Source organism: Streptomyces sp. NPDC054887, from assembly GCF_053610585.1.
The window spans coordinates 1-115095 of record NZ_JBSGYQ010000001.1; the positions used below are offsets into that span (position 1 = coordinate 1).

Below are 115095 nucleotides of genomic sequence, written 5' to 3' on the forward strand. Positions count from 1 at the left end.
GCTTCTACCTCGGTCTCCGCGGCGGCGGCCGGGGCCGCCTCCGGCTCGGGCTCCGGGGCTTCCTCCGCGGCCGGCTCGGCGGGCGCGGCGGTGGCCGCCTCGGCGGTCGCCTGCTCCGCGGCCGGGGCCGCGGTGGCCTCGGCGTCGGCCGGCTCGGGCTCCGGGGCGGCGGCGGGCGCGGCCTGCTCGGACGCCGGCTCCGGGACCGTCACCGCCGACGGCTTCGCGGAGTCGCCCGACGACTGGGACGGGACCGGGGCCGAGGGCTTGGCGGCGCCGGGGGTGGACTGGGCCGGGACGTTCGGTCCGGGCGAGGAGGTCTTCGTACGGGACGAGGACGGCGAGCCCGCCGGGGACGGGTTGTCGAAGGCCGCCGCCACCAGGTCCGACGCGATGCCCGGCGCCGGCTTCCTGGCCGGCTTGTCCGCCGCCGGGGCCTCGTCCTCGGTGGCCGGGGCCTGGGCGGGGGCCGGTACCGACGCCACCGTCTCCCGGGCCCCGTCGGTCGCGGACTCCGTTTCCGGCGCGGTGGCCGGCTCCGGCTTACGTTCGGCCTGGGACGGAACGGAAGCCGTCGCCGAGGACTCCCGTGCCGGCGACTGCTCGTTGCTCTCCGCTCGATCGCGTCCGAACACCTTGCGCAGCAAGCTCCGAATGCCCATGGGCGAGGCCTTTCGCATGAGTTGGGTGCGATGCACGCCCGCACCCGGCGGATGATCCCTGGCCAGGGCGGACACGTAAGGTTAGCGGCCCCGCCCGTCGATCTTCGGGAGGGTCAGGCGTGCCGTTCCGGTTGCGGGCGCGCGCGGCTCGCGGCGGCGGACGCGGATGCCGAACGCGCCCCCTCCGGGCGCCCCGGCGCGTACCACCAACCTCCCACGCGGGCCGCGTACTTCCTTGACGCCACGCGCACCGGACGGGTGCTCCCGACGGCTTCCGCCCGGCCGTCAAGCCAACTTCCGCACGGCCGTTCCGCATTCACCTCACGTTCACCCCAAGGCCGCCGAAGCGCGGGCGTACGCCCCTAACGTCACGGCCGGAGACATTCCGACACGTTGTCGGCGCAGGCGCGCCGAACCACATCCCGTACAGCCATTCCGGAGGGGTCCGTGCGCAATCTGCTGCCGCTGCTCAACTCGCCGCACTCGGGTGGGCGCTCCGCGCTGACCTGTCGCTACCGCTGTGGAGACGCCTGTTTCCAGGACGTCCCGAACACCAGCGACAACGAGTACGCCGGTGACGTCATAGCCGGCGCGCTGTCAAGACGGTCGATGATGCGCGCCGCCGCCGTGGTGACCGTCGCCGCCGCCGCCGGAACCTCGGCCCTCGCGGGCCCCGGCGCCCGGAGCGCCGTGGCCGCCGAGAGCGCCGTCAAGCCCCAGGGGAACCCGTTCGGCACGAACGGCGGAGCACGCGGGCTGCGCTTCGCGTCCGTCGCGCCCAACACCGCCGACGCCGTCACCGTCCCCGAGGGCTACGCCCAGAACGTCGTCATCCGCTGGGGCGAGCCGATCCTGCGCGGCGCCCCCGCCTTCGACCCGGACAAGCAGTCCGCCAAGGCGCAGGCCGGCCAGTTCGGCTACAACAACGACTTCCTCTCGCTGCTCCCGCTGCCGGGCGAGCACGGCCGTCAGGTACTCGTCGCGAACCACGAGTACACGGACGAGGTCCTGATGTTCAAGGGGTACGACCCGGCCAACCCCACCCGCGAGCAGGTCGAGACCGCCTGGGCCGCGCACGGCCTGTCCGTCGTCGTCGTCCAGGAGGAGCGCAAGTCCGGCAAACTGACGCCGGTCACCCGCCACCACCTGAACCGCCGCCTCCACACCACCTCCGAGTTCCGGCTGACCGGCCCGGCCGCCGGCGGCGACCTCCTGAAGACCTCCGCCGACCCGACCGGCACGAAGGTCCTCGGCACGCTCAACAACTGCGCCGGCGGCACGACCCCCTGGGGCACGACGCTGCACGGCGAGGAGAACTTCAACCAGTACTTCGCCAACGGCTCCAGCGCCACGGACAAGCGCTACGGCATCTCCACCGGCGCCACCGAGCGCAAGTGGGAGCTGTTCGACAAGCGCTTCGACGCCAAGCAGGAGCCGAACGAGTCGCACCGCCAGGGCTGGGTCGTCGAGCTCGACCCGTACGACCCCGACTCCACGCCCCGCAAGCGCACCGCGCTCGGCCGCTTCAAGCACGAGGCCGCCCAGCCCCGGCTGACCGCCGACGGCCGTCCGGTCGTCTACATGGGCGACGACGAGCGCTTCGACTACTTCTACAAGTTCGTCTCCTCGAAGCGGATGAAGAAGGGCAACTCGCGGGCCGCCCGCGAGCACAACCTCACGCTCCTCGACGAGGGCACGCTGTACGTCGCCAAGCTCACGGGCGACTCCCCCGGTGAGATCGACGGCACGGGCAAGCTGCCGAACGACGGCGAGTTCGACGGCAGCGGCGTGTGGATCCCGCTCGCCACCGGCACCACGTCGCACGTGCCCGGCATGACCGCCGAGGAGGTGTACGTCTTCACGCGCCTGGCCGGTGACAAGGTCGGCGCGACCAAGATGGACCGCCCCGAGGACGTCGAGCCGAGCCCCCGCACCGGGCGCGTGTACGTCGCACTGACCAACAACAAGGACCGTGGCGCGGCGGGCAAGGCGGGCGCCGACGAGGCCAACCCGCGCAACAACAACAAGCACGGCCAGGTGCTGGAGCTCGCCGAGCACTGGGACGACCCGGCGTCGGACGGCTTCGCCTGGCGGCTCTTCCTGGTCGCGGGCGACCCGGAGGACTCGTCCACGTACTTCGCGGGCTTCCCGAAGGACCGGGTCAGCCCCATCTCCTGCCCGGACAACCTCGCCTTCGACCCGCACGGCAACCTGTGGATCTCCACCGACGGCAACCAGCTCGGCTCGCACGACGGCCTCTTCGGCGTCGCGACGCGCGGTGAGCGGCGCGGTGAGCTGAAGCAGTTCCTCACCGTCCCGAAGGGCGCGGAGACCTGCGGCCCGATCATCCAGGACCGCCGGGTGCTCGTCGCGGTCCAGCACCCGGGCGAGATCGACGGCGCGAGCGTCGAGAACCCGGCGAGCGCCTGGCCCGACGGTCCCGGCAAGCTCGTCCGCCCGTCGGTGGTGGCGGTCTACCGCAAGGACGGCCGCGCGATCGGCGTGTAGCGGCCGACGGCAGCCTTCGGGGGGCGGCAGCCTTCGGGGCGGGCGCCGGACGGGCTCCACGGAGCCGGTCCGGCGCCCGCCGCGTGCCGGGTGCCGGGCGACCTTGTGGTGCCCCCTGAGCTGCGCGTCAGCGTTTTCCCGGGGTTCCGGCCGCGTGGCTCTGCCATCGGACGTACTGCTCCGCCGCGTCCCCCGTGTACGACCACGGCACCCGCGCCGCGCGTCCGCCCAGCAGGGCGAACACCTCCCGGGCCACCTCCGGGAGCTGCGCGTGGCAGGCGGCGTGGGCGAGGTAGTTGAGTTCGCCCACCTCCTCCGGGAGCACCGGCCCCGGCGGCCGGCCGCCCAGCCACCGCTCGCGCGTCCTGCGCACCTCCGTCACCGCCAGCTCGTGGTGCCAGTGCTGGTCGAAGCCGCGCACCGGCCGCCCCTGCGCGGCGGCGGAGACGTACCGGTACTCCTCCACCCGCGCGATCTGCACCAGTACCGGCAGCGGCGACCCCGCGGGGGCCGCGCCCGCCGCGTCGCGGGCGAAGTCGTACATCCGGCCGTGCGTGCCGTGCCAGCGCGCCGAGTGGTAGCGCAGGAGCTGCACGTGGCCCTCGATGTTGTACGGGTCGCGGCGCCGCAGCTCCTCCCACCACTCGCGCAGCTCCGCCCGGCCGACCCCGTCGCCGTACAGCCGCGCCACCGTCAGCAGCGACACCCACGGCATCGGGTCGGCGGGCCGCGCGTCGGCGGCGCTCAGGCACGCCATGACGGCCACGTCGATGCGGGTGCGGTCCACCTCGCTGCCCCGCCCGGCCTCGATGGCCTGGTTGAAGACCCGTACGACCTCGGTCGCGGCCCGCAGCACGGCGGCGTCCGCGCTGTCCGGTTCGGCCGCCCGCCACGCCTCCACCACGGAGCTGGCGGCGGCGGCGTGCGACAGCTGCCGCAGCCGGTGGGTGCGCAGCGGCCAGTCGTCGCCGGTCGCGCGGAGCAGGTCGCGCACGCCCTGCCAGCGGCCGATGACGATGTCCTGCCGGGCGGCGGTCAGCGGCCGGTCGCCGTGGTCCGGGTCGAAGTCCGGGACCGGACCGGAACCGGAACCGGAACCCGAGCCGGAAGAGAAGCGGCGGCGGAGTGCGCCCATCGGAACACCTCCTGCTCAGAGGACGAACGGTCGGAAGAAGGTACGGCGCGCGGGGCGGGCCCGCTCAGAAGTCGGTCGGAAGCCCGGCGTCGGCGTAGTCCCCCCGCTCCGATCCGGAGTTGACGTGCACCGCCTCGATCTCGATGGCGCGGGTGGCGTCGAGCCGCGCGGGGCGGTAGTACGCGCTGCCCCGCCGCCAGTACCAGAGCATCGGGACCACGCCGACGGCCAGGCCGCCGAGGCCGATCGCGACGGCCGCCGCGCCGATCTCGGTGAGCGAGGCGGCGAAGACGCAGAACATGAACACCGAGCCGAGCAGCGGCCAGGCCCCGCCGAGGACGAAGTCCTTCGGTGAGGACAGCAGCGTCTTGCGGTACGCGACGACGGCCGCGAGCCCCGCGAGCCCGTAGTACAGCGTCGTCTGGAGGCCGATGGCGGCGAGCGCGTCGGCCATGATCTCGTCGGTCGAGCCCAGCGCGTTGGAGGCCACGAACAGGATCAGCGCGACCGTGCCGACGACGGCCACGGCGACCCACGGGGTGTTCCAGCGGCGGTGGACGAGGCCGAGCGCGGACGGCATCGTACGGTCGCGGCCCATCGCGAAGAGCGAGCGCGTCACCTGGATCAGGGTGGTTTCGAGGGTGGCGATGGTGGAGAGCACCACGGCCAGGACCATCAGCTTGCCGCCGATGCCGGGCCAGATCGCGTCACCGAGGACGGCGAGCACGTTCGTGTCGTGCGCCGAGATCTGCTCGGTGGTCAGGATGACGTTGACAGCGATCGTGAAGACCACGAAGAGCAGGAAGACGACGCCCACGCCGACGAGCGAGGCGAGCCCGGCCGTGCGCCGGCTGTTGCGGGTCTCCTCGCTGAGGTTGCTGGTGACGTCCCAGCCCCAGTAGTAGAACGCGGCGATCAGGGTGCCGGCCGCGAATCCGCTGAAGCCGTCGAAGTGGCCGAAGCCGAGCCACGACCATTCGAAGGCCGCCACCGCTCCCCGGTGGAACAGGGCGCCGACCGCGAAGAGCACGAGGATCACGAGCTCGACGCCGGAGACCAGGAGCTGGGCGCGGGCCGAGAGACGTGCCCCGCCCAGTACGACGGCGAGCATCAGCAGGAACCAGCCGGCGCCGGCTGCGGTGGCCAGCGCGGTGTTCGACGCGAGGTCCGGGTCGAAGAGGGAAAGCGTCATCTGACCTGCGGGGAGCGACCCGGCGACCATGAAGATCGTGGCCGCGACGACCAGCGCCCAGCCGCTGATGAAGCCGAGGAACGGGTGCAGGGTGCGGCCGACCCAGGAGTAGGTGGCGCCCGCGTTCACGTCGATCCGGCCGAGCCGGCCGAAGGCCAGCACGATGCCGAGCATGGGTATCGCGCAGTAGAGGAGCGCGGCCGGACCGGCGAGACCGACGGCGCCGACGAGGACGGCGGTGGTGGCGGCGAGGGAGTACGCGGGGGCGCTGCCCGCGACGGCCATCACGATCGTCTCGAACGTGCCGAGGGCGTTGGGCTGGAGCCCTCTGCCGGTGTTGTGGCTCATGCGGTCCCAACTGCTTCCGGAGGTGCGCCGGACACAAGAGGAATCCCCAATTCCCTTTGCCTGGCACGACATGTGGCGACAAGTCAGAGATGTGGTGCAGGTCCGGAGGTGTCCCCTCCGGACGGCAGATCGTGCGCATAGTAGTGCGGCCGGCGGGCGAGCCGCGCACGGCCCGTTCGGCGGTCGTACCCTCGGAGCATGGCTGCGGACGACATGACGCACGGCGCGGGCGCCGGGACCGTACGGATCGACGTCTGGATCTGGTCGGTACGGCTCACCAAGACGCGCGCCCAGGCGGCTGCCGCCTGCAAGGCGGGGCACGTGCGGGTGGGCGGTGAGCGGGTCAAGCCGGCGCACGCGCTGAAGGCGGGCGACGAGGTGCGGCTGTTCCACGCGGGGCGTGAGCGGGTCGTCGTCGTCTCCCGGATCATCCGCAAGCGGGTGGGGGCTCCGGTCGCGGCCGAGTGCTACGTCGACAACAGTCCGCCGCCTCCGCCGCGCGAGTTCGTCGCGCCGGTCGCTGTGCGGGACCGGGGGGCGGGGCGGCCCACCAAGCGGGACCGGCGGGAGATGGAGCGGTTGCAGGGGCCCAAGCCGATGGGTGGGTGACGGTGGGGGTTGCGGGCTTGAGGTGCGGGCCGGTGGTGCGGGGTTGGGGTGCGGGCCGGTGGTGCGGGCCTGCGGTGGTGCGGGCCTGCGGTGGCTGACAGTGCCGGCTGGCAGAGTGGGGCGTATGTCGTCGACTTCTCCACGCCGTCCGTGCCCCGTCTGTGGCCGTGAGGTGGCCGTGGTCGCGGGCCGGTTCGTACGCCACGATCCGCGGACACGGGCTGCCACGGCGGAGCTCACGCTGTGCGGGGGGTCCAAGCGGGCCGCGCCGCCTGCTGCGGGGCAGCGGACCCTGGACGGGTACGAGCTGCCGCCGTTCCCGGGGCAGCTGCCACTGTTCTAGCGGGGGGCTTCGGCGGCTCACGTTTGTGGGGGCTGCGGGGGCGGGGTCGTGCCGGGGCGTCTCCTCGGGTGCCGAACCTTTCTGGCACTCCGAGATCTTCGGGGCGGTTGCGTTCGACACCCTGCGGGGAGCGCCCCACCACGCCCCCACCCGGCACCGCCGGAACGTGACGCGGGGCGTGGTGTGCGGACTGGGGGGCGTTCCGGTCCAGCACCACCGGACGTGACCCCTGGGCGCGGTCTGGATCCTGTGCGTGCGGGATGGTTGTCCACAGGGTGTGGACAAAGGTCAGCTCTTGTAGTTCTCCACCTCGGACGGGGGGCGTACCCGCGCCTCGGCCGGGTCTTCGCCGTACTCCGACTTCGCCCGGCGCTGGCGGAGCAGGTCCCAGCACTGGTCGAGCCGGATCTCCACCGCCTTCAGCCGCGCCCGCTCCGCGTCGTCGAGCCCCAGTTTGCGGGTGGAGCGGTCGCGCAGCTCGCGTTCCTCGGCCACCAGGCTGCTGATGTTGTCGAGGATCTCCTGGTCGGCGTCTTCCATGGCGGACTCGCCTCCGTGGATCGGTCTCCGTATCCACCCCAGCACACCTCGGGCCGCCGTGCAGCTCCTAGCGCGCGAGGTGCTCCCGCAGTGCCGCGTTGAAGGCTTCGGGGCGTTCCAGGTTGGGGAGGTGGGCCGCCTTCTCGATCACGGCCAGGGCCGAGCCGGGGATCGCGGCGTGCATCGCCTGCGCCTCGGCGACGGGCGTGTACGAGTCGTCCCGGCCCACCACGATCAGCGTCGGCACCGCGACCCGCGTCAGCAGCTCGCGGTAGTCGGGCCGCCGGGCCCGTCCGCGCAGGGCCGCCGCCGCGCCCGCCGGAGGGGCGGCGGTCATCATGCGGTGGACCTGGCCGGCCGCCTCGGTGTTGTACGGGGCGACCATCCTGTCCAGCACCTCGTCGGCGTACCCCGCCATGCCCTCGGCCACCAGCCGGTCGGCCATGGCGTCGCGCGCCCGTCTTCCCTCCTCGGTCTCGGCCGCCGGGAAGGTGTCGGCCAGGACGAGGCCGGAGACCCGCTCGGGGAAGAGGCGGTAGCACTCCATCACGATCTGGCCGCCCATGGAGAGGCCGCCGAGCACGGCGCGCCCGACGCCGAGGTGGTCGAGGAGGGCCGCGATGTCCTCGGCGAACACGGAGAGCGGGGTGACCCCGGGGACGACCTCGCTCTCGCCGTAACCGCGCAGGTCGGGGGCGATCACCCGGTGCGTGGGGGCGAAGACGGTGATCTGCGGGGCCCACATCGTGCGGTCGAACGGGTGGCCGTGGACGAGGACGAGCGGCGGGCCGTCGCCCTCGTCGGTGTAGCGGACGGTGATGCCGTTGGCGTGCGCTGCGGTTGCCATGACGAGGAGGCTAGGCGCGCTCAACTCCTCGGTGCAATAGGCTCTTTGCTCTCGGTGCAATGCGGCAGGGGAGTGGACGTGGGCATGGATTTCCGGCGGGTTGCCGACCGCGTCGCGGCGGAGATCGCCGCCGGCCGGCTGCGTCCCGGCGACCGGCTGCCCGCCCAGCGGGCCTTCGCCCGCCGCCACGGCATCGCGAACTCCACCGCGATCCGGGTCTACGGCGAACTGGTACGGCGCGGCCTGGCCGTGGGCGAGGTCGGGCGCGGCACGTTCGTACGGGCCGCACCCCCGTCGCCCGGCCACGCGCTCGCCGAGGCACCGGCCGGGACGGGTGGTGGGCCCGCGATCAATCTGGAGCTCAACTACCCGGTGGTGGAGGCCCAGTCGGCGCTCATGGCGCGGTCCCTGACCGGTCTGCTGCGCCCCGACGTGCTGGAAGCGGCCACCCGCCCGGCCGCCGCCGACGGCACTCCGGCCGCCCGCGAGGCGGCAGCCGCGCTGCTGGCCAGGGGCGGCTGGCGTCCCGACCCCGGGCAGGTGCTCTTCGCCGGCAACGGCCGCGCGGCGATCGCCGCGGCCATCGCGTCGCATCTGCGCCCGGGAGGCCGGCTCGGCGTCGAGGAGCTGACGTATCCGCTGGTCAAGGCCATCGCGGAACGGCTCGGGGTCACCCTGGTCGCCATCGCGTCGGACGAGGACGGGATGTGCCCCGACGCGCTGCGGGCCGCGCACCGCAGCGCCCCGCTCGGCGCGGTGTACGTACAGCCGACGCTGCACAACCCGACGGCGGTCACGATGAGCGAGGAGCGCAGGTCGCGCCTGGCCGAGGTGTGCGCGCGTCTGGGCACGGGGGTCGTCGAGGACACCACCTGGGCCTTCCTCGCCCCAGACGCACCGGCTCCGCTGGCCGCCCACGCGCCCGGCCGCACGGTCCTCGTCGACAGCCTGTCCAAGCGCCTCGCCCCCGGCCTGACCACCGGCTTCCTGACCGCCCCCGCCGCCCACCGCGGCCCGCTGGCCGACGCGCTGCGCTCCGGAGCCTGGACCGCCGCCCGGTTCGCCCTCGATGCCGCCACCCGCTGGATCACGGACGGCACGGTGGACGCCGTCGTCGCCGCCAAACGCGCCGACGCGGCGGCCCGGCACCGGATCGTGCGGGACCGGCTCGCCGGATTCCGGGTCCGCACCGACCCGCGCGCGTACTACTGCTGGTGGGAGCTGCCCGCGCCCTGGCGTACGGACACCTTCGTCGCGGCCGCGGCGGCGCGCGGCGTCGCCGTCACCCCCGGCCGGGCCTTCGCCGTACCGCCCCACGCCGCCCCGGACGCCGTGCGGATCGGCCTGGCGTCACCGCCGCGCGAGGTCCTGTCGTACGCGCTGGAGACGCTCGCCGGGGTCGCGAGGCAGGGACCGCCCGGCGGCCCGTAGATCCACTTGCCGACCACCGCCCACGGGTGTGACCTGGTAGCGAGGGCGGGGTGTGCGCGTATGCGCTGCGGAAGGAGTCTGCGATGGCTGGACATGCGGCGATCCCGGGCCGGTCACGCAGGCCGGCCGAGCCGTCGGGGTCGACACGACGATCGGGTTCCGGGCGTCCGGAGACCGGTCCCGCGGGACGCCGGCGCATCGTCGTCGCCGTCGTGCTGGGCCTCCTGTACGGCTACTACGCGGCCTTCCTCGCGCGGGACGCCGGACCCGTGACCGGCCTGAACTTCGGCTTCGGCATGCTCTGCGCCGCCGTCGTGGCGGCCCTGTGCCTCCTGCTCGCGCGGGCCCAGGGCCGGATGATCCCGCTGGTGCGGGCCGTCGCGTACGGCGCGCTCACCGGCGTGGGCGTCGGCTTCCTGCACAGTCTGGCGGACAACACCGTCCTGGACGCCGTCGTCATCGGCGGGGCCGTCGGCGCCGGCCTGGGCGCCGTGGCCTTCTACGTCTTCTACACGCGGGAATGAGACCGGGGGCGAGCCGTAGGTCGAAAGAACGATTACTTCCGGGCTCCGGGGCGGTCAACACTGGGTAAGAGGATCCGACGACCCCTCGGAGGGGCGGAAGACATGAGTGGACACCCCGAGCTCGCCATCGAGACGGCGGGCCTGGTCAAAGTGTTCGGTGCGAACCGGGCCGTCGACGGCATCGACCTCGCCGTCCCCGCCGGCACTGTGTACGGCGTCCTCGGGCCCAACGGCGCGGGCAAGACCACCGCGGTGAAGATGCTCGCGACGCTGCTGCGCCCCGACGGCGGCGTGGCGCACGTGTTCGGCAAGGACGTGGTGCGGGAGGCCGACGCGGTGCGCGGGCGGGTCAGCCTCACCGGGCAGTACGCGTCGGTCGACGAGGACCTGACCGGTACGGAGAACCTCGTGCTCCTGGGCCGGCTCCTCGGCCACTCCAAGGCCGCCGCGCGCACCAGGTCGGCGCAGCTCCTGGAGGCGTTCGGGCTCGCGGAGGCGGCCGACCGGCAGATCAAGAACTACTCGGGCGGCATGCGGCGGCGCATCGACATCGCCGCGAGCATCCTCAACACGCCCGACCTGCTGTTCCTCGACGAGCCGACGACCGGCCTCGATCCCCGCAGCCGCAACCAGGTGTGGGACATCGTGCGGGCGGTCGTGGCGCAGGGCACGACGGTGCTGCTCACCACGCAGTACCTCGACGAGGCCGACCACCTGGCGTCCCGCATCGCCGTGATCGACCACGGCAAGGTCATCGCCGAGGGCACGAAGGGCGAGCTCAAGGCGTCGGTCGGCTCCGGGTCCGTGCACCTGCGGCTGCGCGATCCGGCGCAGCGGCCGGAGGCCGAGCAGGTCCTGCGGCGGGCGCTCGGCGTCACCGTGCAGCTCGACGCGGACCCCGTGGCCCTGACGGCGACGGTCGACGGGCAGGCGAGCGACCTCGGCGCGGCGGAACAGGCCGCGCGGGCGCTCTCGGAGCTCGCCTCGTCGGGCATCACGGTCGACAACTTCGCGCTGGGCCAGCCGAGCCTCGACGAGGTCTTCCTGGCGCTGACCGACCGGAACAAGAAGAGCGCACCGGAGAACGGGACGATGGACGACTCGACCACAGGAGTGCCGGCATGAGCACCGTCGCGACCAAGGACAAGGGCCAGGGCCTCGACGAACTCGCCTTCGAAGCGCCGAGGGCCGAGGAACTCGCCGCGCTGCTCGTCGGCAAGGAACGCCCGCCGCGTCCCAGCGCGCTCTCCGCGTCCCTGACGTTCGGCTGGCGCGCCATGCTCAAGATCAAGCACGTGCCGGAGCAGCTCTTCGACGTGACGGCCTTCCCGATCATGATGGTGCTGATGTACGCGTACCTGTTCGGCGGGGCGCTGGCCGGGTCGGTGCAGGAGTACATCCAGTTCCTGCTGCCCGGCATCCTCACCATGAGCATCGTGATGATCACCATGTACACGGGCGTCGCCGTCAACACCGACATCACCAAGGGCGTCTTCGACCGCTTCCGTACGCTGCCGATCTGGCGTCCGGCGCCGATGGTCGGCTACCTGCTCGGTGACGTGATCCGCTACCTGATCGCGTCCGTGGTCATGCTGACCGTCGGCATGATCATCGGCTACCGGCCGGACGGCGGACCGGTCGGCGTCGTCGCCGGTGTGGCGCTGCTGCTGGTCTTCTCGTTCGCGTTCTCGTGGATCTGGACCATGTTCGGCCTGCTGCTGCGCACCGAGAAGTCGGTGATGGGCGTCAGCATGATGGTGATCTTCCCGCTGACGTTCCTGAGCAACGTGTTCGTCGATCCGAAGACGATGCCGGGCTGGCTCCAGGCGTTCGTGAACAACAGCCCGGTGACCCATGTGGCCACGGCGGTACGGGAACTGATGGCGGGCCACTGGCCGGCCGCCGACATCGCCTGGACGCTGGGCTGGTCGGCGGTGCTGCTGGCCGTCTTCGGCACGGTGACGATGCGGCTCTACAACCGGAAGTGACGACCGGCGACCCGAAGTGACGGCTGTCTTTACTCCGTCTTTGCCATTCGGGAACCCGGTCGCTCCCGGGGACGTTCACCTCACAGAACGCGAAGGCAGTCGACAGCCGTACAAGCCGAGGTGGCACCAGTGGTGATGTGGGACCGGATCAAGGACCAGGCCAAGAGCTTCCAGCAGTCCCAGGGCACGCGGGGCACGGGCGGCGGACACGGGCAGAGCGGGGCCCACGGGACGGGGTCGGGCGCGGCCTCCGGCGGGTCGAAGGCCCAGCTGCTGGGTCTGTTCAAGACCCAGCTCGCGTCGGTCAAGAGCGAGCTGAAGAGCGGCGCGTACCGGGACGCCAGCATGGCGATGTGCGCCCTGGTGGCGGCGGCCGACGGGCAGGTGGAGCCGGCGGAGCGGCAGCGAGTGGAGGAGCTGATCGTCTCCAACGAGGTCCTCCAGAACTTCCCGGCGGACCAGCTCCGCCAGCGCTTCAACCAGCACGTGGACCGGCTGCTCTCCAACTTCGAGCTGGGCAAGGCCGAGGCGCTCCAGGTGATCGCCAAGGCCGCCAAGAAGCCCGCGGAGGCCCGCGCGGTCATCCAGACCGGCATGGTCGTCGCCGGTGCGGACGGGCACTTCGAGCCGTCCGAGCAGTACGCCATTCGCGAGGCGTGCGCGGCTCTCGGCGTGCCGCCGACGGAGTTCGGCATCTGAGCGGGTGAGGGGCGGCACCGGCGGCCCGGCCGGTGCGCTCCCCTCAGCCGTGCGGGACGACGACGATCTGGTGCGCGTCCTCGTAGACGACGCGCCCCGGGTCGGCGGACCGCACGAGCCGCCACTCGACGCCGTGGGCCGCCAGGATCTCCAGGTAGCCGTCGACGCGCGCGATCAGCTCCACGGCGGCCGGCTTGAACCAGGCCGCCGCGCCCGGGTTGACGCGCGGGTCGTAGACGGTCGGATCGACGGTGCTCGGATCGGTGTACGCCGCGTCGTACCAGTCGTTGTGCGTACGCCGGAACCGCTCCTGCGCGGCGGACAGCCTGCCCTCCCGCGCGAGGCCGTTGACGAGCCCGAACACCCCGGGGAAGTTGCCCCCCGCACGGCGGACAGTCCCCTGATACCGCACGTACACGACCGGATCGTGATGCACCATCACGGCATCGTAGGCACGGGCCCGTGCGTGCGGCACGCAATCACGGCCAGGTCCGGTCAATACGCTCGCACCGCACGGCACAGGCGGCCGGGCCTCGCCTCCTCAGTGCTCGAATCCTTCCACATCGGCCTGCACGGCGGTCTCAGCTCGTACGCGGGAGCGGGAGCGAGGGTGGGGCGAAGTGGGGGTACTTCGCGTGGTGGGCCTTCCAGGCCGCTTCCTGGCGGCAGTGGCCGCACTGCGTCTCGTCGCCCACGGGCCGGAAGACGTGTTCGGAGCCCGGACCCTCGCAGGTGATGAGCGCCTTCGGCCGGTGTTCCGTGCGCGGCGGGCCCTCGGGCGTCCGGCGTACGAGGGACCGCTCCTGCGGCATCTTCACCGTCAGCCGGTGGCGCAGGAACCCGACGGCGGACCGGACGCCGTTCGGCGGCAGCCCGCAGGTCAGCGCGTAACGCAGGTCCGCCGGGCTGATGCCCCTGCGCAGCCAGTCGGCCGCGACCGCCGACAGCGTACGGGCCTCGCTCTCCCCCAGGTGCAGCTCACGGCGCGACTGCCGCAGCGAGAGCAACACGGTCTCGGCTGCGGCCCGTTGCGGGTCGTCGTCCGGGGTGTCGGCAAGGACTGCGTCCGAAGCGCCTTCCGTGTCGCCACCCCGTGCGTCGGCCGGTTCGCTGTGTGGGACGGGGGGTGGGTGGGGAGTGTTCTTTTCCTCGTTCTTATCCCCCGGAGGGTAGTCACCGACCACCTGAGGCACCGGTTCACCGACCGTCCGCATGTGCGTACTCGGTACGTCGCCGTCCCGGACCGCCGCCGCCTCCTCGGTCGTGAGGTGGACGTTGGCGAGGAGCTGGTCCGTCACCCACCGGCCGCGCTCGTTCTGGTGCCGCCACTCGTGCAGGAACCCGCAGGCAGTGAGGGATTGCTTGACCTTCTGGTACGCCCGGCCCTTGATCCCGAGCCGCTCCGCGTGCGCGCTCAGCGGCCTCTCGGTCGAGCCCTCGGGGAGTCCCTGCACGTACAGAAGCAGGATCTTCGCGTCGCTGTTCAGACGCGGGTGCTGCACGATGTCGTGCGAAGCCTTGGTGTAGCGCCGAAGGGGCGCGATAGCATGCCGAAGCATCCTCGGGACTCCTTAGCGTCCTCGAAGGTGAAGGTCCTCGGATGGTGTTGGTAGCACCCCCGGGGACCGCCCCGTGTCCGGACGGACACGAAGCGTGATGATGCGGTCACCGTACCGCACCACGCCCAACTCCCGCATATGCCCGGCGAAATGCCCACCCAGGGGCTGGGCGCCGGAGGCCCCTGAGTGGGTAGGTCACAGGGATCACCGCCCACAAACGCCGGGGGAACTCGTGGACATGACCCTGTTCTGGACGATCGTCGCGGCGGTGGCCGCTCTGAACATCGCCGGTCTTCTCGCTGCCGCCCTGTTCATCAGAATCCGCCGGCTCCAGGCCAGGCGACGCGGATAGACGCGCGCGGCTGCGTGCGATACGTGCGTCAGGCGCGGGCGTACGCGACGAACGCGGCCCAGGAGCCGGGAGCGACCGCCAACTGCGGCCCGTCGGTGACCTTTGAGTCACGGACGTGGATGGCGGTGGGGTGCGCGGCGACCTCGACGCACTGACCGCCCTCGCCGTCGCTGTAGCTCGACTTCCGCCAGTCGTAGGCGACTTCGATGCAGTCGCCGCCCTCGCCGCTGCTGTAGCTGGACTTGAACCAGGTGAGCTCGTCGGTCTTCATCGGTCTCCCAGCATCTTCTCGATCAGGGCAAGCGACTCCCGGGACGTAAGAGCCTCCGCCCGGATCATTGCATAGCGATCCGCGAGCTCCCGGACCTCGCGGGCGTCAGTGAACAGGTGCGGGTGGCCCTGGGCTTCGGTGTATCCGACCTGCTGCTCGCCCTTGGTGGTCAACAAGTTGAACGCCGTGTCCATGTTGGGGTGTTCCTCGCAGTTCGTGGGCATCACCTGGAGTTCCACGGTCCGCAGGCGGCCGAACCGCAGCAACTGCCGCAACTGCCCCTCGTGCACCGCGCGCCCGCCGATCGGCCGGCTGAGCACCACCTCTTCGAAGACGAAACTGAAGGTGGGCGAAGGCCATTGCTCGAAGACCTGCTGCCTCGAAAGCCGGTCCGCCACCCGCTTTTCCACGATCTCTTCGCTCAGCAACGGCCTGCGCTGCGTGAAGATCGCCCTCGCGTACTCCTCGGTCTGGAGCAGTCCGTGGACGACCTGGTTGCCGTAGTGGAGGAGTTGGACCGCCTCCGCCTCCAGTTTCGCGTAGTTCCGGTACCAATCAGGGTGTCGCGTTCGAGCCTTTTTCTGCGCCTCCCGTACGTCCGGGATCACCGCTCGCAGGACTCCGCGCGCCTTCAGCGCGTCATCGGCCCGGTCCAGGAACTCCGGCTGCGGGGTCCGTACGCCCCGTTCCATCGCGGAGACGAGGTCGAGGCCGCAGTGCGTCGCCGTCGCCAGTTCCTTCTGGCTCATGGCCAGGTTCTCGCGCAGTACGCGTACCTGTTTGCCGAGCGCGCGGAACAGGTGCGCGGTGCCGTCGGCCTCCGAGGGCAGCTCGGGGCGTGCTTCCTGGTGCGCGGATTCCGTCATGCGTACCGCTTCCCCGGTCACAGCCGACGTGCCGTACACCGTGCCGTCCGTACCCGTACAGTTACCCAGCGTCCAACGGTTACTCCTGGTCAGGGTACGGGCGGGCCGCCACGCTCTGTCACATGAACGCCGAAATCACACCCGTCACCGCCGAGTTCGTACAGCGCCTCAGCTCCACACGTCGCGGGGCCCGGCTTGCGCGCATCCTCGCCGCGCAGCAGCTCGACGCCTGGGGCGTGCCCTTCGGCACGGGGCCTTCGGACGCCGTCGCCCTCGTCGTCGCCGAGCTGGCCGCGAACGCGGTGACGCACGGTCATGTGGCCGGGCGCGACTTCGAGGTGCGCCTGCTGCTGCTCGGGGGCGGCCGGGTCCGTATCGAGGTGGCGGACACGCGCGGTGAGCGGCGGCCGCGCGCCCGCCCCGCCGGGGACGGCGAGGGCGGGCGCGGACTGCTCGTGGTGGCGGCGCTGGCAGACGCGTGGGGCGTGACGGAACGCAGTGTCGGCAAGGTGGTCTGGGCGGAGCTGGCCGTCACGTGAACGTGTCGGCCGGCCGACCAGGTGGTCAGCGACCCCGGCGCGGCCGTCAGCCGACCCGCAGGGCCGCGAGCTGCTCCGCGAACGGCACCACCGTTTCGTCGGCGGGCCGACGGAACCGCGCACGCGACTCCATCAGCTCCGCCAGTTCGCCGCCCGCCCGCTCGATGCGGCGCGGGAGGTCGTCCGTACGGGCGGTGCCCTCCGCGCCCCAGTCCTCCGATGCGGCGTACACCGCCGTCGGCACGACCAGCGCCCGCAGGTAGGCGAAGAGCGGACGCATGGCGTGCTCCAGCGCCAGGGAGTGGCGGGCCGTGCCGCCGGTCGCGGCGATCAGGACCGGCTTGCCGACGAGAGCGGTGTTGTCGATCAGGTCGAAGAACGACTTGAACAGGCCGCTGTACGAGGCGGAGAACACGGGGGTGACAGCGATCAGGCCATCCGCCTCGGTCACCGCGTCGAGCGCCTCGGACAGTGCCGGACTCGGGAAGCCCGTGACGAGGTGGTTGGCGATGGCGGTCGCCAGCTCCCGCACCTCGACGGCGCGGACGTCGGCGTCGCCGAGGGACGTACGCGTGGCCTGTGCGAGCCGGTCCGCGAGGAGGCGGGTCGACGAGGGAACGCTCAGGCCGGCCGATACGACGACGAGCTTCATGCCGTCACCCCTTCCTGCTTCTGGTCTTCCTGGTCCTGCTGCGCGAGCTTGGCGGCGACGCGCGCCGCGTGGGTGGGGCCGTCCGGCACCCGGGCCGGGCGGTTCTTGGCGAATTCCTTGCGGAGTACGGGGACGACTTCCTCGCCGAGCAGGTCGAGCTGCTCCAGCACGGTCTTGAGCGGGAGCCCGGCGTGGTCCATCAGGAAGAGCTGGCGCTGGTAGTCGCCGAAGCTCTCACGGAAGGTGAGGGTCTTCTCGATGACCTCCTGCGGCGAGCCGACGGTCAGCGGGGTCTGCTCGGTGAACTCCTCCAGGGAGGGGCCGTGTCCGTACACCGGCGCGTTGTCGAAGTACGGACGGAACTCGCGCACCGCGTCCTGCGAGTTCTTGCGCATGAACACCTGGCCGCCGAGCCCGACGACCGCCTGGTCGGGGGTGCCGTGGCCGTAGTGGGCGTAACGCTCGCGGTAGAGGTTGATGAGGCGCCTGAAGTGGTCCTTGGGCCAGAAGATGTTGTTGGCGAAGAAACCGTCGCCGTAGTACGCCGCCTGCTCGGCGATCTCCGGGCTGCGGATGGAGCCGTGCCAGACGAACGGCGGTACGTCGTCCAGCGGCCGGGGCGTCGAGGTGAAGCCCTGGAGGGCGGTGCGGAACTTGCCCTCCCAGTTCACGACGTCCTCGCGCCACAGGCGGTGCAGCAGCGCGTAGTTCTCCACGGCGAGCGGGATGCCCTGGCGGATGTCCTGGCCGAACCAGGGGTAGACCGGTCCGGTGTTGCCGCGTCCCATCATGAGGTCCACCCGGCCGTCGGCCAGGTGCTGGAGCATCGCGTAGTCCTCGGCGATCTTCACCGGGTCGTTGGTGGTGATCAGCGTGGTGGACGTGGACAGGATGATGTTCTCGGTGCGGGCGGCGATCCAGCCGAGCATGGTGGTGGGCGAGGAGGGGACGAAGGGCGGGTTGTGGTGCTCGCCGGTCGCGAACACGTCGAGCCCGACCTCTTCGGCCTTGAGCGCGATGGCCGTCATGGCCTTGATGCGCTCGTTCTCCGTCGGCGTCCTGCCGGTGGTCGGATCGGTCGTGACATCTCCGACGCTGAAGATCCCGAACTGCAACGCGCTCACCTCCGAGGCGGTCCTGCGGCTGTCGTTGAAAGTTTAACAACCACGCCAACGGTGGGGGGTGCCGGGATATTCCACGCGGGGTGGGGGGCGGGGCGAAGTCGGCAGAAGGCGGGGGTGGCGCTTGTCGGGAGGCGGCGAAAGGGGGCGAATGGGGTGAGGCGGGTCGTTGTCCGGCGGGTTCGTCCCCTCACCGTCCCGTCCCGTCCCGCCTCGGCCGGTCGTCCGGCGGGGGCACGGGGGCGGGGAGAGCCAGGCGGCGTACGGCGGGCTGCAACCGGCGGCCGGCGGCCCTCCCACCGGCCGCCGCTCCACCCGAACCGGCCGCCGCTCCACCCGAACCGGCCGCCGCTTGCACCCGAACTGGCCGCCGCTGCCACCTGAACCGGCCGCCACCACTGCCGCACCGGTCAGCGCTACAGCCGAACCGGCCGCCCTTCCAGCGGCACGGCAAGCACCGCCGCCGCTACAGCGGCGCGCTGCGCCACTTCCACTCGGTGACCCGGTCGCGGCCCGGCAGCTCGGCGCGGCCGGTGGCCCACAGCAGGACCGCCCACCGGTCCTCGTCGGCGGGGGCGTCGGGGAAGAGCCGGGCCAGGGCCCGGTCGCAGAGGTCCGCCGGTGGCGTCCACGGCCGGGACAGCCCCTGGGCGACGTCATGGGTGTGGACGAGCGTCTCCACGACCCCCATCGCGGCGAAGCCCTCCGGGTCGGAGATCCCGTACGCGTGGTGGCAGCGCAGGTCGGGGGAGACCGTGCGGACCATCGCCGCCAGCAGGGCGCCGCTCGCCTCCATTGTCCGGAGCAGTCCGGACGGGCCGGCCTCGGGGGCGGCGAAGATCGCGCTCGCCGGGCCGCCCGCGCGGGCGGGAGACGTCCGGTAGGGCACCCGGGCGTCGAGCGACGGCTCGCGCGGGCCCATCCGGACCGCGTACGAGAAGAGGTCGTGGCTCATGTGCTCGACCGTCTCCCAGCAGGTCCAGTCGAGGGATCCGGCCGGGGTCGTCCAGGCGTCGGACGGGATCTCGCCGAGTGCCGCGCCGGCCGGGGGGTCCTGGAGTGCGTCGACCGCCAGGTGTACAGCGGTGGTCACGTCGTCGGCGGTGACGGGCAGCCGGGTGCCGGTCAGCGCCGCGCGTTCGGCGGCTCCGCACTCGACGCAGAACTCGTTGCCCTCGGGATCGGCCAGTGTCGCCCAGCCCCGGCCGTTGGGCCTGCGGTGGTCGGCGACGAGGGTGGCGCCGAGGGCGAGCAGGCGCTCGACCTCCTCGTCGCGGGTGCGGTCGTCCGGCATCACGTCGAGGTGGACGCGGTTCTTGGCGTTCTTGGGCTCGGGCACCGTCACGAAGAGCAGCGCCGCTCCGCCGGGGGTCTCGACCAGCGCCTCGGGGTCACCGGGCGCGTCCTCGTCGGAGACGGAGACGCCGAACACCTTGGCCCAGAAGCCGGCCAGTTCGTAGGCGTCGGCGCAGTCGATGGTCACGTGATGCAAGAGAGACGTCATGGGGCTCACTGTCCCCGGTGGGCCGCCGCCGGGGCCAGCGAGTTGTTGAGCGGCTCCCCCGGGGCCGGTGTCGCCGTCGGCGACGCCCGGGCCCCGGGGGGACAGTGCCTAGGCCCAGGTGATCAGGCGCTTCGGCTGCTCCAGGATCGCGGCCACGTCGGCCAGGACCCGGGAACCCAGCTCGCCGTCGACCAGGCGGTGGTCGAAGGAGAGGGCCAGGGTGGTGACCTGGCGCGGCTTGACCTTGCCCTTGTGCACCCACGGCTGGAGCTTGATCGCACCGACCGCGAGGATCGCGGACTCGCCGGGGTTGAGGATCGGCGTACCGGTGTCGACGCCGAAGACGCCGACGTTGGTGATGGTCACCGTGCCGCCCTGCATCGCGGCCGGCGACGTCTTGCCCTCGCGGGCAGTCGCCACCAGCTCGCCCAGCGCCTCCGCCAGCTCCGGCAGGGTCTTGGCCTGCGCGTCCTTGATGTTCGGGACGATGAGGCCGCGCGGCGTGGCCGCCGCGATGCCCAGGTTCACGTACTCCTTGTGCACGATCTCCTGGTTGTCCTCGTCCCAGGCCGCGTTGACGTCCGGGTTGCGCTTGATCGCGACCAGGAGCGCCTTGGCGATCAGGAGGAGCGGGTTGACCCGCAGGCCCGCCATGTCCTTGTCGGACTTCAGCTCTTCGACGAGCTTCATGGTGCGCGTGATGTCGAAGGTGATGAACTCCGTGACGTGCGGCGCGGTGAACGCGCTGTTCACCATGGCCGACGCGATCGCCTTCCGTACGCCCTTGATGGGGGTACGGGTCTCGCGGGCCGCACCGGCGGCGGTCCCGGCCCCGGCCTGAGCCGGGGCGGGCGCCTCGGCGGGGGCAGGTTCCGGCCGCGCGGCGGCCGGCTGTGCCTGTACGGCGGTCGCCGCCGCCGCGTGGACGTCCTCGCGGGTGATGATCCCGTCCGGGCCCGTCGGCGTGATCGCGGCCAGGTCGAGGCCCAGGTCCTTGGCGAGCTTGCGGACCGGCGGCTTCGCCAGCGGGCGGGAGGCCGGGGCGACGGTGTGTCCGTGGCCGTTGAGCTCGGCCTGGACCGCCGCGGCGACCGCGGGCTCCGGGGCCGCCGCACCCTTGCGGGCCCGGCGCTTGGTGGACGCCTCGGAGACGCCGTAGCCGACGAGGACCGGCTGGCGGGCCGCGGGCTTGGCCTCCTCGGGCTCCGGAGCGGGCTGCGGAGCGGGCTCCGGGACCGGTGCCTGCGCGGGGGCCTCGGGGGCCGCCGTGCCCGGCGCCACGTCGACGGTGATGATCACCTGGCCGACGTCGACCGTCACGCCCTCGCCGAAGCGGAGCTCGTGCACCACGCCGTCGTACGGGATGGGCAGCTCGACGGCGGCCTTGGCCGTCTCGACCTCGCACACCACCTGGCCGTCGGTCACGGTGTCGCCCGGCTGGACGTACCACTTGAGGATCTCGGCCTCGGTCAGACCCTCGCCCACGTCGGGCATCTTGAACTCGCGGAAGCGCGCCGTGTCGGCGGCGGGAGCGGATGTCTCAGTCATCGTCACGGCTCTCCTCAGTACGCAAGCGAGCGGTCGACGGCGTCGAGTACCCGGTCCAGACCCGGCAAGTACTCCTCCTCCAGGCGCGCCGGCGGGTACGGCGCGTGGAAGCCGCCCACCCTCAGCACCGGCGCCTCCAGGTGGTAGAAGCACCGCTCCGTGATGCGAGCGGCGATCTCGGCGCCCGACCCGTAGAAGACCGGGGCCTCGTGGACCACGACCAGGTGGCGGGTCTTCTCGACCGACGTCTGCACGGTGTCGAAGTCGATCGGGGACATCGACCGCAGGTCGACGACCTCGATCGACTTGCCCTCCTCGGCCGCAGCGGCGGCCGCCTCGACGCAGACCTTCACCATCGGGCCGTACGCGGCGAGCGTCAGGTCCGCGCCCTCGCGCACGACGCGCGCCTTGTGGAGCGGGCCCGGGATGGCCTCGGTGTCGACCTCGCTCTTGTCCCAGTAACGCCGCTTCGGCTCGAAGAAGATCACCGGGTCGTCGCTCTGGATGGCCTGCTGCATCATCCAGTAGGCGTCCGACGAGTTGGACGGCGAGACGATCTTGAGGCCGGCGACGTGCGCGAACAGCGCCTCCGGCGACTCGCTGTGGTGCTCGACCGCGCCGATGCCGCCGCCGTACGGAATGCGGATGACGACCGGCATCTTGATCTTGCCGAGCGAGCGGGCGTGCATCTTCGCGAGCTGCGTGACGATCTGGTCGTACGCCGGGAAGACGAAGCCGTCGAACTGGATCTCCACGACCGGGCGGTAGCCGCGCAGGGCCAGGCCGATCGCGGTGCCCACGATGCCGGACTCGGCGAGCGGGGTGTCGATGACCCGCTCCTCGCCGAAGTCCTTCTGGAGGCCGTCGGTGACGCGGAAGACGCCGCCGAGCTTGCCGACGTCCTCGCCCATGATCAGGACCTTGGGGTCGGTGTCGAGGGCGGTGCGCAGCGACTCGTTGATCGCCTTGGCGAGGGGAAGCTTCTGAACGGGCATGGCTACTTACCCTCCTCGGCGAAGGACGCCTGGTACGCGGCGAACTGCGCCCGCTCCTCGTCGACCAGGGCGTGGCCGTCCGCGTAGACGTTCTCGAAGATCGCCATCTGGTCGGGGTCGGGCATGGCCCGCACCGCCTCGCGGACCCGCCTGCCCAGCGCCTCCGACTCGGTCTCCAGACCGTCGAAGAAGACCGCGTCGGCGAAGCCCTGCTTCTCCAGGTACGTGCGCAGGCGCAGGATCGGGTCCTTCGCCTCCCACGCCTCGCGCTCCTCGTCGGCCCGGTACTTCGTCGGGTCGTCGGAGGTGGTGTGCGCGCCCATGCGGTACGTGAAGGCCTCGACCAGCGTCGGGCCCTCGCCCCGGCGGGCGCGCTCCAGCGCGTCGCGGGTCACGGCGAGGCAGGCGAGCACGTCGTTGCCGTCGACCCGGACGCCCGGGAAGCCGAAGCCCTGCGCGCGCTGGTACAGCGGCACGCGGGTCTGGCGCTCGGTGGGCTCGGAGATCGCCCACTGGTTGTTCTGACAGAAGAAGACGACCGGGGCGTTGTAGACCGCGGAGAAGGTGAACGATTCAGCGACATCGCCCTGGCTGGAGGCGCCGTCACCGAAGTAGGCGATGACCGCGGAGTCCGCGCCGTCCTTGGCGACACCCATCGCGTACCCGGTCGCGTGCAGCGTCTGCGAGCCGATGACGATCGTGTACAGATGGAAATTGTTGGTGTTGGGGTCCCAGCCACCGTGGTTCACGCCACGGAACATTCCCAGCAAATTGGTCGGGTCGACGCCACGGCACCAGGCGACACCGTGCTCGCGGTACGTCGGGAAGACGTAGTCGTCGTCGCGGAGAGCGCGTGCGGAGCCGATCTGGGCCGCCTCCTGGCCGAGCAGCGAGGCCCACAGGCCGAGCTCTCCCTGGCGCTGGAGGGAGGTGGCCTCGGCGTCGAAGCGGCGGGTCAGAACCATGTCCCGGTACAGGCCGAGCAGTTCTTCCGGGGTGAGGTCGATCGAGTAGTCCGGGTGCTCGATCCGCTCACCCTCGGGGGTGAGCAGCTGTACGAGCTCCGGCTCGGATCGCTGGGGTTTCTTGGCGCTGACGCGCTTGGTGCTGCTGCGTCGCGGCTTACGCGCGGCAGTGCTCTCCACGGTCACGTGCGTGCTCCTCCGTCTGTCCGGCCCCCGGGGTCTGCCGGTGACCAGTGCGGCTCACCTGCTTGCGTCCTCGTGCACGGGGTGGGTGCGACTCGGCCGGGAACAGGTGTGACAGGTGCCCCGGCGAAACGCCCTGCCAAAGGAACGTTACCCAGTGCCTCGCACAACTGCGAAACCCCATTTGACCTGCGATTTTGCTTGGAAATCCAAGTAAATCGAAGAATTCGGGAACAACCACTGGTCACAGCCTCGCGGGCCGCCGGAACAGGGGCACGTTATCCCGGCGACCCGGGGCACGGGAAGAGTCGATGTGTGAGGATGACGGCGTGCCTGAAAGAGGAAAAATCACCGTATTTCTAGTCGACGACCACGAAGTCGTGCGGCGCGGCGTCCACGAACTGCTCTCCGTGGAGGACGACATCGAGGTCGTCGGGGAGGCGGGAACGGCGGCAGACGCCCTGGTCAGGATCCCTGCGACCGTCCCGGACGTGGCCGTTCTCGACGTACGCCTGCCGGACGGAAGCGGCGTCGAGGTGTGCCGGGAAGTCCGGTCGGGAAATGAGGGCATCAAATGCCTGATGCTTACCTCGTTCGCCGACGACGAGGCACTTTTCGACGCCATCATGGCCGGTGCGTCCGGATACGTCCTCAAGGCCATTCGGGGCAATGAACTGCTCACGGCCGTCCGTGACGTCGCGGCGGGCAAGTCGCTGCTGGACCCGGTGGCGACCGCCCGCGTTCTGGAGCGGCTGCGGTCGGGCGACGGCGACTCCCGCGGCGACGGGGCCGGCGGCGACAGCCGGCTCGCGAACCTCACCGAGCAGGAGCGCAGGATTCTCGACCTGATCGGCGAGGGCCTGACCAACCGGGCCATCGGCGAGCGGCTGCACCTCGCGGAGAAGACGATCAAGAACTACGTCTCCAGCCTGCTCTCCAAGCTGGGCATGGAGCGCCGCTCGCAGGCCGCCGCGTACGTGGCGCGCAAGCAGGCGGAGGAGCGCCGCTGAGACGCCCGCCACCCCCTTTTCGGGACTTACGTCCCTTTCCCGGCCCGCACCGGTGACCGACAGTGAACCGCATGCCCACCGAGGACCTACGCGCCATCGAACTCCTCCGCCGCGTCCCCTACGGCCGAGTCGCCACGAGCATGCGGGCCCTGCCCTTCCTCGCCGTCGCCCGCCACGTCGTCGTACAGGGGCGGGTCCTGCTGCGCATGCACGCGGGCTTCAACCACCACCAGTCCTGCCACGGCAGCGTGGTCGCGTACGGCGCGGACAACTTCCACCCGCGCACCCCCGGCGACAGCACCCTGTGGGCCGTCCAGTGCACCGGCACCGCCGAGATCTTCGATCCGGCCGGCGACGAACTGGCCCTCTTCGGCCGCGGGCCCCGCTACGTCGACGGGGAGCCCTTCGACCCGGTCTACCTGCGCATCGAGCCGCAGTTCGCCACCGCCCACTCCCTCAACAGCGCCCCCGAGAGACAGTACGAGCACGCTCTGTGACGGAGTGATCTAACATCTGGCGGGTGCCCCGCTCATCTGTACTCGCCCCTCCGCCGCCCGTCGGCGACCTGCTGCGCCGCTACCGCGACGCGGGCGATCCCCTCTCCTGCGAACCCGTGGCCCAGGGCCTGCTCAACCACGGCTACCGCCTCGTCACCACCCGCGGCGACTACTTCCTCAAGCACCACCTCGACGGGGACCGCGAGACCATCAGGCGCCAGCACCGCGCCACCCGCCACCTCCAGGCGTTCGGCGTCCCCGTCGCCCCGCCGGTCGAGGACACCCACGGCGGCACCGTCACCGTCATCGGCGGGCGCTGCTACGCCCTGCACCCGTGGGTGGAGGGCCGGCACCGGGACGGGGCCCAGCTCACGACGGCGGAGTCACGGCGGCTCGGGGCGCTGCTGGGGCTCGTGCACACCTGCCTCGACCGGGTGATGGAGGAGGCGGACCGGCGTACGCACGACTGCGCCGACCCCGCCGACACCTTCGCGCTGATCGACGACCTGCTGGCGCTGGCGCGCGGGCGGCGGCCCCGCGACGCCTTCGACGTCCTGGCCGAGCACCGCCTGGTGGAGCGGCGCACGCTCCTGGAGCGGCACGCGCACCGGCGGCCCCCGCCGGTCTCCGAGCCCGCCACCGGGTGGGTGCACGGCGACTTCCATCCGCTGAACCTGCTCTACCGGGGGGCCGAGCCCGCCGCGATCGTCGACTGGGACCGGCTCGCGGTGCAGCCGCGCGCGGAGGAGGCCGTCCGGGCCGCCGCGATCTTCTTCGTACGGCCGGACGGAGAGCTGGAGCTGGCGAAGGTGCGGGCGTACGCGGCGGCGTACCGCAGGGCCGCCGGGGCGGACGCGGACGAGCTGGCGGCGGCGGTGCACCGGGTGTGGTGGGAGCGCCTCAACGACTTCTGGATACTGCGCTGGCGCTACCAGCGGCACGACCGGAGGGCCGACCCGCAGTTCCCTGCGGCGTCGGCCCTGGCGGTCTGGTGGACGAAGGAGTACGAGGCGGTGCGCGAAGCGTTCGCCGGGTGAGGGGCTGGGATCAGGGGGTGGTGCCGCCCGCGTCCGTACCGCCCACGTCGGTGCCGCCGTCCGTCGTACCGCCCGCATCGGTGCCGCCGTCCGTCGTACCGCCGGCGTCCGTGCCGCCGTCGGTGGTGCCGCCGTCGTCGGTGCCGCCTTCCGTCGTGCCGCCGTCGTCCGTGCCGCCGTCGGTGGTGCCGCCGTCGTCCGTGCCGCCTTCCGTCGTCGTGCCCGGATCGGTCTCCGAGGGGCTCGACGGCGTGAGGCTGGGCGTGTGCGACGGGGTGTTGCTCGGATAGTTCGACGGCACGTCCGAGGGCGTCCAGCTCGGCTGCCCGCCACCGGTCGACGAGGTGCCCGGGTCGGTGTCGGCCGAGGTCTCCTCGTCGTCCGAGGGCTTGTCGGACGACGTCTTCTCCGCCTTCGGCGAGGACTCCGAGACCTTCGGCGGGTCCTTCTTCTCGTCGGTGCCGTTCTTGCCGGCCTTGTCCAGCGCGAAGGCGACGCCCGCCGTGATGGCGATGATCGCGAGCACCGCGAAGATCCACATCTTGCCCCGGCCGCCCCGGCCGCCGTGACCGCCGTCGTACGCCCCGTCGTCCGGGTTCATCGGCGGCAGCATCGCGCCGCCGGCCCGCATCTGCGAGGTGTCGCCGTGGTTCGGATGGCCCATCACCGTCGTCGGGTACGTGCCGCCGGACGGCGTGTGGCCGCCGTCGTGCATCTCCACGGGGCCGGTGTTCCACATGCCGGTGTGGCTGCCCTGCTCCTGGAGCATGGACAGGCCGTACTGCACGAGACCGCGCATCTCCTCGGCGCTCTGGAACCGGTCGTCCGGGTCCTTGGCGAGGGAGCGCATGACGAGCCCGTCGAGCTCGGGCGGCGCCACGTCCGACATCTCGGACGGCGGGACGGGGATGTCCTGCACGTGCTGGTAGACCACCGAGAGCGGGGTCTCACCGGTGAAGGGGGGCCGCAGCGCGAGCAGCTCGTAGAGCAGGCAGCCCGTCGCGTAGAGGTCGCTGCGGTGGTCGACGGCCTTGCCCAGCGCCTGCTCCGGGGAGAGGTACTGGGGCGTGCCCATGACCATGCCGGTCTGCGTCATGGTCGACTGCGCGCCGTGCAGGGCGCGCGCGATGCCGAAGTCCATGACCTTGACCGCGCCGCTGTGCGTGATGATCACGTTCGCGGGCTTGATGTCGCGGTGCACGATGCCGTGCTGGTGGCTGTACGCGAGCGCTTCCAGCACGCCGGAGACGATGATCAGCGCCTGCTCGGGGCCCGGGGCCTCCGCGTTCTGGAGCAGCTCGCGGATCGTGCGGCCCTCGACGAGCTCCATCACGATGTAGGGGACGACGCTGCCGCCGACCTGGTCCTCGCCGGAGTCGTACACGGCGACCACCGCGTGGTGGTTCAGGCCCGCGACCGACTGCGCCTCGCGGGTGAAGCGGGCCTTGGAGGTCGGGTCCTCGGCGAGGTCGGAACGCAGCAGCTTCACCGCGACGGTACGGCCGAGCCGTACGTCCTCGGCGGCGAACACTTCCGCCATGCCGCCGCGGCCGAGCCGGTGCGTCAGGCGGTAGCGACCATCGCCGACCAATCCGCCCATACCCCATGATTCCGGGGCGTCCGACACTCCGCCGCCGCTTCCCTCGGGTTCGGGTGCCATCAGTCCTCGCCGTCGTTTCTGTCCGCGCCGCGTCCGCGGTCGTCCTCATGGGCCTCAAGGTCTCAAGGCCCTGGGCCTCTGGGTGCTCCGCCACGTCACGCTACAGCCTCCGCGCGACGCCCCGGTTCGAGATGGACCGGTCATCAAACCCGTTGCCGATGTACCCGTGCAAATTCCGGACTCGTTTCCGGACGCGCGCGGGATCCGTGACGCACCCGTGCTGTAACGCTTCCGCGACGCTTCTTGCGCGTACGGTCACGGAACGGGCACCGCGCTTGACGTGTCAGTGCCCTCGGGCAGACTTGGCCCGTAAATCTTGCGCTGAGGGGGAAGCACAGTCATGAGCCAGGACGGCGGACAGGGCCGCTACGCGGGCGGCTCGGTCGCGGGCGGGCGGTACCAGCTGCGCGACCTGCTCGGAGAAGGCGGCATGGCGTCGGTGTACCTCGCGTACGACACCGCCCTCGACCGCCAGGTCGCCATCAAGACGCTGCACACCGAGCTGGGGCGCGAGCAGTCGTTCCGCGAGCGCTTCCGGCGTGAGGCGCAGGCGGTCGCCAAGCTGTCCCACACCAACATCGTCTCGGTCTTCGACACGGGCGAGGACGAGCTGGACGGCTCGCTGATGCCGTACATCGTCATGGAGTACGTCGAGGGGCAGCCGCTCGGCTCCGTACTCCAGGCGGACATCACGCAGCACGGCGCCATGCCGACCGACAAGGCGCTGAAGATCACGTCGGACGTGCTCGCCGCGCTGGAGACCAGCCACGAGATGGGCCTGGTCCACCGCGACATCAAGCCCGGCAACGTGATGATGAGCAAGCGCAACGTCGTCAAGGTCATGGACTTCGGCATCGCGCGCGCCATGCAGTCCGGCGTCACGTCCATGACGCAGACCGGCATGGTCGTCGGCACTCCGCAGTACCTGTCGCCCGAGCAGGCGCTGGGGCGCGGGGTCGACGCGCGATCCGACCTGTACTCGGTCGGCATCATGCTGTTCCAGCTGGTCACGGGGCGGCTGCCGTTCGACGCGGACTCGCCGCTCGCCATCGCGTACGCGCACGTTCAGGAGGAGCCGGTCGCTCCCTCCTCGATCAACCGGTCCGTACCGCCGGCGGTCGACGCCCTGGTGGCGCGGGCGCTGAAGAAGAACCCGAACGAGCGCTTTCCGAGCGCCGAGGCGATGCGCGACGAGATCGCGCGGGTCTCGGGGTCGGGCCAGACGGGGGCCGCCCCGGTGATCATCACCGGCGCTCCCTCGCAGAGCGGATCCGGCGTGGGCTCGGCGGTCTTCCCGCCGGTCGACCAGGCGGGATACCCGCAGAGCGGCAGCGTCCAGACGCCGTACCAGCCGACGCCGCCCCCGGGGCCGTACGGGCCCCAGACACCGGCCCCCGGTCAGGCTCAGCCCGCGTACGGCTATCCCACGCCGGCGCCGACGCCCGCGCCGTACGCGACGCACGGGATGCAGCAGCAGGGCGGGCAGCACCAGGGTGGCCAACACCAGGGTGGTCCGACGCCGCCGCCCTACACGATGTCGCCGCAGGGCGCGTCCGGTTCGGGCGGCGGGGGCCGGAACATGCCGGTGCTCGTGGGCGCGATCGCGGTCGTGCTGCTCGCGCTCGGCGGCGTGATCACCGCGCTGTCGCTCAAGGAGGACCCGCCGGAGCAGAAGACGGGCACCGACGATCCCCCGCAGAGCCAGGCGGCGGCGGAGCCCGGCTACCGGGGCCCCGACCGCACGCGCACGATGAAGACGACGGACTGCTCCCCCGGCCGGGAGTCGCTGACGGACCCGGAGAAGGTCGTCGTCCCGAGCTTCCTCTACAAGGACATCCTGTCCGTCAAGGAATGCCTCCGCGCGGCGGGCTGGAAGATCAAGGAGACCAAGGTCGACAACGCCACCTGGGGCGAGGACCTCGTGGTCAACCAGTTCCCGAAGTCCGGGTCGGACGTGGACGAGGACGACGCCACGATCGAGGTCGAGGTGTCCACCGGCAACCCGCCTTCGGACTAGGCGTGGCGCGGGGCCCGGGTCGGGCTGTGGGTCGGGCCGGTGATCGGGGTGCGGGTCGGGCCGTGGGTCAGGTCGTGGGTCAGGTCGTGGATTAGTCCGAACAGCCGACGCGTCGGCGGCAGGACGTGAGGAGGGGCCCGGTGCGCTGGTCGCGCGCCGGGCCCCTTTCGTGTGACCCGGGGTGCCGGGGATGTTGCGGCATGTGACGCTGATTCTGTTGTTCCCGTGCTCCGGATCACACGCGATCCGGCGCGGTCCGGCGCGGTCGGATCGCGGTCGCATCACGCCCGGCGCGAGTCGGTCCGCATCGCGGTCCACGCGGTGGGTTCACATCGCGGTCCGGCGCGGGTCGGTTCACATCGCGGTCCGGCGCGGGTCGGTCCACTTCAGGAGGCGGAGTCCCATGGCTGTCCGGTTCGCGGCGGTTGGGGTGGCCGCACTGCTGGCACTGCCGGTCCCGGGGGCGTACGCCGAGGAGCGCCGCCCGGGGCCCACACCGGTGCTGGCACCCACGTCGTCGCCGTCCCCCGGCGACGGGGCCGTGCGGGAGCTGCTGCCGGGCGTGCCGGCTCCGGACCGGCCCGGGCAGCCCGCCGCCTCCGCCGCCACGCCCGCCGAAAGTCTCGCCGGCCGGCCCGCCGGTGAGGGGCGTACGCGGCCCGGCCGGCCGCCGGGCAGGAGCGCCGGTCCGAGCGGAGCCGGGGAGGCCGACGAGAAGTCGTCACCCAGCGCCGACGCGAGTCCGTCGGACAGCCCGCGCGCCACGCGCAGTACGTCGGCGTCGAAGTCCGCCTCCGCGTCGCCCAGCACCTCGGCCGCCCCCCGCAGGTCGTACGCGCCCGAATCCTGGGACGTGCACGAGGAGGCGCTCGACGAGCCCGGCGAAGAGTCCGCCGCCCCGCCCTCGGACGGGCCGCCGGGCGCGGCGCAGGAGGGCTCGGAGCAGCAGGTCGTGGCGCAGTCCGACCCTCTGGACGTCCACGTACTGCCGCTCGGAGCGGGGCTGACCCTGATGGGGCTGGGGCTCGGGTTCCTGGGATTGCGGCTGCGGCGGGCGTGACGGATGCGCGGGGCGGCCCGGGAGTGCGGGCCGCGACGTCCCCCTCCATCCGGCGGCGTCCCCCTCAAGACGTACGTGCGATGTCCCCCTCAGGACGGTTGGCCATGGGGCGGCATACTCGGTATACATACTCAGTATGTCGATCCGCCACGGGCTGCTCGCCCTTCTTGAGCACGGGCCCCGCTACGGCTCCCAGCTGCGCACCGAGTTCGAGTCGCGCACCGGCGCCACCTGGCCCCTGAACGTCGGGCAGGTCTACACGACCCTGGGCCGCCTCGAACGCGACGGCATGGTCGTCCAGGACGGCGAGGACGGCGCGGGCCACGCGCTCTACGCGATCACCGACGCGGGGCGGGGCGAGCTCAGGAGCTGGTTCGGGCGGCCCGTCGACCGGGCCAGCCCGCCCCGCGACGAGCTGGCCATCAAGCTCGCCATGGCCGTCGGCGCGCCCGGCGTCGACATCCGGGCCGTCATCCAGGCCCAACGCCACGCCACCCTGCGGGCGATGCAGGACTACACGCGGCTCAAGGCCCAGGCACTGGTCGCCGTCGAGGGGGCGGACGGCGAGAAGGCGCGCGACGACGTCGCGTGGCTGCTCGTACTGGAGCAGCTGATCTTCCAGACCGAGGCCGAGGCGCGCTGGCTCGACCACTCCGAGTCCCGGCTCGCCCGGCTCTCCGCGGCGGCCGCGCGCAGGGCCGGGAACACGTCCGCGGCCACTGCGGCGGCCGGTCCGGCGGGCCCGGTCGTCGGGGATCCGGCGGCGGCGGACCGGGCCGACGCCCCGGCCGGCGAGGCCACCACCGACACCGGGACCACTCGTACCACTTCCGTATTTCGCAGCGCTCGGCGCTAAGCCCGCGTCGCACGACCATTCCGTTCCAGGGGGGACCCCTTCATGCCTGAAGCCATGCCCGGATCCATGCCTCATGAGTCACACCAGCCCCAACCGTCACAGCAGCAGCCGGTATTGCAGCTCGAACGGCTGACCCGTGTCCACGGCAGCGGCGCCACCGAGGTGCACGCCCTGCGCGGTGTCGACCTCTCGGTGTTCCCCGGCGAACTCGTCGCCGTCATGGGCCCGTCCGGCTCCGGCAAGTCCACCCTGCTGACCATCGCCGGCGGACTCGACAGCCCCACCTCGGGCCGCGTCGTCGTCGAGGGCACGGACATCACGACGGTCGGCCGCAAGGAACTCGCCGCCCTGCGCCGCCGCAGCATCGGCTACGTCTTCCAGGACTACAACCTCATACCGGCCCTGACCGCCGCCGAGAACGTGGCCCTGCCCCGCGAACTGGACGGCGTGTCCGCCCGGAAGGCCCGCGTCTCGGCCGTCGCCGCGCTGGAGGAGATGGGCCTCGGACAGCTCGCCGACCGCTTCCCCGACGAGATGTCCGGCGGCCAGCAGCAACGCGTGGCCATCGCCCGCGCCCTGGTGGGCGACCGCCGCCTCGTCCTCGCCGACGAGCCGACCGGCGCCCTGGACTCCGAGACGGGCGAGTCCGTGCTCGCGCTCCTGCGCGCGCGCTGCGACGCCGGCGCCGCGGGCATCCTCGTCACCCACGAGCCGCGCTTCGCGGCCTGGGCCGACCGGGTCGTCTTCCTGCGCGACGGGTCCGTCGTCGACGAGACCCTGCGCAGCCAGGCCGACTCGCTGCTCTCCGGGCAGGCGGCCGCCCAGTGAACCGCTGGTACCACTCCTGGGTGGCCGCGGTGCGCATCGCCCGCCGCGACGCCTGGCGCTTCAAGGGCCGCAGCGCTCTCGTACTCGCCATGATCGCTCTGCCGATCCTCGGCGTGAGCGCCGTCGATCTGACCCTGCGCAGCGCCGAACTCTCCGCCGGGCAGCAGATGGACCGCAGCCTGGGCGCCGCCGACGCCCGGATGAGCGACCCGGGCGTCGGCGGCGTGCCGATCCTCCAGGATCCCGCCGGCAACAGCTCCGTGCCGGTGAAGGACTACGACGAGAGCGAGCCGTGGCCCGAGGGCGCCGGTGACATCCCGGCGGCCTTCCCGGCGGGCGCCAAGACGCTCAAGGACTCGAGCGGCAGCGGAAAGCTCCGCACCGAGCACGGGCTGCTCAACACCGTGATCCACGAAGTGGACGCGACCGACCCGATGACCAGGGGCATGATGACCCTGGAGCAGGGCCGGTTCCCGGAGAAGGCCGGCGAGGTCGCCGCCACCACGCACTTCCTGGAGTCCTCCGGCCTCAAGGTCGGCTCCACGGTCGCCGCCCGGGGACTCGGGACCGAGTACCGGATCGTCGGCTCGTACGAACTTCCCGACTCCCTCAAGGCCGACGAGGTGCTGGCCCCGCCCGGCACCTTCCTCGCGCCCCTGGACAAGGCCCTGAAGGCCGACGACCTGCCCGGTACGGAGACCTCCAGTACGTACCTGGTGTCGGTCGGCGGCGACGGTTTCACGTGGAACATGGTCGAGGAGGCCAACCGCCACGGCATCACGGTCGTCTCGCGTGCCGTCGCCGTCGACCCGCCCGCCCGCTCCGACGTGGCGCTCTACCAGAAGGAGGGCTGGGAAGGCGCGTTCGAGCAGAGCGCGGCGTCCGACGCCGCGGCGCTGGCCGTCGTCGCCACCGTCGTCGGCCTCGCCATGCTGGAGATCTGCCTGCTGGCCGGTCCCGCCTTCGCGGTCGGCGCCCGGCGTTCCGCACGCCAGCTCGGCCTCGTCGGCGCCAACGGCGGCGACCGCCGTCACATCCGCGCCATCGTGCTCTCCGGCGGCCTGGTGGTCGGCGTCGCCGCCGCCCTCGTCGGCACCGCGCTCGGGCTGCTCCTCACCTTCGCGCTGCGGCCGCTGCTCGAGGACTACATGGGCAAGCGGTTCGGCAGTTTCGACATCCGTCCGCTGGAACTGCTCGGGATCGGCCTGGTGGCCGTCGTCACCGGCCTGCTGGCCGCGATCGTCCCGGCCGTCACCGCGTCCCGCCAGTCCGTACTGGCCTCGCTGACCGGCCGCCGCGGAGTACGCCGTTCCAACCGCGTCCTGCCCGTCGTCGGCCTCATCGCGACCGGCCTGGGCATCACCATCACCGTCTACGGCGCCGGCGCCACCGACAACTCCACCGTCGTCGCGGGCGGCAGCGCGCTCGCCGAGCTGGGCGTCGTCGCGCTCACCCCCGCCCTGGTCGGCCTCTTCGGCCGGCTCGGCACGTGGCTGCCGCTGTCGCCGCGCCTCGCCCTGCGCGACGCCGTGCGCAACCGCGGCCGTACGGCCCCCGCCGTCGCCGCCGTGCTGGCGGCCGTCGCGGGCACCGTCGCGGTGGCGACGTACACCGCCAGCGACGACGTCCAGCAGCGCGCCGAGTACTCGGCGCGGCTCCCGTACGGCGTGGGAACGGTGATGAACCCCGAGGGCGGCGGCCGGGACGTGCCCGCCATCCGCGCGGCCGTCCAGAAGCACTACCCCGTCGACGTGCGCGCCGACGTCGACCGCATCGCCGTGGGCAGCGCCAACTGCCTCCCGTACAGCGAAGCCAAGGGCTGCGGGCGGTACGAGATCTACACGCCCAAGGAGAACCGCTGCGCGCTGTGGTCCCCGGACAGCGAGGACATCCCGGCGGCCGAGCGCCGCAAGCTGTCGAAGGACTGGCGCTGCGAGGAGAGCGAGCACTACGCCGAGTACGACGTACTGGTCGCCGACGAGAAGCTGCTCTCGGTCCTCGCGGTCGACGACCCCGCCGCCGCGGACGCCCTCAAGAGCGGCAAGGCCGTCTCCTTCGACCGGCGCAACGTCGAGAAGGGGAAGCTCGGCATCAAGCTGATCGACGACCCCGACAAGGCCGACCTGATGACACAGCAGGGCAAGGAGTACCCCGGGGAGATCAAGTCCTTCCCCGTCCACCAGGCCCCGAAGTCGGCCCATGCGTACGGCGTCAAGGTGGTGCTGCCCGCCGGGGCGGCGAAGGACGCCGGGTTGATCACGGCGCCGGCCGGCGCGTACTTCTCGACCGGGAAGCTGCCCAGCGGCACCCAGGAGCAGAAGCTCCAGGCCGCACTCGACACCCTGGGCGCCGACGGCGTCCTGTACGTCGAGAAGGGCTACACCAGCGACAACAGCATCGAACTGCTGGCCCTGGCCGTCTTCGCCGGACTCGTCACCATCGGCGCCGCCGGCATCGCGACGGGCCTCGCCCAGACCGACGCCGAGCCCGACCTGAAGACCCTCGCCGCGGTCGGCGCGCCCCCGCGGGTGCGCAGGACGCTGAGCGGTTTCCAGTGCGGGGTGGTCGCCGCGATGGGCGTGGTGCTCGGTTCCGCCGCGGGTGTGCTGCCCGCCGTCGGACTGCGGCTCACGGAGGAACGCCAGGCGCTCAAGTGGTACGAGCAGGCGGTGAACGACGGCACGGGCGGCGCCCTGAGCGTGCCGTACGTCCCGATCGTCATCCCGTGGGAGACCCTCGCGGCCCTGCTCGTCGCCGTACCCGTGGGCGCGGCGCTCCTGGCCGCACTGGTCACCCGGTCCCGCACCGCCGTGGCGCGGCGCGCGGCGGCCTGACCGACGGCGATCGGTTCCCGTGCCCCCGTACAGGGTGGATCACCCCTGTGCGGGGGCACACCGTGTGGTGACGCACGTGTGCGAGAGAATGGCCGTATGGAGATGCCGAAGGGTGAACGGTCGCAGGAGAGCCCCCACGTCCTGGTCGTAGGGCAGGACGGAATGGCTCTCGGCGGCGCGGACGACGAGTCGCGCGAGGTGCCAGTGACGGAGATGGTCGAACAGCCCGCGAAAGTCATGCGCATCGGCAGCATGATCAAGCAGCTCCTGGAGGAAGTGAGGGCGGCTCCTCTCGACGAGGCCAGCCGGGTACGGCTGAAGGACATCCACGCCAGCTCGGTCAAGGAGCTCGAAGACGGCCTGGCGCCGGAGTTGGTGGAGGAGCTGGAGCGGCTCTCCCTGCCGTTCACGGACGAGGCGATCCCCTCCGAGGCGGAACTGCGCATCGCACAGGCCCAGTTGGTGGGGTGGCTGGAAGGTCTCTTCCACGGCATCCAGACGGCGCTCTTCGCCCAGCAGATGGCGGCGCGGGCCCAGTTGGAGCAGATGCGGCGCGCGCTTCCGCCCGGCGTGGGGCACGAGGACGACGGCCAGGAGGACGGCCACGGGCCGGTGCGCTCGGGACCGTACCTGTAGGGGCGTCACAGTGCGCCGGGCCAGTAGGGCCGGGCCTGTGCGGGCGGTCCTGTGGGGTCTTGTACCGCGACGGCCGACAGCCGGTTCGCCCGGCGCATGACGAGAGGCCCGCACCGCCCGGACGGCGGTGCGGGCCTCTGGCACGGGTGGGACCGGCTCAGGCGGCCGGCGTACGTACAGGGGCGGACGCTCAGGCGCTCGGCGTACCTACGGAACGGACGCTCAGGCGCTCGTCAGCAGGATCTTGCCGACATGCGTGCCCGCCTCCAGCGCCCGGTGGGCCTCGGCGGCCTCCGGCATCGGCACGACCCGGTCGACGACCGGGCGCACGCGGCCCGTGCTGATCAGCGGCCACACGTGTTCCCGCACGGCCGCGACGATCGCAGCCTTCTCGCCGAGCGGACGCGCCCGCAGCGTCGTGGCGGTGATGGCGGCCCGCTTCTTCATCAGGGCGCTCAGATTGACCTCGCCCTTCACGCCGCCCTGCATCCCGATGATCGCGAGGCGGCCGTTGACGGCGAGCGCCTTCACGTTACGGTCCAGGTACTTGGCCCCGATGATGTCCAGGATGACGTCCGCGCCGACCCCGTCCGTGGCCTTGCGCAGCTCCTGCACGAAGTCCTGCTCGCGGTAGTCGATGAGGATGTCCGCGCCCAGCTCCGCGCACCGCGCCAGCTTCTCCGGACCACCGGCGGTGACCGCGACCCGCGCGCCGACGGCCTTGGCGAGCTGGATCGCCATCGTGCCGATGCCGCTCGCGCCGCCGTGCAGCAGCAGCGTCTCACCGGGGCGCAGGTGGGCGATCATGAAGACGTTCGACCAGACCGTCGAGGTCGTCTCGGGCAGGGACGCCGCCGTGACCAGGTCCATGCCCGGGGGTACGGGCAACAGCTGCCCCGCCGGCACGGCGACCTTCTGCGCGTACCCGCCGCCGGTCAGCAGGGCGCAGACCTCGTCGCCGACGGACCAGCCGGAGACGCCCGGTCCGAGCGCTGCCACGCGGCCGGAGCACTCCAGGCCGGGGTACGGGGAGGCACCGGGCGGCGGGTCGTAGAAGCCCTGGCGTTGCAGCAGATCGGCGCGGTTGACGGCGCTCGCGGCGACCTCGACGAGGACCTCGCCCTCGCCGGGTACGGGATCGGGGACCTCCGCCCATACGAGCGCCTCGGGGCCACCGGGTTCAGGGATCGTGATCGCATACATGGCCGCGAGGCTACTCCGCACCGGAGCGCACCACTCCGCCTCCCCGGCCACCACGTCCCGGGCGGCCGGGGGTATGGGTCACTCCGGCATCGTCACCCGCATGTCTCCGCCCACACTGGTGACGCCCGGTGAGGCGCGCACGATGGTGATCACCCGGTCCGTCAGCTGGAGCGGGCTGGCCTCCGGATCGTCGTAACCGAGCAGCCGGTGTCCACGCAGGACGCTGACCACCAGGTCCTCGGTCTCCCGTACGTTCTTGCCCACCTCGGCCTTTATCACCGGCCGCTCGATGAGGTCCAGGCCGCTGCCCTGCTGGATCAGGTCCTCCATCACCGTGCCGGCGCTCGGGCTGAGCACGGACAGGCCCAGGAGGCGGCCGGCGGCACTGGCGCTGGTGATGACGGCGTCGGCGCCCGACTGGCGCAGCAGCGGCGCGTTCTCCTCCTCGCGGACCGCGGCGACGATCTTGGCGCCCCGGTTGAGCTGGCGCGCGGTCAGCGTGACCAGGACCGCCGTGTCGTCGCGCTGGGTCGAGATGACGACCTGGCGGGCCCGCTGCACTTCGGCGCGCAGCAGTACGTCGCTGCGGGTCGCGTCACCCAGGACACCCGTGAAACCGTCGGCGTTGGCCGCCTCGATCACCTTCGCGCTCGGGTCGACGACCACGATCTGCTCTTTGCGGAGCCCCGTGGCGGCCAGGGTCTGGATCGCGGAACGTCCCTTGGTGCCGAATCCGACGATGACGGTGTGGTCGCGCAAGTGAGCCCTCCAGCGGTTCAGCCGCCACTCCTCCCGGGTCCGTTCCGTGAGGACCTCAAGAGTGGTGCCGACCAGGATGATCAGAAAGAGCACGCGCAGCGGCGTCACGACCAGCACATTGATGAGCCTGGCGCTGTCGCTGTGCGGCACGATGTCGCCGTAACCCGTGGTGGACAGGGTCACGGTGGAGTAGTAGACGGCGTCGAGCAGCGAGAGGTTCTCGTCGGCGTTGTCGTGGTAGCCGTCGCGGTCGAGGTAGACGATGAGCACCGTCACCACCAGGACCCCCAGCGCCATCAGCAGCCGCTTGCCGACCTGCCGCAGCGGGCGGTCGACGATACGGCGCGGCAGCTTGATCCGAGCGGTGACGAGATGCTCGTCGGCGTGCCGGGCCATTGCGTCTTGGCCGGGAAGTTTCACGTGAAACGTCCTTCTGTCCAGGGCAGATCGAGGATTTCCAGTTCCTGGCCGGCCCGCGCGCCGCCCGGCGGCACGACGGCGAGACCGTCGGCGGCGGCGATGCCGCGGAGCATGGCCGGACCGTTGTAGTGCAGGGGCACGGCCTGCTCCGGCCCGTTCCCGTCCGCACCGCCCGCGCGGTGGACGACGGGCACCAGCCGGGTGTCGTGCGGATGACCGTTCACGTCGTCCCGTACGGGCGAGGTGTACGGCGCGAGGGGCGCCCGCCCGGCACGGGCGCGCAGCAGCGGCTCCGCGAGCGTCAGCAGGCCGGACACGGCGGCGAGCGGGTTGCCGGGCAGCCCCACCAGGTACCGGCCCTCGGCTGACCCGCCGAGGCGCGCCAGCAGCATCGGGTGGCCCGGCCGCACCGCGACCCCGTCGACCAGCAGTTCGGCCCCTGCCTTGCGCAGGATCGGGTGCACGTGGTCGACCGGACCGGCCGCCGTGCCGCCGGTGGTGACCACGAGGTCGGCCTCGGATGCGGTGACCGCCCGGTGGAGCGCGTCGGCGTCGTCGCCGAGGTGGCGGGTGGCGAGCACCTCGGCGCCCAGCGCACGGAGCCAGGGGGCGAGGAGCGGGCCGAGGGCGTCACGGACCATCCCGTCGTGCGGCAGCCCCTCGCTCAGCAACTCGTCGCCCAGCACGAGCACTTCGACGCGAGGCCGCGGAACGACGGCCAGCTCGTCGTAGCCGGCGGCGGCGGCGAGCCCGAGCACGGCGGGCGACACCAGGGCCCCGGCGGGCAGCAACTGGTCGCCTGTGCGGCACTCCTGGCCGCGCGGGCGGATGTCCTGCCCCTGGACGACCTCACGGCTTGCGTGCAGCCGCCCCTTGGCCTCGTCGAGCCCGGCGTGTTCGCTGCGGATGACGGCGGTTGCGTCCGGCGGGATCCGCGCGCCGGTGGCGATGCGCACGGCCGCACCGTCGGCCAGCGCGCCGGGCGCGGCGTGCCCGGCCAGCACCTGGCCCCCCTCGTCGACGGTCCACCACGGGCCCGGCCCGGCGACCGCCCAGCCGTCCATGGCGGAGGTGTCGAACGACGGCAGGTCGGTGAGGGCCCGCAGAGGCTCGGCGAGCACCTGTCCGAGGGCCTGCGCGAGTGCCACGCGGCTCGTGCGGTGCGGCACGGCGCCACCGGCCCGGCCGGCGACGGCACGGGCTTCGCGCCAGGGCGTGGCCCTGGTACGGGCGGGGGGCGGGGACGAGGCCGTCTGAGGGGACACCTGCGGGGTGGTGGCGGGGGATGACTGCGGGGTGTCGGGCGGGGTCGTCTGCGGGGTGGTGGGCTCAGGCGCCCGCGGCCCGGTGGCCGGCGGCGCCCCCGGTGTGGCGGGCGGCGTGGCGGCCCGGTCGTCGTCGCGGCCCGACCGGTCCGGACCGAAGCCGGGGCCGGGGCCGGGGCCGGGGCCGGGACCGGAGCCGGGGCCGGAGCCGGGACCGGGACCGGAGCCGGGACCGGGGCCGGGTGCCTGGGCCCGTACCGCCTGCGCCTCCTCCGCCGACCGGTTGACGAGCGCGAGCGCCTCGTCGACCTCGCGATCCTCCTGGTTCACCCGGCGCCGTCTTCCGCGCCGCGCCCCGGGGCCTCTCCCGTGTTCTCCCGCTCGGCATCTTCCTCCGCCTCGGCGGCCCAACGGGCCGCGAGAGCGGCGGCCTTGCGAGCCGCTTCGGCGACGGCTTCGGGCCCGTCGCCGCCCGCCTTCGCCGCCGCGTAGCCGACCAGGAAGGTGGTGAGCGGCGCGGCGGGCCTGGCGACGCCGTGCGCGGCGTCGCGGGCGAGGTCGAGCAGGACGTTGATGTCGACATCGAGTTCGACGCCGAGTTCGTCCTTGACTGCGGTCATCCATTCATCCAGCACGTGCCCATGCTCCCTGATCCTCGACCGGGCGGCGGCAATGTCTTCCCAGGTGTCGCAGTCGAAGGAGTCGAGCGGCCCGGCGGAAACACGCGTCAGGGCCAGTTCGTGCGTCAGCAGCCGCAGCGGCAGCCCGGACAGGGCGCCGTGTTCGGTGGCGAGGAGGGCCAGTTCGCGGCGCAGCGGTTCGGCGCGGTAGGCGGCGACGAGCGGCTGGTCCCGGCCGCCCGGGTCCACGAGCAGCGCCGCTTCGGCGTCGCCGCCCGCCAGCGTGTCGAGCAGCCGCTGAACCGTCGCGCGCCGGATGAAGGGCAGGTCGGCGGAGAGTACGAGCACGGTCTCGGCGGTGGTGCGCCGCACCCCGGTGTCCAGCGCGGCCAGCGGCCCGCCCCCGGCCGGTTCCTCGCGCACCCACTCGACCGGGCGCACGGTCGCCCGCCGCCCGCCGACGACGACGGTCGTACCGGCCCCGCGGCACACGCCCAGTACCCGGTCGAGCAGGGTCCGTCCGCCCACGCGCACACCGGGCTTGTCCACCCCGCCGAGCCGTCTGGCGGCCCCTCCGGCGAGCACGATGGCGTCGTACGCGGTCGCGGTCATGCCCCGAGTATGCGGGGCGGGGTTTCCGCCGCCCTCCCCCGCCCCCGCCCATGCGGGGGCGGGGCCCCGCTGCGGGGAGGGCTGGGGCGGGGCGGCGGCCCCGGGCGGCGGCTAGAGCGAGCGCAGCAGCAGCGCCGGGTGCTCCACGCAGTCCGCCACGTACCGCAGGAACCCGCCCGCGGTTCCCCCGTCGCACACCCGGTGGTCGAACGTCAGCGACAGCTGCACCACCTTGCGCACCGCCAACTCGCCGTCGTGCACCCACGGCTTGGGCACGATCCGCCCGACACCGAGCATCGCGGCCTCCGGGTGGTTGATGATCGGTGTGGACCCGTCGACCCCGAACACGCCGTAGTTGTTCAGCGTGAACGTGCCGCCCGTCAGCTCCGCCGGGGTCAGCGACCCCTTCCTGGCCGACTCCGTCAGCCGGGCGAACTCCGCGCTCAGCCCGTCCACGGTGCGGGCGTGCGCGTCGCGTACGACGGGCACCATCAGGCCCCGCTCGGTCTGCGCCGCGAACCCGAGGTGCACGCCCGGCAGCCGGACGATCTCGCGGGTGGCCATATCCACCGTGGAGTTCAGCTCCGGGAAGCGGGCCAGGGCGGCCGTGCAGATCCGGGCCAGGAGCGCCAGTACCGACACCGGCGGTCCGCCGGCCTGGTTCATCGCCGCCCGGGCCGCCATGAGCTCGGTCGCGTCCGCGTCCACCCAGCAGGTGGCGTCCGGGATCTCGCTCCGGCTGCGCGACAGCTTGTCGGCGACGGCGCCGCGCATGCCCCGCAGCGGCACGCGCTCGCCGACGGCGGCGGAAGCCGCCGCCACCGGCGCGGGGGCCGCGGGCTCGGGCGCCCGCTTCCCCCGAATGGCGCCCTCCACGTCGGACCGCAGAATCAGCCCGTCCGGGCCGGAGCCCTTCAGCGCCCGAAGATCGAGGCTGTTCTCCCGGGCCAGCCGCCGCACCAGCGGCGAGATCACCGGAACGGGCCCGTCGTGCCCCACCGGCGCGGCCGACGCGACTCGCTCAGCCGGCACAGCGGGCGCCGCGGCCGGTTCGGCAACGGCCACGGCCCCACGAGCCGCGTCCGGCCGGATGCGCCGCCGCCGTGCCACCGCCGCACCCGTGCCGTACCCCACCAGCACGTTCCCCGACGACTCCGCCTCGTCCGAGGCCGCAGCCGCAGCCGGAGCGGGAGCCGTAGCCGCCGCGGGAGTGGCAGCGGAATCCGACGCCCCCACCGCGACCGTCAGCAGCGGCGACCCGACGGGCAGTTCGGTCCCCTCCTCGCCGAAGCGGGCGGTCACCACGCCCCCGTACGGGCACGGCACCTCCACCATCGCCTTGGCCGTCTCCACCTCGACCACCGGCTGGTCGACGGCGACGACGTCGCCCACCTCCACCAGCCAGCGCACGATCTCCGCCTCGGTCAGCCCCTCACCGAGGTCGGGCAGCTTGAACTCCAGGCTCGCCATGTCGAAAGCGTTCGGCATCAGACGTCCGCCTCCCACTGGAGCCGCGCGACCGCGTCGAGCACCCGGTCCACACCCGGCAGATGGTGCCGCTCCAGCATCGGCGGCGGATACGGGATGTCGAACCCGGCGACCCGCAGCACCGGCGCCTCCAGATGGTGGAAGCAGCGCTCCGTCACCCGGGCCGCGATCTCCCCGCCGGGCCCGCCGAAACCGGTGGACTCGTGGACGACGACCGCCCGGCCGGTACGCCGTACCGAAGCGGCCACCGTCTCGTCGTCGAACGGCACGAGCGAGCGCAGGTCGACGACCTCCAGGTCCCAGCCCTCCGCCTCGGCCGCCTCCGCCGCCTCCATGCACACCGGCAGGGACGGCCCGTACGTGATGAGCGTCGCGCTGCGCCCGGAGCGCCGCACGACCGCCCGTCCGATCGGCTCGACGGCCGTCGGAGCCTCCGGCGACCACGCCGCCTTCGACCAGTACAGCCGCTTCGGCTCCAGGAACACCACCGGGTCGTCGGACGCGATCGCCGCCCGCATCAGCCCGTACGCGTCCTCGACCGTCGCGGGCGTCACGACATGGAGCCCCGGAGTCGCCATGTAGTACGCCTCGGACGAGTCGCTGTGGTGCTCGACGCCGCCGATCCCGCCGCCGTACGGCACGCGGATCACCATCGGCATCGGCATCGCGCCGCGCGTGCGGTTGCGCATCCGCGCCACATGGCTGATGAGCTGCTCGAACGCCGGATACGCGAAGGCGTCGAACTGCATCTCGACGACGGGCCGCAGCCCGTACATCGCCATCCCGACGGCCGTTCCCAGGATCCCCGCCTCGGCGAGCGGCGTGTCGGTGACCCGGTCCTCGCCGAACTCCTTCACGAGCCCGTCCGTGACCCGGAACACCCCGCCGAGCGCGCCGACGTCCTCGCCCATCACGTGGACGGACGGGTCCTCCGCCATCGCGTCGCGCATCGCCCGCCCGAGGGCCTGCGCCATCGTCGCCGGCTTGGCGGGCTTCGCGTCGACCGCGGTCGTCGCTGCCGTCGTCATCGTTCGTCCTCCGCATCGAGCTCGGCCCGCAGCAGGGCTTCCTGCTCCCTGAGTTGCGCGGTCTTCTCGGCGTAGACGTGCGCGAAAAGGTCCATGGGGTCGAGCACCGGGTCCGCGTTCATCCGCTCGCGCAGGTCGGCGGCCATCGCCTCGGCGGCCTCACGGGCCTCCCGTACGGCGTCCTCGTCCAGCATTCCGCGCTCCGTGAGTTCCCGCTCCAGGAGGTCGACCGGGTCGTGGGCACGCCATGCCTCGACCTCGGCGTCGCCCCGGTACCGGGTCGCGTCGTCGGCGTTCGTGTGGGCTTCCATGCGGTACGTGACCGCCTCGACCAGCGTGGGACCGCCACCCCTGCGGGCCCGCTCCACCGCCTCGGCCAGTACTTCGTGCATGGCGGCGGCGTCGTTGCCGTCGACCAGCCGGCCCGGCATGCCGTACCCGACGGCCTTGTGGGCCAGGGACGGGGCGGCGGTCTGCTTGGCCAGCGGCACGGAGATCGCGAAGCCGTTGTTCTGCACGAGGAAGACGACCGGAGCCCGCCAGACGGCGGCGAAGTTCAGCGCCTCGTGGAAGTCGCCCTCACTGGTGCCGCCGTCGCCGACCATGGCGAGCGCCACGACGTCGTCGCCCTTGAGGCGGGCGGCGTGCGCCAGGCCCACCGCGTGCGGCAGCTGCGTCGCCAGCGGCGTGCACAGCGGCGCGATGCGGCGCACACGCGGGTCGTAACCCGTGTGCCAGTCGCCCCGCAGCAGCGTCAGCGCCTCGACGGGGTCCAGTCCGCGCACCACGGCGGCGAGGGTGTCCCGGTAGCTCGGGAAGAGCCAGTCCCGCTCCTCCAGGACGAGTCCGGCCGCGACCTCGCAGGCCTCCTGCCCGGTGCTGGAGGGGTAGACGGCGAGGCGGCCCTGCTTGGTCAGCGCGGTCGCCTGCGTGTTGTACCGCCGGCCGCGCACCAGCTCCGCGTACAGCCTCCGCATCAGCCCGGCGTCGAGCCGGGCGGCGGCGTCGGTGCCGAGCACGCGGTGCGGCTCGCTGTCCGGGAGCAGCGGGGCGGGGTCCATACGGGGCTTCCAGGCCGGGGGAGCGGCCGGCCGGGGGGCGGCGGCGCCGGACCGTGCCTGCGCCGGCCCGGCCGACCGGACCGGCCGCGCCGTCATGGTGCTCTTCTTCATCGCGTGCACCTCCTCGTGGGAGCGGTGAGAAGGCACAGCAATGTGGTGTGCCTCACCTACCGATTGTTCGGTCGTGGACGCAATTTGGCTACAGGCACCTCCAGCCTGTGGACAAACGGTTCTCCACAGCCTGGGATAGGGGCAGGTCGTCCATCAGAGGGGAGCGGGGGGACATGGCACCTGAACAAATGGCCGACGCGGGAGCGGGCCCGCCCGCGCGCCCGCTGGACTCCATCGACCGCGACATCCTGCGCATGCTGCAAAAAGACGGCCGCGCGTCGATACGGTCCGTCGCCGAGCGCGTCCACGTCTCGCGCGCCAACGCCTACGCCCGCATCAACCGCCTCATCGAGGACGGCGTGATCCGCGGCTTCAGCGCGCGCGTGGACCACGAACGCGCGGGGCAGGGAGCATCGGCGTACATCACGCTCAAGATCGTGCAGAACTCCTGGCGCACCGTCCGCGAGCGCCTCAAGGAACTCCCGGGCGCCGCTCACATCGCGCTGGTCAGCGGCGATTTCGACGTACTGCTGCTGGTCCACACGGCCGACAACAGAGCGCTGCGCGAACTCGTCCTGACGAAGATCCAGTCCATTCCGGAAGTGCTCAGCACGCGCACGCTGCTGGTCTTCGAGGAGACCGACCTCGACTCGGCCGACCAGGCCGCCTTCCCCCACCCGCCCCAGGGCCCCCTGCCGCCCCAGGAGCCGTGAGCACGCTCAGCGGCTGGTCCGCAGACCGTCGAAGGCCAGCCGCACCACCGTCTCGGCGAGCTGCTCCCCGTCCGTGCCGCCGCCGGCCCCGGCCACCTGCGGCCGGTACCACTCCACCAGCGAGTTGATCATTCCGAACAGCAGGCGCGTGGCCATGCGTATGTCGACATCCGCGCGCAGATCGCCGTCGGCCGCCGCCGCCTTCATCAGATCGGCGACCCGCTGGTCGAACTCACGCCGCCGCTCCAGCGCCCAGCGCTCCGCCTGCGTGTTGCCCCGTACGCGCAGGAGCAGCGTGACGTACGGCAGCTCCGCCATCAGCACCTCCACGGTGCGCCGCGTCACGTACTCGACCCGCTCGATCGCCCGCCCGCGCGACGCCCCCGGCTCGTCGAGGATCCCGAAGAGCCCGTCGAGGGCGCGGCTGACAGCCCGGCGCAGCAGCTCCTCCTTGCCCGTCACGTGGTGGTAGATCGACGACTTCGAGATGCCGGCCGCCTTGGACAGGTGCTCCATGGAGGTGCCGTCGTAACCGCGCTCGTTGAAGACCCGGACCGCCACCGTCAGGAGCGTCTCGGGCGTGTACGTGTCACGCTTCGCGGTGGTCATCGGGCGTCCTCCTCCTTGCCGGCGAACGCCTGCCGGTAGAGCGCCAGGGACGGGGCGTAGCGCCCGGTCGGACAGCACTCGTGCAGGTTCTTCAGCAGGTCGTACGCCCAGTCGCGTCCCAGCGCCCGGCCCCACTCGACCGGCCCCAGCGGGTAGTTCACGCCGAGCCGCATCGCCGTGTCGATGTCCTCCGGCGAGGCGACGCCCCGCGCGACGGCGTCCGCCGCCAGGTCGACGAGCATCGCGACCGTACGGGCCACGATCATGCCGGGGACGTCGCCGATGACGCTGACGTCCTTGCCGAGCTTCTGGAACAGGCCGGTGGCCTCGGCGACCGCCCGCGCGGACGTGTCCCCGGACGCGGACAGCGCGATCCGGGTGGCGCCGCGGTAGTCGAGCGCGAGGTCGAAGTAGACGACGTCCGCGTACTCGACGGAGGTCCGGCCGTCGGCCGGCACCAGCTGCCCCTCGCCGGGCAGCTCGATGTACGGCCCGCCCGCCTCGACCCGCTCCACCGCGATGCCCGCCTCCTCCATCATCGCGACGAGGACGTCGGCGTGGCCGAGGTCCCCCACGACGGTGACGGCCTGCGGCGCCTGCTCGGGGGCGGCGGTCCGGGGCGCGGGCGCGACCGCTCCCTCCGCTCCGTACGGGAACCATCCGTGACCCGACTTGCGGCCGAGCCGGCCCGACTCGACGAGACGGCGCTGAGCGAGGGAGGGGACGAACTTGGGGCTCTGGAAGAACGACTCCCAGACCGACCGGGTGACGGCCTCGTTGACGTCCTGCCCGATCAGGTCGGTCAGCTCGAAGGGGCCCATCCTGAACCCGCCCGACTCGCGCAGGACGGCGTCGATCGTCGCCGGGTCCGCGCCCTGCTCCTCGTACACCGCGAAAGCCTCGGCGTAGAAGGGGCGGGCGATGCGGTTGACGATGAAACCGGGGGTGTCCGAGCAGCGCACCGGGGTCTTGCCCCAGGCCGCCGCCGTCGCCCACGCGCGCGTGGCGCTCGCCTCGTCGGTCGCGAACCCGCTGACGACCTCGACGAGGGGCAGCAGCGGCGCGGGGTTGAAGAAGTGCAGGCCCACGAAACGGCCCGGGTTCTTCAGGGGACCGGCGATGGCCGTGACGGACAGCGAGGAGGTGTTCGTGGCGAGGAGGCAGTCGTCGGACACGACCGCTTCGAGCGCCGAGAAGAGCTGCTGCTTGACCGGCAGGTGCTCAACGATCGCCTCGACGACCAGCGCGGCGTCCGCCAGCTCGGCGAGGTCCCCCGCGGTGTGCAGCCGGGCGAGCGCGGCGTCCGCGTCCCCGCGGTCGAGCCTGCCCTTCTCGACGAGCCGCTCCAGGCGGGCGCCCACGGCCTCGACGGCCTCCTGCGCCCTGCCCGGGCCCGCGTCGTACAGACGCACCGGGTGACCGGCGAGGAGAGCGACCTGCGCGATGCCCTGACCCATGGTGCCGGTGCCGACCACGGCGACGGTGCGGGCTCGATCGATAGCTGTCATGACCCGATCCTCCCGTACGAGTTGTCCACAGGTTTTACCGGGCCCTCTTGTCCCGACCGATCGTTCGGTTACTGTATCTCGTGTCCGCCTGTCCCTGCCCAGCTCGACGAGGAGTTGGTCCGCCGTGGCCGCCGAACTCACCACTTCACAGCTGTCCGAGAAGCACCGGACCACGCTCGACAAGGCGCTCGACGTGATCCGCACGCGCGAGTACTGGTCCCCGCACCCCGAGCACCCCAAGGCATACGGCGAGAACGGCAGCCTGACCGCCGCCGAAGGGCTCGCTGCCTTCCAGGCCCTCCAGGGCAGCCGCTTCGAGCTCGACCAGCCCGGCACCGACGGCTGGACGGGCGGCGAGGTCTCCCCGTACGGCCCGGCACTGGGCATCGAGTACCCGCACGCCGACATCGACGTACTGCTTCCGGCGATGCGCGCCGGCATGGCCGCCTGGCGCGAGGCCGGCCCCGAGAACCGCGCCCTGGTCTGCCTCGAGATCCTTTCGCGCATCAGCGCCCGCACGCACGAGCTCGCGCACGCGGTCATGCACACCAGCGGGCAGGCCTTCATGATGGCGCTCCAGGCGGGCGGCCCGCACGCCCAGGACCGCGGCCTGGAGGCCGTGGCGTACGCGTACGCCGAGCAGACCCGCACGCCCGGCACGGCCGAGTGGGCCAAGCCGCAGGGCAAGCGCGACCCGCTCAGCCTCAGCAAGTCCTTCACCGCCGTCCCGCGCGGCATCGCGCTGATGATCGGCTGCAACACCTTCCCCACCTGGAACGGCTACCCCGGCCTCTTCGCCTCCCTGGCCACCGGCAACCCCGTCCTCGTCAAGCCGCACCCCCGCGCGGTGCTCCCGCTGGCCCTCACGGTCCGCATCGCCCGCGAGGTCCTCGCCGAGACCGGCTTCGACCCGAACCTCGTGGCGCTGGCGGTCGAGCGGCCCGGCGAAGGCATCGCGAAGACCCTCGCGACCCGGCCCGAGATCCGGATCATCGACTACACGGGGTCCACGTCCTTCGGCGACTGGCTGGAGGCGAACGCCCGCCAGGCGCAGGTCTACACCGAGAAGGCGGGCGTCAACACCGTCGTCGTCGACTCCACGGACGACTACAAGGGGATGCTGTCCAACCTGGCGTTCTCCCTGTCCCTCTACAGCGGCCAGATGTGCACCACTCCGCAGAACCTCCTGATCCCGCGCGACGGGGTCATGACGGACGCGGGCGAGAAGTCGTACGACGAGGTCGTCTCCGACCTCGCGGCTTCGGTCGCCGGCCTGCTGGGCGACGACGCCCGGGCCAACGCCCTGCTCGGCGCCCTCGTCAACCCCGACGTCAAGGCCCGCCTCGAAGCGGCCGCCGAGCTGGGCGAAGTGGCCCTCCCCTCCCGGGAGGTCACCCACCCGGACTTCCCCGACGCGGTCGTCCGCACGCCCGTCATGGTCAAGCTCGACGGCGCCAAGCCGGACGCCGAAGCCGCCTACATGTCCGAGTGCTTCGGCCCGGTCTCCTTCGCCGTCGCCGTGAACTCCACGCAGGACGGCCTCGAACTGCTGCGCCGCACGGTGCGGGAGAAGGGCGCCATGACCGTGGGCGCCTACACGACCTCCCAGGTCACCGAGGCCGCCATCGAAGAGGTCTGCCTGGAGGAGTCCGCGCAGCTCTCGCTGAACCTCACGGGCGGCGTCTACGTCAACCAGACGGCGGCGTTCTCCGACTTCCACGGCTCGGGCGGCAACCCGGCGGCCAACGCCGCCCTGTGCGACGCGGCCTTCGTGGCCAACCGCTTCCGGATCGTCGAGGTACGCCGCCAGGCGTGACCCCGTCAGCCCCGCGCCGGCGTCCGGCCCGTCGCCGCCCCGCTCACGCGGTGGTGGCGGCGGGCGGCCCGCCCCAGTGGAACAGCGTCATGGCCACACTCGTCGCCAGGTTGTAGCTCGACACCTGCGGCCGCATGGGCAGGGACACCAGCCTCGTCGCGCGGCTCCGCAGCTCCGGTGAGATCCCGTGGCGCTCCGAACCGAAGGCGACGAGCGCGTCGTCGGGCACCTCGACGGACCGGATGTCGTCGCCCTCCGGGTCCAGTACGTACAGCGGCCCCGGCGGCAGGGCGTCGAGGCTCCTGCGCTCGACGGCCGTGGCGTAGTGCAGCCCGGCGCCGGCGCGTACGGCATTGGGGTGCCAGGGGTCCATGTCGCCGGTCGTGACGACGCCCGTGGCGCCGAATCCGGCGGCCAGCCGGACGACCGCACCCACGTTGCCGAGGTTCCGCGGGTTGTCCAGTACGACGACCGGGGCCGGCCTGGGCAGCCGGGCAAGCGCCCGCGCGTTCGCTTCGGCGTCGCGCCGGACCGCCAGAGCCACCACCGCCGTCGTATGTACCCTCGGCACCAGCTCACGCAGGAGGTGGGCGGGGATCTCCACGACGGACTCGGCGAGGACGCCCGACAGGTCGTCGGCCAGCTCCCGCGCGAGCTCCAGAACCGCCCGCCGGCGCTCGCGAGCGTCAGCCGCACCTGTGCACCGAAGCGGATCGCGTGCTTCAGGGCATGGAAGCCGTCCAGCAGAACGGCGTCGGGAGCGGCCTCACGCCACTGCCGCACCACGGCCTCGGCCACGTCCTCAGTCATGGCCTCAGCCTACGGCGAGCCCGTGGCCCGGCCTCTCACCCGACCGGCGTAGGGACCTCTCGCTGATCGCGCACGGGCTCCTCACCCGACCGGCGTACAGATCTCTCGCTGATCCCGCACGGGCCTCTCACTCGACCGGCGTACGGACCTGCTCCTCCTGCGGGCGCCGTTCCACCGGCCCGTCGTCCGTCGCCGCCCCGCGCCGCAGCACCCTGGCCTTCCCACCAGCCGCGCATCGGCCGACCCGCCGCAGGAATCCGGTCGGCAGGAAGACCGCGTCGGCGGCGATCATCGCGAGCGAGAAGAAGGGCAGCCCCAGCAGCACGGCAATCGCCGCGTGCTCGGCGATCATGACCGCGAGCAGGACGTTCTTGACCCGCCGGTTGAACAGCGTGAACGGGAACGCGACCTGAACGACCACCGTCCCGTACGTCAGCAGCATCACGATCACACCGCTGGAGGCCAGCAGCCCCGACAGACCCGGCCAGGGCGAGAAGTAGTCCAGATGCAAGGGGTAGTAGAGGGCGGTGCCGTCCTGCCAGCGCGAGCCCTGGACCTTGTACCAGCCCGCGGTGGCGTAGACGAGGCAGACCTCGGCCATGATCACGGCCAGGCCGGCGTTGTGCACGACGTTGGTGACGACGTCCAGCAGGACGCGGGGATGGCCGGGCGCGTAACGGCCGGCCGCCCACCACAGGGCGTGCACACCCAGCAGCCCCCAGAAGATCAGCAGCCAGCCACCGCTCAACTCGCCCGAGAAGGTGAGCGCCACGAGACAGGCGGCCAGCGCACCCCACAGCACGGGCCCGACCCGGTCGGGGCGGCCGGGATCGCGGCGCGCGTCCAGCGACCACACCTGACCGCACCGGGTCAGTACGAGGTACATCGCCATGAGGTGGATGACGTTGTCGCCGCCGTCGCCCATGAAGATGCTGCGGTTCTGCAGCGACAGCACGCCGACCATGAAGAGGACCGACATGGTCCGGGTACGCCAGCCCACCATGAGCAGCGCCGCGGACACGACCGCGAGCCCGTACACGATCTCGAACCAGACCGTGCTCTGCGACCACATCAGGGCGGTGAAGGCGTTGTTGTCGCCTATCAGCTGCCGGGCCATGTCCCAGCCCCACGGCCCGTCCGGGCCGTACAACTCACGCCGGTGCGGATACTCGAAGAGCAGGAAGAGGAGCCACGTCAGCGAGAAACCGATGCGGACGACGGCGCTCTGGTACGGCCCCAGGGCGGTCGACGTCACGCGCTGGACGCCGCTCGCGAACGCCCGGGCGGGCGCTGACCTGACGGCGGCGAAGGAATGGGCCGACGGCCCGCCCACGGGCGGCGTGCGGTCCGACGCGGCGGGGTCGGACGGCGTGCGGTCCGACGCGGCGAGGTCGGGGGACGCGGGGACGGGCGGCGGGGAGCCGGGGGACGCCGCACCGGCCTGCGCCGGGACTGACCGCGTGCGGTCGGGGGTGCTCACCGGGCCGCCTCCGACGCGCGCCGAGCGCCCTCCGGAAGATCCGCCTCGGTCACCGGCCACCACGGAAGCACCCGATGGGCCGGGGTGCTGTTCGTCTTCTCCTCGCTCCACGACGGCGCCTTCACCCACTTGGTCTCGGACCTGACCTGTATCCGCACGACCTCGCCGCCCAGGTCCTGCCGGGCCAGGCGCAGCATGACCGTGCGCCGTACATAGCGCTCGGAGAGAGCGCCGCGCATGCCGTTCGGCTTGTTCGCGTTGTCGTGGGAGGCGGTGTAGAAGTCCCACGCCCGGCGCAGCGCGTTCTGCACGGTGTGGCTCGGCAGCAGATTGCCGCGTATCGCCTCGCCGTCCTCGGCCGAGAGGTCGATCCAGTCGGTGGTCTTCCACTGCCCGCCGTCCGTACGGACCTGCGCCCGCACCTGTACGGCGATGTTCTGCTGGAGCGGATTGGGAGCGAACAGTTTCCAGTTCTGCTCGAACTCCGGGTAGACCCAGTCGTCGATGGCCTCGCTGTTCTGCTTCGTGAGAGTGTTCGACGGCGCGACGTGCAGGAAGACCATCCCGACATGCACGCAGGCGACCACCCCGACGAAGGCCAGCGCGAGGGCCGCCACCGCCTGGTAGGGCCGGGAGAGGGCCGCTATGCCGCCACCGGGTATCCCGGCCGCGCGCGGGGCCTGTGGGGCGTCTGTGGCGCCCGGTGCGGAACCGTCGTCCCGCCCGGCGGTCACGCCCCTGTCGTCGTACGAATCCATCCCGCCCCGATCACCGTCGGTCCCCCACAGTTATCCACAGGGTTGACACCCTACGGGCCGCCGACTCACCATTGAAGTCATCGGACCGAACGATCGGTCGGTCGGGACGTCGGCGGAGACGAAGCCGGCAGGGACGGCAGGGGGCTCGGATGGCTACAGCAGCTGCGCACCGTACGACGGCTGAGGCGCAGGCCACGGAGGCGGAGCGGACGGCCGCGCACGCAGCGGCGTTCGACGCCGCGGTGGCGGCGGACGAGCGCGTCGAGCCCCGGGACTGGATGCCGGACGACTACCGGGCCTCGCTGGTCCGCCAGATTGCCCAGCACGCCCACTCCGAGATCATCGGCATGCAGCCCGAGGCCAACTGGATCACCCGCGCGCCCTCCCTGCGCCGCAAGGCGATCCTGATGGCCAAGGTGCAGGACGAGGCGGGACACGGCCTGTACCTCTACAGCGCCGCCGAGACCCTCGGCACCAGCCGCGAAGAGCTCCTCGACAAGCTCCACTCCGGCCGCCAGAAGTACTCGTCGATCTTCAACTACCCCACGCTGACCTGGGCCGACGTCGGCGCCATCGGCTGGCTGGTGGACGGCGCGGCGATCACCAACCAGGTGCCGCTGTGCCGCTGCTCCTACGGCCCGTACGCCCGCGCGATGGTCCGGATCTGCAAGGAGGAGTCGTTCCACCAGCGGCAGGGATACGAGCTGCTGCTCCACCTCAGCAAGGGGACCCCCGAGCAGCACGCCATGGCGCAGGACGCCGTGGACCGCTGGTGGTGGCCCTCGCTGATGATGTTCGGCCCCCCGGACGACGAGTCGGCCCACTCCGCCCAGTCCATGGCCTGGAAGATCAAGCGCCACTCCAACGACGAACTGCGTCAGCGCTTCGTCGACATCGCCGTCCCGCAGGCGGAGGCGCTGGGGCTCACCCTCCCCGACCCGGAGCTGCGGTGGAACGAGGAGCGCGGGCACCACGACTTCGGCCCGATCGACTGGGACGAGTTCTGGGACGTACTGAAGGGCAACGGTCCCTGCAACGAGCAGCGGATCTCGCAGCGGCGCACGGCGCACGAAGAAGGCGCCTGGGTCCGGGAGGCGGCGAGCGCGTACGCCGCCAAGCACGGGAAGGCAGGAGCATGACCCACACCGACTGGCCGCTCTGGGAGGTGTTCGTGCGCTCGCGCCGCGGACTGTCCCACACCCACGCCGGCAGCCTGCACGCGCCGGACGCGGAGATGGCCCTGCGCAACGCCCGCGACCTCTACACCCGCAGGTCCGAGGGCGTCTCTCTGTGGGTCGTGCCCTCGGCGGCGATCACGGCGTCCTCGCCGGACGAGAAGGACCCGTTCTTCGAGCCGGCCGCCGACAAGCCCTACCGGCACCCCACGTTCTACGAGATCCCCGAGGGAGTGCGGCACCTGTGAACCGCGTACCTGTGACCGCGGCGCCCGCCGCCCTCGCCCTCGGCGACGACGCGCTGGTGCTGTCGCACCGGCTGGGGGAGTGGGCGGGACACGCCCCCGTCCTCGAGGAGGAGGTGGCACTCGCCAACATCGCCCTGGACCTGCTGGGACAGGCCCGCGTGCTGCTGTCGCTTGTCGGCGACGAGGACGAGCTGGCGTTCCTCCGCGAGGAGCGGGCCTTCCGCAACCTCCAGCTGGTCGAGCAGCCGAACGGCGACTTCGCGCAGACCATCGCGCGCCAGCTCTACTTCTCCACCTACCAGTCGCTGCTGTACGGGCAGCTCGCGGCCGGGGACGGCGAGTTCGCCCCGCTGGCGGCGAAGGCCGTCAAGGAGGTCGCCTACCACCGGGACCACGCCGAGCACTGGACCCTTCGCCTCGGCGACGGCACACCGGAGAGCCACGAGCGGATGCAGCAGGGCTGCGACACGCTGTGGCGCTTCACCGGCGAGATGTTCCAGCCCGTCGAGGGCGTCGACGTCGACTGGCGAAAGCTGGAGGACGACTGGCGCGAGTCGGTCGGCGCGATCCTGGAGCGGGCGACGCTCACCGTGCCCGAAGGGCCGCGCAGCGGCGCGTGGGCCGCGGGAGCCGGCCGCCAGGGCCTGCACACCGAACCGTTCGGCCGGATGATCGCCGAGATGCAGCACCTGCACCGCAGCCACCCGGGGGCGACATGGTGACCGAGACGCACCTGGAGGCCGAGCTGCGCAGGGTCGCGGGCGCGGTCCCCGACCCGGAGCTGCCGGTGCTCACCCTGGAGGAACTGGGCGTCCTGCGCGGCGTCCACGTCTTCGGGCCCGGCCGGGTCGAGGTCGAGCTCACGCCGACGTACACCGGCTGCCCGGCGATCGAGGCGATGTCCTCGGACATCGAGCGCGTGCTGCACGACGCCGGCATACCGGAGGTCACCGTGCGCACCGTCCTGTCCCCCGCCTGGTCGACGGACGACATCAGCGCCGAGGGCCGCCGCAAGCTGGCGGAGTTCGGCATAGCCCCGCCGCGCCCGCAGCCCGCCGACGGCGGACCCGTGCCCCTCACCCTGTCGGTGCGCTGCCCGCACTGCGGCTCCACCGACACCGAGCTGCTCAGCCGGTTCTCCTCCACCGCCTGCAAGGCGCTGCGCCGCTGCGTCTCCTGCCGCGAACCGTTCGACCACTTCAAGGAGTTGTAGATGCTGTCCTCAGACGCCGGACGGGCCGGGTTCCATCCGCTCCGGGTCCACGAGGTCGAGCGGCTCACCGACGACTCCGTGGCCGTCACCCTCGCCGTGCCGCCCGAGCTCCGCGAGACCTTCCGGCACACCCCCGGCCAGCACATCGCGCTGCGCCGCGTCGTGGCCGGCGTGGAGATCCGCCGTACCTACTCGATCTGCGCCCCGGCCACCCGGGCACCGCTGGACCCGGTGCTGCGGGTGGGCATCAGGCTGGTCGACGGCGGTGACTTCTCCACGTACGCCCTCAAGGAGCTGGCCGCCGGAGACACGGTCGAGGCGATGGCGCCGACCGGCCGCTTCGTACTGGAGCCGCGACCGGGCCGCTTCGCGGCCGTCGTCGGCGGCAGCGGCATCACGCCGGTGCTGTCGATGGCCGCCACCCTGCTGGCGCGGGAACCCGACGCCACGTTCTGCCTCCTGCGCAGCGACCGCACGGCGGCCTCGACGATGTTCCTGGAGGAGGTGGCCGACCTCAAGGACCGCTACCCGGACCGGTTCCAGCTCGTCACCGTGCTCTCGCGCGAAGAGCAGCAGGCGGGGCTGCCGTCCGGCCGGCTCGACGAGAACCGGCTGACCCGGCTGCTGCCCGCGCTCCTTCCGGTGGCGGACGTCGACGGCTGGTTCCTGTGCGGGCCGTTCGGTCTCGTCCAGGGCGCAGAGCGGGCGCTGCGCGCCCTCGGGGGGGCGAGGAAGCGCATCCACGAGGAGATCTTCCACGTCGACGACGGCACGGGCACGGCCACCAGCACGCCGGTCACGACCCTCACGAGCAGCACCCTCACCGCCACGCTCGACGGCCGGTCCGGCAACTGGCCGGTGCTCGACGGCGAATCGCTGCTGGACACGGTGCTCCGCAGCCGCGCGGACGCCCCGTACGCCTGCAAGGGCGGGGTCTGCGGCACGTGCCGGGCCTTCCTGGTCTCCGGCGAGGTGCGGATGGACCGCAACTACGCGCTGGAGCCGGAGGAGACCGAGGCGGGTTACGTACTGGCCTGCCAGTCGCACGCGGCGACGGCGGAAGTGGAGCTGGACTTCGACCGCTGACGCGCCACCGCGCCGCCCCGCCGTCCGTACGCCGCGTTCACCGTCGCCCCCCCCTCCCCGCCTGTGTTCATTTTCAGGAACGTGTTCTATCTTGACGCTCCGTCAGACGGCGGACGTCGGACGTGTACGCGGTTTCCGGGGCGCGGGAGGGCAAGGACGTGGACTTCACCTTCACCGAGGAACAGCAGGCGGCCGTCGAGGCGGCGAAGGCGGTCTTCGCGGGCGTAGCGCCCGACCGGGTGCCGAGCCCCGCGCTCACCCCGGGCGCGGTGGCCCAGGACTTCGACCGGTCCCTGTGGGCCGGGCTCGCCCGCTCGGATCTGCTGAGCCTGGTCCTGGCCGCCGAACACGGCGGCGCGGGCCTGGACCCCGTCGCGCTCTGCCTCGTCCTGCGTGAGTCCGCGAAGGTGCTCGCGCGCGTGCCGCTGCTGGAGACCAGCGCGGTCGCGATGACCGTCCAGGCCTACGGGAGCGCCGAGTCGGCCGCGCGGATCCTCCCCCGCGTCGGTCGCGGGGAGCTGGTGCTGACCGCCGCCGCCAACGGCCGCACCGGCCACGATCCGGCCGAGCTGGCCGTCACCGCGCACCGGGACGGCGACTCGTGGCTGCTCGACGGGGTGCAGACGGGGGTGCCGTGGGCCCACGGCGCGGACCGTATCGCCGTACCCGCGACGCACCCGGACGCCCACACGGACACGGGCCGCGCCGTGGTCGCCCTGGTCCCGCGCGACCACGCGGGCGTCACCCTCGCCGATCAGGTCTCCACCAGCGGCGAACGCCTCGCCGAAGTCCGCCTCGACACCGTGCGGATCAGCGACGACGAGGTGATCGACGCCGACGGCGCCTGGGAGTGGCTGCGCGATCTCCTCACCACCGGCACCTGCGCACTGGCGCTGGGACTCGGCGAGCGCGTACTGGCCATGACGAGCGAATACGCCGGAAAGCGGGAGCAGTTCGGCCACCCCATAGCCACTTTCCAGGCCGTCGCCGTCCAGGCCGCCGACCGCTACATCGATCTGCGCGCGATGGAGGTCACCCTCTGGCAGGCCGCCTGGCGGCTGGCCACACGCTCACCGGGAGCGCTGCCCGTGACGGGCGACGTGGCCGTGGCGAAGATCTGGGCGTCCGAGGGCGTACGCCGCGTCGTACAGACCGCCCAGCACCTGCACGGCGGCTTCGGCGCGGACACCGACTACCCGCTGCACCGCTACCACGCGTGGGCCAAGCAGATCGAGCTCTCGCTCGGCCCCGCCGCCGCGCACGAGGAGGCCCTGGGCGATCTGCTGGCCGCCCACGCCCTCGGCTGAACCGAGGGACGCGGGAACATTCCGGGCAGGCTCAGAGAACGAGGGCGGGGCTGCCGTTGTCGGTGACCATGGGGCGTCCGGCGCCGTCCCAGGCGAGCATCCCGCCGTCGACGTTGACCGCGTCCACGCCCTGGCGCACCAGGTACTGCGTGACCTGAGCGGAACGGCCGCCGACACGGCACATCACATGGACCCGCCGCCCGTCCTCGGCCGCTTCCGTGAGCTCACCGAAGCGGCTCACGAAGTCGCTCATCGGGATGTGCAGCGCGCCCTCGACGTGACCGGCCGCCCACTCGTCGTCCTCCCGTACGTCCAGCACGAAGCCGTCGGCGGGCACGGCGGCGGCGTCGACGGAGGGGAACGGGGCGAAGTTCATGGGTCATGCCTTCTCTCGTACATACACGGTGTGCGTACTCAGTGTGCTCGTCGCAGTGGGCGCGGGCGCCGGTCCCGGTACGGCTGCCGCGGGTGCGCTCGCCACGGCGGCCCGCCCGGAAGCCTCCCGCCCAGCCCTCTCCGGCAACCTACTGCACCAGTCTGGCCAGTTCCGCCTCACGCTCGGAGACCTGTGCGAGCAGCTGCTCGGCGATCTCCTCCAGCAGCCGGTCCGGGTCCTCGGGAGCCATGCGCAGCATCGACCCGATGGCGCTGTCCTCCAGCTCCTGGGCGATCAGCGACAGAAGCTCCTTGCGCTGCGAAAGCCATTCCAGCCGGGCGTACAGCTCGTCGCGCCCGGGCAGCAGCTCCTTGGGCGCCGGACCCGCCGCCCACTCCTCCGACAGCGCGCGCAGCTGGTCGACGTCACCACGCCCGTACGCCGCGTTCACCCGCGTGATGAACTCGTCCCTGCGCCCGCGCTCCGTCTCGTCCTGCGCGAGGTCGGGGTGCGCCCTGCGGGCCAGTTCGCGGTACAGCTTGCGGGCCTCCTCGCTGGGCCTGACCCGCTTCGGCGGCTGCACGGCCTGCTCGGTGAGCATGGCCGACGCCTCGGGGGAGAGACCGTCCGAGTCCATCCAGTCGTGGAACAGCTCGTCGACGCCCGGCATAGGCATGACGATCGCCCGCGCCTCCTCGGCCCGGCGGCGGTCCTCCGGATCGCCCGTGCGGGCTGCGGTGGCCTCCGCGATGCAGGCGTCCAGCTCGTCGAGGCGCGCGTACATCGGGCCGAGCTTCTGGTGATGGAGCCGGGAGAAGTTCTCCACCTCGACCCGGAAGGTCTCCACCGCGATCTCGAACTCGATCAGCGCCTGCTCCGCGACCCGCACAGCCCGCTCCAGCCGCGCCTCCGGCCGCTCCTGACCGGAATCCTGACCGGAGTCCTGACCGGTCTCCTGGCCGGAGTCCTGGCCAGTGCCCTGGCCGGAGTCCTGGCCAGTGCCCTGGCCGGGGTGCTGACCAGAAGCCTGGCCAACGTCCTGACCGGGGTCGTGGCCGGTGTCCGGGGCGATGTCTCGGCCCGGGTGCTGAGCAGAGTCCTGGCCGGGGGCCGCGCCGGGGTCCGGGCTCTGCGCCCCTGCCTGCTCCTGATCACCGCCGGCGGCCGGCCGGGCGGCGGCCGCGTGCCCGGGCTCCTGCCCGGCCGCGTGCGGGTCCTGCGCGTCGTCGTTCCGGGTCGTCGGCTCCCCGGGAGCTTCCTGAGTCACCCGACCAGCGTACGGGCGAGCCACCCACCCGCGCCCACAACCCCACCAGCACCCCACACACCGGGCGGCCCGCCCGCCGCCCCGAGTCCCCCGCCGCCCCTGGTCCTCCTGGAGCGCGGGAGCCCCAGGAGCCCGCGCCGCGCCTACACGCCGTGCTCGGCGGCTATTCGTCCGTCCTTGATCGCCGACATCAGGTCGCTGTGATCCGCTTCCGTGCGGTCCGCGTACGCCACCGCGAAGCGCGCCACGGCCGCGTCGAACTCGTCGTTCTTGCCGCAGTATCCGGCGACCAGTCGCGGATCCACGCTGTGCGCGTGCGCCCGCGCCAGCAGCGCCCCGGTCATCCGCCCGTAGTCGTCCAGCTGCGAGGGCTCCAGCGCCGCCGGGTCCACGCTCCCCTTGCGGTTGCGGAACTGGCGCACCTGGTACGGCCGCCCGTCGACCTCGGCCCAGCCGAGCAGGTTGTCGCTGACCACCTGCATCCGCTTCTGCCCGAGCACCACCCGGCGCCCCTCGTGCCCGGCCCTGGGCACCGGGAAGCCGGCAAGAGACAGGTACGGCGTCAGCGCCGAGGCCCGTGCCTCCTTCACCTGGAGCACCAGCGGCTCTCCACGGTGGTCGATCAGCAGCACCACGTACGACCGCGTACCGACGCTGCCGGTGCCGACGACCCGGAACGCCACGTCGTGGATCGCGTACCGCGCGAGCAGCGGCAGCCGGTCCTCGGGCAGCGTCTTGAGGTACCCGCCCAGCGCCGAGGCGACCGCGGCCGCCTCCCCGTCCGGCACCCGCCGCAGCACCGGAGGCGCGTCCACGAAGCGCCGCGTCCCGCCCGGCCCCTCGGCCGTTGCCTTCGCGGCGAAGCGCGCGCTGGTGTTGTTGCGGGCCTTTTCCGCCACCCGTTCCAGCGTGCCGATCAGGTCCCGCGCGTCCGTGTGCGAGACGAGTTCCTCGTCGGCGATCGCGTTCCACGCGTCGAGCACCGGCATCCTGGCCAGCAGCCGCATCGTCCGCCGGTACGCCCCGACCGTGTCGAAGGCCGCCTGACGGCATATGTCCTCGTCGGCTCCCGTCTGACGTCCGGCGAGCACCAGGGACGTGGCCAGCCGCTTCACGTCCCACTCCCACGGCCCGACGACGGTCTCGTCGAAGTCGTTCAGGTCGATGACGAGGCGGCCTCGCGCGTCGCCGTACAGGCCGAAGTTCGCCGCGTGCGCGTCGCCGCAGATCTGGGCGCCGACGCCGGTGACCGGCGTACCCACCAGGTCGTGCGCCATGAGCCCGGCCGAGCCGCGCAGGAAGGCGAACGGCGAGGCGGCCATGCGGCCGACCCGCAGCGGGGTCAGCCCGGGCACCCGGCCGCGACTCGACTCCTCGACCGCGCGCACCGCGTCGGGCCGGTCCACGGCCAGCACCAGCGAGTCGTGCGAGGCCCTGGGCACCCTCGAACGCAGCGCCTTGCCCCGGTCCTTCGGCGACTCCTCCGACCGGCCCGGCGTGCACTGCGCGAATCCCGGCACCTCCGGAATCCGCCCGGACCGCACCGTCTCGTTCTCGGTCATGGTGTGCCGCCTCCCCGCCTCGCACAGCACCGCTGCCGGCGATCAGCCGACAACATCAACTGTTGACGACCGTACCGTCGTCCCACGACGGCCGTCTCCCCCTGTGGACAACCTCGGACAACCTCCTGTGGACAACGGACGGCCGAGGAGAAGACGGCCGAGCACCGCACCGGTCCCACGAACAAGCCGACGAGGGGACACCCGCAGCGCCCCGCACACCGCAACACGCCCACCCCGCACGCCTAACCCGCACCCCCGCCATCACCGCCATCACCCCCATCACGGCCATCACCGCACCAGCGTCACCACCGTCGCCGCCCCCACCGCCCCCTCAGACTCCACCGTGCGTACGTCGGTCTCCCGCCCCGCGGTCAGCCGCTCCAGCCCCGCCGCGTCCGGCTGGAGCCGCCCGCGCTCGAAGACGACCAGGCTCACCACCGTCCCGCCGGGCACCCGTGCCTCGCGGTACTGGGCGTACGTCATCGCGTCGCACCCGGAGTACCAGCCGAACTCGGGCTCGTACCCCGTGACCACCAGGCACGGCCGCCCCTGCGCCGCCGCCCCTATCTCCCGTGCGACCGGCACCGTCGACCAGGCGAGCCGCGTGGGGCCCGGCATGGCGCCGTGCGCCACGACCTGCGCGGTACCGAGCACCGTCAGCCCGGCCAGCGCGGCCACGGCGGTCAGCGCCGGCGCGCTCCACATCCGGCCCGCCAGCTCCGCCACCGCCTGCACCCCGAGGATCGTGAGCAGGACGACCGCGAGGTAGACGAACCGCGGCTCCCCGTCCGTCGCCAGGCCGAGGACCACCAGAACGAGCACCGCCGCCGTTCCCAGGAACACCCGCCGCCGGTCCTCGGGACGCGCGTCCGGCCCTCCCCGCGCCCTGCGGACGCGCAGCAGCGCCGCGCCGGCCGCCCACAGCCCGGCGGCCATCACCACCGCTCCGAGATCTCCGGCCAGCCGGTAGGGAAAGACCGCCAGGTAGTAGACGAGCCCGTCGCCCACGTACTCGCGGTTGGCCTGCGAGGTCGCCGACAGCACCATGCCGAGCGGCGACCCCGTCTCCCTTACGGCGTGCACCAGATGCGGTACGAGCCCCGTCACCAGCAGCGCTGCCGCCCCCGCCAACCGCCGTCCCTGCGCCGCCCAGGCGCGCGGCCCGTACGCCAGGACCGCCGCGAGAGCGACAGCGAGCAGGTTCCCGACCACTCCGTACCGCAGGTAGAAGGCGGCCAGCACCACGACCGGCACACCCCACAGCGCCCGCGACCCCTCCTTCTCCTGCGCCCGCACCAGCAGGAGGACCACGAGCAGCAGCAGCCCGGTCGCCCCGATGTCGTTGAGGTACTCGGGTACGCGCCGCAGGAACCCCAGCCCGCTCAGCAGCACCAGTACGACGACCACCGCACGCCGCCGCGAGGTCCAGGCGGCCGCGGCGCGGTACGTCACCGTCAGCGTCCCCAGCACCAGCAGCAGCGCCACCACGCGCAGCGCTCCCACCCCGGCCCCGGGAGCGGAGCCGCCTCCGTGGCCGGTCCACTCGCCGGACAGCCACAGGGCGAGCGCCCCCAGCGCGGGCAGCCCGACGGGCCGGTAGACGCCCCAGCCCGCGTCGGGCGACCCGTCCGCCCAGGAGCGCGCCTTGTTCGCGTACACCGCCTCCTCGTGACCGAGGTACGGCTCGTGTCCCTGCAACGCCGCCCACACCCCGGCGGCCATCGCCAGCACCCCGAGGAGGTACGCCCAGGAGGGCACCCGCCGCAGCAGATCCACACACCTCAGCAGGCGGCCGGGCACCCGCCCGACCCACCCGACCCGCTCACCCGGGCCACCCGAGCCACCGGCGCCCCGCCCATCACCCGAGCCACCGGCATCACCCGGGCGACCCCAGCCCGAGCCGCCCCGGCACCTCAGAGCGATCACCCAGGCCGGCCCCGCCACCAGCAGGTACGGCCACGGCTGCCACCCCGGCAGCCATCCCCCGTACCCCGCCACCAGCAGCAGTTGCTGCGCGCAGGCCAGCGCCGTGAAGACCACGGCCACGGCCCACGCGGCCCTTATTCGGGCCATCACGAACTCCCCCGCCCCCGGAACAGTCCGCGGGCCGGGCGGCGAAACGCCGCGCGTCGGCCCGCGCAAACAGAAAACAGGCCGCCGCGTCCCCTCGCGACGTACCCGGTACCGCAGGCTACAGGCGGCCCCCACGCCCCCGGCGGCGCAGCAGAGCCGACCGAGGCGCCCCGCACGCCCCCGGCGGCAGCTCAGCCGACCCCGACGACCCCGCACCCACCCGGCGGCGCGGCAAGCCGACCCCGGCGCCGAAGAGACACTCCCGGGCACAACGAGAAGCGGGCCCCCGCAGGCGACTTTCGTCACCCGCGGAGACCCGCTCCGTCGGTTTCTCTAAGTGCGCGAGGGGGGATTTGAACCCCCACGTCCCTAAGGACACTGGCACCTGAAGCCAGCGCGTCTGCCGTTCCGCCACTCGCGCATGAGTGGTGCCGTTCGAATCTCTCACTGGTTTGTGCGAGCGCCTGACGACATGCAGAAGATTAGCACGGTGGTCAGGGTGGATTCACACCCGTTGTTCGGGGGGACCCGAGGAGGGGAACGAGAGGGGAAACGGGGACCGGGCGCGCGGACCGGCCACGGGGAGGGAACGACGAGGGGAACGCCGAAAGGAACGCCGCCGCCCCTCACCCACTCCTCCAGAGTGTCCCCGGGGTGCGGGACACTGTCAGGAGGCCACCTCTACGATCCCTGTGAGAGGTGACACTCATCCACTGTGCAGACAAGGGGAACCAGCCGATTTCCCGACGCGTGGATACGATCAGTAAGCAGTACCAGGACGACAACGACGGAGGAGGTGCCCCATGGGAGTCCTGAAGCGTTTCGAGCAGCGTCTCGAAGGTCTGGTCAACGGCACCTTCGCCAAGGTCTTCAAGTCCGAGGTCCAGCCCGTCGAGATCGCCGGCGCCCTCCAGCGCGAGTGCGACAACAACGCCACGATCTGGAACCGCGAGCGGACCGTCGTCCCCAACGACTTCATCGTCGAGCTGTCCACCCCGGACTACGAGCGCCTCAGCCCGTACTCGGGTCAGCTCGGCGACGAGCTCTCCGGCCTGGTCCGCGACTACGCGAAGCAGCAGCGCTACACCTTCATGGGCCCCATCAAGGTCCACCTGGAGAAGGCGGACGACCTCGACACCGGTCTCTACCGCGTACGCAGCCGCACCCTCGCGTCCAGCACCTCGCAGGCGGGCCCGTCGCAGAGCCCGGCCGCCGGCCGTCAGGCCCCCGCGCCCGCCGCCCCGCGCGGCGGCGGCTACGGCTACCCGCCGTCGGCCGCCCCCGGAGCGCCCCCCATGCCCGCGGCCCCGCCGCCGTCGCCGTCCCACGGCGCGCGGCCCGGCGGACCGGCCGCCGTGTCCGGCAGACCGGGCGGAGCGGGCCCGGGCCCGATGCCCGGCGCGCAGACGCGGCGCTGGATCGAGATCAATGGCACACGCCATCAGATGTCCCGCCCGACGCTGGTGCTGGGCCGCAGCACCGAAGCAGACGTGCGGATCGACGACCCCGGCGTATCCCGCCGGCACTGTGAGATCCGGACCGGAACGCCCCCGACGATCCAGGATCTCGGGTCTACCAACGGCATCGTGGTAGACGGACAGCACACCACCCGCGCTACGCTCCGCGACGGCTCGCGGATCGTCGTGGGCAGCACGACCATCGTTTATCGGCAAGCCGAAGGGTGAAGCGGGGGCAATGTCAGAGCTGACCCTGACGGTCATGCGGCTAGGTTTCCTGGCTGTTCTGTGGCTGTTTGTGATTGTGGCCGTCCAGGTCATCCGCAGCGATCTGTTCGGTACGCGGGTCACGCAGCGCGGCTCACGCCGCACCGCGTCCGCCGACGCCAGGCCGCCGCAGAGCGGACGCCAGCAACAGGCTGCGGCGCCGCCGCAGCAGCGCCAGCGCCGCGGCGCCCCCACGAAACTGGTGGTGTCCGAAGGCACGCTCACCGGCACGACGGTGGCCCTCCAGGGGCAGACCGTCACGCTGGGGCGGGCGCACGATTCGACGATCGTGCTGGACGACGACTACGCGTCCAGCCGTCATGCCAGGATCTACCCGGACCGTGACGGCCAGTGGATCGTCGAGGATCTCGGGTCCACCAACGGCACGTATCTCGACCGGACCCGACTCACCACCCCGACCCCCATTCCGCTGGGCGCGCCGATCCGCATCGGCAAGACCGTCATCGAGCTGCGGAAGTAGTGCCACGTCATGATTGAGCGCGAGCGGAGCGAGCGAGCCGCGGCGGTCCCGACAGCGGATCCCCGCAGGCTCCCGACCGGAGGGTGGGCACCGTGCGGATGTACCCGGAGCCGACGGGCGAGGTGCGCATGAGTCTCTCACTGCGCTTCGCCGCCGGATCGCACAAAGGCATGATCCGGGAAGGCAACGAGGACTCCGGTTACGCCGGCCCCCGCCTTCTCGCGATCGCCGACGGCATGGGGGGACAGGCCGCCGGCGAGGTGGCCAGTTCCGAGGTCATCTCGACCCTGGTCACCCTCGACGACGACGTACCCGGCTCGGACATCCTCACCTCGCTCGGCAGCGCCGTGCAGCGTGCCAATGACCAGCTGCGCATGATGGTCGAGGAGGACCCCCAGCTGGAGGGCATGGGCACCACGCTCACCGCCCTGCTGTGGACCGGTCAGCGCCTCGGGCTCGTGCACGTCGGCGACTCGCGGGCGTACCTGCTGCGCGACGGCGTGCTGACCCAGATCACGCAGGACCACACCTGGGTGCAGCGCCTCGTCGACGAGGGCCGCATCACCGAGGAGGAAGCCACCACCCACCCGCAGCGCTCCCTGCTGATGCGCGCGCTGGGCAGCGGCGACCACGTCGAGCCCGACCTGTCCATCCGCGAGGTCCGGGCCGGCGACCGCTACCTGATCTGCTCCGACGGCCTGTCCGGCGTCGTCTCCCACCAGACGATGGAGGAGACGCTCGCCAGCTACCACGGCCCGCAGGAGACCGTGCAGGAGCTCATCCAGCTCGCGCTGCGCGGCGGCGGCCCCGACAACATCACCTGCATCGTCGCGGACGTCCTGGACGTCGACGGCAACGACACCCTGGCCGGGCAGCTCAACGACACCCCGGTCGTCGTCGGCGCGGTCGCCGAGAACCAGCTCCAGGCGAACGACGGCGGGGCCATGCAGACCCCCGCGGGCCGCGCGGCGGGCCTCGGCCGGCCCGTTCCCCCGCAGCAGGCCGCGCCCGGCGGCGCCTTCGGCCCGCCCGGCAGCGGTGACAACGCCGGCTACGGAGCGGCCCCCGACGGGGCCTTCGGCGCGTACCGCGACGAGGACTTCAGCAAGCCGCGCTCCGGCCGCAAGTGGCTGAAGAGATCGTTCTACATCGTGCTCGCGCTCGCCGTGATCGGCGGCGGTGCGTACGGCGGCTACCGCTGGACCCAGACCCAGTACTACGTCGGCGCCAACAAGAACCACGTCGCGCTCTACCGGGGCATCAGCCAGGACCTGGCCTGGGTCTCCCTCTCGAAGATCGAGAAGGACCACCCCGAGATCGAACTCAAGTACCTCCCGCCCTACCAGCAGAAGCAGGTCGAGGCGACCATCACCGAGGGCAGCCTCGCCGACGCGCGCGAGAAGGTCGGCGAGCTCGGCACCCAGGCGTCCGCGTGCAAGAAGGACGAGGAGCGCCGCAAGATCGAGCGCGAGGCGCGCGAGAGGGCGGAGCGCGAGAAGGCGGAACGAGAGAACGACGCGCGTACGGGCGAGGGCGAGGCAGGCGGAACAACCGGTTCCGGCGCCACGACCCAGACCGCCAAGACCCAGAAGATTCCGACGGCTACAGCTACGCCCACTCCTGGCCCCAGCCTCTCCGAGGAAGAGCAGAAGCTGGTCTCGCAGTGCGGTAAGCCGTAAAGCCGTAGGGGGCCTTACCACCATGAGCGTTGTCACCAACACGACCACCATCGGCGCGATCGAAGCGCCGAGCCGACGGAACACCGAGCTGGCGATGCTCGCGTTCGCCGTCATCATCCCGGTCTTCGCGTACGCCAATGTCGGCCTCGCCAAGGACGGCAGCCTGCCCGCGGGCATGCTCGGCTACGGGATCGGCCTCGGCCTGCTCGCGGGCGTCGCGCACCTGATGGTGCGCAAGTTCGCGCCGTACGCCGACCCGCTGATGCTGCCGCTGGCGACCCTGCTCAACGGCCTGGGCCTGGTGCTGATCTGGCGCCTCGACCTGGAGCCGTCCATCACCACGGCCGCCGTGGGCGGCGCCATGGCGCCCAAGCAGATGATGTGGTCCGCGGTCGGCGTCGCACTGTTCCTGTGCGTGCTGCTGTTCCTCAAGGACCACCGCGTACTCCAGCGCTACACGTACATCTCCATGGTCGTGGCCCTCGTGCTGCTGATCCTGCCGATGTTCTTCCCCGGCGTGAACGGCGCGAAGATCTGGATCACCATCCCCGGCCTGGGATCGCTCCAGCCCGGCGAGTTCGCGAAGATCATCATCGCGATCTTCTTCGCCGGCTACCTGATGGTGAAGCGCGACGCGCTCGCCCTGGCCAGCCGCCGCTTCATGGGCATGTACCTGCCCCGCGGCCGCGACCTCGGCCCGATCCTCGCCATCTGGGCCCTCAGCCTCATGATCCTGATCTTCGAGACCGACCTGGGCACCTCGCTGCTCTTCTTCGGCCTCTTCGTGATCATGCTGTACGTCGCCACCGAGCGCACCAGCTGGGTCGTCTTCGGCCTCACCCTCAGCGCCGCCGGCGCCGTCGGCGTCGCCTCCTTCGCCAGCCACGTACAGACCCGCGTGGACAACTGGCTCAACCCCCTCGCCCTCCAGAACGGCGGCGTCACCGAGACCGCCCAGGCCGTGTACGCCTTCGGCTCCGGCGGCCTCTTCGGCTCCGGCCTCGGACAGGGCTACTCCCGCCTCATCGGCGGCATCGCCCCCAAGAGCGACTACATCCTCGCCACCGTCGGCGAGGAGATGGGCCTCACCGGCCTGATGGCGATCATCCTGCTGTACGGGCTGCTCATCGAGCGCGGCGTACGCACCGCCCTCGCCGCCCGCGACCCCTTCGGCAAGCTCCTCGCGATCGGCCTCTCCGGCGCCTTCGCCCTCCAGGTCTTCGTCGTCGCCGGCGGTGTCACCGGCGTCATCCCGCTGACCGGTATGACGATGCCGTTCCTCGCACAGGGCGGCTCCTCCGTCATCGCCAACTGGGCACTCATCGCCATCCTGCTGCGCATCAGCGACACCGCCCGCAGGCCCGCGCCGGCCCCCGCCCCGTCCCCCGACGCCGAGATGACCCAGGTGGTCCGTCCGTGAACAAGCCCCTGCGCCGGGTCGCCGTCTTCTGCGGCCTGCTCGTCCTCGCCCTGCTCGTACGGGTCAACTGGATCCAGTACGTCAAGGCCGACGAACTCTCCAAGGACCCCCACAACCGCCGCGTCCTGATCGACCGCTACGCCCACAAGCGCGGCGACATCATCGTCGACGGCAAGGCCATCACCGGGTCCAAGGAGTCCAAGAGCGGCGACTTCAAGTTCCAGCGAACGTACAAGGACGGCCCGATGTGGGCGCCGGTCACCGGCTTCACCTCGCAGCGGATGGGCTCCAACCAGATCGAGTCCATCGAGGACGACATCCTCACCGGCACCGACGACCGCCTGTTCTTCGACCGCACGCTGTCGCTGTTCACCGGTGACAAGAAGCAGGGCGGCCACGTCCTCACCACCCTGAACGGCGCCGCCCAGCGCGCCGCCTTCAAGGGCCTGGGCGCCCGCAAGGGTGCCGTCGCGGCGATCGACCCGCAGACCGGCGCGATCCTCGCCCTCGCCAGCACCCCCTCGTACGACCCCTCCAAGGTCGCCGGAAACACCGACGAGGACGTCAAGAACTGGCAGAGGTACGAGAAGGACCCGGACAAGCCGACGACGAACCGGGCCCTGCGCGAGACCTACCCGCCCGGCTCCACCTTCAAGGTCATCACCGCGGCCGCCGCCCTGGAGCACGGCCTGTACGACGACATCGACGCGAAGACCGACTCCCCGCTGCCGTGGCGGCTGCCGCTGTCCACCAAGAACCTGGTGAACGACGGCAACCACCCCTGCAAGAACGCCAGCCTCCGGGTCGCGCTCCAGTGGTCCTGCAACACGGTCTTCGGCAAGATCGGCGCCGACCTCGACAACGAGAAGATGCTGGAGACGGCCGAGAAGTTCGGCTTCAACGAGCAGCAGTTCGTACCCGTCCGCTCCAACGCGAGCGTCTTCTCCAAGGACATGGACAAGGCCCAGACGGCCCTCTCCTCCATCGGCCAGTTCAACACCGCCGCCACGCCGCTCCAGATGGCCATGGTGACCGCCGCCATCGCCAACGACGGCAAGCTGATGAAGCCGTACATGATCGACCGGCTCACCGACCCGAACCTCGACGTCCTGGAGAAGACGAGCCCCGAGGAGATGAGCACCCCGCTCTCCCCGGAGAACGCCCAGAAGCTCCAGGAAATGATGGAGACGGTCGTCTCGGACGGAACGGGCTCGAACGCCAAGATCCCCAACGTCACCGTCGGCGGCAAGACCGGCACCGCCCAGCACGGCGTCGACAACAGCGAGAAGCCCTACGCCTGGTTCATCTCGTACGCCAAGACCGACGAGGGCTCCCCGGTCGCCGTCGCCGTCGTCGTCGAGGACGACAACGCCAACCGCGAGGACATCTCCGGCGGCGGTCTCGCGGCCCCCATCGCGAAGGACGTGATGCAGGCGGTGCTCGACAGGCAGAAGTGACGCCGGTCACCTGACGGCCGCGTACGCCCACGTCGCAGTACCGGTCGGGTCTCGGCCGGCAGTCACGGGCGGACCCGTTACGGCCCGCCCGGTACCGTATGCGCGGACAGCACACCGCCGGACCACACACAGGTGCGGTCGGGACAGACGGAGAGGGCTGGATTAGCTATGGAAGAGCCGCGTCGCCTCGGCGGCCGGTACGAGCTGGGCTCGGTGCTCGGCCGTGGTGGCATGGCCGAGGTCTACATCGCGCACGACACCCGGCTCGGCCGCACCGTCGCCGTGAAGACGCTGCGGGTGGATCTCGCCCGCGACCCGTCCTTCCAGGCCCGGTTCCGCCGCGAGGCCCAGTCGGCGGCCTCGCTGAACCACCCGGCGATCGTCGCGGTCTACGACACCGGCGAGGACTACGTCGACAACGTCTCCATCCCGTACATCGTGATGGAGTACGTCGACGGGTCGACCCTGCGTGAGCTCCTGCACTCCGGCCGCAAGCTGCTGCCCGAGCGCACCCTGGAGATGACCGTGGGCATCCTCCAGGCGCTCGAGTACTCGCACCGCGCCCAGATCGTGCACCGGGACATCAAGCCGGCGAACGTCATGCTGACGCGCACCGGCCAGGTGAAGGTCATGGACTTCGGCATCGCCCGCGCTATGGGCGACTCCGGCATGACCATGACGCAGACCGCCGCCGTCATCGGCACCGCCCAGTACCTCTCCCCGGAGCAGGCCAAGGGCGAGCAGGTCGACGCCCGCTCCGACCTCTACTCCACCGGCTGCCTGCTCTACGAGCTGCTGACCGTACGGCCGCCGTTCATCGGCGACTCCCCGGTCGCGGTCGCCTACCAGCACGTACGGGAAGAACCGCAGCCCCCGTCGAACTTCGACCCCGAGATCACGCCCGAGATGGACGCCATCGTCCTGAAGGCACTGGTCAAGGACCCCGACTACCGCTACCAGTCCGCCGACGAGATGCGCGCCGACATCGAGGCATGCCTCGACGGCCGTCCCGTCGCCGCCACCTCCGCCCTCGGATCGGTCGGCTACGGCGGCTACGGCGACGACCAGCCCACCACGGCCCTGCGCTCCGCCGACGGCGGCGGCGCCCCCACGTCGATGCTGCCGCCGGTCAACCCGGACGACGGCGGCTTCGGCTACGACGACCGCGTGGACCGCCGCAGGCAGCAGAAGAAGAGCAACACCTCGACGATCCTGCTGGTCATCGCCGGCGTACTCGTCCTCGTCGGCGCCATCCTGATCGGCAAGTCGCTCATGGACTCCCAGTCGGGCGAGGGCACGCGCACGGTGCCGCCCCTGGTCGGGGAGACGCTCGCCAAGGCGAAGAATCTCGGCACGAACGTCGACCTGACCGTCGAGGTCGGGGAACGCAAGGAGTGCGAGGACCAGCCCAAGGGCAAGATCTGCAGCCAGTCCCCGGACAGCGGCCAGGAGGTCGACGAGGGCTCGGTCGTCACGGTCGTCGTCTCCACGGGCGCCCCCAAGGTCGAGGTCCCCGACGTGACCGAGCAGTCGAAGCAACGGGCGACGGAGAACCTGGAGTCCAAGGGCTTCGAGGTCGACACCAAGCAGGTCGAGTCCGAGAAGACGGTCGGCACGGTCGTCGACCAGGACCCCGAGGGCGGCACGAAGGTGGAGAAGGGCGAGACGATCACCCTCTCCATCGCCAAGTCCTCCAAGGCCGACGTCCCGCCGGTCGTGGGCCAGACCTTCGAGGCGGCCAGCAAGCAGCTCAGCGACCTCGGCTTCCAGGTGGCCCGTGCCGAGGAGGAGTCGACCGAGGCCCCGGGCACCGTCATCAAGCAGGACCCGGTGGGCAACAGCCAGACCGACAAGGGCGGCACCGTCACCCTCACCGTCGCGAAGGCGCCCGCGCAGCCCGAGCAGGTAGCGGTACCGCCCGTGACCGGCCAGAAGCTCAAGGACGCCCGCAAGGCCATCGAGGACGCCGAACTCACCGTCGGCACGATCACGGGCCCGCAGGACGACGACGCCATCGTCGTGATCCCCCAGCCCGCGGTCGGCCAGCAGGTCCCCAAGGGCACGGCGGTCAACCTCACCACCGCCGGCGGCGGCGGTGACGGCGGAGGCGACAACGGCGGCGGAGACAACGGCGGCAACGACGGCGGCGGCCTCTTCGGCGGCGCGTTCGGCCGCAACGGCGACAGCGACTAGCCCCGCCCCGCTTCCGAAGGGCCGTGGACTTCACCCGAAGCCCACGGCCCTTCGCTCTGCCCCGGCACCGGACCGCACAGGGCTGCGAATACCGTGCGTGTCTTCCTATGCATGCACACGCTCCGCGGCCCCGACCTGGAGCGCTTCAGGTGCGTACGTACCTTCTCGACGTCTAAGCCGTCGCCCGCACACAGCCTGTGGACAACTTCGCCCCGACGGGCCCCGCCGCCCCCGAGCCCCTCGACGACCGCATCGACCGGCGGATCACCGACATCCTCGGCAAGTCCGTCGTCCCCCTGTTCAACGCCCTCATCGAGACGGCGGGGGAGCTGCGCAGGGAGCTCGTCTCCCTCCGCGACGACGTGCCGAGCGCGGGCGACGTGCTGGAGATCCTGCGCTGGCGGCACCACGCGAAAAGGCCCGAAGTCGCAAGTCGAAGGTGCGGCTTCGGGCCCGGCTCCCGCGCTAGCCGAGTTCGGCCGGCGGCGTGCGGTGTCGGTCGACCTTCTCCGTACGCTCCAGCTCGCCCCACACGATGTACCGGTGCTTCGACGTGTAGACCGGCGTGCAGGTCGTCAGCGTGATGTAGCGCCCCGGCTTCTTCTTCCCCGACTCCTTCGGGACCGGCTTCAGTACGTCCACGTTGTACTTCGAGGTCTCCGGGAGCTTCGCGTACACCTTGTAGACGTACCAGGTGTCCTTCGTCTCGAAGACGATCGCGTCGCCGTCCTTGAGCTTGTCGATGTTGTGGAACTTCGCGCCGTGCCCGTCCCGGTGCGCCGCCAGCGAGAAGTTGCCCTGCTTGTCGGACGGCAGCGCCGACTTGATCGGGTCCGTGTAGTACCCGGCGACACCTCGGTTCAGGTCCTTGGAGTTGGTGCCCTTGCGGACCAGCACCTCGCCGTTCTTCATCGCCGGTACGTGCAGGAAGCCGATGCCGTTCTTGGTGTCGAGGGCCCCCGGGCCGCCCGCCCACCGGTCGCGCACCTGGTTGCCCTGCTTGTCGGCGTCGCGGTCGGCGAGCACGTTCGTCCACCACAGCGAGTAGACGACGAACAGGCCGAGGATCAGGCCCGCCGTGATCAGCAGCTCGCCGAAGAGGCTCACCGCGCCCGCGACACGTCCACGCCTCCGGCGCGCGCCCGCGGGTGCGGACGCGGGCACGGGTGTGCCGGTCTGCTCGTCCTGATCGGTCGTCCTGGCTGCCACCGCACCCGTCCCCGTCCTGAGTCTCTTCCGTCCGGCCGGCCCGTTCTCAGCCGACGAGCGCGTCGGGCTGCCCCTTGCCGCGCGGCCGTTCGTCGACCATCTTGCCCCACACGATCATTCGGTACGTACTCGTGAATTCCGGTGTGCACGTCGTCAGCGTGATGTACCTGCCGGGCCGTGTGAAGCCCGAACCCGGCGGCACCGGGCCGATGACGCTCACGTTGGAGGGCGAGGTCTGCGGCAGGATGCTGGCCATCTCGTACGTGTAGTACGTGTCCTGCGTCTCCACGACGATCGGATCGCCCGGTTCGAGCTGATTGATGTACCGGAACGGCTCGCCGTGCGTGTTCCGGTGGCCCGCCACCGCGAAGTTCCCCAGCTTGTCCGACGGCATCGCCGTCCTGAGCTTGCCCTCCGCGTAGTGGCCCACCATGCCGTTGTCGAGGACCCGCGCCTTGTCGATGCCCTCGGCGATCGGCACGACGACGTCGAGCTTGGGAATGTGCAGGATGGCGAAGCCCTGGCCCGGCTCGAACGCCCCGGGCTTGCGGCCGTTGGCCCAGCCCTCCTGGATCTTGTCCGCCTCCTTGCCGGCGAACAGGTCCGCGCGGACGTTCGTCCACCACAGCTGGTACGTGACGAACAGCAGCATCAGCACGCCCAGCGAGATGAACATCTCCCCGAAGAACCTGCTGGCGACGACCGCCGGGCTGTCCTTCGCGGCGCGGGCGGCGCGTCTGGCCTCGACACGGGAGAGCGGCGCCTTCGGTGCGGCCTCCGGCGAGGTCTTCTTCTCGGAGCTCCTGCCGCGGCTCCCCCTGCCTTTGGCCGCCCTGCGACGCTCGGCGCGGCCACCGGTCACCGGCGCCGGGCCGGACGGCGCGGCCGGCTCGGAATCGGCGCCCGCTATTCGCCGGGTGTCGTCCGTCCGCAGGGCGACGGTCTCGTCGTCGTACGGAGGCGTGGAAGCGGGCGCCGGTACGGGCGCCGGTACGGGTGCCGGTACGGGCTCGGGAGTCGGAACGGGCGCGGCCCCGTGGGCGGCCTCGTGGGCGGCTCCGGAGACGGGGACGAAAGGCGGCACCGGCTCGGCGGCCGGGGCGGGCCGCTGAGCGGCGTACCGGCCCTGGGGGTGGGCCGGGGTCCCGTACGGCTCCTGAGGGTGCTGGAGGGGCCGCTGGGGCGGCTGTACGGCCCCCTGGGTGGTCTGCCCCGGCGTGGACCGCCCCTGTGCGGGCTGTCCGACCGTGGGCCGCGCGGGCGCGGGCTGCCCCGGCGTGCCCTGCGGCACCGTCGCCGACCGGAACCACGGCGAGGTCCCGTCCGGATCCGGGCCGTGGCCGGGGGCCTGCGTCGCCGCCGGGCGCTGCTGCCCCGGCAGCGGATCGTTCAGTGGATCCGCGAGCTGCTCCACCGCCGCCTCGAACGCGCCCGCCGCCCCGTACGCACCCTGCTGGTGCGAGGCCTCCCGGCCGGCGTCGTGCTGTTCGGGGCGGAGCGCCGTCACGCGGCGGCCTTGCCCACCACCGGCGCGAGCCCGGCCGCCCGCTCCACCGCTCCCGGATACCCGCACCGCGCAAGCCAGTTGGCCAGCATCAAATGCCCGTGTTCGGTCAGTACCGACTCGGGGTGGAACTGCACGCCCTCGACCGGCAGATCCCGGTGGCGCAGCCCCATGACGATCCCGTCGGCCGTCCGCGCGGTGACCTCCAGCTCGGCGGGCAGCGCCTGCGGCTCGGCCGCCAGCGAGTGGTAGCGCGTCGCCGTGAACGGCGAGGGCAGCCCGGCGAAGACCCCGGTGCCTGTGTGCGTCACGGGGGACGTCTTGCCGTGCAGCAGCTCCGGGGCCCGGCCGACCACGCCGCCGTACGCCACCGCCATCGACTGCATGCCCAGGCAGACGCCGAAGACCGGCACGCCCGTCGTGGCGCAGTGCCGCACCATGTCGACGCAGACGCCCGCCTGTTCGGGCGTGCCCGGGCCCGGCGACAGCAGTACGCCGTCGAAGCCGTCCTGGGCGTGGCTCAGCTCCACCTCGTCGTTGCGCAGCACCTCGCACTCGGCCCCGAGCTGGTAGAGGTACTGCACGAGGTTGAAGACGAAGCTGTCGTAGTTGTCGACCACCAGGATCCGCGCGCTCACCGGCCCGAACCTCCGTCCCCGTCGACCGTCACATCGTTGAACGGAAGCAGCGGCTCCGCCCACGGGAAGACGTACTGGAACAGTGCGTAGACGACCGCCAGGACCAGTACGAGCGAGATCAGCGCCCGTACCCCTACGTTGCCCGGCAGATGCCGCCAGATCCAGCCGTACATGCTGTCCCTTCCGTTCGGTCGAAACCCAGAATAAAGGGCGACGGCGGGGGCTCGTGGGTCAGCCGCTCAATGCGCGCGGCCTGCCCTCCTCCACGGGCTGCGTGGCGTCCAGATGGGCCCACACGACCAGCCGGTGGCTGCTGCCCCACTCCGGCTCGCACGTGGTCAGCGTCAGATAGCGTCCCGGGCCCTCGAAACCGGCCTTGACGGGAACGTCGTCGATCACACCGACATCGCCGGGGACGGTCCGGTACGGCCTGTTCCCCACGCGGTACGTGAACCACGTCGTCCCGTCGGTCAGCACCACCGCGTCCCCGGGCCGCAGCTCGGGGAAGTCCTTGAAGGGATCGCCGTACGTACGGCGGTGTCCGGCGACGGAGAAGTTGCCCGTCTCCCCGAGCCGCGCGGTCCCCGGGTAGTGGCCGAGCCCCTTCTTGAGGGTGGCGGCCCCCGTGCCCTCCAGGACAGGCCAGTCCCAGTCCTCGCCGAGGCGCGGCACGTACATCACCGCGAAGGGCCGGCCCGGCTCGTACGCCCGGGGGGCGGGTGGGGCCGAGGGGGCGGCGCTCCGGCCGGGGTCCCGTGCCCACGACTCCCGGAGGCTGTCGATCTGCCCGTCGCTCGCGCCGGCGGCCTCGACGCCGGTCCAGAACATCACGTACGCCACGAACAGCACGACGAGGGTGCCGGCCGTGACGCACACTTCGCTGAACGTCCTGACGATCAGCCGCCCCGACAGCCGCCCCGGCATCGGCTCCCCCGGTTACTCGACGGGCCTCGCGTAGTGGAGATCCACTGTGCCCGAGTAGCCGGGAAGAGTCATCGCCTCGTGCTCGTCGACTTTCCACCCGAGTCCGTACGCCTTCACGTACAGCTGGTAGTTCTGCAGCGCCGTGGAGGCCGCAAGGGCCCGTTCGAGGTCCTCGCGGTCGCCGATCGCGGTGACCTTGTACGGCGGCGAGTAGACGCGGCCCTGGAGGATCAGGGTGTTGCCGACGCAGCGCACCGCGCTGGTGGAGATCAGCCGCTGGTCCATGACCCTGATGCCCTTGGCGCCGCCCTGCCACAGGGCGTTGACCACCGCCTGGAGGTCCTGCTGGTGGATGACCAGGTCGTTGGGCTGCGGCTCGGGGTAGCCGGGGTTGGCCGTGGCGTCCGGCGGGGCGTCGTCGAGCGTGACGGTGAGGCCGGCGCCCGAGAGCTTCTTGGTGCCGGCGGCCGCCTCCAGCGCCTTCAGCTTCGCGTCCTCCGCCCTGGTGCTGCTGTCACCGCGCTGCGCCAGCGCGTCCACCTCGCCGCGGACGGCGGCCGTGCGGTCGCCCAGCTCCTTGTTCTTGTGACTGCGCTGGTCGATGAGGTCGGAGAGCTTCAGCAGCGAGTCGTCGGTACGGATGTTCGTGCCCTTGGCCGTGTTGAAGCTGGTCACGAAGATCAGCCCGGCGAGCGCGAAGACCCCCGCCGTCAGCAGCCTCACCGGCCGCAGGGCAGGGCGCCGGGCGGGTTCGGTGGGAGAGTCGGCAGAATTGCTCAACGTACCCTTATCTCCTTCGACGCCGCGGAAGCACTACGCTAACGGACGCCCGGGGGAGGCAGCGTTCCCCGTACCCCCCGCACCGGGCGCCAGCCACAGTTCCCTGCGCGGTCACGCAGCGCATCGACAGGAGAGTCCCTCGTGCCGAAGTCACGTATCCGCAAGAAGTCAGACTTCACGCCGCCGCCGGCGCCTTCGAAGCAGGCGACGGCCATCAGGCTGACGAACCGCAGCTGGGTGGCCCCGGTGATGCTGGCGCTCTTCCTCATCGGTCTCGCCTGGATCGTCGTCTTCTACGTGACCGAGGGCGACCTGCCGGTCCAGAGCCTGGACAACTGGAACATCGTGGTCGGCTTCGGCTTCATCGCCGCCGGCTTCGGCGTCTCCACACAGTGGAAGTAGCCGCGCCGCGCAACCTCTGACCAGAGGTTATCCACAGCGTTGTCCACACGGTGGGGAAAGGTCAGACGATCTGTGGATAACTCACAGGGTGTTGACGCCGGTGTGACTGCCGGGACCTTTCGGAAGACACGGCCTGCCCCTTGTTCGGACTGGGAAAAAGCCAGTTCAGCGACGAGGGGCACAGCTGTTCCCCCACGTTCCACCTGAATGCACAGCGCACCGCGATCGCTGTGGACAACTTGCGCGCAATCGCCGCTCCCACCGCTCAGGTGAGCATCGCCGTACGGGCCACGACGAGCCCGGCCGTGGCCAGCAGGACGAGCCCGCAGGTGCCGTACTGCACCAGCGCCCGGCGCTCGCGCGGGGCGTGGACCATGGCGACGGCGATGAGCGTGCCGGCGACGAGACCGCCCACGTGGGCCTCCCACGCGATGCCGCTCAACGCGAACGTCAGGACCAGGTTCAGGCCCAGCAGGACCAGGATCGGCCGCATGTCCTGGTTCATGCGCCGCATGAGGACCACGGTCGCGCCGAAGAGCCCGTAGATCGCACCCGAGGCGCCGAGCGACGGCTGGTTCGGGGCGGCCAGGAGATAGGTGAGCGCGCTGCCGGCGAGGCCGGACAGCAGGTACAGCGCCAGGTACCGGCCCCGGCCCAGCACTGCTTCGAGCGGGCCGCCGAGCCACCACAGGAGCAGCATGTTGAACCCGACGTGCCAGAACTCCTGATGCAGGAACATCGCCGTGACCAGGCGGTACCACTCGCCGTCCGCGACCCCCACGACCTGGAGGTCCCGGCTGATCGCGAGTCCGACGAGGTCGAGATCACGGGCGAGGCTCTCGCGGGCGAGGACCGCGACGAACAGCGCCACGTTGATCGCCAGCAGGATCTTGGTGACCAGCCGCGGATCGGCGGCGACCGTGCCGCCCGCGAGCGTGCGCGGCCGGCTCGCGCCCGGGGCGTGGCCCGTGCCCGAGCCCTCGCGGACGCAGTCGGGGCACTGGAAGCCGACCGACGCGCTGATCATGCACTCCGGGCAGACCGGGCGTTCGCAGCGGGTGCAGCGGATGCCCGTCTCCCGGTCCGGGTGCCGGTAGCAGTGATCCATCGGTCCGTCCCCAGATCCCTAGGTGTGCCTCTTGGCGGGGCGGTTCACCGCACCGCCCCGCCTCTCCAGTACGGACGGGCGGGGCGGTTTGGTTCCCGGCGGGCGGGCCCGCCCCCGAACACGGCGGTCTCAGCGGGTCTCCACGACGACCGACTCGATGACGACGTCGGTGAGCGGACGAGCGGTGCGCGGGTTGGTCGGGGTGGCCACGATGGCGTCCACGGTCTTGCGGCTCGCGGGGTCCACCACCTCGCCGAAGATGGTGTGCTTGCCCGTCAGCCACATCGTGGGCGACACGGTGATGAAAAACTGCGAGCCGTTCGTGCCCGGCCCCGCGTTGGCCATCGCCAGCAGGTACGGCCGGTCGAAGGCGAGGTCGGGGTGGAACTCGTCCTTGAACTCGTATCCCGGGCCGCCGGTGCCGTTGCCCAGCGGGTCCCCGCCCTGGATCATGAAGTCGCCGATGACGCGGTGGAAGACGGTGCCGTCGTACAGCCGCTCGGTGGTCTTGTGCCCCGTTTCGGGGTTCGTCCACTCCCGCTCACCCTGGGCGAGTTCCACGAAGTTCCTGACCGTCTTCGGGGCGTGATTCGGCAGGAGCCGGATCTCGATGTCGCCCCGGCTGGTCTTCAGGGTGGCGTAAAGCTGATCGGCCACGTTCTGCCTTCCATAAGTCTTCGCTGACGCTTCTTCCGATCCTCCCACGCCGTGTTTGCGGCGAGTAGCCGCCGAACCGCCACGCGGCGGGCCGAATCGTGGCATGGTCGTGCGCGAGGTCTTCTTGCACCGCCTTGCCCCGAGAGCCCCACAGATCGCCCCAGTCGCCGCCCATGACCCGGATGCCCGTCCGCACGTGCCGTGTCTGCCCACGGCGGGCATGATTTCGAAATGGGTGGACAGGCGATATACCGAACCGCCACCAAGGAGGAGGATCCAGTGACCCGCATCGACAGCGTGCGCGCCGCATCCGAATCGGCGAAGGAAAGCGTGCTGCACGCCGCGGAAGTGGTGGCGCCCTACGCCGGTACGGCCAAGGAACAGGCCACGCAATATGCGCACGACGCCCGCGTACGGCTCGCACCGAAGGTTTCCGCGGCCGCTCACCAGGCCCGTGTCCAGTACGGCGCACATGTGGCGCCGCGCATAGAGCAGGCCCGTACTCACGTGCCCCCGAAGGTCGACGTGGCCGCGCACCGCGCCGCGGTACGCACCCGGCACGCCGCCCGGCAGGCCGCCGACTACACCGTGCCGCGCGTCGAGCAGGCGATGGCCGCCGCGCAGCCCGTGGCCGAACAGGCCGCCGCACGCAGTGCGGCCGCCGTGGCCGCCCTGCGCGGGCAGATCACCGCCAAGGAGCTCCGCAAGCTCGTCAAGAAGCACGAGCGGCGGGCCAGGGCGGGCCGCGTGGCCAAGGGCATCGCCGTGTTCGGCGTGCTGGCGGGCGGCGCCTTCGCGGCGTGGAAGTGGTGGGACAAGCAGGCGAACCCGGACTGGCTGGTCGAGCCCCCGGCCGCCACCGAGGTGTCCGACCGTGCGCCGCTGACCTCGGTCGACGGCAGCGGTCAGGTGCTGGACCCGGAGGTCCAGGCCAAGCAGGCCGAGGCGGAGGCCGAGGCCGCGGAGCGCGACAAGAAGAACGACTGACGTCGGGGCGCAGGCGTCAGCGGCACGGACGGCGGTACGGACGGGCGCCGGGAGACCTTCGGGTCTTCCGGCGCCCGTCTTCGCGTCCGCGTCCGCGCGTTCGCTGAACCCGTCTTCGCGTCCGCGTCCGCGCGTTCGCTGTGCCCGTCTCCACGTCCGCGTTCTCTTTCGTAGCCGCGGGCCGCGACGAAAGTGTGCGGCGGCCCCCTCGGGGCGCTGCCTAGAGTGCGCCCGTGGACGTGTCTTCGAAGATCAGGGCCGGACGGCAGTGGCTGGCCGGCCCGGAGCCCTGGCCGGCCCGCCGGATCGCGGGCGAGAGCGTGCTGGCGGCCGTGCTGGCCCTGCTGGCGGCCGGCACACAGGAGCTGTTGGGCAGTTCGGGCCCCGTGCAGGCCGCCACGGCCGTCGCCGTCGCCGTGCTGTCGCTGCTGCGCCGCCGGCTGCCGGCGACGGTCCTGGTGGTCTCCGGCGGTGCGGCGGGGGAACTGGCCGGCTTCGGGCCGCTGCTCGTCGTGGCGGGATGGTCCGCCGGCCGCCGCATCCCGGGAGCCGGCCGAGCGCTGGCGGCGTTCACCGCCTCCTGCGTCCTGAACATCGTCGTCGGCACGATCTCCGAGCTGCCGCGCTTCTCCCCGCTGATGATCGTCATGTTCAGCACCCTGTACTTCCTCGCGACGACGGTCGTGCCCGGTCTGGCCAGCCGCTACTGGACCCAGCGCCGCACGCTGCTGCACGCCCTCCAGGAGCACAACGCCCAACTGCTGCGCGAGCGGGCCATGGTGGCCGGCCAGGCACGCCTGCGCGAACGCCAGCGCATCGCCCAGGACATGCACGACAGCCTGGGCCACCAGCTGGCGCTGATCTCCGTGCACACGGGCGCCCTGGAGGTCGACCCCGCGCTGACGGACCGACAGCGCGAAGGGGTCGGCGTACTGCGCGACGCCTCGGTGGCCGCGATGCACGAACTGCGCGAGGTCGTCGGCATCCTGCGGGACGGCGTCGAGCGCGACGACGCGGGGGCCGCCCCGGGTCCGCCGCCCGCCGAGGACCCGCACCCGGCGGCGCGCGGGGCCGCCGGCGTCGACGGCCTGGTCGCGGCGGCCCGGGCGGCCGGGAACACCGTCGAGCTGCGGTGCACCGGCGGGCGCCGGCCCCTCGCGGCGGCAGCCGACCACGCGGCGTACAGGATCGTGCAGGAGGCGCTGACCAACGCGTACAAGCACGCGCCGGGAGCCCCCATCACCGTCGAGCTGCGGTACGAACCGGACTCCCTGGTGGTGGAGATCGCGAACGGCCCGGCCCCGGCGGACCCCGGCGACGTCGTCAGCGGCGGGCAGGGCCTGACGGGCCTGCGGGAGCGGGCCCGGCTCGTCGGCGGCATGGTCCACGCGGGGCGCACCGACGCAGGAGGGTTCCGAGTCGCGGGCGTCCTGCCGTACGGCGCCGACGGCCTGCCCCCGGGCAAGGGCGGGGCGTCTTTGGTCGACGCGGAGGACGACTTCCGGCAGCAGTCCGCGACGGTCCCGGTCGGCAACGGTGGTCAGGTCATGGACTGGACCGCTGTGCAGAGGGAGCTGGCGATGAGTGGTGGACGCGGAAGCAGGAGCAGCGGGGTCGCACTGGGCTGCGGCATCGCGGTGGCGGCCCTGGTGCTGCTGGTCGTGGCGGGCGGCTTCGCCCTGTTCTTCCTGGCCGGATCGGCGGAGCGGGGCATGATCGAGCCGAGCGACTACGAGGCGGTGAAGGTCGGCTCGGCGGAGAAGGAGGTCCGCGCCGGCCTCCCGGACGGCGATTCCTTCATGACGCAGGGCCTGGAGGAAGGCGGTCCCGAGCGGCCCGAAGGGTCGGCGTGCCTGGTCCTGGCATCCTCGGAGACCGGCGGCAGCCTGGCGGCGGAGCCGGTGTTCCGCTTCTGCTTCCGGGACGGCAAGCTGATCGAGAAGAAGTCGTACGACGTCGTGCACTAGGTGAGCGGCAGCGGGGGAGCAAGCGTGACGGTTGCGCACATCAGAGTCGTGATCGCGGACGACGAGCCCCTCATCCGGGCGGGGATCCGCATGATCCTCACCTCGGACCGGACCATCGAGGTCGTGGCGGAGGCGGGGAACGGCCGCGAGGCGGTGGAGCTGGCGCGCGTCCACGCGCCGGACGTCGTCCTGCTCGACCTCCAGATGCCCGTGATGGACGGCCTCACCGCACTCGCCGAGCTCGGCCGGGCGGCGCCCGCGGCACGCGTGATCGTCCTGACGACGTTCGGCGAGCGCGAGAACGTCCTGCGGGCCCTGGAGAGCGGCGGCGCGGGATTCCTGCTGAAGGACACCGCGCCGGCCGAACTGATCGGGGCGGTGCGGGCCGCAGCGGCCGGAGACGCCTACCTGTCGCCGGGCGCGACCCGGCACGTGGTGGAGCGGCTCGCCTCGGGCCGGGCCCCCGCCCGCGCCGAGGAGGCGCGGCGCCTGGTCACCGCCCTCAGCGCGCGGGAGCGCGACGTCCTCGCACTGCTCGGCGAGGGCCTGTCGAACGCGGACGCGGGCCGACGGCTGCACATGAGCGAGGCCACGGTGAAGACGTACGTCAGCCGCATCCTCGCCAAGCTCGGCTGCGAGAACCGGGTGCAGGCGGCACTGCTCGCCCGCGACGCCGCTCTGTGACCGCCCGACGGGCGGAACAGGGGGAAGCTCCCCGTAGCGGCGAACGATGCGAACGAAGCAAAAAAGATGCCCCTCTGACCTGCGGAAACAGGCCAGAGGGGCATCTGCGTGTGGAGCCTAGGAGATTCGAACTCCTGACATCTGCCTTGCAAAGGCAGCGCTCTACCAACTGAGCTAAGGCCCCGAAACGGGTGGAGGCGACCGGTCGGACCGTACCGTGGCCACCGCCGCAGAACAGAGTACCGGGTGACCCCCCTGATCCTGCAAAAGGATTGGGACTCCCGGTCCGCGACCACTCTCCGTAAGATGCTCGGCGAGGTTCGCAGCAGCGAAGGGGAGACGCAATGGACGCAGCGCAGCAGGAGTCGACGGCCAGAGCCAGAGAGCTTCAGCGCAGTTGGTACGGGGAGCCGTTGGGGGCGCTGTTCCGCCGGCTGATCGACGACCTGGGGCTGAATCAGGCCAGACTCGCCGCGGTGCTCGGCCTGTCCGCGCCCATGCTCTCCCAGCTGATGAGCGGCCAGCGCGCCAAGATCGGCAACCCGGCCGTGGTGCAGCGCGTCCAGGCGCTCCAGGACCTCGCCGGGCAGGTCGCCGACGGCAGCGTCAGCGCCGCCGAGGCCACCGACCGTATGGAAGAGATCAAGAAGTCCCAGGGCGGCTCCGTGCTGAACAACACCAGCCAGACGACGGCCAGTTCCGGAGCGCCGACCGTGCGGCGCGTGGTGCGCGAGATCCAGTCACTGCTGCGTTCGGTGGCGGCGGCCGGCGACATCATGGACGCGGCGGACACGCTCGCCCCGACCCATCCCGAACTGGCGGAGTTCCTGCGGGTCTACGGAGCCGGGCGCACCGCGGACGCGGTGGCCCACTACGAGGCGCACCAGAGCTGACGCACGCGGACGGGGGAGCGGACACAGCGCATGGGTGAGGTCTTCGCCGGACGGTACGAGCTGGTCGACCCGATCGGTCGCGGGGGCGTCGGCGCGGTCTGGCGGGCCTGGGACCACCGCAGGCGCCGTTACGTGGCCGCCAAGGTGCTCCAGCAGAGCGACGCGCACACGCTGCTGCGTTTCGTGCGCGAGCAGGCCGTACGGATCGACCACCCCCACGTCCTCGCCCCGGCCAGCTGGGCCGCGGACGACGACAAGGTGCTGTTCACCATGGACCTGGTCGGCGGCGGTTCGCTGGCCCACCTGATCGGCGACTACGGCCCGCTGCCTCCCCGCTTCGTGTGCACCCTCCTCGACCAGCTCCTCGCCGGTCTGACCGCCGTCCACGCGGAGGGCGTCGTGCACCGTGACATCAAACCGGCCAACGTCCTGCTGGAAGCCACCGGAACCGGCCGGCCGCACCTGCGGCTGTCGGACTTCGGCATCTCGATGCGCAAGGGCGAGCCCCGGCTCACCGAGACCGACTACGTCGTGGGTACGCCGGGATACTTCGCCCCCGAGCAGCTGATGGGCGCGGAGCCGGACTTCCCGGCCGACCTGTTCGCCGTCGGCCTGGTCGCCCTGTACCTGGTCCAGGGTCAGAAGCCGGACGCCCAGGCACTGGTGGAGCACTTCGCCAGATACGGCACACCGGGCGCCCCCCAGGGCATACCGGAACCGCTGTGGCAGGTCGTCGCCGGGCTGCTCCAGCCGGATCCGCAGGCCAGGTTCCGTACGGCGACGGGCGCGCGCAAGGCGCTGACGGCCGCCGTCGAGATGCTGCCGGAGCCGGGACCCGCCGACGAACCGGTGGAGGTCTTCGACCAGATCGGCCCGCTCCCGCCCGGTTTCGGCCCGGACGGGCCCACCACGACCGCCCCGGGCCTCCTGCGCCACCTACCGGGCCACCCGCTTCCCCCGCAGCCGCCGGGGCAACCCCGGCACGGCACCCAGGGAACCCCACCGCACGGCACCGGCCCGCAGCTCCAGCCCGGGGCCCCGGCGCACCCTCCGCGCGTCGGCCCGCATTCTCGCTCCGGCCCGCACCCCGACTCCGTACAACAGCCGTCGCCCCCGCCCGAGCCGCCACACGCGTACGCGCACCCGTCCCAGCAGGCTCAGCCGTCCGAACCGTCGTACCCGTCCCAGCAGTCGCGCACCTCGGATCCGGCGTCCCTCGACGAGCAGTCCTCACGGTTTCCACCCGCCCGGACCGGCGATTTCCACCTCGCGCCACCGCCCCGGCGCCCTCCGCCCCCGGAACAGCCGCCGACGCCCCCCACCTACGCCCACCCGCCCGCGCAAGCGCCCGCCTCCTCTCCCGGCGCTCAGCGGTACCCCTTCCAGGGGCCGTGGGCGGCGACGGATCACGAACAGGCCCTCACCCGCCCGTACACCGCCCAGGTCCCGGAGGTCCCCGATCCGCAGGCCCCCACGGTCCCGGGCGGCCCTCACGCCCCCGTTCAGACCCGCCGCAAGCGGCCGGGACCGCCCCCGAAGGTGACGATCCCGGTGTTGCTGCTGGCCCTGGTGTGCTTCGCGGTGGGCTTCTGGGCACTGACCCAGACCTGACTCCCGCTACGCCAGAACCGCCCCCGACCCACCTCCGCAGCACCTCCGAGCCGTCCCAGACCGATCCGGAGCCGATTCCGAGCCGCCCCGGAACCCATCCGGAGCTGGCCCCTCCACAGGGCAGGGCCCCTACCGGGCGGCCGGCGGCCCATACCGCGCAGGCGACGTCCCGCCGTCCCGTACGTCCCGCGCAGAGCCGATCGCCGCTCCTGGACCGCCACCGGGACCACTCCCAGAGCCGCCCCCCGAACCGCCCCTCGGCGCCCCCGCCGCCCGCCGGCGGGCCACGAGCGTCCACACCCCGAGCCCGAGCACCAGCACAGTGCCTGCCCCGATCCCGCCGGCCGCCACCAGCCGCATCGTGTCGCTCTTCGCCGCGGCGGACGCGTCCTGCCCCTCGCGGGCCGCGCTCAGGTCCTCGTCGGTGACCTGGAAGTCACCGGCGGGCCCGGCGTACGCGGGCGCGCCCTTCCCCCTGTCGCCCGTGACGTCCAGCCGCAGCGAGAGCTCGAGCGCCCCCGGCCCGAACTCCTCCTCGACCTCGGGGCTCAGACTGACCCTCAGGTAGTACCAGCCGGCGAACCGCATGCCGTTGACGGCGTCGGAGGAGTCGAAGCGGTTCCCGTACGCCACCGGAGGCAGCGGATCCAGTTCCGCCGACTTCTGCCTGCCGTCGTACGACACGGCACGCGCGCTGTCGACCAGACCCCGCGCCGGGTTGTGCAGCGCCATCGTCAGCGCGTGGGACACCTGCCCGTCGCCCGCCGCGCTGCCGAGGTCCGCACTGGCGAAGAGCTGCTGACCCCAGTCGACGGGCACCTTGTAGAACAGCGTCTCGCCCGGCCTGATCGCGTCCCGCCACTCGCCGCGCTCCAGCCCGGTCGCACTGTGGAAACCCGTTCCGCCCCTGCGGTCCCGTGCCTCGCCCCCGGGCGGCGCGGGGACGCCGCTCGGCCAGTCCCGCGGCGCCTCGCTCGCGCCGCCCGCCCGTACACCGGGTTCGGTCACGTGCCGGATCTCCAGCTCCCAGGGGTCCCCCGACGAGGTGCCGGCGCCGGTCCGCTCGATCAGGACGTAGTACCGGTCCGCCTGCTGGCAGGAGGCGCCGTCCTCAATGGTCCGGTGGGCGTAGGTCCCGATCGGCCGGGGGAACTCGGCCGAGCCGAACCGGACGCTGTCGCGGGCGCACGAGTCGCCGTCGCGATCCTGGAGCGTCACCTCGAGCTCGTCGTCGTACGAGACCTTCGTCCCCGGCCGGGGCACGGCCGTCACCGACACATAGGCGTGGGACGCGGCGTCGAGCTCCACGCGGTAGAAGAGTTCGCCGCCCGGCCCGATCGCGTCGCGGTACGTCCCACCCCGGGCCAGCGGGGGCGCGTCGGTGGTGTCCGCCGTCCCCTCGACCGTCCTCGCCGTCGGCTCGAAGGCGTACGCACCGGGCTCGTCCGCGGCGCGCGCCTGCGCCGGAAGCACCGCCGCCGCGCACAGCGCCGCCACCACGGCCGGCGCCACCCTGCCCCTGCCGCGCTGCCTCATCACGCGCCACCCCCTGTCGTCCCGCCGGTCCATCCTGCCCCGACGGCCCCGGCGCTGTCTGCGCCACCGCCCTCGACTTTGCCTAAGCAACCCAATAATTTGCTCGTGGAGAACTCAAGCAAGGCACCGTCACGGTCCGGCGACGACCCACCACAACCCGTTCGGCCCCCGGGCAGCACAAAGCCCCGACCGCTTCAGCGACCGGGGCCAGTACGGGACCTACTGGGTCTCACACACCCGAACCTGCGGGCACGGAGTCAGTCGCCTCCGTCCACAGATCCTGCTCGGCGCGATCCGCCTGGATCTGGCGGTACACGAGGAGCCCGCCGATGGCGGCCAGTGCGACCAGGAGAAGCTTCTTCACCGCGCGACCTCGTCTTTCCTTGACGTAGGAGACCTTTGGCGCCCGACTATACACACCGACCGATACCGATCGGTGACCTAGATACCCGTGCCCAACTGACGCGGGCCACACAGCAGAAGGCCCGGCAGATCTTTCGATCTGCCGGGCCTTTGACCTTCTCAGGTCCGCGGTGGGGCTAACAGGATTTGAACCTGTGGCCTCATCCTTATCAGGGATGCGCTCTAACCAACTGAGCTATAGCCCCGCGCTGCCCCTGAAGATTAGCGCACCTCTGGGGCAGTACCAAAATCGGTTCCGCCGGCCCGCTACTCGTCCTCGGCGAGCGTCAGCTCGACGCCCCCAACGAAGCCCGCCGACAGGTTGTAGATGAACGCGCCGAGCGTCGCCAGCGCCGTGGCCAGCACCACGTCGATCATCGCGATGACCGACGTGAAGATCAGGACGCGCGGCAGCGACAGGAAGGACTGCAGGTCGAAGCCGTTGCTCTCGTTGGAGCCCGTCGCCTCGCTGATCGTCCCGCCCACCGTCGAGAAGACGCCCATCGCGTCCATGACCATCCACAGCACGGCCGCAGCCACCACCGTGCAGATGCCCAGCGCGATGGAGAGCAGGAAGCTGACCTTCATCACCGACCACGGATCGGCCTTGGCCACCCGCAGCCGCGCCTTGCGCGTACGCGGCGTCGTACGCGCCCCCGTACGCGGCAGACGCACCGCGGCGGCGCCGGACTGCTGCCCGGCCCGCTGCTGGCCGCCCTGGGGCGACGGGTACGCCTGCGGCGGGTGGTACGGCTGAGCCGTCTGCCCCTGCGGCTCACGCTCGCCCGGCAGCGGCCCGCTCCCGTACCCGTCGTAACCCTGCGGCTGAGACCCTCGCGTATCCGTCACAGTCCCCCCCTGGGAGTCCGCGGCAGAGCCACGGGCACCGGGTGCTCCAGATTCAGAAGCGGCCGCTCCGGCGCCCGTGGCTCCACTCACGCTCTACTCCTCGTGCTCCCCGGCCGAAGGCGCTGCGCCCTCGGCGGATTCGGTGACCTCGACCTCGTCGCCCTCGACCGCGTCGGTGTCGGCCCCTTCGGGACCCTCGACCTCTTCGGCCTCACGACCGGCCTCGGCGTTGCGAGCGATACCGACGACGGCATCGCGCTTGCCCAGGTTGATCAGTTGGACGCCCATGGTGTCACGGCCCGTCTCCCTGACTTCGCTGACTCGCGTACGGATCACACCACCGCCGAGCGTGATGGCGAGGATTTCGTCCGTCTCCTCCACCACCAGCGCGCCGACCAGCGAGCCCCGGTCCTCAACGATCTTGGCGGCCTTGATGCCCAGACCACCGCGACCCTGCACCCGGTACTCGTCGACGGGGGTCCGCTTCGCGTACCCGCCGTCGGTGGCGGTGAACACGAACGTACCGGCCCGCACGACATTCATCGAGAGCAGCTCGTCGCCTTCGCGGAAGCTCATGCCCTTCACACCCGACGTGGCACGGCCCATCGGACGCAGCGCGTCGTCGGTCGCCGTGAAACGGATCGACTGCGCCTTCCGGCTGACCAGCAGCAGGTCGTCCTCGGCCGACACCAGCTCCGCGCCGATCAGCTCGTCGTCGCCGCCGTCCGCGGTCTCCCGCAGGTTGATCGCGATGACACCACCGGAGCGCGGCGAGTCGTAGTCCTTCAGCGACGTCTTCTTCACCAGGCCGCCCTTGGTGGCCAGGATCAGGTACGGCGCCGCCTCGTAGTCACGGATCGCCAGGATCTGCGCGATCTGCTCGTCCGGCTGGAACGCGAGCAGGTTCGCGACGTGCTGACCCCGCGCGTCCCGGCCGGCGTCCGGCAGCTCGTACGCCTTCGCCCGGTACACCCGGCCCTTGTTCGTGAAGAACAGCAGCCAGTGGTGCGTCGTCGATACGAAGAAGTGGTCGACGATGTCGTCTTCCTTCAGCTTCGTACCGCGCACGCCCTTGCCGCCGCGCTTCTGCGACCGGTAGTCGTCCGTCTTCGTACGCTTCACATAGCCGCCACGCGTGATCGTGACGACGATGTCCTCCTCGGCGATCAGGTCCTCGATGGACATGTCACCGTCGAAGGGCACCAGCTTGGAGCGCCGGTCGTCACCGAACTTGTCGACGATCGCGGCCAGTTCCTCGCTGATGATCTGCCGCTGACGCTGCGGCGAGGCGAGGATCGCGTTGTACTCGTTGATCTTCGCCTGGAGCTCGTCGTGCTCCGCGACGATCTTCTGCCGCTCCAGAGCCGCCAGCCGGCGCAGCTGCATCTCCAGGATCGCGTTCGCCTGGATCTCGTCGATCTCCAGCAGGCCCATCAGGCCCTCACGCGCCACGTCGACCGTCTGGCTGCGCCGGATCAGCGCGATGACCTCGTCGATCGCGTCCAGCGCCTTGAGCAGACCGCGCAGGATGTGCGCCCGCTCCTCCGCCTTGCGCAGACGGAACCGCGTACGCCGGACGACGACCTCGATCTGGTGCGTCACCCAGTGCCGGATGAACGCGTCCAGCGACAGCGTGCGCGGCACACCGTCCACCAGCGCCAGCATGTTCGCGCCGAAGTTCGTCTGCAGGTCGGTGTGCTTGTACAGGTTGTTCAGCACGACCTTCGCGACCGCGTCCCGCTTCAGCACGATGACCAGGCGCTGACCCGTTCGCGAAGACGTCTCGTCACGGACGTCCGCGATGCCGCCGACCTTGCCGTCCTTCACCAGGTCGGCGATCTTCTGCGCGAGGTTGTCCGGGTTCGTCTGGTACGGAAGCTCCGTGACCACCAGGCACTGGCGGTTCTGGATCTCCTCGACCGCCACCACCGCGCGCATCGTGATCGAGCCGCGGCCCGTCCGGTACGCCTCCTCGATGCCCTTGCGGCCCACCACCAGCGCGCCGGTCGGGAAGTCGGGGCCCTTGATGCGCTCCATCAGCGCGTCGAGCAGCTCCTCGTGACCCGCGTCCGGGTTCTCCAGGAACCACTGCGCGCCCGCCGCCACCTCCCGCAGGTTGTGCGGCGGGATGTTCGTGGCCATACCGACCGCGATACCCGCCGAACCGTTGATCAGCAGGTTCGGGAACCGCGCCGGCAGAACCGTCGGCTCCTGGTTGCGGCCGTCGTAGTTGTCCTGGAAGTCGACGGTCTCCTCGTCGATGTCCCGGACCATCTCCATGGCCAGCGGCATCATCTTGCACTCGGTGTACCGCATCGCCGCGGCCGGGTCGTTGCCCGGAGAACCGAAGTTGCCGTTGGAGTCCACCAGCGGCATCCGCATCGACCAGTGCTGCGCCAGGCGGACCAGGGCGTCGTAGATCGAGGAGTCGCCGTGCGGGTGGTACGTACCCATGACGTCACCGACGACACGGGCGCACTTGTAGAAGCCCTTCTCGGGCCGGTAACCGCCGTCGTACATCGCGTACAGCACACGGCGGTGCACGGGCTTCAGACCGTCCCGCACGTCGGGCAGCGCACGCGACACGATGACGGACATCGCGTAGTCGAGATACGAACGCTGCATCTCCGTCTCGAGCCCCACGGGCTCGACACGCATGCCCACACCCTCGACGGGCGGCACCGCTTCGGGCGTCACGGGGACAGGGGTGTTCTCGTCGGCCATTGCTGGTCAAAATCCTTTCGAGCTGCGGCTGGTGGCGTGCACAACCGGCTCAGATGTCGAGGAAGCGGACGTCCTTGGCGTTGCGCTGGATGAACGAGCGCCGCGCCTCGACGTCCTCACCCATCAGCACCGAGAACAGGTCGTCGGCCTGCGCCGCGTCGTCCAGGGTGACCTGGCCGAGAACCCGGTGGTCCACGTCCATCGTGGTGATGCGCAGCTCCTCGGCGTTCATCTCACCGAGACCCTTGAAGCGCTGGATCGAGTCGTCCCTGATCCGCTTGCCGTTCTGCTTGCCGAGCTCCACGAGCGCGTCGCGCTCCCGGTCCGAGTAGGCGTACTCGAAGTCGTCCCGGCCCCACTTGATCTTGAACAGCGGCGGCCGCGACAGGTACACGTGCCCCGCCTCGACCAGCGGACGCATGAAGCGGAACAGGAACGTCAGCAGCAGCGTGTTGATGTGCTGACCGTCGACGTCGGCGTCCGCCATCAGGATGATCTTGTGATAGCGGAGCTTCTCGATGTCGAAGTCCTCGTGCACACCCGTACCGAAAGCACTGATCAGCGCCTGGACCTCGGTGTTCTGGAGGATCTTGTCGATACGGGCCTTCTCGACGTTCAGGATCTTGCCCCGGATCGGCAGGATCGCCTGGTACATCGGATTGCGCCCGGACTTCGCCGAACCACCGGCGGAGTCACCCTCGACGATGAAGATCTCGCACTTCGTCGGATCGTTCGACTGGCAGTCGGACAGCTTGCCCGGCAGCGACGCACTCTCCAGCAGACCCTTGCGACGCGTCAGATCACGCGCCTTGCGGGCCGCCACACGGGCGGTGGCCGCCTGGATCGACTTGCGGACGATGTCCGCCGCCTCCAGCGGATTGCGGTCGAACCAGTCGTTGAGGTGCTCGTGCACCACCTTCTGCACGAAGGTCTTCGCCTCCGTGTTGCCCAGCTTGGTCTTCGTCTGACCCTCGAACTGCGGCTCGCCCAGCTTCACCGAGATGATCGCCGTCAGACCCTCGCGGATGTCCTCACCGGCGAGGTTGTCGTCCTTCTCGCGCAGCAGCTTCTTCTCCCGCGCGTACCGGTTCACCAGACCCGTCAGCGCGGCACGGAAGCCCTCTTCGTGCGTACCGCCCTCATGGGTGTGGATCGTGTTGGCGAACGAGTAGACACCCTCGGTGTACTGCGAGTTCCACTGCATCGCGATCTCGACCGAGAGCATCCGCTCCTTGTCCTCGGCCTCCACGTCGATGACCGTGGGGTGGATCAGCTCACCCTTGCGGGAATTGAGGTACTTCACGAAGTCGACGATGCCGCCCTCGTAGTGGTACTTCACCGTCCTCGCCGGCTGCTCGTCCGCCGCCTCGGCGTCCGGGTCGTCGGCGCCCACCGTGGCCTTCGCCGACTCGCGCTCGTCCGTGAGCGTGATCGTCAGGCCCTTGTTGAGGAACGCCATCTCCTGGAAACGGCGCGAAAGCGTCTCGAAGGAGTACTCGGTCGACTCGAAGATGTCCGGGTCTGACCAGAACGTGACCGAGGTGCCGGTCTCCTCGGTCGCCTCGTGCTGCGCGAGAGGCGCGGTCGGGACGCCCATCTTGTAGTCCTGCGTCCAGCGGTAACCGTCGGTCCTGACTTCCACCGAAACCCGGGTGGAAAGCGCGTTGACGACGGAGACACCGACGCCGTGCAGACCGCCGGAGACCGCATAGCCGCCACCGCCGAACTTGCCGCCCGCGTGCAGGACCGTCAGCACGACCTCGACGGCCGGCTTGCCCTCGGACGGGACGATGCCGACGGGGATGCCGCGGCCGTTGTCGACGACGCGGACACCGCCGTCGGCCAGGATCGTCACGTGGATGGTGTCCGCATGACCGGCCAGAGCCTCGTCGACCGAGTTGTCGACGACCTCCTGCACCATGTGGTGCAGACCACGCTCACCGGTCGAGCCGATGTACATGCCGGGTCGCTTGCGGACCGCGTCCAGACCCTCGAGCACGGTGATCGCGCTGGCGTCGTACGACGAGGAGCCCTGCGGTGCGGCCTCGCCGTTCTCACCGGCATCAGTGGACGGAATGTTCTCGTTGGGGTCGCCGGAATCGGCCACGAAGCGCCCTTTCTGGCACAGCACGAGCCGAGACCGCGACATACGGGACCGGCTGCGTCGTTCTGTATAAGTCGACGTGTCCCGCACGCCGGCGGGATTGTCCACCAGTCTACCGGTAGCGCAGACACTCATGGGGGTTTGCCGGTACCTGAGTCCCCATGTGCCGTCCTGAACCGGCGCCGCCCGACTCCCCATATCCGGGAAGGGGCTCCAAGAGGCTCACACGGGCATTGAGCGCTTCCGGCTGTCAAGACCCATCACCGTGAGGGACACCTCACGCGCGCACCCGCTACTCACCCGTAGGTGTCCCCGGGACCCGTACTCCCCGGCGCCCTCAGCGCACCGAAACGACGCGGCGGACCACCAGGCCCCCAGATCTTGATCATCCGCACCGTGTCCCGGCCCAGATCCGCGTTCAACCGCGTCAGAAGCTCCCGCTGCATCAACCGCAACTGCGTCGCCCAAGCCGTCGAATCGCACTGCACCGTCAGAACCCGCTCGTCCTCGTCATAACGCTGCGGCACACAGTGCTTCGCCAGATCCCCGCCCACGATCTCCGGCCACCGGCCCATCACCCCGCCGACCGCCATCGGCATCTCCCAGCCGCGCTCGGTCTTCAACCGGTCCAGCGCCGCCCCCAACGCCAACGGATCACGACCGTCCGCCCCCGAACCCGACCGCAGCCCACCACCACGCCGCGCCTGCGTCCGCTGCTGCGCCGCCGCACCCCGCGCCCGCGCCTGCTCCTTCGCCGCACGCAACGCCACCCGCGCCAAATCCACCCCCGCCGACACCGGCGCCTCCGGCGCGACCCCCTGCACCGGCACCCTCAACGGCTCCTGGGACGACTCCCCGCTCATCCCACCAGCCCCACTCAGATCGCTCATACCCGCGCCACCTCGCCGCCGGACACCACATACCGCGCACCCGACAACACCCCCGGCACGTCGTCGTCCACCGCCGCCGTCACCAGCACCTGCTCACCCGGCGCCACCAGCTCCGCCAACCGCTCCCGCCGCCGCGCGTCCAGCTCCGCGAACACGTCGTCGAGCACCAGCACCGGCTCATTGCCCTCCGCACGCAACAAGTCGTACGAAGCCAGCCGCAGCGACAACGCGAACGACCACGACTCCCCGTGACTCGCGTAACCCTTCGCCGGCAGCTCCCCCAGCTTCAGCACCAGGTCGTCCCGATGCGGACCCACCAACGTCACACCCCGCTCGATCTCCTGCTTCCGCGCACCCGCCAGCGCCGCCAGCAACAGTCCGTACAACTCCTCGCGCGCCTGCGCCCCGCCGACACCCTCACCGACCGAACTCCGGTACTCCAACGACACCGGACCCCCGCCCGGCGCCAGCTGCTCGTACGCCTTGTCCGCCATCGGCCGCAGCGTCGCGATCAGATCCAGCCGCTGCGCCAGCACCTCCGCACCCACCTGCGCCAGATGCTGGTCCCACACGTCCAGCGTCGACATGTCCATCGACCGCCCACCGTGCCGCCGCGCCATCGCCGCCGACTTCAACAACGTGTTCCGCTGCTTCAGCACCCGCTCGTAGTCCGACCGCACCCCCGCCATCCGCGGGGACCGCGCCGTCACCAGCTCGTCGAGGAACCGCCGCCGCTCACCCGGGTCACCCTTCACCAGCGCCAGATCCTCCGGCGCGAACAGCACCGTCCGGACGATCCCCAGCACATCCCGCGGCCTGACCTGCGACGACCTGTTGATACGCGCCCGATTCGCCCGGCCCGGATTCAGCTCGAGCTCCACCAGCTGCTGCCGCTCGCCCTGCGTCACCGCGGCCCGCACCACCGCCCGCTCCGCACCCATGCGCACCAGCGGAGCGTCCGAGGCCACCCGGTGACTGCCGAGCGTCGCGAGATACCCGACCGCCTCGACGAGATTCGTCTTGCCCTGCCCGTTCTGCCCCACGAAAACGGAAACGCCCGGATCGAGAGGGACCTCGACCCGGGCGTACGAGCGGAAGTCGGCCAGCGACAGATGCGTGACGTGCATGGCGTGCGCCGACCTTCTCCCAGCTCTGAACTACTTCTTCGTCGACTCGACCGCGTGACCACCGAACTGGTTGCGCAGGGCAGCGATCATCTTCATCTGCGGAGAGTCGTCCTGGCGCGACGCGAACCGCGCGAACAGCGACGCGGTGATCGCGGGCAGCGGCACCGCGTTGTCGATCGCCGCCTCCACCGTCCAGCGACCCTCACCCGAATCGGCGGCGAACCCGCGCAGCTTCTCCAGGTGCTCGTCGTCGTCCAGCGCGTTGACCGCCAGGTCCAGCAGCCAGGAACGGATGACCGTGCCCTCCTGCCAGGACCGGAACACCTCACGCACGTCCGTGACGGAGTCGACCTTCTCCAGCAGCTCCCAGCCCTCGGCGTACGCCTGCATCATGGCGTACTCGATGCCGTTGTGAACCATCTTCGCGAAGTGACCGGCACCCACCTTGCCCGCGTGCACCGAACCGAAATCGCCCTCGGGCTTCAGCGCGTCGAAGACCGGCTGCACCTTGGCGACGTTCTCCGCGTCGCCGCCGTACATCAGCGCGTAGCCGTTCTCCAGGCCCCAGACACCACCCGAGACACCGCAGTCGACGAAGCCGATGCCCTTGAGACCCAGCTCCACCGCGTGCTTCTCGTCGTCCGTCCAGCGCGAGTTCCCGCCGTCCACGACCACGTCGCCCGGCTCCAGCAGCTCGGCCAGCTCGTCGATCGTGGACTGGGTCGCGGCACCGGCCGGCACCATCACCCACACCACCCGCGGGCCCTTGAGCTTGGCCACAAGCTCCTCGAGGCTGTGGACATCCGCGACGTCCGGGTTGCGGTCGTAACCGATGACGGTGTGGCCTGCGCGGCGGATGCGCTCACGCATGTTGCCGCCCATTTTGCCGAGGCCGACGAGACCGAGCTCCATCAGAGATTCCTTAAGCGTCGTGGCGATTCGTACCCGCGACCGAGCCTACGCCCGGCCGGCACAGCCCTCAGCCCGAGAGCCGCACCGGCATGATCAGGTACTTGTACGCCTCGTCCGCCTCGGCATCCACCGCGGGCCTGCCGCTCAGCAGCGCCGGCTTCGTCGACGTCGTGAACGACAGCTGGGCCACCGGCGAGTCGATCGCGCTCAGACCGTCGAGCAGGAAGGTCGGGTTGAAGGCGATCGAGATGTCGTCGCCCTCCAGGTTCGCGTCGACCCGCTCCACAGCCTGTGCGTCGTCGCTCGAACCCGCCTCCAGGATCAGCACGCCCTGCTCGAAGCTGAGGCGCACCGGGGTGTTCCGCTCGGCCACCAGCGCCACACGCTTGACGGCCTCGACGAACGGGGCCGTCTCGATCACCGCGACGGAGTTGAACTCGGTCGGGAAGAGCGTCCGGTACTTCGGCAGGTCGCCCTCGAGCAGACGCGTCGTCGTACGGCGGCCCGCGCCCTCGAAACCGATCAGACCCTCGCCCGCACCGGAGCTCGACAGCGCCAGCGTGACCGTGTCACCGCTGGTCAGGGACTTTGCGGTGTCCAGCAGCGTCTTGGCGGGCACCAGCGCCACGGCCGACGCCTCAGGGTCCTCCGGCTTCCACATGAACTCGCGCACCGCGAAGCGGTAGCGGTCGGTGGAGGCCAGGGTGACCGTGTCGCCCTCGATCTCGATACGCACACCCGTGAGCACCGGCAGCGTGTCGTCGCGGCCGGCGGCGATGGCGACCTGCGCGGCGGCGGAGGCGAAGACCTCACCGGGGACGGTGCCGGTCGCGGTCGGCATCTGCGGCAGCGCCGGGTATTCCTCCACGGGAAGGGTGTGGAGGGTGAACCGGGAGGAGCCGCAGACCACGGTCGCCCGTACACCGTCTGTGGAAATCTCCACCGGACGGTTCGGCAGGGCGCGGCAGATGTCGGCGAGCAGCCGGCCGGAGACCAGGACGGTGCCGTCCTCCTCCACGTCCGCCTCGACCGAGACCCGCGCCGACACCTCGTAGTCGAAGCCGGAGAGGCTCAGCGCGCCGTCCTCCGCCTTCAGAAGAAGGCCCGCGAGAACGGGGACCGGCGGACGGGCCGGAAGGCTGCGAGCCGTCCAGGCCACCGCCTCCGCGAGTACATCGCGCTCAACCCGGATCTTCACCGGAACCGCCTCCTGCTTGTTGCTGGCTCGCCCTGCTGGCCGTCGTGGTCTGGGGTCGTCTGGCTGTGTTGCCGGGGACCAGTCTGACGCACGGCACCGACAGTCGGTGCGGCTCGGGGTCAAGTCGGGTCGGGAGGCGTCGCCGGCTCCGGGACCGAGTTGTGCACAGGCCCCTCTTCCAAGCGAATTCCGAGCTCTCTCTAAGTGGGAGTAGTAGTAGGGCCTGTGGAAACGGTGGATAACCCCGTTTGCGCAGGTCAGGCCCACTTTTTTGTCCACCGCGCCTGTGGGCGGAACCGGTGGACAACTCGGTGCTTCTGTGGACGCCCGAAAGTTACACACACGCGGTGCACAGGCAGGGGTCACTTCTCCCCAGCGCTGTCCCCAGCTTTACCCATGTTCCCCACAGCCCAACCGACCTCCTTGGTGTGACCGCTTTCACTCGCGGCGGTGAGGGCGCGTGTTTCGTTGCCGAACAGTGGACAGGGGTGTGGATTAGCTGTGCACAAGGCGGCCCAGCCTGTGGGCCGCCGGTGGACAACCAAGATCGCGCCCTGTGGACAAATTTTCCGTCCACAGCCTGTGGATGAAGGTTGACCACAAATCCACAACCACCTGACCTGGGGTGATGAAGTCTCCGGAACCACCCCTGTGGACCCAATCTGGACAACTTCGCAGTCCCCAGGGTGTGGACGGAACATCCTGCCCTGTTCTGTGGAGAACGGAGTCCCGAAGGCGGGTATTCGAACACCGCCCGGGCGCCGAACGGCGAAGGGCGCCCGGGGAGTTCGTCCCCGGGCGCCCTTCGGAGCCTCGTGCGAGCGCGGCACGGAGCCGTCCCCGCGCCGTGTCAGCCGTTCTTGATGCGGTTCGTGAGCTCGGTGACCTGGTTGTAGATGGAACGCCGCTCCGCCATCAGCGCGCGGATCTTGCGGTCGGCGTGCATCACGGTCGTATGGTCCCGGCCGCCGAACTGCGCACCGATCTTCGGCAGCGACAGATCCGTCAGCTCCCGGCACAGGTACATCGCGATCTGCCGCGCCGTGACCAGCACCCGGCTGCGGGAGGAGCCGCAGAGGTCCTCGACCGTCAGCCCGAAGTAGTCCGCGGTGGCCGCCATGATGGCGCCCGCCGTGATCTCAGGAGACGCGTCCTCGCCACCCGGGATCAGGTCCTTCAGGACGATCTCGGTCAGCCCGAGGTCCACCGGCTGCCGGTTGAGCGACGCGAACGCCGTCACCCGGATCAGCGCGCCCTCCAGCTCACGGATGTTGCGGGAGATGCGGGACGCGATGAACTCCAGTACCTCCGGCGGGGCGTTGAGCTGCTCCTGGACCGCCTTCTTGCGGAGGATCGCGATGCGCGTCTCCAGCTCCGGCGGCTGTACGTCGGTGGTCAGACCCCACTCGAACCGGTTGCGCAGCCGGTCCTCCAGGGTCACCAGCTGCTTGGGCGGCCGGTCCGAGGAGAGCACGATCTGCTTGTTCGCGTTGTGGAGCGTGTTGAAGGTGTGGAAGAACTCCTCCTGCGTCGACTCCTTGCTCGCCAGGAACTGGATGTCGTCGACGAGCAGGATGTCCACGTCGCGGTAGCGCTTGCGGAACGCGTCGCCCTTGCCGTCGCGGATGGAGTTGATGAACTCATTGGTGAACTCCTCGGAGCTCACGTACCGCACCCGGGTGCCGGGGTAGAGGCTCCGCGCGTAGTGCCCGATCGCGTGCAGCAGGTGCGTCTTGCCGAGCCCGGACTCCCCGTAGATGAACAGCGGGTTGTACGCCTTCGCCGGCGCCTCGGCCACGGCCACCGCGGCCGCGTGGGCGAAGCGGTTGGACGAGCCGATGACGAAGGTGTCGAAGAGGTACTTCGGGTTGAGGCGGGCGTGCGGCTCGCCGGGGCCGGGCGCCGAAGCCTGCGCGGCCAGCGGCCCGGGAGCGCCGCCGGACTGCATCGAGGAGCCGGGGCCGCCGCGGTGCGGGGCCGGCTGGTCCTGGTGATCGCGGCGATCGGGACGTTCGTGGCGTTCGTGGCGCGGAGGCTGGTCGTAGTGCGGCTGCTCGTACTGCTGGCGCTCGGGGGCCTGCTGCCGGTAGTCGTGCTCCGGCGGCCGCGTGGCGTACGGGTCGCGTTCCTGGAATCCGCCGAGCCGGGGCTGCTGCCAGCCGTGGTCGTCCTGCGGCCTGGGCCAGGAGCCCTGGTCGTGGCGCGGCTGGCGGTAGTCGGGGTACGCGGGCCTGGCGGTCGGCAGGTCGTCGGCCGGGGGGCGGTGCCCGTAGGTGTCGTACGACTCGTGCTGGGGCTGCTGCTGGGGGGCGGGTTCGGCGGCCGAGTCGTCGACGGTGATCGCGATCCGGATCGGGCGGCCGCACTCACGGCTCAGCGTCTCGCTGATGAGCGGCGCCAGCCGGCCCTCCAGGACGCGCTTGCCCCACTCGTTGGGGACGGCGAGCAGCGCCGTGTCGGCGACCAGTGCGAGCGGCTGGCAGCGCTCGATCCACTGTTTGTCCTTGGGCTCGATGCCCTGCTGGCCCTCTCCGAGCAGATGCTCCAGCACTCGTGGCCACACTGCGGCAAGATCGGCAGGTACGTCAGCCACAGGGCACGCTCTCTCACAGGTCCCACGAAGGTGTGGTTCTTGGGACGGGATGGGAAGGACAGGCAAGGACACAACGGATAAGAATCCAAGTTCATGCACGGTAGTCGGGGGTCGTCGCGTGCATCAAGTTGTTGTCCACAGCCTGTGCACAGTCGACCCGGGTGACGGGTCGGTTTGACCGGATGGCGTAGCCGCGCGTACCGTGACCAGGTCGAGTTGTCGATGGCTGCTGCCGCCTGCCTCCGATGGGCAAAGATCACGGTCTGTGATCGTGAAGCGGTGCACACGGGCGTTGCGAGCTTCCTCGTGGGCGCACGGTGACAGCCAGGCGATGCCCCGCCACCACACCACTTCTGGAGCCCCCGAGTGAGCAAGCGCACCTTCCAGCCGAACAACCGTCGTCGTGCCAAGACCCACGGTTTCCGTCTTCGTATGCGGACGCGTGCCGGTCGCGCCATCCTGGCGACTCGCCGGGCCAAGGGCCGCACGCGCCTTTCCGCCTGATCATCTACAGGTCATGACGTGCTGCCTACCGAGAATCGGCTGAGGCGGCGCGAGGACTTCGCGACCGCGGTACGCCGAGGACGCCGGGCCGGGCGCCCGCTCCTCGTCGTCCATCTGCGAAGCAGCGGTGCAACGGACCCGCACGCGCCCGGGGAGAGCGTTCCCCGGCCGCGTGCGGGTTTCGTCGTCAGCAAAGCCGTCGGCAACGCTGTCGTACGGAACCTGGTGAAGCGCAGGCTTCGCCACCTGGTCCGGGAACGTCTGTCGGAGCTGCCCCCCGGTAGCCTGGTTGTCGTACGGGCATTGCCCGGATCAGGCGATGCCGACCATGCACAGCTGGCCCGAGACCTGGATGCCGCGCTTGAGCGGCTGCTGGGAGGGGGCGCTCGATGAAGTACCCGCTGCTGGCTCTGATCAAGCTGTACCAGTGGACGATCAGTCCGATGCTCGGGCCTGTCTGCCGGTACTACCCGTCGTGCTCCCACTACGGGTTCACGGCCATCGACCGGCACGGTGCTGTCAAGGGCACGGCCCTGACCGCCTGGCGCATCCTGCGGTGCAATCCGTGGTCGCCGGGCGGTGTGGACCATGTCCCGCCGCGCACACGACCGCGCTGGCACGAAGCGCTGCGCAACGCGTGGAGCGGCGACCGCGGCAGCAAGGGCGGGCAGCACTCCGCCGCTGAGATCAACCCGGCCGCAGAGACCTCGCCCAATGCTCAAGGAGCCTGATTAGTGGACACGATTGCCAGTCTGTTCAGCTTTATCACCACCCCAGTTTCCTGGATCATCGTCCAGTTCCACACGCTGTACGGGGCGGTCTTCGGACCTGACACGGGCTGGGCCTGGGGTCTGTCCATCGTGTCCCTGGTGGTGCTGATCCGGATCTGTCTGATCCCGCTGTTCGTCAAGCAGATCAAGTCGACGCGCGGCATGCAGGCGCTCCAGCCTGAGATGAAGAAGATCCAGGAGCGCTACAAGAACGACAAGCAGCGTCAGTCCGAAGAGATGATGAAGCTGTACAAGGAGACGGGTACCAACCCGCTGTCCTCGTGCCTTCCCATCCTGGCGCAGTCGCCGTTCTTCTTCGCCCTGTACCACGTGCTGAGCAAGATCTCCTCGGGTGACGAGATCGGGGTGCTCAACCAGAACCTGGTCGACAGCGCCCGTGAGGCCCACATCTTCGGCGCCCCGATCGCGGCGAAGTTCATGGACAGCGAGGAGAAGGTTCAGGCCCTTCAGGCTTCGCTGACCGATGTGCGCATCGTCACCGCGGTCATGATCATTCTGATGTCGGCGTCGCAGTTCTACACGCAGCGCCAGCTGATGACGAAGAACGTCGACCTGTCGGTCAAGACGCCGTTCATGCAGCAGCAGAAGATGCTCATGTACATCTTCCCGGTCATGTTCGCCGTCATGGGCATCAACTTCCCCGTCGGTGTCCTCGTCTACTGGCTGACCACCAACGTGTGGACCATGGGCCAGCAGATGTACGTGATCCACGGGAACCCCACTCCGGGCAGCAAGGCGCAGGCGCAGCTGCTGGAGCGGATGCAGAAGTCGATCGTCAAGCACGGCAAGGTCCGCAGCCGGCGCGAGCGCAACGTGATCAAGCAGATCGCCGCCAAGGGCCGTGAGCGCAACGAGGCCGAGCGCAAGTTCGTCAAGGGCCTCGGCCTGGCGCGGCTGACGGTCCAGGCCGATGGCACGGTGGCGAAGGGTGAGCCCGAGGTCGAGGCCGAGAGCGGCACGACGCCGGACTCCGGCCCGAAGCGGCAGCAGCCGAAGCGTCTGACCAAGGCGCAGCGTCAGGCCGCCGCCGCCGAGTCCGCGGCGAAGACCTCGCTCGAGAAGGAAGAGCCGGAGGGCAAGCCCAAGACGGCCGCCAAGCCTTCTACTGGTTCCGCACGCCAAGCCAAGTCCGGGCAGCGCAAGGGCCAGCAGCGGCCCAAGCACCCGTCCAAGAAGTAATAAGGAGTCCATCCCGTGACGGAAGGCACCACCTCCGTGGCCGCTGAGGGTAGCGACACCCTGACCCGCCTCGAGCAGGAAGGCGAGATCGCGGCCGACTACCTCGAGGGTCTGCTCGACATCACCGACCTCGACGGCGACATCGACATGGATGTCGAGGCCGACCGGGCGGCGGTCTCGATCATCAGCGACACGGGCAGCCGTGATCTGCAGAAGCTCGTGGGCCGTGACGGTGAGGTGCTGGAGGCGCTCCAGGAGCTGACGCGTCTGGCCGTGCACCGTGAGACCGGGGACCGCAGCCGGCTGATGCTGGACATCGCCGGTTTCCGGGCCAAGCGGCGCGAGGAGCTCGCGGAGCTCGGGGCCAAGGCCGCGGGCGAGGTGAAGAGCACCGGTGAGCCGGTGAAGCTGGACCCGATGACGCCGTTCGAGCGCAAGGTCGTGCACGACGCGATCGCGGCCGCTGGTCTGCGCAGTGAGTCCGAGGGCGAAGAGCCGGAGCGCTTCGTCGTCGTCCTCCCGGCCTGACCGGCCCCGTCGTCTGTCGGCCCCGTCTGTTCACAGGCGGGGCCGATCTTTGTCAGCCTGTTAGTCACCCATCAGTGCGGTAGCGCGGTACGGAAGGACGGTCCCCGTGACGGAGGAAGCAGAGCTTCCCCAGGCGCCTGAAGAGGCACGGGCGGTATTCGGTGAGTTCTTTCCAGCGGCCGTCCGGTACGCGGAACTTCTCGCGGACGCAGGCGTCGAGCGAGGGCTGATCGGTCCTCGTGAGGTGCCGCGGCTCTGGGAGCGGCACCTGCTGAACTGTGCCGTGCTCTCCGAGGTGGTCCCGGAAGGCGTCACGGTCTGCGACGTCGGCTCGGGTGCCGGGCTGCCCGGTATCCCGCTGGCCCTCGTGCGCCCGGATCTGAAGATCACGCTCCTTGAACCGCTGTTGCGGCGTACGAACTTCCTTCAGGAGGTCGTCGAGCTGCTGGGACTGGACCACGTGACGGTGGTGCGCGGCCGCGCTGAGGAAGTCCTCGGGAAGCTGCCGCCGGTGCATGTGGTGACGGCAAGGGCTGTCGCCCCGCTGGACCGGCTGGCCGGCTGGGGGGTGCCTCTGCTGCGCCCGTACGGCGAGATGCTCGCCCTGAAGGGCGACACCGCTGAGGAGGAGCTCAAGAGCACGCGTTCGGCGCTGAGCAAGCTCGGTGTGGTGAAGACCGAAGTGCTTCAGGTCGGCGAAGGTGTCGTGAACCCGTTGTCCACGGTCGTGCGGGTGGAGGTCGGGGAGAGCCCCGGCGGTGTGCGGTTCGCGGCCAAGCGGGCCAAGGCCGCACGGCCGTCGCGCACGCGCCGGCGGCGTTGATCTGCCCTGTTTATCAGCGATGCTCCATACAAGCTGCCATACCTACGCATTGCGGAGTGTCGTGAGGGCGTAGGTGCACTGCCGGTGCATCGTGTTTCACGTGAAACGTCGCTCTCTGCTGCATGGAATCATCAGCCGCGGTCGCGCGGCTGCCGCACCGCGCGACCGCAAGCCCGTAAGAGGGACGAAGTTGTCCACAGAGGTGGATTCCTCCACAGAAGAACGGGCCTCGCTGGTTCATGACCCCGAAAGCATGGCAGGCTCTGTGCATTGCGAGCCTGAAGTCGAGGAGAGTGAATCCTTGCGGTCCGACGCCAACATCGCGGGACCGATGACCGACCCGGTCCCCGGTCCCCGATCCGAATCGGTGGGGGAGGATGTTTCACGTGAAACACCGCCCCCGATGGACGACACCCCCATTGGTCGTGCTGCCCAGCTGGCGGTAGAAGCTCTCGGCCGTGCCGGAGAGGGTCTGCCCCGGCCTGAGCAGACGCGCGTCATGGTGGTGGCCAACCAGAAGGGTGGCGTCGGGAAGACCACGACGACGGTCAACCTTGCGGCTTCGCTCGCCCTGCACGGCGCGCGTGTGCTGGTGATCGACCTCGACCCGCAGGGCAACGCCTCTACGGCGCTGGGGATCGACCACCACGCCGAGGTCCCCTCGATCTACGACGTCCTGGTGGACAGCAGGCCGCTCTCCGAAGTGGTTCAGCCGGTCCCCGACGTCGAAGGTCTCTTCTGCGCCCCGGCCACCATCGATCTCGCCGGTGCGGAGATCGAGCTGGTGTCGCTGGTCGCACGGGAGAGCCGCTTGCAGCGGGCGATCCAGGCGTACGAGCAGCCGCTGGACTACATCCTCATCGACTGCCCGCCTTCGCTGGGTCTGCTCACCGTCAACGCGATGGTGGCCGGAGCGGAGGTGCTGATCCCCATTCAGTGCGAGTACTACGCGCTCGAAGGGCTGGGCCAGCTCCTGCGGAACGTCGATCTGGTGCGCGGGCACCTCAACCCGGACCTGCATGTGTCGACGATCCTTCTGACCATGTACGACGGCAGGACCCGGCTCGCCTCTCAGGTGGCCGACGAGGTGCGTACCCACTTCGGCAAGGAGGTGCTCAGGACGAGCATCCCGCGGTCCGTGCGTATCTCGGAAGCGCCGAGCTACGGGCAGACCGTGCTGACCTATGACCCGGGATCCAGTGGCTCGCTCTCCTACCTGGAAGCGGCTCGTGAGATCGCGCTGCGGGGTGTCGGGGTGCACTACGACCCGCAGCATGCCCATGCGGGCAGCCAGAACAGCCAGCAGAACATGTCGGAGGGGATCCAGTGAGTGAGCGACGTAGAGGGTTGGGGCGTGGGCTCGGTGCGCTGATTCCTGCCGCTTCGCAGGAGAAGCCGACTCCGCCCGTAGGGGCCGCTTCGGCATCCCCCGGCGCTGTGCCGGTGCTGACGGCGGAGCGGGGGGTGGCGGCCGCGAAGGTGACGTCGCTTCCGCCGAGCGCCGTTTCACGTGAAACGGAAGCCCCCGCGCAACCGACGCAGCCGGGACCGGCTATGCCCGCCGAGGTGGCGGGGGTTCACTTCGCCGAGATTCCGCTGGAGTCCATCAAGCCGAACTCGCGGCAGCCCCGTGAGGTGTTCGACGAGGACGCGCTCGCGGAGCTGGTCACCTCCATCAAGGAGGTGGGGCTTCTTCAGCCCGTGGTCGTCCGGCAGCTCGGCCCTGAGCGCTATGAGCTCATCATGGGCGAGCGCCGGTGGCGTGCCTGCCGGGAGGCCGGCCTGGAGCGGATCCCGGCGATCGTGCGGGCCACGGAGGACGAAAAGCTCCTCCTGGACGCCCTGCTGGAGAACCTGCACCGGGCACAACTCAACCCGCTCGAAGAGGCCGCGGCATACGACCAGCTGCTGAAGGACTTCAACTGCACGCACGACCAGCTCGCGGACCGGATCGGGCGCTCGCGCCCGCAGGTGTCCAACACGCTGCGTCTGCTGCGCCTGTCGCCGTCGGTGCAGCGCAGGGTTGCGGCGGGCGTCCTGTCCGCCGGTCATGCGCGTGCGCTGCTCGGCGTGGAGGACTCGGAGGAGCAGGACAGCCTGGCGCACCGCATCGTGGCCGAAGGTCTGTCGGTGCGTGCGGTCGAGGAGATCGTGACGCTGATGGGCAGCCGCCCGCAGAGTGCTCCGAAGACGAAGGGCCCACGTGCGGGCGCCCGGGTGTCGCCCGCGCTGTCCAGTCTTGCCTCCAGGCTCTCCGACCGGTTCGAGACCCGGGTGAAGGTCGACCTGGGGCAGAAGAAGGGAAAGATCGTCGTCGAGTTCGCCTCGATGGACGATCTGGAGCGGATCCTCGGAACGCTCGCTCCCGGTGAGGGACGGGTCCTGGAGAAGGGACTCACCGAGGAGGGCGACGCCGAGGGCGGCGAGAGCTGATCTCCGGCAGAGTCGTGGCAGGGCGGGTCGTGTCCGGAGCAATCCGGACTGCGACCCGCCCTTTGCTTTCCCTCGGTATCGGTCCGATCGCGCGGTGGATACGATGCGTTCTGGTACGGCGCATCCACCTTGGTTCACTTTGAGAGGGAGGGCGGGGGCCATGCGATCGGTGAGTCGCAGCCAACTGGTCACAGCCGGGCTGAGTGTCGGAGCTGTCGGGGGGTTCGTCGGCAGTCTGCTCAGGGAACGGGTCGCACTCGCGGCCGCCCGTGGCGCGGCAGGGGAAGGAAGCGAGGAACATCCTTCATGGGACGTCGGCTCGTACCGCTCACGCTGGACAATCTTCCGGACCTCCCCAAGCGCTGCCGGTCCTGCGTCTTCTGGGAGCTTGATCCCGTCAGTGGAGAAGCAGCGGTAAAGGCAGGCACGCCGGAGCTGGAGAAGGAAGCCTGGATCTCCGCTGTCCTGCTGGAGTGGGGGTCCTGCGGGCGGGTGGTGTACGTCGACGAGGTCCCCGTGGGATTCGTGCTCTACGCGCCGCCGGCCTATGTGCCGCGTTCGACGGCTTTCCCCACCAGCCCGGTGTCGCCGGACGCCGTGCAGCTGATGACCGCCTGGATCATGCCCGGTTATCAGGGGCAGGGGCTGGGACGCGTGATGGTGCAGACGGTCGCCAAGGACCTGTTGCGGCGGGGGTTCAAGGCAATTGAGGCGTTCGGCAATGCGCGGTGGACCGAGCCCGCTTGCCTGCTGCCGGCCGAACACCTGCTGTCGGTGGGCTTCAAGACGGTACGCCCGCATCCGCTGCACCCCCGGTTGCGGCTGGAGCTGCGTACGACGCTTTCCTGGAAGGAAGACGTGGAGCTCGCTCTGGACCGGCTGCTGGGAGCGGTGCAGAAGGAGCCGGTGCTCCGGCCGCTGTGAGTGCTGGAAACGGCTGTGGGCCATCCCCGTAAGGGATGAGCCCACAGCCGTTTCACGTGAAACAGGGACTGCGTCAGGCCTTGGTGGCCTCTTCGCCGATGAAGTCGCCCAGGTCGCGCAGGAGGGCGGCCTTCGGCTTGGCGCCGACGATCGTCTTGGCGACCTCGCCGTTCTGGTAGACGTTCAGCGTCGGGATGGACATGACGCCGTACTTGGCTGCGGTGGCCGGGTTCTCGTCGATGTTGAGCTTGACGATCTCGATCTCGTCGCCGTGCTCTGCCGCGATCGCCTCGAGGGACGGGGCGATCTGGCGGCACGGTCCGCACCACGCGGCCCAGAAGTCCACCAGCACGGGCTTGTCGTTCTTGAGGACGTCCTGCTCAAAGGATGCGTCGGTCACGTTCTTCAAGGTGCCGGCCACGGCAGCCTCCTTAACTTCGAGTGGGGTGTGGGGTGGAGCGGGGTGGGGAGGGGTGGTCAGGCCGCGGCGGTCTTCTCGGGCTCGGCCACCTTGTCCGTGTCGGCCAGGGCGGCCAGGAAGCGCTCGGCGTCAAGGGCGGCCGAGCAGCCGGTACCGGCCGCCGTGATGGCCTGCCGGTAGGTGTGGTCGACCACGTCACCGGCGGCGAAGACACCCGTGAGGTTCGTACGGGTCGACGGGGCGTCGACCTTCACGTAACCCTCGTCGTCCAGTTCCAGCTGGCCCTTGAACAGTTCCGTCCGCGGGTCGTGGCCCACGGCGATGAACAGCCCGGTGACGGCCAGCGGGGTGATCTCGCCGCTCTTCGTGTCGCGCAGCGTCACGCCCGAGAGCTTCTGGTCGCCCTCCAGCTCGGCGACCGAGCTGTTCCAGGCGAACTTGATCTTCGGGTCGGCGAAGGCGCGCTCCTGCATGGCCTTGGAGGCGCGCAGGGTGTCGCGGCGGTGGACGATCGTGACGGACTTGGCGAACCGGGAGAGGAAGGTGGCCTCCTCCATCGCGGTGTCGCCGCCGCCGACCACGGCGATGTCCTGGTCCTTGAAGAAGAACCCGTCGCAGGTGGCGCACCAGGAGACGCCACGTCCGGAGAGGGCGTCCTCCTTGGGCAGGCCGAGCTTGCGGTGCTGAGAGCCCGTCGACACGATGACCGCCTTGGCGCGGTGGACCGTGCCGGAGGTGTCGGTGACGGTCTTGATGTCGCCGGTGAGGTCGACGGACACGATGTCGTCCGGAACGAGCTCGGCGCCGAAGCGTTCGGCCTGGGCGCGCATGTTGTCCATCAGGTCGGGGCCCATGATGCCGTCGCGGAATCCCGGGAAGTTCTCCACGTCGGTGGTGTTCATCAGAGCACCGCCTGCGGTCACCGCGCCCTCGAACACCAGCGGCTTCAGCGACGCACGCGCGGTGTACAGCGCGGCGGTGTAGCCGGCGGGCCCGGAGCCGATGATGATCACGTTTCGGACGTCGCTCACGGGTTGTTTCCTCGTCTCTGCGGACTGCCTGCTGCCTAGTGGGGGCCTGTCTAGGACTCTCACCCCACCCAACGGATCCTACGGGGCATGCATTCCCGAGGTGTCCGGCCCCATTCGGGCTTCAGGTCAACGGCGGGGGTAGTCCCGTGTCAGCAGAATCTCACCCTTGGCGGGCGCGGTGGCCCCGTCACACGCGGCGTCGACGACGTACGCCTGCACGCGGGTGACGTCGGTGGCGTGCGGGAGAACGAGCAGGAAGGCCCGCTTGCCGTCGTACCGGCCCTCTTCCGCGGCGAGCGGCACGGTCTCGCGCCCGGTGCCTTCCTGGACGCAGGGGGGCACCGGCACATCGGTTCCCCGCAGCGGTGTGTGGGACTCGATGCCCATGGACGGGGCGTCCTCCGGCGTCTTCTGCCGGGACATCGGCTGCTTGGCGACGAGGCCCTGTACCCGGTCCTCCAGGGCGGCGGCGGAGAACGTGGGGTCCGCCTTCTTCGCGGCGCTGGTGCCCCGGTCGGCGAAGGATTCCTTGCTGTCCGGGGACTCGACGGACTGCATGAATAGCACGCCGATGCCCAGTGCGGCCGTACCGAACACGGCCCCGAGGACGGCACCTCGGCGCCGGCGCTTGCCCTTGCCGCCGCGTCCCGGTCCGGTGGCTGCCCGGGGGTGCCCGGCGGGCCGGTCCGCGGGAGCCGGGTCCGCCGGGGGCGGTGCGGGTGTTGTTTCACGTGAAACGTGCGCTGCTTCCGGCGTCGTGGCGTCCAGAAGGGCCTCGGCGGCGAGGGCGGCGTCGATCCGGCCCGCGATGTCGGCGGGCATCCGGTGCGGCCCCGGCAGGGTGCCGAGCAGGCCACGGATCTCGTCCAGGGAGTCCTGTACGTCGCTGCACAGGGCACACGCCTCGATGTGGCGACGTACGTCCGCCGTGCGGGCGGGCGGTAGCAGGCCCTCGGCGAGGTCGGAGATCTCAGAGACGTCCGGGTGCTGAGCCGTGCCGGCCGTCGACGTCATGCGCGCCCACCTCCGCCCTTCACCGCAGCGGGACCACTTGGTCCCGTATCCGTTGGTCCTGCATCCTTCGGTCCCGATGCCGGTGGGACGGATGCCCCGGGCGTCCGGTTCCTTCCCCTGCCGAGGTCCTCGCTACCCCTCGTGTCGGTGCGCAGATGGGTGAGGAGTGGCAGCAGGCGGGCTCGGCCGCGGGCGCAGCGGCTTTTCACCGTACCGGTCGGCACATCGAGGACGCGGGCGGCTTCGGCGACCGGATAGCCCTGCATGTCCACGAGCACCAGCGCGGCCCGCTGCTCGGGGGGCAGGGTCGAAAGCGCCGCGATCAGCTCCCTGTGGAGGTCCTGGCGCTCCGCAGGGGCCTCGGCGGACTCGTGGGGCTCCAAGAGCTGGTCCAGGCGTTCCGCGTCGTCGACGGAGGCGGTCCTGCGGGAGGCGGCCTTGCGTGCCCTGTCCAGGCAGGCGTTCACGGTGATGCGGTGCAGCCAGGTGGTGACGGCCGACTGGCCCCGGAAGGTGTGGGCGGCGCGGTACGCGGACACCAGCGCGTCCTGCACGGCGTCCGCGGCCTCCTCGCGGTCGCCCAGCGTGCGCAGGGCCACGGCCCACAGCCGGTCGCGGTGACGCCGTACGAGCTCACCGAAGGCGTCGGGGTCGCCTGCCACGTGGGCGGCCAGCAGATCCTGGTCGCTTGTGGCGCTGAGCGTGGCGTCGTCCAACGGTGAGCCCCCTCCCCCTGGTGTGCCGGTCAGCCCAGAACCTTGATCTCCGCGATGCCGCCGCGGAAGCGGTCGGACGATCCGTCGGGCGGCAGCGACGTGATGTGGACCAGGATGTACCGGGTACGGACCGGCTTGTCGAGCGTGGCTTCCAGCTTGCTGTCCGCCACTGCGCTCTCGGTCATCTTCTGCGTGAAGTCGGAGAGCGCGGCCGGCTCCGAGGCGTCCTCACCGGCGGCCCGCACCTGGACGGTCTGTCCGCTGCGGTACATGTCGATGTCGAGGCCGGAGACGTCCTTGACGCTGCCGAGATCGACGATGATCCCGCTGCCGTCCTTGCGCTGCGGAAGGTTGCCGAAGTTCGCGAAGCCGTGGTACTCCCCGGTGAGCCAGGCGGTGCCGGTGTTCCCGTCGATGCTGTTCGGCACCTTCTCCGGCGCTATTCCGTCGCCGTTCGGGGCGAACACCGAGGCGTCCGAGATGGCGATCGGCTTGGGATCCCGCTTCTTGGGCGCCTCGTCGTCACTCGGCTCGGACGACTTCGTCTCACCGGCGTCCTGGCCGCGGTTCAGGAGCGTGTCCGCGAGCTGCCAGCTGCCGAGGCCCAGCGCGGCGATCAGCAGCGCGGCCACTCCCCACTTGAGGACCTTCCCGGTGCGGCTCTGGAGAGGATGCGGCGGCACGGCGGGGACGGCCTGGGTCGCGGGCACGCCGGGATGCGGGCCCGGCCTGCTGTAGGTGCCTTGCTGGTACGTGGTGCGCTGGTACTCCGGCAGCGCCGTGAAGGTGGGCTCCGGGGGCCGGATGCGGGGCATTCCCGCGACGGCCTTGGCCAGCTCGTCGGGGGTGGTGCAGGGCGGTTCCTGGCGCGAGGCGGTGGCGCCGTCGTTCACCAGGGCCCGCATGGCGAGCTCGGACAGGCCCCGGTGGATGCCGGCCCGTACCTGGTCGGGCGGGATCAGCCCGACGCCCTTGGGCAGCCCGGAGAGCCCGTAGGCGTCCCTCTCGTACGGCCACCGCTGCGTCAGGGCGGCGTACAGCAGAGCGCCGATCGCCTCGGTGTCGGTGCGCTGCGGGCGGTCGGAGGTGATGCCGCGCAGGGCGGCGTTCACGGCGAGCCCGCGGATCCGGTACTGGCCCGAGGAGGTCCGCAGAATCGCGCCGGGGGTGAGCCTGAGGTGGGCGAGACCCTCGCGGTGTGCGGCGGCCATGGCCTGGGAGATCTGGCTGACGAGCTGGTACGCCTCGTGGGCCTCCAGCGGTCCGGCGGCGAGAAGCGCCGTCAGTTCGGTGGCGTCGGGGAGCCATTCGTGGACGACGTAGACGAGTTCGTTCTCCTCCACGGCGTCGAGGACCTGCACGAACCGGGGGTCGCCGAGCAGCGCCGACGAGCGGGCCGCGGCGAGCACGGACCTGGCCCGCGGGTGGTCCGCGGGCAGCAGGTGCACGCCCACGGCACGGCGCAGTTTCTCGTCGACCGCGCGCCAACTGCTGAACCCGTCCAGACGGGTGACGCATTCTTCGAGCCGGTAGCGCTTGGCCAGTTTGTGACCGCTGTGCAGCTCAGGTGTGGCGATGGGGGGTTCGGCGCACGGGCGCTCGCCGTCCTCGTCGCTCTTGTTCTCGTCCGCTGGCTCCTTGGCTGATGCCACCCCGTCGGCCGTGGCCTCGTCCGCCTTGGCGGCCAGCGGTTCGTCACCGCTGTTGTCTGCCACGTCGACGGCAGCCGTGCTACGTTCCGCCACCGTCGTTCCTGCCTCCCCATCCGTTGCGCGCTGTTGAACAGCCATGCCAATTGTGCCCACAGTCCGGTGCTATGCACGACACGCGGCGGCCGGTGATGGTTGTGCTCGGCCGCCGGGCCGCTCAGCGTCCGAGGCGTCCGCGCACCATGCCCACCATGGCGTTGAGTTCCACGATCCGCATGCGCTTCGCGGCGAGGAAGAAGACTCCCAGCAGCACGATGCCTCCCCCGACCAGTGCGGCGAGCGATCCGAGGGCGCCGCTGCCCAGGACCCGCATGATGCCGAAGGCGGCGGCGCCGCCCAGGACGGCCGCCGGTACCGAGGCGCCGGAGAGCCTGGCATACGTGCGCAGGACGTGCGTGCCGTCCAGGTCGCCTCCCAGGCGGTTGCTCAGCCGCCGCCACGCCACGCCTACACCGATGGCGTAGGCCAGGCCGTACGAGCCCGCCATGCCGACCACGGCCCACTGGGCGGGCAGCACGACGTAGCAGACGGCCGAGGCGGCGGCGTTCACGGCGGCGACGATCACGGTGTTGTAGAACGGCGTGCGGGTGTCCTCGTACGCGTAGAAGCCGCGCAGCACGACGTACTGCACGGAGTACGGGATGAGGCCGAGGCCGAAGGCCATCAGGACGAAGCCCATGGACTGGGCGCCCTCGTGGCCGGTGGACGCGAACAGCAGGGTGCACATGGGGACGCCGAGCGCCAGGAACGCGAACGCGACCGGGACGATCGCCACGGCCGAGTTGCGCAGCCCCTGCGAGATGTCGTCACGGACGGCGCCCGGGTCGTTGTCGTGCGCCGCCCGGGAGATGCGGGGCAGCAGGGCGGCCATGACGGAGACCGTGATGATGGCCTGCGGCATGCCCCAGATCAGCTGGGCGTTCGAGTAGGCGAGGATGCCCGCGCCGTCCTTGCCCGACGCCGCACCCGCCGCGGTGGCGAGCTGGGTGACGACGAGGACGCCCGCCTGGTTCGCGAGGACGAACAGGACGGTCCACTTGGCGAGCCTGACCGTCTTGCCGAGGCCGTGGCCCTTCCAGTCGAAACGCGGCCGGAAGCGGAAGCCGGTCTCGCGGAGGTACGGGATCATCGCCAGCGCCTGGACGGTCAGTCCGAGGAGGGTGCCGATCCCGAGAAGCCTGATGCCTTCGTCCGGGATGGTCTGCACACCCATCTGGGTGTCGGCGGAGGTGCCGTAGACCCAGATGAACAGCCCGAAGGTGACGATCATGACGATGTTGTTGAGGACCGGGGTCCACATCATCGCGCCGAACTTGCCGCGGGCGTTGAGGATCTGCCCCATGACGACGTGCACGCCCATGAAGAAGATCGTGGGCAGGCAGTACCGGGCGAAGGTGACGGCGACGCTGTTGGCCGCAGGATCGTCGGCGATGGTGGATGACATCGCGTTCACCAGCAGCGGGGCCGCGAACACCGCGACGGCCACGATCACGGCGAGCGCCACCATGACGAGGGTGAGCAGGCGGTTGGCGAAGGCCTCGCCGCCGTCCTCGTCGTTCTTCATCGCCCGCACCAGCTGCGGAACGAAGACCGAGTTCAGACCACCGCCGACGGTGAGGATGTAGATCATCGTCGGCAGCGTGTACGCCACGGTGAAGGTGTCACCGAGGAGCGCGGCGCCGAGCGCCGCGGTGATCACCAGGCTGCGTACGAACCCGGTGAGACGGGAGACCAGCGTGCCGGCCGCCATCAACGCACTCGACTTCAGCACACTGGCCGCCCGCCCGGCGGGCTTCTTCGGCGGCGCGGGAGCCGGGGCCGGCTCCGCCACGGCCGTGGGAGCGGGCTGCCCGGGGGCCTGCTGGTCACGGTAGAGGTGGGCGAACGCGTCCGGCTGCTCGGGAATCTCGTCGCCGGCGCGGGTGACGAGGTCGTCGACGCCCACGTACTGGGTGGTGGCGGGGTCGTCCCCGTACGGCAGGTGGCGTGAAGGACCGTCCGGCTCGGGCGGCGGGGTCTGCGCCCACACGTTCGGGTCCGGCGCGTACTGCGGCGTGGCCGGCTGCTGGTACAGCGGCTGCGGCTCCTGGTACGTGCCCGGCGGCGGCGGGGGGTGCGAGGCGCGGTCGTAGAGCGCCTCCGTCACCGGATCCTGCGCGGAGGGGTCCTGCGCGCGGTACGGGTCGTGGCTGTAGGCGTCCTGGACGTACGGGTCCGGGACGGCGTAAGGATCCTGGGCGGGCTCCGGCTCGGCATGCTGCGGCGCCGGCACGTGGCCCGCCGCCGGGGGCTCCGGGGGCACGCCCCGCAAGGGCGCGGTGCCACTCGCGCCCTGTCCACGGTCACCGTCGTACGGCGCGTTCACTGGTGCTCCCCTCGAGCTTTCTGTTCCGGCGAGCTGTGCCCCGCTGGGTGTCCGGCCGGGGATCCGGGGACTCTCCCCCAGGAAGACGCTGCATTGCAACCCCACCTCATCGTCCCCGGCCCACCGGCCACGGCGTAGCTCAACGGTCCACTTTCTCACCCGTGCCCGACGGGTTGCCGCTTTCGGGACCGGTGTCCGGTGTCGGGTCACTCGGCTGCTCGGAGTCGGAGCTCGCCCCGCCGTTCCCGTCGCCGTCCCCGGCGGCGTCCTCGCGGGCCGCCGCACGCTTGCGCTGGGTATACATCCTGACCCCGGCGAGGACGAGCAGCAGCACCCCACCGGCGAGGACCAGCATCACCGTCGGCGTGAATTCGTTCACGTCGACCGTGAACTCCATCTGGCGGCCGTACGGCGTGCCGTCCTCCGTGTAGAGCTGGGCGATCACGGGAACCGGGCCGTTGGCGTTGGCGGTGGCCTCGAACTTCACCGACTGGCTGTGGCCGCCGGCGACCGTCACCGGGCGCTCGGCGACGCTCTGGTCCCCGTCCAGCTTCAGACGCGTGGGCTTGGTCGACCTCAGCCGCAGCACCAGGTGGTCGACGCCCTGCACCAACTGGTTCTGCACGGTCACCGGCACCCTCGCGCTGCGGCCCGAGAGGGTGGCGTCGGACTTCTGGATGAGCTGCACCTCGTCGGTGAGGCTCACCAGGTAGCTCTGCACCCCGCCGCGGTACGCCTTCGCCGCGCGCTCGCTTCCGCGCCACGAGGTGGACATCGCGCGGTTCAGGGCGTTGCCGAAGGGGGTGACCACCCGGTCGGGCGAGGTGAGGATCACCTTGAAGTTGTCGAGCTTGCCCTGGGTGGTCTTGATGTCCTGGAACGCCTTGCCCGGCAGCTCCTGCCTGCTGAGCGACCGGGGATACGCGGCCGTGCCCGGCACGACGGTCGTGGCGCGGGCGTCCGGCTTCGCCTTCGAGGCGGCCACCAGGTCGAGGGGCTGCGACCAGCGCTGGGCGTCCAGGCTGTGCAGGGCGCTCGCCATCGACTGGGCCTGACTCGCGGACGGCGTGCGCTGCGGGGCGACCACGACGCTGCGCTGCTTCTCCTCGTCCTGGAGCGTGACCGCCAGGGTATGGGCGAGGAACTTCTGCACGGCCAGGGTGGAGTTCCCGGCCTTCGACATGTCGCCCTCGAAGGCGGTGGAGAGCCGGGCGTCGGCGACCACCGCGGTGGTGCCGCCGCCGATGGGCCGGGCCGCGGTGGGCGTGTAGGGCAGACCGCCGGTCTCGTACAGGCTGTCGCTGCGGGCGATCACGTTGTCGGCGCCGGCCGAGGTGGCGACGTCGACGACCGACGGGTCGACGGCGCCCTCCACCGGCCACGAGAAGTCGTTCGTGGGCTCCGTGTGCAGGATCGACTGCACGGCGAGCGCGGCGACGTCGGTCGCCCGCCTCAGGTGACTGAGCGAGCCGGGGACGTCCTTGCCGCGATGTGCCAGCGAGGCCAGATCCGGGTCGGCGAACGGCAGCGCGACCACCTTCCGACCGTCCACCGCCTTCTGGAGATCGTTCAGCCACTTGTTGGCCACGTCCTGGTACCGGCCCGCGACGGTCGTCCGGC

101 protein-coding genes, 3 tRNA genes and 2 pseudogenes (1 of these 106 only partly in view) are annotated in these 115095 nt (G+C 71.2%); 46 read left to right on the top strand and 60 right to left on the bottom strand.

Annotated elements, in window-relative coordinates; genetic code table 11:
* Positions 1–662: pseudogene (locus ACWGH0_RS00005) on the bottom strand (hypothetical protein); the annotation flags it as partial.
* A gap of 447 nt (positions 663–1109) precedes the next feature.
* Between ACWGH0_RS00005 and ACWGH0_RS00010 the strand changes: the two are divergent.
* Entirely contained in the window at positions 1110–3170 is a 2061-nt protein-coding gene (locus tag ACWGH0_RS00010; RefSeq protein WP_453401805.1) for a PhoX family protein, read from the top strand.
* Positions 3171–3297: 127 nt separating this feature from the next.
* Here ACWGH0_RS00010 and ACWGH0_RS00015 read toward each other — a convergent pair whose 3' ends face one another.
* Positions 3298–4305, bottom strand: coding sequence for a hypothetical protein (locus ACWGH0_RS00015; RefSeq protein ID WP_453401806.1), 1008 nt, complete (start codon positions 4303–4305; stop codon positions 3298–3300).
* Positions 4306–4369: 64 nt separating this feature from the next.
* The gene (locus ACWGH0_RS00020) at positions 4370–5845 is read right to left on the bottom strand and encodes an APC family permease (protein WP_453401807.1); all 1476 of its coding nucleotides are present in this window, start codon (positions 5843–5845) and stop codon (positions 4370–4372) included.
* 198 nt (positions 5846–6043) lie between these two features.
* On the opposite strand from ACWGH0_RS00020, the gene ACWGH0_RS00025 reads away from it, so the two are divergent.
* Positions 6044–6454 (top strand): RNA-binding S4 domain-containing protein, encoded by a 411-nt coding sequence (locus tag ACWGH0_RS00025; protein ID WP_453401808.1) that lies wholly within the window; start codon positions 6044–6046, stop codon positions 6452–6454.
* Positions 6455–7085: 631 nt separating this feature from the next.
* Here the strand turns inward: ACWGH0_RS00025 and ACWGH0_RS00030 are convergent.
* Together ACWGH0_RS00030 and ACWGH0_RS00035 are read right to left on the bottom strand one after the other, a co-directional pair.
* Positions 7086–7337 (bottom strand): DUF2630 family protein, encoded by a 252-nt coding sequence (locus tag ACWGH0_RS00030; RefSeq protein WP_453401809.1) that lies wholly within the window; start codon positions 7335–7337, stop codon positions 7086–7088.
* Between the two features lie 67 nt (positions 7338–7404).
* Complete coding sequence (locus ACWGH0_RS00035) at positions 7405–8184, bottom strand: alpha/beta fold hydrolase (RefSeq protein ID WP_453401810.1); 780 nt, start codon at positions 8182–8184, stop codon at positions 7405–7407.
* An 84-nt stretch (positions 8185–8268) separates the two neighbouring features.
* Between ACWGH0_RS00035 and ACWGH0_RS00040 the strand changes: the two genes are divergently transcribed.
* The 5 genes from ACWGH0_RS00040 (at position 8269) to ACWGH0_RS00060 (ending at position 12826) form a co-directional block, all read left to right on the top strand.
* Positions 8269–9615, top strand: coding sequence for an aminotransferase-like domain-containing protein (locus tag ACWGH0_RS00040; RefSeq protein WP_453401811.1), 1347 nt, complete (start codon positions 8269–8271; stop codon positions 9613–9615).
* 83 nt (positions 9616–9698) lie between these two features.
* Positions 9699–10139, top strand: a complete 441-nt coding sequence (locus ACWGH0_RS00045) for a hypothetical protein (RefSeq protein WP_453401812.1) — start codon at positions 9699–9701, stop codon at positions 10137–10139.
* A gap of 102 nt (positions 10140–10241) precedes the next feature.
* On the top strand, positions 10242–11264 hold the full coding sequence (locus ACWGH0_RS00050) for an ATP-binding cassette domain-containing protein (RefSeq protein WP_453401813.1): 1023 nt from the start codon (positions 10242–10244) through the stop codon (positions 11262–11264).
* Entirely contained in the window at positions 11261–12127 is an 867-nt protein-coding gene (locus ACWGH0_RS00055) for an ABC transporter permease (protein ID WP_453401814.1), read from the top strand. Before ACWGH0_RS00050 ends, ACWGH0_RS00055 begins: the two co-directional genes overlap by 4 nt.
* Positions 12128–12256: 129 nt before the next feature.
* A complete protein-coding gene (locus tag ACWGH0_RS00060) occupies positions 12257–12826 on the top strand; it encodes a tellurite resistance TerB family protein (protein ID WP_453401815.1) in 570 nt (189 codons plus the stop codon).
* Between the two features lie 43 nt (positions 12827–12869).
* On the opposite strand, the gene ACWGH0_RS00065 is transcribed toward ACWGH0_RS00060, so the two are convergent.
* From ACWGH0_RS00065 to ACWGH0_RS00080, 4 genes are all read right to left on the bottom strand, one after another.
* Positions 12870–13265 (bottom strand): hypothetical protein, encoded by a 396-nt coding sequence (locus ACWGH0_RS00065; protein WP_453401816.1) that lies wholly within the window; start codon positions 13263–13265, stop codon positions 12870–12872.
* 142 nt (positions 13266–13407) lie between these two features.
* Positions 13408–14385 carry a hypothetical protein gene (locus tag ACWGH0_RS00070; protein WP_453401817.1) on the bottom strand — a complete coding sequence of 326 codons (978 nt, stop codon included), beginning with the start codon at positions 14383–14385 and terminating at the stop codon, positions 13408–13410.
* A 380-nt stretch (positions 14386–14765) separates the two neighbouring features.
* Positions 14766–15008: a DUF397 domain-containing protein gene (locus tag ACWGH0_RS00075; protein ID WP_453401818.1), complete on the bottom strand. Its 243-nt coding sequence runs from the start codon at positions 15006–15008 to the stop codon at positions 14766–14768.
* Positions 15005–15874 (bottom strand): helix-turn-helix domain-containing protein, encoded by an 870-nt coding sequence (locus ACWGH0_RS00080; protein ID WP_453401819.1) that lies wholly within the window; start codon positions 15872–15874, stop codon positions 15005–15007. The genes ACWGH0_RS00075 and ACWGH0_RS00080 overlap by 4 nt, the downstream gene beginning before the upstream one ends.
* A gap of 122 nt (positions 15875–15996) precedes the next feature.
* Between ACWGH0_RS00080 and ACWGH0_RS00085 the strand changes: the two genes are divergently transcribed.
* Complete coding sequence (locus ACWGH0_RS00085) at positions 15997–16413, top strand: ATP-binding protein (protein ID WP_453401820.1); 417 nt, start codon at positions 15997–15999, stop codon at positions 16411–16413.
* A gap of 46 nt (positions 16414–16459) precedes the next feature.
* Here the strand turns inward: ACWGH0_RS00085 and ACWGH0_RS00090 are convergent, their stop codons facing one another.
* The 6 genes from ACWGH0_RS00090 to pdhA (ACWGH0_RS00115) form a co-directional block, all read right to left on the bottom strand.
* Positions 16460–17065, bottom strand: a complete 606-nt coding sequence (locus ACWGH0_RS00090) for an FMN reductase (protein ID WP_453401821.1) — start codon at positions 17063–17065, stop codon at positions 16460–16462.
* Positions 17062–18180: an LLM class flavin-dependent oxidoreductase gene (locus ACWGH0_RS00095; RefSeq protein WP_453402046.1), complete on the bottom strand. Its 1119-nt coding sequence runs from the start codon at positions 18178–18180 to the stop codon at positions 17062–17064. The genes ACWGH0_RS00090 and ACWGH0_RS00095 overlap by 4 nt, the downstream gene beginning before the upstream one ends.
* Before the next feature lie 472 nt (positions 18181–18652).
* Complete coding sequence (locus tag ACWGH0_RS00100) at positions 18653–19690, bottom strand: VOC family protein (RefSeq protein WP_453401822.1); 1038 nt, start codon at positions 19688–19690, stop codon at positions 18653–18655.
* Positions 19691–19798: 108 nt separating this feature from the next.
* Complete coding sequence (locus ACWGH0_RS00105) at positions 19799–21238, bottom strand: dihydrolipoamide acetyltransferase family protein (protein ID WP_453401823.1); 1440 nt, start codon at positions 21236–21238, stop codon at positions 19799–19801.
* Between the two features lie 14 nt (positions 21239–21252).
* The gene (locus ACWGH0_RS00110) at positions 21253–22233 is read right to left on the bottom strand and encodes an alpha-ketoacid dehydrogenase subunit beta (protein ID WP_453401824.1); all 981 of its coding nucleotides are present in this window, start codon (positions 22231–22233) and stop codon (positions 21253–21255) included.
* A 2-nt stretch (positions 22234–22235) separates the two neighbouring features.
* Positions 22236–23384: a pyruvate dehydrogenase (acetyl-transferring) E1 component subunit alpha gene (gene pdhA / locus ACWGH0_RS00115; protein ID WP_453401825.1), complete on the bottom strand. Its 1149-nt coding sequence runs from the start codon at positions 23382–23384 to the stop codon at positions 22236–22238.
* A gap of 326 nt (positions 23385–23710) precedes the next feature.
* Between pdhA (ACWGH0_RS00115) and ACWGH0_RS00120 the strand changes: the two genes are divergently transcribed.
* From ACWGH0_RS00120 to ACWGH0_RS00130, 3 genes are all read left to right on the top strand, one after another.
* On the top strand, positions 23711–24391 hold the full coding sequence (locus ACWGH0_RS00120; RefSeq protein ID WP_453401826.1) for a response regulator: 681 nt from the start codon (positions 23711–23713) through the stop codon (positions 24389–24391).
* 71 nt (positions 24392–24462) lie between these two features.
* The gene (locus ACWGH0_RS00125; RefSeq protein ID WP_453401827.1) at positions 24463–24888 is read left to right on the top strand and encodes a pyridoxamine 5'-phosphate oxidase family protein; all 426 of its coding nucleotides are present in this window, start codon (positions 24463–24465) and stop codon (positions 24886–24888) included.
* A 23-nt stretch (positions 24889–24911) separates the two neighbouring features.
* Positions 24912–25925: a phosphotransferase gene (locus tag ACWGH0_RS00130; protein ID WP_453401828.1), complete on the top strand. Its 1014-nt coding sequence runs from the start codon at positions 24912–24914 to the stop codon at positions 25923–25925.
* A gap of 10 nt (positions 25926–25935) precedes the next feature.
* Here the strand turns inward: ACWGH0_RS00130 and ACWGH0_RS00135 are convergent, their stop codons facing one another.
* Positions 25936–27585 carry a protein kinase domain-containing protein gene (locus ACWGH0_RS00135; RefSeq protein ID WP_453401829.1) on the bottom strand — a complete coding sequence of 550 codons (1650 nt, stop codon included), beginning with the start codon at positions 27583–27585 and terminating at the stop codon, positions 25936–25938.
* Positions 27586–27925: 340 nt separating this feature from the next.
* Between ACWGH0_RS00135 and ACWGH0_RS00140 the strand changes: the two genes are divergently transcribed.
* From ACWGH0_RS00140 to ACWGH0_RS00165, 6 genes are all read left to right on the top strand, one after another.
* Positions 27926–29602 carry a protein kinase domain-containing protein gene (locus ACWGH0_RS00140; protein ID WP_453401830.1) on the top strand — a complete coding sequence of 559 codons (1677 nt, stop codon included), beginning with the start codon at positions 27926–27928 and terminating at the stop codon, positions 29600–29602.
* A gap of 403 nt (positions 29603–30005) precedes the next feature.
* Positions 30006–30662, top strand: a complete 657-nt coding sequence (locus ACWGH0_RS00145; RefSeq protein ID WP_453401831.1) for a hypothetical protein — start codon at positions 30006–30008, stop codon at positions 30660–30662.
* A 136-nt stretch (positions 30663–30798) separates the two neighbouring features.
* On the top strand, positions 30799–31518 hold the full coding sequence (locus ACWGH0_RS00150) for a PadR family transcriptional regulator (protein ID WP_453401832.1): 720 nt from the start codon (positions 30799–30801) through the stop codon (positions 31516–31518).
* 66 nt (positions 31519–31584) lie between these two features.
* A complete protein-coding gene (locus ACWGH0_RS00155) occupies positions 31585–32346 on the top strand; it encodes an ABC transporter ATP-binding protein (protein ID WP_453401833.1) in 762 nt (253 codons plus the stop codon).
* The gene (locus tag ACWGH0_RS00160) at positions 32343–35180 is read left to right on the top strand and encodes an FtsX-like permease family protein (protein WP_453401834.1); all 2838 of its coding nucleotides are present in this window, start codon (positions 32343–32345) and stop codon (positions 35178–35180) included. The genes ACWGH0_RS00155 and ACWGH0_RS00160 overlap by 4 nt, the downstream gene beginning before the upstream one ends.
* A gap of 96 nt (positions 35181–35276) precedes the next feature.
* A complete protein-coding gene (locus ACWGH0_RS00165; protein WP_453401835.1) occupies positions 35277–35816 on the top strand; it encodes a bacterial proteasome activator family protein in 540 nt (179 codons plus the stop codon).
* Between the two features lie 222 nt (positions 35817–36038).
* Here the strand turns inward: ACWGH0_RS00165 and ACWGH0_RS00170 are convergent, their stop codons facing one another.
* From ACWGH0_RS00170 to pdhA (ACWGH0_RS00200), 7 genes are all read right to left on the bottom strand, one after another.
* Positions 36039–37019 carry an NAD(P)H-quinone oxidoreductase gene (locus ACWGH0_RS00170; protein WP_453401836.1) on the bottom strand — a complete coding sequence of 327 codons (981 nt, stop codon included), beginning with the start codon at positions 37017–37019 and terminating at the stop codon, positions 36039–36041.
* Positions 37020–37097: 78 nt separating this feature from the next.
* Complete coding sequence (locus ACWGH0_RS00175) at positions 37098–38174, bottom strand: potassium channel family protein (RefSeq protein ID WP_453402047.1); 1077 nt, start codon at positions 38172–38174, stop codon at positions 37098–37100.
* A gap of 20 nt (positions 38175–38194) precedes the next feature.
* Entirely contained in the window at positions 38195–39793 is a 1599-nt protein-coding gene (locus ACWGH0_RS00180; RefSeq protein ID WP_453401837.1) for a molybdopterin molybdotransferase MoeA, read from the bottom strand.
* Positions 39790–40695, bottom strand: coding sequence for an NTP transferase domain-containing protein (locus ACWGH0_RS00185; protein WP_453401838.1), 906 nt, complete (start codon positions 40693–40695; stop codon positions 39790–39792). Before ACWGH0_RS00185 ends, ACWGH0_RS00180 begins: the two co-directional genes overlap by 4 nt.
* A gap of 111 nt (positions 40696–40806) precedes the next feature.
* Positions 40807–42165 (bottom strand): dihydrolipoamide acetyltransferase family protein, encoded by a 1359-nt coding sequence (locus tag ACWGH0_RS00190; protein ID WP_453402048.1) that lies wholly within the window; start codon positions 42163–42165, stop codon positions 40807–40809.
* Positions 42166–42182: 17 nt separating this feature from the next.
* A complete protein-coding gene (locus ACWGH0_RS00195; RefSeq protein ID WP_453401839.1) occupies positions 42183–43211 on the bottom strand; it encodes an alpha-ketoacid dehydrogenase subunit beta in 1029 nt (342 codons plus the stop codon).
* A complete protein-coding gene (pdhA, locus tag ACWGH0_RS00200; protein WP_453401840.1) occupies positions 43208–44383 on the bottom strand; it encodes a pyruvate dehydrogenase (acetyl-transferring) E1 component subunit alpha in 1176 nt (391 codons plus the stop codon). Before pdhA (ACWGH0_RS00200) ends, ACWGH0_RS00195 begins: the two co-directional genes overlap by 4 nt.
* 173 nt (positions 44384–44556) lie before the next feature.
* Here pdhA (ACWGH0_RS00200) and ACWGH0_RS00205 point away from each other — a divergent pair, with 173 nt between their 5' ends.
* Positions 44557–45096 (top strand): Lrp/AsnC family transcriptional regulator, encoded by a 540-nt coding sequence (locus tag ACWGH0_RS00205; RefSeq protein WP_453401841.1) that lies wholly within the window; start codon positions 44557–44559, stop codon positions 45094–45096.
* A 6-nt stretch (positions 45097–45102) separates the two neighbouring features.
* Here ACWGH0_RS00205 and ACWGH0_RS00210 read toward each other — a convergent pair whose 3' ends face one another.
* Both ACWGH0_RS00210 and ACWGH0_RS00215 read right to left on the bottom strand, forming a co-directional pair.
* Positions 45103–45705, bottom strand: coding sequence for a TetR/AcrR family transcriptional regulator (locus tag ACWGH0_RS00210; protein WP_453401842.1), 603 nt, complete (start codon positions 45703–45705; stop codon positions 45103–45105).
* Positions 45702–47213, bottom strand: coding sequence for a 3-hydroxyacyl-CoA dehydrogenase (locus ACWGH0_RS00215; RefSeq protein WP_453401843.1), 1512 nt, complete (start codon positions 47211–47213; stop codon positions 45702–45704). The genes ACWGH0_RS00210 and ACWGH0_RS00215 overlap by 4 nt, the downstream gene beginning before the upstream one ends.
* Before the next feature lie 124 nt (positions 47214–47337).
* Here ACWGH0_RS00215 and paaN point away from each other — a divergent pair, with 124 nt between their 5' ends.
* Positions 47338–49029: a phenylacetic acid degradation protein PaaN gene (paaN, locus tag ACWGH0_RS00220; RefSeq protein WP_453401844.1), complete on the top strand. Its 1692-nt coding sequence runs from the start codon at positions 47338–47340 to the stop codon at positions 49027–49029.
* 43 nt (positions 49030–49072) lie between these two features.
* On the opposite strand, the pseudogene ACWGH0_RS00225 reads toward paaN, so the two are convergent.
* From ACWGH0_RS00225 to ACWGH0_RS00235, 3 genes and pseudogenes are all read right to left on the bottom strand, one after another.
* A pseudogene (locus ACWGH0_RS00225) lies at positions 49073–49839 on the bottom strand (TrmH family RNA methyltransferase).
* A 127-nt stretch (positions 49840–49966) separates the two neighbouring features.
* Positions 49967–51172, bottom strand: coding sequence for an HTTM domain-containing protein (locus ACWGH0_RS00230; protein WP_453402049.1), 1206 nt, complete (start codon positions 51170–51172; stop codon positions 49967–49969).
* A gap of 143 nt (positions 51173–51315) precedes the next feature.
* Positions 51316–52077 carry a DUF5819 family protein gene (locus ACWGH0_RS00235; RefSeq protein ID WP_453401845.1) on the bottom strand — a complete coding sequence of 254 codons (762 nt, stop codon included), beginning with the start codon at positions 52075–52077 and terminating at the stop codon, positions 51316–51318.
* A gap of 149 nt (positions 52078–52226) precedes the next feature.
* Here ACWGH0_RS00235 and paaA point away from each other — a divergent pair, with 149 nt between their 5' ends.
* The 6 genes from paaA to ACWGH0_RS00265 all read left to right on the top strand — a co-directional run bounded on the left by paaA (position 52227) and on the right by ACWGH0_RS00265 (position 57106).
* Complete coding sequence (gene paaA / locus ACWGH0_RS00240) at positions 52227–53216, top strand: 1,2-phenylacetyl-CoA epoxidase subunit PaaA (protein WP_453401846.1); 990 nt, start codon at positions 52227–52229, stop codon at positions 53214–53216.
* Positions 53213–53500, top strand: a complete 288-nt coding sequence (paaB, locus tag ACWGH0_RS00245; RefSeq protein WP_453401847.1) for a 1,2-phenylacetyl-CoA epoxidase subunit PaaB — start codon at positions 53213–53215, stop codon at positions 53498–53500. The genes paaA and paaB overlap by 4 nt, the downstream gene beginning before the upstream one ends.
* Positions 53497–54222: a 1,2-phenylacetyl-CoA epoxidase subunit PaaC gene (gene paaC / locus ACWGH0_RS00250; RefSeq protein ID WP_453401848.1), complete on the top strand. Its 726-nt coding sequence runs from the start codon at positions 53497–53499 to the stop codon at positions 54220–54222. The genes paaB and paaC overlap by 4 nt, the downstream gene beginning before the upstream one ends.
* A complete protein-coding gene (gene paaD / locus ACWGH0_RS00255) occupies positions 54216–54713 on the top strand; it encodes a 1,2-phenylacetyl-CoA epoxidase subunit PaaD (RefSeq protein ID WP_453401849.1) in 498 nt (165 codons plus the stop codon). Before paaC ends, paaD begins: the two co-directional genes overlap by 7 nt.
* Positions 54714–55799 (top strand): 2Fe-2S iron-sulfur cluster-binding protein, encoded by a 1086-nt coding sequence (locus ACWGH0_RS00260; protein WP_453401850.1) that lies wholly within the window; start codon positions 54714–54716, stop codon positions 55797–55799.
* A gap of 158 nt (positions 55800–55957) precedes the next feature.
* Positions 55958–57106 carry an acyl-CoA dehydrogenase family protein gene (locus tag ACWGH0_RS00265; RefSeq protein ID WP_453402050.1) on the top strand — a complete coding sequence of 383 codons (1149 nt, stop codon included), beginning with the start codon at positions 55958–55960 and terminating at the stop codon, positions 57104–57106.
* Positions 57107–57137: 31 nt separating this feature from the next.
* Here ACWGH0_RS00265 and ACWGH0_RS00270 read toward each other — a convergent pair whose 3' ends face one another.
* The 5 genes from ACWGH0_RS00270 to ACWGH0_RS00290 form a co-directional block, all read right to left on the bottom strand.
* Complete coding sequence (locus tag ACWGH0_RS00270) at positions 57138–57482, bottom strand: rhodanese-like domain-containing protein (protein ID WP_453401851.1); 345 nt, start codon at positions 57480–57482, stop codon at positions 57138–57140.
* A gap of 148 nt (positions 57483–57630) precedes the next feature.
* Positions 57631–58749 carry a J domain-containing protein gene (locus ACWGH0_RS00275; RefSeq protein WP_453401852.1) on the bottom strand — a complete coding sequence of 373 codons (1119 nt, stop codon included), beginning with the start codon at positions 58747–58749 and terminating at the stop codon, positions 57631–57633.
* A 143-nt stretch (positions 58750–58892) separates the two neighbouring features.
* Positions 58893–60311 (bottom strand): DUF2252 domain-containing protein, encoded by a 1419-nt coding sequence (locus tag ACWGH0_RS00280; protein ID WP_453401853.1) that lies wholly within the window; start codon positions 60309–60311, stop codon positions 58893–58895.
* A gap of 288 nt (positions 60312–60599) precedes the next feature.
* Positions 60600–62384, bottom strand: a complete 1785-nt coding sequence (locus ACWGH0_RS00285; protein WP_453401854.1) for a glycosyltransferase — start codon at positions 62382–62384, stop codon at positions 60600–60602.
* A gap of 338 nt (positions 62385–62722) precedes the next feature.
* Positions 62723–62805, bottom strand: a tRNA-Leu gene (locus ACWGH0_RS00290).
* Between the two features lie 382 nt (positions 62806–63187).
* On the opposite strand from ACWGH0_RS00290, the gene ACWGH0_RS00295 reads away from it, so the two are divergent.
* From ACWGH0_RS00295 to pknB, 6 genes are all read left to right on the top strand, one after another.
* A complete protein-coding gene (locus tag ACWGH0_RS00295) occupies positions 63188–64069 on the top strand; it encodes an FhaA domain-containing protein (RefSeq protein ID WP_453401855.1) in 882 nt (293 codons plus the stop codon).
* Between the two features lie 10 nt (positions 64070–64079).
* Positions 64080–64589 carry an FHA domain-containing protein FhaB/FipA gene (locus ACWGH0_RS00300; protein WP_453401856.1) on the top strand — a complete coding sequence of 170 codons (510 nt, stop codon included), beginning with the start codon at positions 64080–64082 and terminating at the stop codon, positions 64587–64589.
* Between the two features lie 128 nt (positions 64590–64717).
* Positions 64718–66268, top strand: coding sequence for a Stp1/IreP family PP2C-type Ser/Thr phosphatase (locus tag ACWGH0_RS00305; protein WP_453401857.1), 1551 nt, complete (start codon positions 64718–64720; stop codon positions 66266–66268).
* A 22-nt stretch (positions 66269–66290) separates the two neighbouring features.
* Entirely contained in the window at positions 66291–67688 is a 1398-nt protein-coding gene (locus tag ACWGH0_RS00310) for an FtsW/RodA/SpoVE family cell cycle protein (RefSeq protein ID WP_453401858.1), read from the top strand.
* On the top strand, positions 67685–69145 hold the full coding sequence (locus ACWGH0_RS00315) for a peptidoglycan D,D-transpeptidase FtsI family protein (RefSeq protein WP_453401859.1): 1461 nt from the start codon (positions 67685–67687) through the stop codon (positions 69143–69145). Before ACWGH0_RS00310 ends, ACWGH0_RS00315 begins: the two co-directional genes overlap by 4 nt.
* Before the next feature lie 168 nt (positions 69146–69313).
* Positions 69314–71338, top strand: coding sequence for a Stk1 family PASTA domain-containing Ser/Thr kinase (gene pknB / locus ACWGH0_RS00320; RefSeq protein ID WP_453401860.1), 2025 nt, complete (start codon positions 69314–69316; stop codon positions 71336–71338).
* 465 nt (positions 71339–71803) lie between these two features.
* Here pknB and ACWGH0_RS00325 read toward each other — a convergent pair whose 3' ends face one another.
* The 6 genes from ACWGH0_RS00325 to ACWGH0_RS00350 are packed head-to-tail and all read right to left on the bottom strand — an operon-like array spanning position 71804 to position 76393.
* Entirely contained in the window at positions 71804–72547 is a 744-nt protein-coding gene (locus ACWGH0_RS00325) for a class E sortase (RefSeq protein WP_453401861.1), read from the bottom strand.
* A gap of 46 nt (positions 72548–72593) precedes the next feature.
* The gene (locus ACWGH0_RS00330; RefSeq protein ID WP_453401862.1) at positions 72594–74054 is read right to left on the bottom strand and encodes a class E sortase; all 1461 of its coding nucleotides are present in this window, start codon (positions 74052–74054) and stop codon (positions 72594–72596) included.
* Entirely contained in the window at positions 74051–74689 is a 639-nt protein-coding gene (locus ACWGH0_RS00335; RefSeq protein ID WP_453401863.1) for an aminodeoxychorismate/anthranilate synthase component II, read from the bottom strand. The genes ACWGH0_RS00330 and ACWGH0_RS00335 overlap by 4 nt, the downstream gene beginning before the upstream one ends.
* Positions 74686–74862: a hypothetical protein gene (locus ACWGH0_RS00340; protein ID WP_453401864.1), complete on the bottom strand. Its 177-nt coding sequence runs from the start codon at positions 74860–74862 to the stop codon at positions 74686–74688. Before ACWGH0_RS00340 ends, ACWGH0_RS00335 begins: the two co-directional genes overlap by 4 nt.
* Positions 74863–74920: 58 nt before the next feature.
* Positions 74921–75565 carry a class E sortase gene (locus ACWGH0_RS00345; RefSeq protein WP_453401865.1) on the bottom strand — a complete coding sequence of 215 codons (645 nt, stop codon included), beginning with the start codon at positions 75563–75565 and terminating at the stop codon, positions 74921–74923.
* 60 nt (positions 75566–75625) lie between these two features.
* On the bottom strand, positions 75626–76393 hold the full coding sequence (locus tag ACWGH0_RS00350) for a DUF881 domain-containing protein (protein WP_453401866.1): 768 nt from the start codon (positions 76391–76393) through the stop codon (positions 75626–75628).
* Between the two features lie 141 nt (positions 76394–76534).
* On the opposite strand from ACWGH0_RS00350, the gene crgA reads away from it, so the two are divergent.
* On the top strand, positions 76535–76795 hold the full coding sequence (crgA, locus tag ACWGH0_RS00355; RefSeq protein ID WP_138898454.1) for a cell division protein CrgA: 261 nt from the start codon (positions 76535–76537) through the stop codon (positions 76793–76795).
* 265 nt (positions 76796–77060) lie between these two features.
* Here the strand turns inward: crgA and ACWGH0_RS00360 are convergent, their stop codons facing one another.
* Positions 77061–77903, bottom strand: a complete 843-nt coding sequence (locus ACWGH0_RS00360; protein ID WP_453401867.1) for a rhomboid family intramembrane serine protease — start codon at positions 77901–77903, stop codon at positions 77061–77063.
* Between the two features lie 129 nt (positions 77904–78032).
* On the bottom strand, positions 78033–78560 hold the full coding sequence (locus tag ACWGH0_RS00365) for a peptidylprolyl isomerase (protein WP_453401868.1): 528 nt from the start codon (positions 78558–78560) through the stop codon (positions 78033–78035).
* Positions 78561–78839: 279 nt separating this feature from the next.
* Between ACWGH0_RS00365 and ACWGH0_RS00370 the strand changes: the two genes are divergently transcribed.
* The 3 genes from ACWGH0_RS00370 to ACWGH0_RS00380 all read left to right on the top strand — a co-directional run bounded on the left by ACWGH0_RS00370 (position 78840) and on the right by ACWGH0_RS00380 (position 82198).
* Entirely contained in the window at positions 78840–79547 is a 708-nt protein-coding gene (locus ACWGH0_RS00370; RefSeq protein ID WP_453401869.1) for a DUF5324 family protein, read from the top strand.
* Positions 79548–79780: 233 nt separating this feature from the next.
* A complete protein-coding gene (locus tag ACWGH0_RS00375; protein ID WP_453401870.1) occupies positions 79781–81514 on the top strand; it encodes a sensor histidine kinase in 1734 nt (577 codons plus the stop codon).
* A gap of 24 nt (positions 81515–81538) precedes the next feature.
* Positions 81539–82198, top strand: a complete 660-nt coding sequence (locus tag ACWGH0_RS00380) for a response regulator (protein WP_453401871.1) — start codon at positions 81539–81541, stop codon at positions 82196–82198.
* 111 nt (positions 82199–82309) lie between these two features.
* On the opposite strand, the gene ACWGH0_RS00385 is transcribed toward ACWGH0_RS00380, so the two are convergent.
* Positions 82310–82382, bottom strand: a tRNA-Ala gene (locus ACWGH0_RS00385).
* Positions 82383–82542: 160 nt separating this feature from the next.
* Between ACWGH0_RS00385 and ACWGH0_RS00390 the strand changes: the two genes are divergently transcribed.
* Positions 82543–83091 (top strand): helix-turn-helix domain-containing protein, encoded by a 549-nt coding sequence (locus tag ACWGH0_RS00390; RefSeq protein ID WP_453401872.1) that lies wholly within the window; start codon positions 82543–82545, stop codon positions 83089–83091.
* A gap of 30 nt (positions 83092–83121) precedes the next feature.
* The gene (locus ACWGH0_RS00395) at positions 83122–84702 is read left to right on the top strand and encodes a serine/threonine protein kinase (protein WP_453401873.1); all 1581 of its coding nucleotides are present in this window, start codon (positions 83122–83124) and stop codon (positions 84700–84702) included.
* Between the two features lie 129 nt (positions 84703–84831).
* Here the strand turns inward: ACWGH0_RS00395 and ACWGH0_RS00400 are convergent, their stop codons facing one another.
* The 11 genes from ACWGH0_RS00400 to dnaA all read right to left on the bottom strand — a co-directional run bounded on the left by ACWGH0_RS00400 (position 84832) and on the right by dnaA (position 99037).
* Positions 84832–86238, bottom strand: coding sequence for a hypothetical protein (locus ACWGH0_RS00400; RefSeq protein WP_453402051.1), 1407 nt, complete (start codon positions 86236–86238; stop codon positions 84832–84834).
* A gap of 229 nt (positions 86239–86467) precedes the next feature.
* Positions 86468–86602, bottom strand: coding sequence for a DLW-39 family protein (locus ACWGH0_RS00405; protein WP_003958712.1), 135 nt, complete (start codon positions 86600–86602; stop codon positions 86468–86470).
* A 170-nt stretch (positions 86603–86772) separates the two neighbouring features.
* A tRNA-Ile gene (locus ACWGH0_RS00410) sits at positions 86773–86846 on the bottom strand.
* Positions 86847–86907: 61 nt separating this feature from the next.
* Complete coding sequence (locus ACWGH0_RS00415; protein WP_453401874.1) at positions 86908–87489, bottom strand: DUF3566 domain-containing protein; 582 nt, start codon at positions 87487–87489, stop codon at positions 86908–86910.
* Between the two features lie 93 nt (positions 87490–87582).
* The gene (gene gyrA / locus ACWGH0_RS00420; protein WP_453401875.1) at positions 87583–90213 is read right to left on the bottom strand and encodes a DNA gyrase subunit A; all 2631 of its coding nucleotides are present in this window, start codon (positions 90211–90213) and stop codon (positions 87583–87585) included.
* Positions 90214–90262: 49 nt separating this feature from the next.
* Positions 90263–92362, bottom strand: coding sequence for a DNA topoisomerase (ATP-hydrolyzing) subunit B (gene gyrB, locus ACWGH0_RS00425; RefSeq protein WP_453401876.1), 2100 nt, complete (start codon positions 92360–92362; stop codon positions 90263–90265).
* A 251-nt stretch (positions 92363–92613) separates the two neighbouring features.
* Positions 92614–93180: a DUF721 domain-containing protein gene (locus ACWGH0_RS00430; protein ID WP_453402052.1), complete on the bottom strand. Its 567-nt coding sequence runs from the start codon at positions 93178–93180 to the stop codon at positions 92614–92616.
* 23 nt (positions 93181–93203) lie between these two features.
* Positions 93204–94334, bottom strand: a complete 1131-nt coding sequence (gene recF, locus ACWGH0_RS00435) for a DNA replication/repair protein RecF (RefSeq protein WP_453401877.1) — start codon at positions 94332–94334, stop codon at positions 93204–93206.
* A 30-nt stretch (positions 94335–94364) separates the two neighbouring features.
* Positions 94365–95246, bottom strand: coding sequence for a phosphogluconate dehydrogenase (NAD(+)-dependent, decarboxylating) (gene gnd, locus ACWGH0_RS00440; RefSeq protein ID WP_453401878.1), 882 nt, complete (start codon positions 95244–95246; stop codon positions 94365–94367).
* A 67-nt stretch (positions 95247–95313) separates the two neighbouring features.
* Positions 95314–96444 carry a DNA polymerase III subunit beta gene (gene dnaN / locus ACWGH0_RS00445; protein ID WP_453401879.1) on the bottom strand — a complete coding sequence of 377 codons (1131 nt, stop codon included), beginning with the start codon at positions 96442–96444 and terminating at the stop codon, positions 95314–95316.
* A gap of 850 nt (positions 96445–97294) precedes the next feature.
* Complete coding sequence (gene dnaA / locus ACWGH0_RS00450; RefSeq protein ID WP_453401880.1) at positions 97295–99037, bottom strand: chromosomal replication initiator protein DnaA; 1743 nt, start codon at positions 99035–99037, stop codon at positions 97295–97297.
* Between the two features lie 366 nt (positions 99038–99403).
* On the opposite strand from dnaA, the gene rpmH reads away from it, so the two are divergent.
* From rpmH to ACWGH0_RS00495, 9 genes are all read left to right on the top strand, one after another.
* Complete coding sequence (rpmH, locus tag ACWGH0_RS00455; RefSeq protein WP_019707372.1) at positions 99404–99541, top strand: 50S ribosomal protein L34; 138 nt, start codon at positions 99404–99406, stop codon at positions 99539–99541.
* A gap of 18 nt (positions 99542–99559) precedes the next feature.
* Positions 99560–99934: a ribonuclease P protein component gene (gene rnpA, locus ACWGH0_RS00460; RefSeq protein ID WP_453401881.1), complete on the top strand. Its 375-nt coding sequence runs from the start codon at positions 99560–99562 to the stop codon at positions 99932–99934.
* The gene (yidD, locus tag ACWGH0_RS00465; protein WP_453401882.1) at positions 99931–100272 is read left to right on the top strand and encodes a membrane protein insertion efficiency factor YidD; all 342 of its coding nucleotides are present in this window, start codon (positions 99931–99933) and stop codon (positions 100270–100272) included. Before rnpA ends, yidD begins: the two co-directional genes overlap by 4 nt.
* Positions 100273–100275: 3 nt before the next feature.
* Positions 100276–101511: a membrane protein insertase YidC gene (gene yidC, locus ACWGH0_RS00470; protein WP_453401883.1), complete on the top strand. Its 1236-nt coding sequence runs from the start codon at positions 100276–100278 to the stop codon at positions 101509–101511.
* A 15-nt stretch (positions 101512–101526) separates the two neighbouring features.
* Entirely contained in the window at positions 101527–102039 is a 513-nt protein-coding gene (locus ACWGH0_RS00475) for a Jag family protein (RefSeq protein WP_453401884.1), read from the top strand.
* A gap of 106 nt (positions 102040–102145) precedes the next feature.
* A complete protein-coding gene (rsmG, locus tag ACWGH0_RS00480) occupies positions 102146–102862 on the top strand; it encodes a 16S rRNA (guanine(527)-N(7))-methyltransferase RsmG (protein WP_453401885.1) in 717 nt (238 codons plus the stop codon).
* 253 nt (positions 102863–103115) lie between these two features.
* Complete coding sequence (locus tag ACWGH0_RS00485; protein WP_453402053.1) at positions 103116–104192, top strand: AAA family ATPase; 1077 nt, start codon at positions 103116–103118, stop codon at positions 104190–104192.
* Positions 104189–105295 carry a ParB/RepB/Spo0J family partition protein gene (locus tag ACWGH0_RS00490; RefSeq protein WP_453401886.1) on the top strand — a complete coding sequence of 369 codons (1107 nt, stop codon included), beginning with the start codon at positions 104189–104191 and terminating at the stop codon, positions 105293–105295. Before ACWGH0_RS00485 ends, ACWGH0_RS00490 begins: the two co-directional genes overlap by 4 nt.
* 306 nt (positions 105296–105601) lie before the next feature.
* The gene (locus tag ACWGH0_RS00495; RefSeq protein ID WP_453401887.1) at positions 105602–106219 is read left to right on the top strand and encodes a GNAT family N-acetyltransferase; all 618 of its coding nucleotides are present in this window, start codon (positions 105602–105604) and stop codon (positions 106217–106219) included.
* A 73-nt stretch (positions 106220–106292) separates the two neighbouring features.
* Here the strand turns inward: ACWGH0_RS00495 and trxA are convergent, their stop codons facing one another.
* The 7 genes from trxA to ACWGH0_RS00530 all read right to left on the bottom strand — a co-directional run.
* Positions 106293–106640, bottom strand: a complete 348-nt coding sequence (gene trxA, locus ACWGH0_RS00500; RefSeq protein ID WP_138895758.1) for a thioredoxin — start codon at positions 106638–106640, stop codon at positions 106293–106295.
* 56 nt (positions 106641–106696) lie between these two features.
* The gene (gene trxB, locus ACWGH0_RS00505) at positions 106697–107671 is read right to left on the bottom strand and encodes a thioredoxin-disulfide reductase (RefSeq protein ID WP_453401888.1); all 975 of its coding nucleotides are present in this window, start codon (positions 107669–107671) and stop codon (positions 106697–106699) included.
* A gap of 126 nt (positions 107672–107797) precedes the next feature.
* Complete coding sequence (locus ACWGH0_RS00510; protein WP_453401889.1) at positions 107798–108685, bottom strand: hypothetical protein; 888 nt, start codon at positions 108683–108685, stop codon at positions 107798–107800.
* Complete coding sequence (gene sigM, locus ACWGH0_RS00515; protein ID WP_453401890.1) at positions 108682–109401, bottom strand: RNA polymerase sigma factor SigM; 720 nt, start codon at positions 109399–109401, stop codon at positions 108682–108684. Before sigM ends, ACWGH0_RS00510 begins: the two co-directional genes overlap by 4 nt.
* A gap of 29 nt (positions 109402–109430) precedes the next feature.
* Positions 109431–111146 (bottom strand): protein kinase family protein, encoded by a 1716-nt coding sequence (locus ACWGH0_RS00520; protein WP_453401891.1) that lies wholly within the window; start codon positions 111144–111146, stop codon positions 109431–109433.
* Between the two features lie 121 nt (positions 111147–111267).
* Complete coding sequence (gene murJ / locus ACWGH0_RS00525) at positions 111268–113475, bottom strand: murein biosynthesis integral membrane protein MurJ (protein WP_453401892.1); 2208 nt, start codon at positions 113473–113475, stop codon at positions 111268–111270.
* 139 nt (positions 113476–113614) lie between these two features.
* Positions 113615–115095, bottom strand: partial view of a DUF6049 family protein gene (locus ACWGH0_RS00530; protein WP_453401893.1) — the 3' portion only. The gene runs 829 nt beyond the window's last position; the window shows 1481 of its 2310 coding nt (coding positions 830–2310); the start codon falls outside the window, past its right edge; it ends in the stop codon at positions 113615–113617.

Coding starts and splice junctions, on each gene's coding strand:
- ACWGH0_RS00015 (WP_453401806.1), bottom strand. CDS start 4,305: ATGGGCGCACTCCGCCGCCGCTTCTCTTCCGGCTCGGGTTCCGGTTCC.
- ACWGH0_RS00020 (WP_453401807.1), bottom strand. CDS start 5,845: ATGAGCCACAACACCGGCAGAGGGCTCCAGCCCAACGCCCTCGGCACG.
- ACWGH0_RS00025 (WP_453401808.1), top strand. CDS start 6,044: ATGGCTGCGGACGACATGACGCACGGCGCGGGCGCCGGGACCGTACGG.
- ACWGH0_RS00030 (WP_453401809.1), bottom strand. CDS start 7,337: ATGGAAGACGCCGACCAGGAGATCCTCGACAACATCAGCAGCCTGGTG.
- ACWGH0_RS00035 (WP_453401810.1), bottom strand. CDS start 8,184: ATGGCAACCGCAGCGCACGCCAACGGCATCACCGTCCGCTACACCGAC.
- ACWGH0_RS00040 (WP_453401811.1), top strand. CDS start 8,269: ATGGATTTCCGGCGGGTTGCCGACCGCGTCGCGGCGGAGATCGCCGCC.
- ACWGH0_RS00045 (WP_453401812.1), top strand. CDS start 9,699: ATGGCTGGACATGCGGCGATCCCGGGCCGGTCACGCAGGCCGGCCGAG.
- ACWGH0_RS00050 (WP_453401813.1), top strand. CDS start 10,242: ATGAGTGGACACCCCGAGCTCGCCATCGAGACGGCGGGCCTGGTCAAA.
- ACWGH0_RS00055 (WP_453401814.1), top strand. CDS start 11,261: ATGAGCACCGTCGCGACCAAGGACAAGGGCCAGGGCCTCGACGAACTC.
- ACWGH0_RS00065 (WP_453401816.1), bottom strand. CDS start 13,265: ATGGTGCATCACGATCCGGTCGTGTACGTGCGGTATCAGGGGACTGTC.
- ACWGH0_RS00070 (WP_453401817.1), bottom strand. CDS start 14,385: ATGCTTCGGCATGCTATCGCGCCCCTTCGGCGCTACACCAAGGCTTCG.
- ACWGH0_RS00075 (WP_453401818.1), bottom strand. CDS start 15,008: ATGAAGACCGACGAGCTCACCTGGTTCAAGTCCAGCTACAGCAGCGGC.
- ACWGH0_RS00080 (WP_453401819.1), bottom strand. CDS start 15,874: ATGACGGAATCCGCGCACCAGGAAGCACGCCCCGAGCTGCCCTCGGAG.
- ACWGH0_RS00085 (WP_453401820.1), top strand. CDS start 15,997: ATGAACGCCGAAATCACACCCGTCACCGCCGAGTTCGTACAGCGCCTC.
- ACWGH0_RS00090 (WP_453401821.1), bottom strand. CDS start 17,065: ATGAAGCTCGTCGTCGTATCGGCCGGCCTGAGCGTTCCCTCGTCGACC.
- ACWGH0_RS00100 (WP_453401822.1), bottom strand. CDS start 19,690: ATGACGTCTCTCTTGCATCACGTGACCATCGACTGCGCCGACGCCTAC.
- ACWGH0_RS00105 (WP_453401823.1), bottom strand. CDS start 21,238: ATGACTGAGACATCCGCTCCCGCCGCCGACACGGCGCGCTTCCGCGAG.
- ACWGH0_RS00110 (WP_453401824.1), bottom strand. CDS start 22,233: ATGCCCGTTCAGAAGCTTCCCCTCGCCAAGGCGATCAACGAGTCGCTG.
- ACWGH0_RS00125 (WP_453401827.1), top strand. CDS start 24,463: ATGCCCACCGAGGACCTACGCGCCATCGAACTCCTCCGCCGCGTCCCC.
- ACWGH0_RS00135 (WP_453401829.1), bottom strand. CDS start 27,585: ATGGCACCCGAACCCGAGGGAAGCGGCGGCGGAGTGTCGGACGCCCCG.
- ACWGH0_RS00140 (WP_453401830.1), top strand. CDS start 27,926: ATGAGCCAGGACGGCGGACAGGGCCGCTACGCGGGCGGCTCGGTCGCG.
- ACWGH0_RS00145 (WP_453401831.1), top strand. CDS start 30,006: ATGGCTGTCCGGTTCGCGGCGGTTGGGGTGGCCGCACTGCTGGCACTG.
- ACWGH0_RS00150 (WP_453401832.1), top strand. CDS start 30,799: ATGTCGATCCGCCACGGGCTGCTCGCCCTTCTTGAGCACGGGCCCCGC.
- ACWGH0_RS00155 (WP_453401833.1), top strand. CDS start 31,585: ATGCCTCATGAGTCACACCAGCCCCAACCGTCACAGCAGCAGCCGGTA.
- ACWGH0_RS00165 (WP_453401835.1), top strand. CDS start 35,277: ATGGAGATGCCGAAGGGTGAACGGTCGCAGGAGAGCCCCCACGTCCTG.
- ACWGH0_RS00170 (WP_453401836.1), bottom strand. CDS start 37,019: ATGTATGCGATCACGATCCCTGAACCCGGTGGCCCCGAGGCGCTCGTA.
- ACWGH0_RS00175 (WP_453402047.1), bottom strand. CDS start 38,174: ATGGCCCGGCACGCCGACGAGCATCTCGTCACCGCTCGGATCAAGCTG.
- ACWGH0_RS00185 (WP_453401838.1), bottom strand. CDS start 40,695: ATGACCGCGACCGCGTACGACGCCATCGTGCTCGCCGGAGGGGCCGCC.
- ACWGH0_RS00190 (WP_453402048.1), bottom strand. CDS start 42,165: ATGGCGAGCCTGGAGTTCAAGCTGCCCGACCTCGGTGAGGGGCTGACC.
- ACWGH0_RS00195 (WP_453401839.1), bottom strand. CDS start 43,211: ATGACGACGGCAGCGACGACCGCGGTCGACGCGAAGCCCGCCAAGCCG.
- pdhA (WP_453401840.1), bottom strand. CDS start 44,383: ATGAAGAAGAGCACCATGACGGCGCGGCCGGTCCGGTCGGCCGGGCCG.
- ACWGH0_RS00205 (WP_453401841.1), top strand. CDS start 44,557: ATGGCACCTGAACAAATGGCCGACGCGGGAGCGGGCCCGCCCGCGCGC.
- ACWGH0_RS00210 (WP_453401842.1), bottom strand. CDS start 45,705: ATGACCACCGCGAAGCGTGACACGTACACGCCCGAGACGCTCCTGACG.
- ACWGH0_RS00215 (WP_453401843.1), bottom strand. CDS start 47,213: ATGACAGCTATCGATCGAGCCCGCACCGTCGCCGTGGTCGGCACCGGC.
- ACWGH0_RS00235 (WP_453401845.1), bottom strand. CDS start 52,077: ATGGATTCGTACGACGACAGGGGCGTGACCGCCGGGCGGGACGACGGT.
- paaA (WP_453401846.1), top strand. CDS start 52,227: ATGGCTACAGCAGCTGCGCACCGTACGACGGCTGAGGCGCAGGCCACG.
- paaB (WP_453401847.1), top strand. CDS start 53,213: ATGACCCACACCGACTGGCCGCTCTGGGAGGTGTTCGTGCGCTCGCGC.
- paaD (WP_453401849.1), top strand. CDS start 54,216: ATGGTGACCGAGACGCACCTGGAGGCCGAGCTGCGCAGGGTCGCGGGC.
- ACWGH0_RS00260 (WP_453401850.1), top strand. CDS start 54,714: ATGCTGTCCTCAGACGCCGGACGGGCCGGGTTCCATCCGCTCCGGGTC.
- ACWGH0_RS00270 (WP_453401851.1), bottom strand. CDS start 57,482: ATGAACTTCGCCCCGTTCCCCTCCGTCGACGCCGCCGCCGTGCCCGCC.
- ACWGH0_RS00280 (WP_453401853.1), bottom strand. CDS start 60,311: ATGACCGAGAACGAGACGGTGCGGTCCGGGCGGATTCCGGAGGTGCCG.
- ACWGH0_RS00285 (WP_453401854.1), bottom strand. CDS start 62,384: ATGGCCCGAATAAGGGCCGCGTGGGCCGTGGCCGTGGTCTTCACGGCG.
- ACWGH0_RS00295 (WP_453401855.1), top strand. CDS start 63,188: ATGGGAGTCCTGAAGCGTTTCGAGCAGCGTCTCGAAGGTCTGGTCAAC.
- ACWGH0_RS00300 (WP_453401856.1), top strand. CDS start 64,080: ATGTCAGAGCTGACCCTGACGGTCATGCGGCTAGGTTTCCTGGCTGTT.
- ACWGH0_RS00305 (WP_453401857.1), top strand. CDS start 64,718: ATGAGTCTCTCACTGCGCTTCGCCGCCGGATCGCACAAAGGCATGATC.
- ACWGH0_RS00310 (WP_453401858.1), top strand. CDS start 66,291: ATGAGCGTTGTCACCAACACGACCACCATCGGCGCGATCGAAGCGCCG.
- pknB (WP_453401860.1), top strand. CDS start 69,314: ATGGAAGAGCCGCGTCGCCTCGGCGGCCGGTACGAGCTGGGCTCGGTG.
- ACWGH0_RS00340 (WP_453401864.1), bottom strand. CDS start 74,862: ATGTACGGCTGGATCTGGCGGCATCTGCCGGGCAACGTAGGGGTACGG.
- ACWGH0_RS00360 (WP_453401867.1), bottom strand. CDS start 77,903: ATGGATCACTGCTACCGGCACCCGGACCGGGAGACGGGCATCCGCTGC.
- ACWGH0_RS00390 (WP_453401872.1), top strand. CDS start 82,543: ATGGACGCAGCGCAGCAGGAGTCGACGGCCAGAGCCAGAGAGCTTCAG.
- ACWGH0_RS00395 (WP_453401873.1), top strand. CDS start 83,122: ATGGGTGAGGTCTTCGCCGGACGGTACGAGCTGGTCGACCCGATCGGT.
- ACWGH0_RS00400 (WP_453402051.1), bottom strand. CDS start 86,238: ATGAGGCAGCGCGGCAGGGGCAGGGTGGCGCCGGCCGTGGTGGCGGCG.
- gyrA (WP_453401875.1), bottom strand. CDS start 90,213: ATGGCCGACGAGAACACCCCTGTCCCCGTGACGCCCGAAGCGGTGCCG.
- gyrB (WP_453401876.1), bottom strand. CDS start 92,362: ATGTCGCGGTCTCGGCTCGTGCTGTGCCAGAAAGGGCGCTTCGTGGCC.
- ACWGH0_RS00430 (WP_453402052.1), bottom strand. CDS start 93,180: ATGAGCGGGGAGTCGTCCCAGGAGCCGTTGAGGGTGCCGGTGCAGGGG.
- recF (WP_453401877.1), bottom strand. CDS start 94,334: ATGCACGTCACGCATCTGTCGCTGGCCGACTTCCGCTCGTACGCCCGG.
- gnd (WP_453401878.1), bottom strand. CDS start 95,246: ATGGAGCTCGGTCTCGTCGGCCTCGGCAAAATGGGCGGCAACATGCGT.
- yidD (WP_453401882.1), top strand. CDS start 99,931: ATGAAGTACCCGCTGCTGGCTCTGATCAAGCTGTACCAGTGGACGATC.
- ACWGH0_RS00485 (WP_453402053.1), top strand. CDS start 103,116: ATGGCAGGCTCTGTGCATTGCGAGCCTGAAGTCGAGGAGAGTGAATCC.
- ACWGH0_RS00495 (WP_453401887.1), top strand. CDS start 105,602: ATGGGACGTCGGCTCGTACCGCTCACGCTGGACAATCTTCCGGACCTC.
- ACWGH0_RS00510 (WP_453401889.1), bottom strand. CDS start 108,685: ATGACGTCGACGGCCGGCACGGCTCAGCACCCGGACGTCTCTGAGATC.